The organism is Streptomyces pluripotens (assembly GCF_000802245.2).
Taxonomy (GTDB): Bacteria; Actinomycetota; Actinomycetes; order Streptomycetales; family Streptomycetaceae; genus Streptomyces; species Streptomyces pluripotens.
This window is the reverse complement of record NZ_CP021080.1, coordinates 5,969,668-6,085,010: the sequence shown is the minus strand read 5'-3', so window position 1 is coordinate 6,085,010 and position 115,343 is coordinate 5,969,668. Positions and strand designations below refer to the sequence as shown.

The following is a 115,343-nucleotide window of genomic DNA, read 5'->3' as shown; positions in this document are numbered from 1 at the left end:
CATCCGCACAAGGGTCGTGCCCTGGACCTCGCGACCATGCGCGAGGACGTGCTGCTGATGAAACGACACAACATCAACGCCGTCCGCACCTCGCACTACCCTCCGCATCCGGCCTTCCTCGACCTGTGCGACGAGCTGGGACTGTGGGTCGTCGACGAATGCGACCTGGAGACGCACGGCTTCACCGAGCAGGGCTGGCGGGACAACCCCGTCGACGACGACCACTGGACCCCGGCTCTACTCGACCGCGCGGCCCGTCTGGTCGAGCGGGACAAGAACCACCCCTCGGTCATCGTCTGGTCCCTCGGCAACGAGGCGGGCACCGGCCGGGGCCTCACCGCCATGGCCGAGTGGATCCACGAACGCGACTCCACACGCCTGATCCACTACGAGGGCGACCTCAACTGCCGTGACACGGACCTGTACGCGCGGATGTACGCCGACCACGCCGAGGTCGAGCGGATCGGGCGCGGTCTGGACGGCGGCCCCCGCAGGCGCCGCCGGCTTCCCTTCATCCTGTGCGAGTACGCGCACGCCATGGGCAACGGGCCCGGCGGACTCGCCGCCTACCAGCGACTGTTCGAACGGTACGAACGGCTTCAAGGCGGCTTCGTCTGGGAGTGGATCGACCACGGCATCGCACATCCTGACCTTGGCTATGCCTACGGCGGCGACTTCGGTGAGGAACTGCACGACGGCAACTTCGTCTGTGACGGCCTGCTCTTCCCGGACCGGCAGCCCTCGCCTGGCCTCGTCGAGTACAAGAAGGTGATCGAGCCGGTCTCCATCACGGGTGACGGCACCTCCGGGACGGTCCGCGTGAGCAACAAGTACGACTTCGTCGACCTGTCCGGACTGGCCTTCTCGTGGTCGTACCGAGTCGAAGGGGAGGCCGTGGGGTCAGGGACCCTGTCGGTGCCGCCACTGGCGCCCGGAGAGTCGGCCGACGTGCACTTGCCTGAACCGCCGCCCGGAGCGCCGGCCGGCGAAGCCCACTGGACTGTCTGCGCGGGGCTCGCGGATGACACCCGGTGGGCGCCCCAGGGTCACGTCGTCGCCTGGGGCCAGCTCACGGTGTCCGGCCGGCGGGCGCCGTACGTCGCCACGACAGCCCGGCCGGTGTCCGGCGACGCAGTGATCACTCTGGGACCCGGCACCTTCGATGCCGGCACGGGTTCCCTGAGGGCGGTCGGCGGCGTGGCCGTATCCGATCTGCGGCTGGACGTGTGGCGAGCCACCACCGACAACGACGACGGTGCAGCCTGGCAGACCGACCTGCGCTACGGCCCGCTGTGGCGCAGGCTCGGCCTGCACCGCGTGCAGCACCGCCTGGACGCGGTGGAGATCGGCGAGGACGCGTTGACGGTCCGTACCCGGGTTGCGCCGGCCGCTCGGGAGGTGGCCCTGTCGACGGTGTACCGCTGGACATCGGACGGCGATCGTCTGCGGTTGACCGTATCCGTGACCCCGAGGGGCGACTGGCGGGTGCCGCTGCCCCGCCTCGGGATCCGCCTCGGATTGACTGCAGCCGACCGTGTGCAGTGGTTCGGCGGAGGGCCCGGCGAGGCGTATCCGGACACCAGGATGGCGGCTGTGGTCGACCGTTGGCAGTCGACGGTAGATCGTATGCAAACGCCCTACGTCCGCCCCCAGGAGAACGGCGCCCGCATCGACGTCCGCTGGGCGGAACTGGGCGGCCTGCGCATCGAGGGTGACCCGGCGTTCTTCCTCACAGCCCGCCGCTGGACCACGGAGCAGTTGGACGCAGCGGCCCACCGTACCGACCTGGTACCCGGCAACTCGGTCTGGGTCAACCTCGACCACGCCCAGCACGGCATCGGCTCCCAGTCGTGCGGGCCCGGTCCACTGCCCCAGTACCACCTGCGCGCCGAACCGGCCGAGTTCGCACTCGTCTTCTCCTCGACTCCCGTGACCGGTTGACGGGCACGCCTCCCGTCCCCACCGCCGCCCGGCCCGTTCTCCAACCGGCCGGGCGGCCCCGCCTTGGAGATGCCACTCCGGCAGGTACCACTGCGACAGTGGCCGCACTGGCGGGGGCGATACAGCTGGGGTGCGGCCTGGAGGAGCAGCGCTCACAGGCCCTGAACGATCAGCCGTCTGCTGTCCGTGTTGCGGATGCGCAGCGGAGCGATCGCCTGATATTCCGCGGACTCGTTCCATGCCCGCGCGGCAGCCATGTCCGGAAACTCCACGAGCACGATCTGCCCGGGCGCCCAAGCGCCCTCGACGATGTCGACCTCACCGCCCCGGGCGAGGTACCTACCGCCGTACGGCCGCAGCGTCGCGACGACCTTGGAGCGGTACTCGGCCAATTCCGCGGCGTCACCGGTCAGCTGCACATCTGCGATCACGTAAGCGGTCATGAAGGCGACTCTATGCGAGTCTCCTGGAATCGTGTCCACGGGCCACCCAGCCGACACACCGGATCACCACACCGCGCTGGTCCGGATCACCACACCACACTAATAATGGCGCGTTCGACCGCGGGCATGGTGCCGGCTCCTCCTGCGTTCCCGGTCCCCGGCTTCTCGTGGTGGCGAGCAGTCGAAGCTCTCCTGGTATACCTAGGAAGTAACCTAGACCATCTAGGATTTGATGGGGTCCACTCTCGTCGGCCCCCGGGAAGTCCCTCTGCAAGGAAGGAAGTTCAGCATGGCCCGAGCGGGTCTCAGTGCCGAGCGTGTCATCGCAGCCGCCGCCGAACTCGCGGACGACGCGGGCTTCGACGGTGTCACCCTGTCCGCGCTGGCCCGCCACTTCGGCGTGAAGGACGCGAGCCTCTACTCACACGTTCGCGGCCTCGACGACCTGCGCGGACGGCTCGCGCTGCACGCGGGCGGCGAGCTGATCGACCGGATCGCGGTGGCCGTGGCCGGACGCGCGGGCAAGGAAGCACTGGCCGCCTTCGCCGGCGCCTACCGCAGCTACGCCTTGGAACACCCGGGCCGGTACGCGGCCACCCAGATCCGTATCGACCAGTCCCTGATCGTCGACTCCCCAACCCTGCGCCGCACCGCAGAGATCACCTACGGCATGCTGCGCGGCTACGGTCTCCGCGAACCCGACCTGACGGACGCCGTACGGCTGCTGCGCAGCACCTTCCACGGCTACTGCGCCCTGGAGTCCGCCGGCGGCTTCGGTGCGGACCGGGACGTACAGGCCTCCTGGGACAAGGCGATCGAAGCCCTGCACCTGACCCTCGCACACTGGCCGTGCGAGTCCGGAGCCGGGACGGAGACACGATGACCGACACGACCGCTCCTGTCGGCCCGACCCCTCCGACCGGCCCGCTCCCGTACGCCTACGACGTCACGGGCAGCGGCCCCGTGCTGCTGGTCATGCCGGGCGGGGCCGGGCATCCGATGGGTCTGGAGCCGCTGACCGAGTGGTTGGCGGCCGACTTCACCGTAGTCACGTACGACCCGCTCGGCCTCGCTCACGGCCGGCTCGGCCGGCCGGTTCCCGAGCAACTGGTGGCGCGCTGGAGCGACGGCGCGCACCGGGTACTGGAGACGGTGCTGCCCAAGGGTGAGTCGGCGTACGTCTTCGGAACCAGCTCCGGCGGTGTCGCGGCCCTGGACCTGCTCGCCCGGCACCCGGGGCGGCTGGCTCATGTGGTCGCACACGAGCCGCCCTGCGTGACGCTGCTGCCGGACGGACCGGAGCGTCGGGCGGAGCTGATCGGGCAGCTGGACGGTCCCAAACGTCCGCCCGCGCAGGGCGAGTCGGCGACTCCGATGGGTGTCTTCCTGGCCCACGTGCTGCGTCCGTTCACCGCGCACGTGCCCGCCTTCACCGCTCCCTCCGGTCGGCTCACGGTCGCCGTCGGTACCGACTCACGTGGCCAACTCTTGCACCGCACAGGCAGATTCCTCGCAGAGCGGCTCGGCGGCGCGTTGACGGAGTTTCCTGGCGGGCACCTCGGCGCCCTGGATCATCCGGCGGAGTTCGCCGACCTGCTCGCCACGACACTTGGCTCCAGCACCGGACTGTCCGTGTAGAGGTCCAGGGCACCAGTGAGATCACGGCCGCTGCAGCCTGTGGGCTGACCGGGGTGTCGGGGCCACCGTCGTCCACAGGCCCGACGGCGGCAGGCTGGTTCGGGCAGCACGGGCACAGCGGTGGCCGGGCTCGCACCACCGGGCCCACCGACCGCGCCGGCCTGCACAGCCCCGAACGTAGGGCACTAATGTCGTGACATGACCAGCGATTCTTCCCCCCGTTTTGCCGGAGTCCTGGCTCGCGGGAACCTCGTGCTGGACGGCGGCCTGTCCAACCAGCTGGAGTCTGCCGGGTACGACCTGAGCGACGAGCTGTGGTCGGCACGGTTGCTCGCAGAGCAGCCCGCAGCGGTGACCGGGGCGCACCTCGCCTACTTCCTCGCAGGCGCGGATGTGGCCATCACCGCCAGCTACCAGGCCACCTTCGAGGGCTTCGCGAAGCGCGGCATCGGCCGGGACGAGGGCGCGCGGCTGCTCGCGCTGAGCGTGGATCTGGCGCGTGAGGCTGCCCGACAGGCCCGGCATGCGGGGGTGGAGCGCCCGTTGTGGGTCGCGGCCTCGGTGGGGCCGTATGGGGCGATGCTCGCGGACGGCTCCGAGTACCGGGGCCGGTACGGGATGACTGTCGACGAGCTGGAGCGGTTCCACCGACCCCGCATCGAGGCGTTGGCCGCCGCCGCGCCGGACGTCCTGGCACTGGAGACGGTGCCGGACGCCGACGAGGCCGCGGCACTCATCAGGGCGGTGCACGGGTTGGAGGTACCGGCGTGGCTGTCGTACACCGTCGACGGTCGGCGCACCCGTGCCGGTCAGCCTCTGGAGCACGCGTTCGCTCTCGCCGCCGGCGTGGATGAGGTGGTCGCGGTGGGAGTGAATTGCTGCGCGCCAAGAGACGTGGAGCCGGCGGTGAGGATTGCCGCCCGGGTCACCGGGAAGCCAGTCGTGGTGTATCCCAACAGCGGTGAGGCCTGGGACGCGAAGGCGCGCACCTGGACGGGGGGTATGACCTTCGGCGCCGGACAGGTCGAGACGTGGCGCGAGGCGGGGGCGCGGTTGATCGGGGGGTGCTGCCGGGTGGGACCGGAGGCGATTGCCTTGATCGCCTCCGACGTGAGGTGAGTTTCGCCGGTTCACCGAAGGGTCGGTGGCGCGTCCGGTGCTGCCACACGGGAACATGGTGCCCACCCGCGGTGCCCACCAGCGGTGTCCGGCTGCCGGCCTGGCGTCGGCCGGAGCGGCAGGGGTAGCGGGACACCACCCTCCCACCCGGCAAACCGAGGGTTTCGGCGCCGCGTGCGCCGCGGCAGCCCGACTGGAGCCCGTCGGCAGGCGTTACGCGGCGCTTCACGGGGTTTGCCGTTTTGCCGCTCGTCTTCTACAGTCACGTAAAACTTCTACGGCAGTGTAAAAGATGTCGCGTTTCCAAGCGTGCCGTGCGCCGACGCCCCGAGGGCGGCGCGAGGCAGGAAAGGACCCCTGGGTGTCCCAGGCACCTCGCACTGCCGGGCACCGCGGTGCTCAGCGTGCGACCTCACCAGGCGCCCCCGCACGGCCGCACAGCGGGTCGGAGAGCCAGCCGCGCCGCCGGATTCCGTGGCTCGCTCTGGTCGCAGCCGCCTACGCGGCGGCCCAACTCGCCTTCGTCGTCCCTCACCTCGGCCTCGGCTGGGACGAGACGGTGTACGTCTCCCAGGTCGACCCGCGTCACCCCGCCGCCTACTTCAGTGCACCGCGCTCACGCGGCATCAGCTGGCTGACCGCCCCCGTCCTCGCCGTCACCGACTCCACCCTGGTGCTCCGGATCGTCCTCGCCCTGTTGTCCGCCGCCGCCCTGTATGCGGTGTACCGGCTCTGGTACCGGCTTCTCGGTCCCCGCCGGACCGCGCTCGCCGCGCTACTGTTCGCCGGTCTGTGGACCACCGTGCTCTACGGGCCGCAAGCCATGCCCAACCTGTGGGTCGCCCTGGCGGCGGTGGCCGCGGCGGGATGTTTCCTGTACTCCGTGCGGCCCAGCGCACCACGACGCGTGCTCCTGGGACTTTCCGCCACCGTCGCGGTCGCCACCCTCTTCCGCTTCTCCGACGGGGTCTGGCTCGCCCTGCCCCTGCTGGCGGCCTGCGTGGCCGTCCCGCGCTGGCGGCGTCCGGCACCGGCAATCGCCCTGCTCGCCGGACTCGCAGCGGGCGGTGCCGAATGGGTCGTGGAGGCGTACGTCCGCTGGGGCGGGGTAAGCAACCGGCTGCACACCGCCAGCGCCACCGAGGGCGGCATGGGCGCGCACTGGGCCGGCGCAATGGCCTGGCACAGCCTGAACGGCCCCCTGCTATGCCGCCCCTGCCGTGCCCCGCTCACCCACCCGGCCCTCACCCTGTGGTGGCTGGCTCTGCCTGTCCTCACCCTCGCCGCATGCGTACTCGCCCGGCGCACCGGCCGAGCCGCGGTCACCTGGCTGCCGTCCGCCCTGGCCGCTGCCCTGGCCGTGCCCTACCTCGTCCTCATCGACTACTCCGCGCCACGCTTCCTGCTGCCTGCCTACGCACTGCTCGCCCTGCCCCTGGCTGCCCTGGCGGCCCGCAGCGTGCGGGCCGCCCGCTCCGCCCCGGGCCGCGCTCTGGCCCTCGGCGCGGGGAGCGCGGTACTCGTCCTGCACCTGGGTTCGCAGTACACGGTCCTGCAGCACAATGCGGCAGCGGCCCGGGCCACCGCCGACCGCTACCGCACCCTCGCCGACGATCTGCACCACCTCGGTTTGCACTCGCCGTGCCTGGTCAGCGGCAAGCACGCCCCGCCCATCGGCTACTACGCCGGCTGCGCCTCCGCCAACATCGGCGGCAACAACCGCAACACCACCGTCCACGCCCTCACGCGACGCGCCGCCCGCGAGCCCACCGCCGTCCTGGCCAGGACGGCTTCCGGGCCCCCGCGCTACGCCCGCGCCTGGGGCGCGCACCCACTGCCGGGCACCGGCTTCACCGCCTATCTGCCCCTTCCGCAGGGATCCGGGACGACGGTCGGCCGCAAACCCACCGGCCACTCCGGTGCCCGAGGGAGCGTCCACGGCGCCCCGCGTCGGTGACCGGACCGGCCAGCGGCGGCGCCTGGTCGGGGCTGTCCAGTACCGGCCCGAGCGCCTCGTCGCAGACACACCGGACTGGGGGCAGGCTCGCGCGCGGGTTCACGGGTTCACGGGTTCACGGCCGTCGACTGGCGCCCGCCCTCTGACGGCGACGGTGCCGCCGTTGCCGCAGGTGCAGGTGCAGGTGAGGACCATGGCGGGCGCTTCGCCGGCGCGTGGGGCCCTGGGCGCGGGCCGGATCCGCGGACGGTCAGCGGCGCCGGGCTCCGGTGGACCGGCGCAGGCGCCTTACCGCTGCCGCCAGTTCGGCTCCGGGGGCCCTGAAGTCGGCGGCAGGTGCCGTTTCCGAAGCGGTGGGGCCGGTCGACCACAAGGCGAGCTCCGCATCCCGTCCACCGTATGCGGTATACGGTGGACCGTCGCCGAAGATCCGTATGGGATGCGCGGCGTCCCAGGCCTCCCAGCCTGGTTCCCCTGTCGTCACGAACCGCACCCAGGCCGTGTGCATGGCATCACGCAGTTCCTGCGGAGCACCCTCCCCGGCCAGCTTCTTCGATTCCGGTACGTCCCCGGTGCCGAAGACGAACCCCAGTTCCAGGGCGTGGCAGGCGGCTAGTTTGGGCAGGCCGGAGGGCCAGGCGAACTCATAGACGTAGGAGGTGCCGGGCCGGGTGTCGGCGAGCCGGTGCAGCGGGACGCGCAGCAGATGGTCGGTGACCATCTGGCCGACGATCTCGGCGGTACCGGCATCGGGATGCAGGGCGCGGTAGCCGCGCGGCACCTCGTACCCGGCGTGGCAGCGGGCCATGGCTCCGGCCAGGGCGACCGGGCCGAGCCGGTCGACGCGCTCCAGCAGCCCGCCGGGTACCAGCCATAACCGGTACTCGTCCCGGGTCCAGCCCATGAGCAGTTCCACACCCGGGGCGGCGTCACCATCGAGCAGTGCCGTGAACGGGTCACGGGGGACGACGTCGCCGTCCACGACGATGCCGAACGCGGGTCCGCCCAGTACCGGGCTGCTGAGCCGACCCACCTCGGCCTGGGTGGACAGCAGCAGGCGCCGGTCGACGGCGGCGAAGGCCTCGGCGGTGGCGGGAATCTTGAGCCGGGCGGCCATGCGGCGCACCATGCGTCGCACCTTGTCGCGGTCAGATGCCTCCGGTGGTCCGCTTTGCAGCACCGCGCGCCGGATCAGGCCCTGGGTCTGGGGGGCGGCGAGCAGGGCGCCGGCGCTGATCGCGCCGGCCGACTGACCGCACAGGGTGATCCGGTCCGGATCGCCTCCGAAGGCATCGATGGCCTGGTGCACCCACCGCAGCGCGGCGAGCTGGTCGCGCAGACCGGGATTGGGGGGTGCGTCCGGGAACAGTCCGTACCCTTCCACTCCCAGCCGGTAGTTGACCGAGACGCAGACGACGCCGTCCCGGGCGAAGGCACTGCCCTCGTACACGGGAACGGCGGAAGATCCTCTGGTCAGTGCGCCGCCGTGCAGCCACATGAGGACGGGGAGGCGGGCGACGGGAGTCGGCTCGGGGGTCCATACGTTCAGGTTGAGGCAGGCGTCGCCGGGGATCTCCGGATCGGACAGGTAGTGGGCGAAGGCCTCGGAATAGGGGGGTTTCGGCGCGGTCGGTCCGAAGGCGCCGGCGTCGCGCACACCGTCCCAGGGCGTGGGCGGCCGGGGCGGGCGGAACCTCAGAGGGCCGAAGGGTGGGGCGGCGTACGGGATGCCGCGGAACACCGCGATCCCCTGCTCGTAGCGGCCTCGTACGGACCCGTGAGGCGTTCGAACGACTGGGCCCGTCCGGTCTGCCGTCATCGTCCACCAGCCCTTCGCCGCTTTCGCGCACCGTTCACAGCCGCGCTGTTGCACTGTTCACATCAGAGCATCGCACCGCGCGGGTGTATTCCGGTGTGGGGTCGTGCGCTGGGCCGTTCGGCGTACCCCGGTCACTTCGGGCAGGGCCTGCCCGGGCGTCGCTGGCCTGCCGCCGGGTCATGGAGGTGCTGGAACGGTCCGGTCTCGGTGACGGCTGGAACGCGACGGCGGCCGGACACCGCCGTACGGTGTGCCCGGCCGCCGTGGTGGGTGGTCGCTTCTCAGTGCTCTCGTCCGCCGCCAGCGGCACCGCCGGAAGCTTCCCTCATGTCCATGGGGCGGTCGGCGGTGCCGCCGTCGGCCTGAGGACTGACCGCGCGATCGCCCTCCGGGACCGAGTCGGTGTGCGAGTTGTCGATCCCCGTGACGGACTGCCGGACGCCGCCGCGCGCGGTGCCCACGGCACGTAGCACGGCGGTGGCCACCCTCGTCAGCCCGAGCCGGGGTACGGCACCGGTCACACGCCCACGCCCACGCCCTCGGGGCTGAGCCGCTTGTGGCCGATGTTGCGCTCCAGCAGGCTGGTGGACGCCTGCACACCGACCCCGCTCGCCGGGTCCACCTCCGGCAGTCGGCCATCGGCGTCCTTCAGACCGGTGAGGGCCGCGTCCATGGCCTCGTGCGCGGCGAACAGGCAGGGGGTGCTGTAGATCGCGACGTCGATGCCGAGGCGGGAGAGTTCGCCCAGGGACAGACGGGGCGACTTGCCTCCGGCGATCTGGTTGAACAGCAGCGGCTTGTCCCCGACCACGTCGCGGATGCGTTCGATCCACTCGATGCTGCGCACGCCGTCGACGAGGACCACGTCGGCATCGGTCGCGGCCAGCCGCTCGGCGCGGTGCAGGATGTCGTGTTCGTCGGTGGCGTCCGTGCGGGCCACGACGACCAGGTCCCGGCGGGTCTTGAGGACCTTGTCCAGCTTCTCCAGGTATTCCTCCAGCGGCAGCACTTGCTTGCCGTCGGCGTGTCCGCAGCGGCGGGGGCGCTTCTGGTCCTCCAGGATCACGCCGGAGGCGCCGATGCGTTCCAGTCCTTCGACGACGTGGCACGCGACCTCCGGGTCGACGTAACCGTCGTCGATGTCAACCAGCAGGTGGTGGTGCGGGAACGCGCCCCGCAGTCGCTGGACGAAGGCCACCATGTCGGGCCAGGCGATGAAACCGATGTCGGGCAGCCCGTAGTACGAGGCTGCGAAGCCGAAGCCCGAGACGAACATTCCGTCGTAGTGCTTGGCCGCGATCGACGCCGAGTACATGTCGTACACGCCGATCAGCGGTGTGGTCCCGGGCCCGGCGATGCGCTCGCGCAGCTTCTTGCCGTAAGTCAAGGTCCGGCTCCTCCTGTGGGTAGGTGACGCGGGCGGGTGGGCCGTCGCGCCTCGACGCCCTTTACCAAATCAAGAGCATCTCTAGATACTCACATGACTCTTCATGTATGCGAGCTTTACTCACCCCATCGGGGGAACCGGTTCACCGCAGGAACGTCACTTCCCACCACCCTGAGCCTCCGCGAACACGAACCGCACGCACAGACGTGCACCGGAAACCGCACACCCACCGAACCCTCCTGCAGTGGGACCTGGCCAGCGAGGGAATTTGAACACGTTCAATTAAGCCCTCTAGGATCGGGCCCTCCCCGAGGCGCGAAGGAGGGGGTATGCGCCGCACGATGAAGGGGCTGGGCCACGCCACGCTGCAGTGGGTGCGGTTCGGGGTGGTTCAGGCCCGCTGCTGTGCCTTCGCCGTGGCGCTCCTCGCGGGCGTCGCGGTCTCCGGGCTGCTGCCACGCCTGCCGGTGGCACGCTACGACCTGGTGTTGGTCTACGGCGTACTGCTCACCCTCCTCGCCCGGAAGGTGGGCTGGGAGTCCCGGCACGACACCGTCGTGATCGCCGTGTGCCACGTGGTGGGGCTGCTGTTCGAGCTGGTCAAGGTACATCTCGGGTCGTGGAGTTACCCGGAGCACGCACTCACCAAGATCGCGGGGGTGCCGTTGTACGGGGGTTTCATGTACGCGGCGGTCGCCAGCTATGTGTGCCGGGCCAGACGGCTGCTGCGACTGCGCTACACCAGATACCGGGCCACCATCACGACCCTCGTGGCCACCGCTATCTACGTCAATTTCCTCACTCACCACTGGATTCCCGATATGCGCTGGCCGTTGGCGGTGGCGATGATCGCCGCGACCTTCGGGTCCCGGGTGGGTTTCACCGTCGGCGGCCACCGCTACGGCATGCCGCTGGCGGTCTCCTTCGCCTTGATCGGGTTCTTCCTCTGGGTCGCCGAGAACGCCGCCACCTATGCGGGCGCCTGGAGTTACCCGCAGCAGCTCGACGGCTGGCAGCCAGTGCCGCTGACCAAGTTCGGCGCCTGGTCCCTGCTGATCAGCGTGACGTTCGTGCTCGTCGAACACCTCACCCCCGTACGGCCGGGCACCTGCCCCGGACGCCCGGTGCCACCCCCGCGCCAGGAGGTGGTGTCCGATTCCTTCAAGACCGACTGACCAACCCCTGCCTACCGTGGCCGCATGACTGCTCCACGATTCGCCGTGATCGGCGTGGTGGCCTCGGACCTCGCCACCTCACTCGCCTTCTACCGTCGCCTCGGACTCGTCTTCCCGACGGGGGCCGAGGAACAGCCGCATGTCGAGGCCGAGTTGCCCGGCGGGCTGGTCCTCGCGCTGGACAGCGAGGAGACCGTCCGCTCCTTCCACTCCCGGTGGCGGCCGCCCGCCGGTACCGGCCGCGTCTCGCTCGCCTTCCGGTGCGGCTCGCCGACCGGGGTCGACGCGCTGTACGGGGAACTGGTGGGCGCGGGATACCGGGGGGAACTGGAGCCCTGGGACGCCTTCTGGGGGCAGCGGTACGCCACCGTGCACGACCCGGACGGCAACGCCGTCGACCTGTTCGCCCCGCTACCCGCCACCGGCGAGTAGCTCACCGAGCGGTTGGCCCGCCAACTGGAGCACCTCACGGGCCAGATGCGGCTGGTCGGCGTATCCGGCGCGGTTCGCCGTCTCGGCGTACGGTGTCCCGGAACGGGCCAAAGCCAGTGCCCGTTGCAGCCGCAGGATGCGTGCCAGCATCTTGGGGCCGTAGCCGAAGGCACTGCGGCAGCGCCGATGCAACTGGCGTACGCCGATTCCGAGTTCATCGGCCGTGGTAGCCACCGGGCGGCCCTCGTCCAGGCGCTGCACCAGCTGGTGCAGCATGGGGTCGGGGGTCGCGGACCGCGCGGCCCGGTCCAGGGCGAGGTCCTCCAGTGCCGTCGCCGCACAGGGAGCCGCCGCGATCGCGTCGCGCAGCCGTCGGACCCTGGCGGCGGGCCACAGGTCGGCCAGCTCGACGCGGCGGTCACGCAGTTCATCGGCGGGCACCCCCAACAGGGCGGGCGCGGTGCCGGGGAAGAAGCGGATGCCCTCCCAGGTACGGGCCGGGGCCCCGGGAACCCAAGGGCCGGTGTCGGGCCCTGCCACGAGCAGCCGGCCCTCGCTCCACAGCAGGTCCATGCAGCCGTCGGGCAACACGGGCCGGGCGCCGGCTCCAGTCGGGGTGTTGGTCCACACCACCGCGCCGGTCAACCGTGACGCCCGCTCCGTGTACACGGCAGCCAGCCTACGTCGCCGCCCGTGCTGGCGTGGGCGCCAGCCGGGCCGGTGGCCCGGCGAGCGCCCGTGCGGGACGCACGTGTGCCTTCGGGTCGAGTGGCCGCACTGCCGCTGCGCTCCCACCGGACGACGCCGAGGGTGCCGAGCGTGAGGCCGGTGCGCACAGGCGGCGGCGAAGACCGGCGCTGGCCGCGCCCCCCTCGCGCCTCCGGCCCGTTCGCAGGCCCCTCCCCCTGCGGGCCTGCAGGCACGCGCCCGACCACGGCTGCCGCATCACTTCTCCGGGCGTGCCGCGCCCCCGTTGCTGTTGGCCTTGTGGGGGTGGTGCGGGTTCCTCGCATGGGTACGCAGGCGGGCCGTCACGTCCTCCGGGGGCAGGAAGCGGGACCAGCGTTCGGGGAACTCCGAAGGCATGTCGGGATCGTCCGGGTCTGCCTCACGAGCGGCCGCAGCACGGGCGACGTACTCGACGACCTGTGCCTCGCGCATCCGCTCGTTGGCCTCACGGGCGGCGGCCGTGGAGGCGGCGGGCCAGACCCGGTCGATGGCCGCGTTCACCGCCGCGCCGACGAGCACGGCGAAGGCGGCCACCCCGATCCACAGCAGGACGGCGACGGCGGCGGCCAGTGAGCCGTAGATGGTGGCGCCCTCGATGGTGTGGGTGAGGTAGATGCGCAACAGGAAGCTGCCGAGGACCCACATGGCGAGGGCCACCAGGGCGCCCGGCACGTCCTCGATCCACGGGGAGCGGACCGGCACCGAGACGTGGTAGAGGGTCGTCAGGAAGACGATGGACAGGACGATCACGACCGGCCAGTACAGAACCTGGACGACCGTCTCCGACCAGGGCACGATCCGCACCACGGCGTCCGGCCCCGCCACCATCAGGGGGAGCGCGACCGAACCGATCAGCAGCGCCACGATGAACAGTAGGAACGCCATGATGCGGGTCTTGACGACACCCCGTACGCCGTCGAGGCCGTACATCACGGTGATCGTGTCGATGAAGACGTTCACCGCGCGCGAGCCCGACCACAGGGCGAACAGGAAGCCGATGGAGATGACGTCGGGTCTGCCGCCCTTCGTCACATCGTCCAGGATCGGCTGGGCGATCTCCGTCACCCCCTTGTCGGACAGCACCGTCCGCGAGGCCTCTAGGAGGTTGTTCTGCAGGCTGTGGATGGTATCGGCGCCCGTCCAAGCATCGACGTAGCCGAGCAGGCCGATCAGGCTCAACAGCAGCGGCGGCACGGACAGCAGCGTGAAGAACGCCGCCTCGGCCGCCAGCCCCAGGATGCGGTACTCCATGCAGGAGTTGATGGTGTCCTTGAGGAGCAGCCAGGCCGTCCTGCGCTTGGAGACGTTCCGGTAGAGGGCTCTGGCCCGGTGGAGCCGGCCGGCGGGCCGTTCGGGGGTATCGCTTGCTGCCTGCACGACTCCAAGGTATCCGCAGCACCGGGCCGCCCTCACCTTCCGGGGCCGCCGGCCGGGTCCCCCGGACCTGCCGGGCCTTCCGACGCGCCCGCGGCCGGACAGTGCCGCTCTGGAGGTCATCACCGCCACCGTCCGGGGTAGGTTCGCCATCATGGCAGGCACCTCCACCCACACCGTGACGAACCAACCGCCCCCGCTGGTCGGATACGACCTGTTCACGGCCGACCGGGCCCTCGTGGAGGCCGTCGAGCGGTACACCGCTCCCGACGTGCTGGACGAGGTGCGTACGGAGCTCTCCGGACTGGGCCGGACCTCGGGTTCGGCCCAGGTACAGGAGTGGGGGGTACAGGCGAACGAGCATCCCCCCCGACTACGCACGCACGACCGGTACGGCCACCGCATCGACGAGGTCGACTTCCACCCGGCCTGGCACCGGCTCCTCGGGAAGGGCGTCTCGGCGGGGCTGACCGGCGCCTGGATTCGGCCGGCCGGGCATGTGCGCCGGGCGGCCGGGTTCCTGCTCTGGACCCAGGTCGAGGCGGGCAACTGCTGTCCGCTGTCGATGACCCACGCGGCCGTACCCGCGCTGCGCGCCGAGCCCGAGCTCGCCGCCGTATGGGAACCGCGGCTGACCTCCACGGTCTACGACCGGGGGCTGCGGCCCGCCGGCCAGAAGCCCGGGGTGGTCTTCGGGATGGGCCTGACCGAGAAGCAGGGCGGCAGCGACGTGCGTGCCAACACCACTGAGGCGCGCCCCCTCGCCGAAGCCGGCACCTACCTGCTGACCGGGCACAAGTGGTTCTGCTCGGCACCCATGTCGGACGCCTTCCTGGTGCTCGCGCAGGCCCCTCAAGGGCTCACCTGCTTCCTGGTGCCGCGCGTGCTGGCGGACGGTACCCGCAACGTCTTCCGCATCCAGCGGCTGAAGGACAAGATGGGCAACCGGTCCAACGCCTCCGCCGAGGTCGAATTCGACGGCACCTGGGCGCGCCGGGTGGGCGAGGAGGGGCTCGGAGTCCGGACGATCATCGGGATGGTCGCCGCGACCCGGCTGGACTGTGCCCTCGGCTCGGCGGGCCTGATGCGGCAGGCGGTGGCACAGGCGATCCACCACTGCACCTACCGCGAGGCCTTCGGCGGGAAGCTGATCGACAAGCCGCTGATGCGCAATGTGCTCGCCGATCTCGCGCTGGAGTCGGAGGCGGCGACCGCGCTCTCGCTCCGGCTCGCCGCCGCGTACGACGACGGCAGTGAGTCGGAGCGCGCCTTCCTGCGGCTCGCGGTACCGGCTACGAAGTACTGGATCACCAAGCGCTGTGCGCCGGTGGCCGTCGAGGCCGCCGAGTGCCTGGGCGGCAACGGGTACGTCGAGGAGTCCGGGCTGCCCCGGCTGGTACGCGAGTCGCCGCTGAACTCGATCTGGGAGGGTGCCGGGAACGTGCAGGCGCTGGACGTGCTCCGGGCGCTGCAGCGCGAACCGGGCGCGCTGGACGCCTGCCTCACCGAGATCGGCCGGGCGCACGGCTGCGATCATCGCCTCGACCGGGCGGTCAAGGACCTGTTCACCGAACTGGCCGATCTGGACGGCATCGAGGGGCGGGCTCGGCGACTGGTGGAGCGGCTGGCGCTGGTGCTGCAGGGCTCCTTGCTGGTACGCCATGCGCCGCCGGAGGTCGCCGACGCGTTCTGTGCCTCACGGCTCGGCGGGGACCGGGGCGCGTCCTTCGGCACCCTGCCGGCTGGCCTGGATCTGGTGTCGGTGGTGGAGCGGGCACGACCGGTGTCCTGAGTAGGCCGGTCCGGTTCGGCCCGGGACACGGGGTTGCGGGGTTCGCGGATCCGCTGTGCGGGCACGGTCGGGTCGCAACGGAGCAGACGGGCGGGCGCCGGCGCACCGCGGCCCACTGCCGTTGAGGCGCCACGCCTGGCGGGGGTGGTACTGCGCCGACACGGCACCACCCCCGCCTCCTGGGCCCGTTGGAGGCCGCGGACGCCGCCTTGGGCGGCGTCGAGGTCAAGACTCGGCCACCTTGCGACGGCCCACCAGGGTTGCAGGGGGTTGCAACTTGTTGCTGTCCTTGCGCGGACCGTGTGCATCCGGCCTGCCCCGAGCGGCAGTATGAAAGGCGCAGCCGGAGCGGGATGAATCCGCCGCCCGGACGGCTTGACATGTGTTTGATGGCCTTCCCGGGAGGACGGCAGTGGTGAACTCGCCGATGAATGCCGAGCGTTGGGCCACCGTGGACGCCGCACAGGCAGCGCGGGTGTTGAGCCAGACACGCGAGGCCACGCTCGCCGGCCAACGGGCACGAGTCACTCCCCGGCCGGTGATCGAGCAGTCCTGGGAACGAATGCTGCGCAGCGGAGTCGATCCCGAACGCGGCTTCAGGTCGGATCTGCTGTCCCCCGGCGAGGTGTGGCGCCGGCGCGAGGAATCACCGCTCCGGCACGTGATGCCGGTGTTGCGCGAGGGTCTGCTGTCGGTCGCGGACGTCGCCCAGCACATCATGGTGGTTGCCGACGCCGAGGGGCGTGTGCTGTGGCGGGAGGGATCTGCGCGGGTACTGCGCCAGGCGGATGGTCTTGGTTTCGAGCTCGGCGCGGACTGGCGGGAAGACGTCGTCGGGACCAATGGGGTGGGCACGCCGGCCGTGGTGAGGCGGCCCGTGCAGGTCTTCGCCGGTGAGCATTTCGTCCGTTTGCACACGTCCTGGACCTGCTCGGGCGCTCCGATCACCGATCCGCGGGACGGCCGGCTGATCGGTGTGGTGGATGTCAGCGGCCCGCTGGAAACGATGCACCCGGCGACGCTCACCTGGGTGGATTCGGTGGCCAAGCTGGCCGAGGCTCGGCTGCGGGAGCTGCATCTGACCTCGCTGGAACGGCTCCGGGCGGTGGCGGCGCCAGTCCTGGCCCGACTAAGTGGGCGGGCGCTTGTGGTGGACCGGGACGGCTGGACGGCGGCCGTGACCGGCATGCCGTACGTGCGGCGGGTGAGGCTGCCCAAGTCCCTCTCGCCGGGGCTCCGGTGGCTGTTCACGCTCGGCTCGTGTGCGGTGGAGCCGCTGGCCGACGGCTGGCTGCTGCGGGCGGACGACGCCCGGGGAGCTGCGGCCGCGACCCGACTGGTGCTGGACCTCGCCCGGTCAGACCGCTGCGCGCTTGAGGTGGAGGCTCCGGCGGGCTGCTGGTCGCGTGAACTCAGCCCTCGGCACGCAGAGTTGCTCTTTCTGCTCGCGGAACACCGTTCCGGGCGCGGTGCGGCGGCCCTCGCCGAGGATCTGTTCGGCGATCCGTCGAGAACCGTGACCGTGCGGGCCGAGTTGTCCAGGATCAGGCGGTATCTCGGGGGACTCCTGCGACATCGCCCCTATCGCTTCTGCGAGGACGTGAAGGTCGAGGTACTGTTCCCCGACGATCCTCGTGACCTGCTACCCCACTCGACGGCGCCGACGGTGACACGGCGGCGGAACGGCTCCGCGGAACGGCCGCCGCCGCCATGAGGTCCGGCGTCGCGTATGTGTTCGTGCGCCTTCCGCGTATGTGCGGGTCTTCGCCCTGCGCGGCCCGTTACTGTCGTAGCATCCCCTACGGGCCTCCCCACCTGCTCCGGCGTCAACATAGGGACCACAAGGCGCAGTTGGCCCACCACGGGAGGAGACATGAAGCATCGTGGGAGACACCGCCGACGCAGACGGGGTGCGGCTCTACGCGCGGTTCTGACCGGGACCGCGCTGGCGCTCACTGCTGCCGCCACTCTGATCAGCGCATCCCAGGCCAAGGTCGCCGAGGATCCCGGCGCGCTCCAACCGTTGACCTCTCCGGCGGACACCGGCCGGCTCCGGCTTGAGGAACATCTGGTGCCCGCACGCGCGCTGAACCGGCTCTCCGCAGCGATGGGCCGCCCGGTCGGTGTGGACACCGTACTGGCGAGCGCCGACCACGCCATGCGCGAGGGTTCGGACTGCCCCTCGACCGACCGCGCGTCCCTGCCCGTCGCCCCGGCCGCCACCCGCGCCTACTGCTGGGATCCGGCGGACACCGCCTCGGCCTGGCGGCCGACCTCGGTCACCACTTCGGGTGATGCCGACGACGGTGGAGTCTGGGGCACCCACCGGGTCCTGCTCACCGGCTGGACCCACAGCACCAGCACCGGCCGCCCCGCCGAGCGGGGCCTGGCACGGATCGCCTTCACCAACGCCGACGACCCCGATCACCTCGTGTACCGCTGGGTACTGCTGGTGGTGCCGGTCCGGGATGGCAGGGACTACCGCGCTCTGGCCTCCGGCGTCTCCGGCATGGTGTGGTACCGGAACAAACTGCTGGTCACCACCACGACCGGTAGTTCCGACGCGCTCTATGTCTACAACCTCGACCGCATCCAGCGCACCACGGTCGACGGCGCGGCGATCGGCCGGGTGGTCGGCGGCTGGTCCGCCGACGGCTACCGGTACGTACTGCCCTCGATCGGCTCGTACCGCTTTCCCTCCGGCCGCTGCGGACCGGCAGGACCGCCCTGCCCCGGCGCCCTCTCCCTCGACCGCGGCACAACCCCCGACAGTCTGGTCGCCGCCGAGTGGACCGCCGCCGACAGCGACGGGCACGCGCGGCTGTGGCGGTACGCGTTCAGCACCGACCCCGCGCGCGGCGGGCTGCTCGCCACCGACTCCGCGGGGCAAGCGGACGCGGTGGAGGCGTACCGGACCCGCGTGGCCGGAATCCGGGGCGTACTGTCGTACCGGCGGCCGGGAGCACAGCATTCGTCTTGGTATGTGGGACGCCTGACCGACACACGGAACGGACACGGCAGCATGTGGCGGCAGGACGACGAGGGTGCGAAGGCCGCCCACTGCGACACGGGGGCCTGGCAGCGCTGCTGGGCGCGGGCAGCCGGCTCCCTCTCCTATTGGCAGGGGACGGGCGCGGTGTGGTCGCTGTCGGACCGGATGCTCTTCTCGGTGCCGCGGGCGGCGCTCGACCGGTCCCTGAGGTAACCCAACCGGGCCCAACAGAACCGGCCCCCGGGGGGCCGGTCGATCGACAGACTCGCCAGCGGAATGGTTCCCTGACCCCATGAGCAGCGTCCCTGTCACTACCTGGTCCCTAGAGCAGACGTCGCCGGCCGATCTCCTGCCCGCCGCCGCGCCCGACGACGACGTCCGGATCGTCCGGGCCGAGGTCCCCTCGCCCGAGTTCAGCCGTTTCCTGTACACCGCGGTCGGCGGTGACATCCACTGGACCGACCGGCTGGGCTGGACATACGCCCAGTGGCAGGAGCATCTGGACCGGCCCGGGGCGGAGACGTGGGTGGCCTACGACCGGGGCACCCCTGCGGGCTACGCCGAGTTGGAACCGCAGGACGAGGGTGTGGTCGAAATCGTCTACTTCGGACTGGCCGCCGCCTTCCGCGGCCGGCGCATCGGCGGTCACCTGCTGTCCCAGGCCACGGCCCGCGCCTGGGACCTGGCCGACCGGTGGCCCGGCCGGACCCCGACCAAGCGGGTGTGGCTGCACACGTGCAGCCTGGACGGCGAATTCGCGATGGCCAACTACCAGCGGCGCGGGTTCACACTCTTCGACACCGAGGTGACGCTGGAGCCGGATGTGGCGACGCCCGGACCGTGGCCCGGCGCGCACACGGCCTGACCCGCCGCGCCTACCCACGCCCTGCCTGCCCGGCAAGTCTTTCCGCAGCACATGTGAGCGACGACACCCTTGTCCCAGATTCCGGGACAAGGGTGTCCGCATGATGGACAAAGCTGGACTGTGTCCAGATCGCCATGACACGCTTCCGCCATGCCTGGAACTGGAATTGCCTTGGTGAGTCGGCGGCACGTCGACCTCGGCCGCATGTCCAGCGCCATCTGTCCGGCGAGCTGACCTCTCCAGCGCCGCCGAGACCCCTCGCACCCGTTTTCCTGCCGCGCAAGGACGCGCACGCCTGCGCGCATGCCTTCATGCGTCCGTATGTGCAGGTCAGAACCGCTTTCCTACAGTCCCGAAGGACGTACAGCCATGGCCGCCACCCCGCAGAACCCCGCTGCCTCCGCGCCCCGCCGCAAGGTGAGTCGTCACCGCGGTGAGGGCCAGTGGGCCATGGGCCACTTCACTCCGCTCAATGGCAACGAGCAACTGAAGAAGGACGACGACGGTCTCAATGTGCGGACACGTATTGAGACGGTCTACTCCAAGCGCGGCTTCGACTCGATCGACCCCAGCGACCTGCGCGGCCGGATGCGCTGGTGGGGGCTGTACACCCAGCGCCGTCCCGGTATCGACGGCGGCAAGACGGCAGTCCTGGAGCCGGAGGAGCTGGACGACAAGCACTTCATGCTCCGGGTCCGCATCGACGGTGGAGCGCTCACGACGCGGCAGCTGCGGGTGCTCGGCGAGGTGTCGCAGGAGTTCGCACGCGGCACGGCCGACATCACCGACCGACAGAACATCCAGTACCACTGGATCCGGATCGAGGACGTGCCCGAGATCTGGGAGCGGCTGGAGGGCGTAGGGCTGTCCACGATCACCGCCTGCGGTGACAGTCCCCGCGTGATGGTCGGCTCCCCCGTTGCGGGTATCGCCGAGGACGAGATCATCGACGCCACCCCCGCACTGGAGGAGATGAAGCGCCGCGTCCTGGACAACAAGGCGTATTCCAACCTTCCCCGGAAGTTCAAGACGGCCATCTCGGGCTCGCCGCTGCTGGACGTCGTGCACGAGATCAACGACGTGGCGTTCGTCGGCGTGCGGCACCCCGAACACGGCCCGGGCTTCGACGTGTGGGTCGGCGGCGGTCTGTCCACCAATCCCAAGCTCGGTGTGCGGCTCGGCGCCTGGGTGCCGATCGACGAGGTCCCGGATGTCTACGAGGGCGTCATCTCGATCTTCCGTGACTACGGCTACCGCCGGCTACGCACCCGGGCCCGTCTGAAGTTCCTGGTCGCCGACTGGGGTGCGGAGAAGTTCCGACAGGTGCTTCAGGACGAGTACCTCAAGCGTCAGCTGATCGACGGTCCCGCTCCCGAGCAGCCGGTGCAGCAGTGGCGCGACCACATCGGGGTGCACCGGCAGAAGGACGGCCGGTTCTACGTCGGGTTCGCGCCGCGCGTCGGCCGTGTGGACGGCGCCACGCTCACGAAGGTGGCCGACCTCGCCGATGCGCACGGCTCGGGCCGGGTCCGGACCACCGTCGAGCAAAAGATGATCATCCTCGATGTCGAAGAGGCCCAGGTCGAATCGCTGGTCGAGGGCTTGGAAGCGCTGGACCTCACCGCCCGGCCGTCGTCTTTCAGGCGCGGCACCATGGCCTGCACTGGCATCGAGTTCTGCAAGCTGGCCATCGTCGAGACCAAGCGGCGCGGCTCCGACCTGATCGACGAACTGGAACGGCGGCTACCCGACTTCGACGAGCCGATCACCATCAACCTCAACGGCTGCCCGAACGCCTGTGCCCGTATTCAGGTGGCGGACATCGGTCTCAAGGGCCAGCTGGTCCTGGACGAGGACGGCAACCAGGTCGAGGGCTTCCAGGTGCACTTGGGCGGTGCGCTCGGCTTGGAGCCGGGCTTCGGCCGCAAGGTGCGCGGTCTGAAGGTGACCGCGGAGGAACTACCCGACTACGTCGAGCGGGTGCTCAAGCGGTTCCAGGCGGAGCGCGCGGACGGCGAGCGGTTCGCCGCCTGGGCGGCGCGGGCCGGTGAGGAGGCGCTGTCGTGAGCGAGCGTGCCGCGCCCTTCTACTGCCCCTACTGCGGCGACGAGGACCTGCGACCGAGCGAAGACGGTCACGGCGCTTGGGAATGCGGGGCCTGCAACCGCGCATTCCGGCTGAAGTTCCTCGGACTGCTCGCCCGGGGACTGCAGCGGGCCGACGACGGAGGGGAAGAGTCAACATGACGGCAGTTCAGCAAGACGGCTCGGCTGAGGAGTTGAAAGAGCTCGCCGAACACGCGGGCCGCGACCTGGAGGATGCCACCGCACTGGACATCCTCCAGTGGGCGGTGGACACCTTCGGCCGCACGTTCTGCGTCACGTCCTCCATGGAGGACGCGGTGGTCGCCCACCTGGCCTCGCGCGTGCTCAAGGGCGTGGACGTCGTCTTCCTCGACACCGGCTACCACTTCCCGGAGACCCTCGGCACCCGGGACGCCGTCGAGACCGTGATGGACGTCAGCGTCATCACGCTCACCCCGAGGCAGACGGTCGCCGAGCAGGATACGGAATACGGCCCCCGCCTACACGACCGCGATCCCGACCTGTGCTGCCGGCTGCGCAAGGTGCAGCCCCTGGAAGAGGGACTGAAGGGCTACCGGGCGTGGGCGACGGGCCTACGGCGCGACGAGTCCCCGACCCGGGCGAACACCCCGGTGGTCGGTTGGGACGAGAAGCGGCAGAAGGTCAAGGTCTCCCCGATCGCCCGCTGGACACAGGACGACGTGGACGCGTACATCGCCGAACACGGCGTGCTCACCAATCCGTTGCTGATGGACGGCTATGCCTCCGTCGGCTGCGCCCCGTGCACCCGCAGGGTCCTGGAGGGCGAGGACGCGCGCGCCGGCCGCTGGGCGGGCCGCGCCAAGACCGAGTGCGGACTGCACGGATGACGAACGATCAGATTCAGGAGAACCACGTGACGACCGGAGCCACCGTCTGGCTCACGGGTCTGCCGAGCGCGGGCAAGACCACCATCGCCTACGAGCTGGCGGACCGGCTACGCGCAGGCGGCCAGCGTGTCGAGGTGCTCGACGGCGACGAGATCCGCGCATTCATCTCGGCGGGCCTCGGCTTCAGCCGTGCGGACCGGCACACCAACGTGCAGCGCATCGGTTTCGTCGCCGAGCTGCTCGCCCGCAACGGCGTCAAAGCCCTGGTGCCGGTGATCGCGCCCTACGCCGACAGCCGGGAGGCGGTGCGGGAACGACACGAGAAGAACCGGACCCCGTACCTGGAGATCCATGTGGCGACCCCGGTCGAGGTGTGCAGCGAACGCGATGTGAAGGGCCTGTACGCCAAGCAGGCCGCGGGTGAGCTGACCGGGCTGACCGGGGTCGACGACCCGTACCAGGAGCCGGAGGCACCCGATCTGCGGATCGAGTCGCAACACCAGACGGTTCAGGAGTCCGCCGCGTCCGTGTACGCACTGCTCAGCGAGAGGGGACTGGCATGACGACCGTCGCCAAGGCCGAGGAGGGTACGGGCAGCCCGTACGCCCTCTCGCACCTGGACGCCCTGGAGTCGGAGGCGGTGCACATCTTCCGCGAGGTGGCGGGCGAGTTCGAGAACCCGGTGATCTTGTTCTCCGGCGGCAAGGACTCCATCCTCATGCTGCACCTGGCACTGAAGGCCTTCGCCCCGGCCGCGGTGCCATTTTCCCTCCTCCATGTGGACACGGGACACAACTTCCCTGAGGTGCTCCAGTACCGTGATCGCGTGGTGGCCGCTCATGGGCTACGCCTCCATGTGGCCTCCGTCCAGGACTACATCGACCGTGGTGTACTCAAGGAACGCCCCGACGGCACACGCAACCCGCTGCAGACCCTCCCCTTGACCGAGAAGATCCAGAGCGAGAGGTTCGACGCCGTCTTCGGTGGTGGTCGCCGTGACGAGGAGAAGGCCCGCGCCAAAGAACGTGTCTTCTCCCTCCGTGACGAGTTCTCCCAGTGGGACCCGCGCCGCCAGCGCCCCGAGCTCTGGAACCTCTACAACGGCCGCCACGCCCCCGGCGAACACGTCCGTGTCTTCCCGCTGTCCAACTGGACCGAGCTGGACGTCTGGCAGTACATCGCCCGCGAGGGCATCGAGCTGCCGGAGATCTACTTCGCGCACGAGCGAGAGGTGTTCCGGCGGAGCGGCATGTGGCTGACCGCCGGCGAGTGGGGCGGTGCGAAGGACGGCGAGAGGGTCGAGAAGCGCCAGGTGCGCTACCGCACGGTCGGTGACATGTCCTGCACCGGCGCCGTCGACTCCGACGCGACCACGCTGGACGCGGTGATCGCCGAGATCGCCGCCTCCCGGCTCACCGAACGCGGTGCGACCCGGGCCGACGACAAGCTCTCCGAGGCCGCGATGGAAGACCGCAAGCGCGAAGGGTACTTCTAGCCATGAGCACGAACACGACCGAGGCGCTCCCGGCCACCACCCTGCTGCGGTTCGCCACCGCCGGCTCCGTCGACGACGGCAAGTCCACCCTCGTCGGGCGGTTGCTGCACGACTCCAAGTCGGTCCTCGCCGACCAGCTGGAGGCCGTGGAGCGGGCTTCGGCCAGCCGCGGGCAGGACGCCCCCGACCTCGCTCTCCTCACCGACGGCCTGCGCGCCGAACGGGAGCAGGGCATCACCATCGACGTCGCCTACCGCTACTTCGCCACCCCTCGCCGCCGGTTCATCCTCGCCGACACGCCCGGCCACGTGCAGTACACCCGGAACATGGTCACCGGCGCCTCGACCGCCGAGCTGACGGTGGTCCTGGTCGACGCCCGCAACGGCGTGGTCGAGCAGACCCGCCGGCACGCGGCCATCGCCGCCCTGCTGCGCGTCCCACACGTCGTCCTCGCCGTGAACAAGATGGACCTCGCCGGGTACGGGGAGAAGGTCTTCGCCGCGATCGCCGAGGAGTTCACGGCGTACGCCACCGAGCTGGGCGTCCCCGAGGTCACCGCCATCCCGATTTCGGCACTCGCCGGTGACAACGTCGTGGAGCCGTCGGCGAACATGGACTGGTACGGCGGCCCCACCGTCCTGGAACATCTGGAGACCGTACCGGTCAGCCACGACCTGGCGCACTGCCACGCGCGGCTGCCCGTGCAGTACGTGATCCGTCCGCAGACCGCCGAGCACCCGGACTACCGGGGCTACGCCGGCCAGATCGCGGCCGGTTCCTTCCGGGTCGGCGAGGAGGTCACCGTGCTGCCGTCCGGCCGGACCACGAGGATCTCCGGCATCGATGTGCTGGGCGACCCGGTCGACGTGGCCTGGACGACGCAGTCGGTGACGCTTCTGCTGCAGGACGACATCGACGTCTCGCGCGGCGATCTGATCGTGCCGACGAAGGACGCTCCGGCCACCACGCAGGATGTGGAGGCCACCGTCTGCCATGTCGCCGACGCGCCGCTGACCGTCGGTCACCGGGTGCTGCTCAAGCACGGCACCCGCACGGTCAAGGCGATCGTGAAGGACATCCCGTCCCGGCTCACGCTCAACGACCTGTCCCTGCACCCGCACCCGGGACAGCTGGCCGCCAATGACATCGGCCGGGTGAAGATCCGCACCGCCGAGCCGCTGCCGGTCGACTCCTACGCCGACTCACGCCGCACCGGCTCCTTCATCCTGATCGACCCGAGCGACGGCACCACGCTCACCGCGGGCATGGTCGGCGAGTCGTTCGCATCCCCCGATCCGGTCAAGGACCAGCCGGAAGAAGACGGTTGGGACTTCTGAGGATGGAATCGACCGTTTTCCGGACCGCCTTCGGAGACGGGGGTGGCCGGACCGTACGGGGATACCCCCGGGCGAGGTCCGGAGGAGGTGTTCTCGGCAGCGGCCAGGGCGGAGTGGCGCGATGTGCGCGGTGACTCGCCCGCGATGCCTGCGCACCAGGCATCGCCGCCTCCGCAGCCGAAGTCCTGCCGACCACCTCCCGGCCACGACCTGACAGTCCGTGAGAGCCGGGCCAACGAGAGGAAACCCTCCCGTGCCTGCCAACCGTCCCGCCCTGCTCCGCCGCGCCGTGGCCGTGGCCGCCGTTCTCCCCCTGCTCGCCCTGGCCGCCTGCGGCTACGGGTCCCAGGCAGGGGCGGACGACACCACGAAGATCGTCGCCGGGGCCCAGAAGGTCGACGGACTCGGCTCCGTGCGGATCGGGTACCTCGGGAACCTGACGCACGCGACCGCGCTGGTGGGCAGGCGGACAGGCTTCTTCCAGAAGGAACTCGGCGGGACCCGGGCCTCGTACGCGGTCTTCGGCGCCGGCCCGTCCGAGATCGAGGCCCTCAATTCAGGCTCCATCGACATCGGCTGGATCGGCCCGTCCCCAGCGATCAACGGCTACATCAGGTCCGGCGGAAGGAACCTGAAGATCATCGGCGGTTCGGCGTCCGGCGGTGTCAAGCTGGTCGTCGACCCGGAGAAGATCACCTCCCTGGAAGAGGTCAGGGGCAAGCGGATCGCCACACCCCAGCTGGGCAACACCCAGGACGTGGCGTTCCTCGACTGGGCCGCGGGGCAGGGCTGGAAGGTCGACGCGCTGAGCGGGCGGGGTGACGTCACGGTTGTCCGCAGCGACGACAAGGTGACCCCGGACGCGTTCCGGGCAGGGTCCGTCGACGGTGCCTGGGTCCCGGAACCGACGGCTTCCAGGCTGGTCGCCGAGGGCGGCAGAGTGCTGCTGGACGAGTCAGCGCTGTGGCCGGACAAGAGGTTCGTGACCACGAACATCGTCGTGTCGCAGCGGTTCCTCCGTGCCCACCCCAAGGCCGTCGAGGCGGTGTTGAAGGCCTCCGTCAAGACCAACGCGTGGATCAACGCCAACCCGGACGAGGCGAAGGCTGCGGCCAACCGGCAGCTCGGCATCGACACAGGCAAGGAGTTGCCCGCGAACGTCCTGGATCCGGCGTGGCAGTCCATCCGGATCACCGACGACCCGCTGGCCGCCACCCTCGCCACCGAGGCGGAGCACGCGGTCGAGGCCGGTCTGCTCCACCAACCGGACCTCAAGGGGATCTGCGACCTGACCATGCTCAACAAGGTCCTCAGGGCCGCCGGCTCGCGACCGGTCGACGCCGCCGGTCTCGACGCCGGCTGACACAAGTCCCCGATGAATGCACAGGAGGTGACGACCATGGCCACGACCCTTGCCAAGGCCGGCCAGGCGGTCGAGTACGCCGCACGGCTTGAGCACGTCTCGAAGTCCTTTCCGGGCCCGAACGGGCAGCAGCTCGTCCTGGACGACATCAACCTCGATGTCGCACCCGGCGAGTTCGTCACCCTTCTGGGGGCCTCGGGCTGCGGCAAGTCCACGCTGCTGAATCTGGTGGCCGGCCTCGACCGGCCGAGCTCCGGCTCCATCACGACGGACGGCCGTCCGGCCCTGATGTTCCAGGAACACGCCCTCTTCCCGTGGCTGACCGCGGGCAAGAACATCGAACTCGCCCTGAAGCTGCGAGGAGTTCCCAAACCCCTACGGCACGGCAGGGCCGAGGAGTTGCTCGCGCTCGTCCGGCTGAAGGGAGCCTACGGCAAGCGGGTGCACGAGCTGTCGGGCGGCATGCGGCAGCGTGTGGCCATGGCCCGCGCACTGGCGCAGGAGAGCAACCTGTTGCTGATGGACGAACCGTTCGCGGCGCTGGACGCCATCACCCGGGACGTGCTGCACGACGAACTGACCCGCATCTGGGCGGAGACCGGGCTGTCCGTGCTGTTCGTGACGCACAACGTGCGTGAGGCGGTGCGGCTCGCCCAGCGGGTCGTGCTGCTGTCCTCCCGTCCGGGCCGCCTGGCCCGCGAATGGGCCGTCGGCATTCCGCAGCCGCGCCGTATCGAGGATGCGCCGGTGGCGGAACTGTCGCTGGAGATCACCGAAGTCCTGCGTGGGGAGATCCGCCGCCATGGCCAGCACTGAGACGACGACCGCCCCGGACGCGGAGAGCATCGAGGCGGGCCTCGACGCACTGGAGACCACGCAGTCCGTCCGTACGCCGTTGCACCGGACGATCACCGGCAAGATCGTCCCGCCGGTCACCGCCATCGTGGTGGTGCTGGCGCTCTGGCAAGGACTGATCTCCTTCAGGATCGTCGAGGACCCCACCCGACTGCCCACGCCCGCCGCCGTCTGGCAAGCGTTCCGGCACGACTGGCTGCACGGCACGCTGCTCGGCTACATCTGGACCAGCGTCTCGCGTGGCCTCCTCGGCTTCGGCCTCGCGCTGCTCATCGGCACCCCACTGGGGCTGCTGGTGGCGCGGATGAAGTTCGTGCGCGCGGCCATCGGCCCGATCCTGTCCGGGCTGCAGTCCCTGCCGTCGGTGGCGTGGGTGCCGCCGGCCGTGATCTGGCTGGGCCTGAACAACACGATGATGTATGCGGTGATCCTGCTCGGCGCCGTGCCCTCCATCGCCAACGGCCTGGTGTCCGGCGTCGACCAGGTACCGCCGCTGTTCCTGCGCGCGGGCCGCACCATGGGCGCGACCGGACTGAAGGGCACCTGGCACGTGACCCTGCCGGCCGCGCTGCCCGGCTATGTGGCCGGGATGAAACAGGGCTGGGCATTTTCCTGGCGCTCGCTGATGGCCGCGGAGATCATCGCCAGCTTCCCCGACCTGGGCGTGGGCCTCGGCCAACTCCTGCAGAACGCCCGCACCGCCAGCGACATGGCCATGGTGTTCGAGGCCATCCTGTTGATCCTGTGCGTCGGCATCGCCATCGACCTACTGGTCTTCAGCCCGCTGGAGCGGTGGGTGCTGCGCAGCCGCGGCTTGCTGGTGAGGCGCTGACATGCGGTCCCCGGTGCTCTTCGTCATCGCCCACGGCAGCCGTGACCCGCGGCACGCCGCTACCGTGCACGCCCTCGTGCAGCAGGTCCGGTCGCTGCGGCCGGGACTGCGCGTGGCGACCGGCTTCCTGGACTTCAACCTCCCCTCGGTGCGGGGTGTGCTGGAGTCATTGGACGCCGAGGGTGTACGCGATGTGGTGGCGCTACCGCTGCTGCTCACCCGTGCCTTCCACGCCAAGACCGACGTCCCCGCCGTGCTGCGGGAGGCGCCCGCGCGGCTGCGGATCCGGCAGGCCGACGTCCTCGGCCCCTCCCCCCTGCTGCTGTCGGCGCTGGAACGACGCCTGTACGAGGCGGGGTTGTCGCCCGCCGACAAGTCCTCGACCGGGGTCGTGCTGGCCTCGGCGGGGTCCACCGACCCGGAGGCGAGCGCAGCGATCGCCGACATCGCGCGGGAGTGGTGGCACACCGGTTGGTGCGCCGTGCGGCCTGCGTTCGCCTCCGCTTCCCTTCCCCGCACGGAAGAAGCCGTGCGGGAACTGCGCGCCCTCGGCTGCAGCCGGGTCGCCGTGGCGCCGTACGTCCTGGCCCCGGGCTTCCTGCCGGACCGGATCGCACGGGGTGCGGCCGGGGCCGACGTGCTGGCGGACGTGCTGGGGCCTGCGCCGGAGGTGGCGCAGGTGCTCCTGGAACGCTACGACGCCGCACGCCGCCCGGCCCTCGCGGCGTTGGGGGCCTGACTCCGGCGGGCCGGGGCCCGTGCACCCGGGGACCGGTCGCTGGCGCCTGGGCCCGCCCCTGCCGGAACCGGGCCTGCCGCCGGACTGGCTGGTGTGCCGTTGCCGGGTGGCTCGGCCCGGGGCTGGAAGACGCTGCCGTGTTACGGGCGGTCGTGCGGACCGGATGGGCCAGAGCCCCGTGCCGGACGGGAACTGCTTCTCACAGCCCGAGCGCCTGCATCAGGTGCTGGGTGAAGGTGAGGCTGCCGGTGCCAGCCGCGGCGCCGATACTGATGGCCTCCAACGCGGAACGGATCCGGCCGCGGTTGGGCGGTAGTCCGTCCTCGGCGGACTGCGCCAACTCTGCCTCGATGACCTCGCCGTGGTGGACGAGCCCCGGATACTCGGTGTGCAGCGTCTCGGTGAGCCGGTCGGCGACGTTCATCAGGGTCGCCAGGTCCAGTGCGTAGTGATTGATCTCCGTGGGGCCGCCGAAACCGGTAGTGGCACCGGTGCTTCCGAAGTTGTACGTACTCATGTGTGTCCTCACTTCTGGTCCTGGAGACCGGCTCGGGTCCCCAGGAGCCGTCGGGGTCTGGGGACTGCGGGTCCGATGCCGGCGGACCGGTGCCCGTGGGCCCCGGTCCGCCCTGGTGTCCCGGTGCACCGTGGGATCCGGGCCCCGGCTGCCTGGCCACGGCGGCCGGGTCCCGCGTGCCGAGGATGCTGGGACGGCTGACGTTGGCGATGTCGCGGGTCCGCGTGTCGATGGCCGATAAGACCTTGCCGTACCTCCCGGCGGGGGAAGCCTCCGGCACCGCGTCACGGGTACGGCACGTGTCGCGGCAGGTACGGGAGCAGCTCGGCACGGGGGCGACGAGTGGGCTGAAAATCGCCACCCGTCCGAGTGACCGGTGTTCGTTGACCACCCCCCGGCTCCGGCGGCGTGAACAAGCGGAACGGCCGCCCGGAGGACGGCGATGCCACGGCCGGAGGATGTGCGGCACCGGACGACTGGGTGCGTGCGCGGGGCGATTGGGCGGGGGCGGCTGCCGGATGGCAGCGCGAGAGGGCCCGGACGGGGTGTCACGCCGCTCTTGAGGGCCTGCGGCAATGACGGTGATGACCTGCCCGTCATTTCCATCTGTCCCCTCTCCGGCCGTTCCGCGCACTTCACCCTAGGGACGACCGGCGGGTTTGTCGCGAGCTTCGGCGAGCGGGGCCATCGGGGCCCGGATACGTGGTAACGACCGGCGCCGCGGTCCGGCGCTCCCCTGTGACGTCGGACCGCGGCGGCTTTTCAGTTCTGCGCCGGTCACTGCTCTTGTGTCACACGCGAGGTGATGCCGACCTGCTGAAGGGGCGTTTATCGGCCAACTCCTCCGGTCAATCGAAACGGAGGGCACCGGTGCGCGTGCGCTTCAGTTCGAAGAGGTCGGGATGCCCGGCCAACACCCGGAAACTGTCGAAAAGTTCGGCCGCCCGGTCGCCGCGCGGTACGGCACGCAACACGGGCCCGAACCACACCGTGCCGTCGATGTGCAGGGTGGGAGTACCGACGTAGCCGTCCGACGCGGGCTCGGCGCCGGCCTCGTGGCTGCGGCGCACCGCGTCGTCGTAGGACGAGTCGTGGGCGGCGGCCGACAGGTCCGCCGAAAGCCCGAGTTCGACCAGTGACTCGGCGATCACCAGGTCGAAGTCCTTGATCCCCCGCTCGTGGATGCGGATGCCGAACGCGGTGTACAGCTCACGCAGCACCTGCTCGCCGTGTCGCTCGGCGGCGGCCACGGCGACCCGCACCGGCCCGATCGACCGGTCCACCAAGTCCCGGTACCACTCGGGTAGTTCGTTGCCGATGTTGTGCAAGTACAGGCTCATCGCGCGGAACCGGAGGTCGAGCGGCCGCAGTCGCTCGACCTCCAGGAGCCAGCGGGAAGTGATCCAGGCGAAGGGGCAGGCCGGGTCGAAGAAGAAGTCAATCCGGATCGGGGCGGGCGTGCGAGCAGGGGCGGCTTCGACGTCGAAGACCGGGGCGACATGGGTGTCGCTGGTGGTGGGAACGGTGTCGCTATGCGTCATGGCAGCAACGCTAGCCCGTGAATGGCACACTGTCCCGCCCCCATCGCTCCCCCTTCTCCTGATCCATTCAACAGAGGAACCACCGTCCCGCGGCACGCCGTGCAGTGGACCAGGGTGACCTTGTCGCCGCGGGCTTCCTGAGCTCCGCCGCCCTCGCCTACCCGATTCCCGCGGCGTCGAGCACGGCTTCACCGCCAGGACGAGGCCGTCGCCGGGGCGCAGTTCGCCAAGCGGACGGGCCCGTCCACGGCGGGCGCTGATGCGTCCGTCACTTTCCGGCACCCTCCGACTTCCGTTCGGTGAGCCCGGGGCGTCCGAACGACTGCGGCGCATCACCGACCTGCGGACCGTCATGCTCCCGGTGCCGTCAACTCGACCAGTTTGACTACGGTGTTCCAATTCCGGCTGGTGGCGATCACTCCCGTGGTGTTCGGGCGGCGGGACAGGGCTTGGGCCAGCTTGGAGCGGCCCAGGCCGTGTGGCGCGTACAGGTACAGACAGCGGTCGCCGAGCCGGAACTCCTCGGGGAGGTAGGCGGCGGAGTCGAACTCCGCGAAGCGGTCCGGGGCGACGGGTGCAGAGAAGTAGGTGACGTGCAGTTGCCTGGCCTGCAGGTCGGCGGCCGGAAAGGGGCAGGCCTCGGCAACCGCCTTCAGATAGGCGTGGTCGCGCACGATCACATCGACACCGAAGCCGAAGCGTCCTTCGATGGCCCGGGACAGCTCCGCCGCCAAGGACGGTGCGTCACCCCGCTCGGTGGTGAACACGGCCTGTCCGCTCTGCAGATGGGTGCGTACGCCCGTATGGCCGAGGCCGGTCATGAGCGTGCGCAGCTCGGCCATGGGCAGCTTCCTGGAGCCGCCCACGTTGATTCCGCGCAGCAGCGCCGCATAGGTCGTCATCCGGCCACGATAGAGCGGCCGTCGTGCCCCGTGGGGGTGGGCACGACGGCCACGGTTCCGGCGTGCGCCGGTTGCGCGAAACTCTGGCTGATCGACGGGGTGCGGATCAACTCCTCCACACAGCTGTGATTTGTTCAACAAAGTTTCGTAATCACAAAGTGGATCTCTGCCGGCGGATCGGACACAGACCGGACGGGAAACGGGGCATGGGGCACGGGGCACGGATCCCCGAGACCCACCCCCGAGAACAGTCGATAGGTGTAGGGGGCCACCCTCCTCCTCGGTGGGGAGAGGCCGCGTGCGCACTTCACCGGGCAGCACGACGAGACCTCCCCATCCGGCCCCTACCGTCGATGCGGAGCAAGCGCAAGCGTGGCGGTGGGAATCCGTCACCGCATACGAGGGGGAAAGCCCGTCATGGGGAACACAGAGGTGCGGGTGCGTGGGCTGGCCGCCCGCGCCGGCGGCTGGAGCGCCCAGCACCGTTGGGCGGCCGTCGGCATATGGGTGCTATTCGTCGTTCTGGCGACGGGACTCGGCTCGGCGGCGGGCCGGATCGATGTGGACCAGAGCAACCAGCTCAAGGGGGAGACGCACACCGCGGCACAGATCATCGACGACGCGGGGATCAAGCAACCGGCCGGCGAGACCGTCCTGGTCCAGTCTGAGGACAGCGACGTCAAGGCCACGAGCGGTGAGTTCCGCGCCGCCGTCGCCGATGTCGTCAAGGCCGTCGGCGGCACTGGGAAGGCCATGAACGTGGCCTCACCGTATGACACGCACACCATCTCCCGGGACGGTCGCAGCGCGCTGGTGCAGTTCGATCTGCGTGGCGACGCCAAGACGACCTCCGACCGGATCGAGCCGGTGCTCAACGCCGTCGCCGGGGTGCAGAAGGACCATCAGGGCTCGCTGCGGATCGAGGAGATCGGCGGGGCGAGCATGCAGAAGCAGTACCAGGACGCCTTCGGTGACGACTTCCAGAAGGCCGAGTACTCGGCGGTTCCGGTCGCCCTGGGCATCCTGCTCATCGCGTTCGGCGCGCTGGTGGCCGCACTACTGCCGGTGGCCCTCGCGGTCACCGCGATCATGGCGACGATGGGCCTGATGGGGCTGATCAGTCATCTGCAGCCGATGAGCGACACCGCCAACTCCGTCATGCTGCTGGTCGGCATGGCCGTCGGGGTCGACTACTGCCTGTTCTACCTGCGCCGGGAGCGGGAGGAACGGGACAAGGGGCAGGACGCGGGAACCGCCCTGCGGATCGCCGCGGCGACCAGCGGCCGGGCGGTCATCGTCTCCGGTGTCACGGTGTGTGTGGCCATGGCGGGCATGCTGTTCACCGGGCTCGCCGAGTTCGAGGCGATGGGCCTCGCCTCGCTGATCGTGGTGGCGGTCGCCATGATCGGGTCGGTGACGGTGCTGCCCGCGCTGCTGTCGCTGCTCGGTGAGCGGGTCGAGAAGGGGCGCATCCCGTTCCTGGGCCGCCGGCGTCAGCAGCACGGCGCGCGCGAGGGCAGCCGGTTCTGGACTGCGGTGCTGCGCGGTGTGCTGGCCCGTCCGCTGATCTCGGTCGTGGTTGCGGCCGGTGCACTACTGGCAGTCGCCGCGCCCGCGCTGGGCATGAAGACCCAGCAGCTCACCCTGGACCAGGAGTTCGGGAAGTCGCTGCCCCTGGTGCAGACCTACGACCGTATCAACGAGGCCTTCCCCGGCGGCAGTCAGCCGGCCCAGGTCGTCGTCAAGGCCAGTGACATCGGTGCACCCGGCGTACGGCAAGCGCTGGCCGACTTCAAGGAGCAGGCGATCGCCTCCGGCGCCTCACGCGGCCCGATCGAGATCAAGCTGCACGATGCACAGAACGTGGCCCTGATCTCGGTGCCGCTGGTCGGCGGTTCCGACCTGGACAAAGCGGTCAGAAGTCTGGACAAGCTGCGGAACGAGGTCCGGCCCGCCACGCTCGGCAAGGTCGACGGCCTCCAAGCGCCGATCACCGGACAGGTCGCGGGCAACCACGACTTCAACGACCAGTTGCTCGGCTCCGTGGTCCCGGTCTTCGCGTTCGTGGTCGTCTTCGCCTTCCTCCTGATGCTGCTGTCGTTCCGCTCGCTGACCGTGGCGCTCACTTCGATCATGCTCAATCTGCTGTCGGTGGCCGCTGCGTACGGCATCCTGGTCGCCGTCTTCCAGCACGGCTGGGGTGCCTCCCTGGTGGGCGCGGAGGGGGTCGGCGCGATCGTGACCTGGCTGCCGCTGTTCCTCTTCGTGATCCTGTTCGGACTGTCCATGGATTACCACGTGTTCGTGGTCTCCCGGATCCGCGAAGCCCGGATGCGCGGCCGCAACACGAAGGATGCGATCCGGCACGGTGTGGTCACCACGGCCGGGGTCGTCACCAGCGCCGCGGTCATCATGGTCGCTGTGTTCGCGATCTTCGGCACGCTGTCCATGCAGTCCATGAAGCAGATGGGCGTGGGCCTGGCCGCCGCGGTGCTCATCGACGCGACGGTGATCCGCGGGGTTCTGCTGCCGGCGGTGATGGCGCTGCTCGGTGAGCGCAACTGGTACCTGCCGAAGTGGTTGCGCTGGCTGCCGGACCTCACCCACGACGAGGGGCCCGAGGCGGTCGCGCAGTCCGTGCACGGGGAGGGTGAGCGGCTCACCGTCTGATCCCGTCCGGCCCCCAGGGCCCGTTGTCTCCCTGAGGGAACCAACGGGCCCTGTCCGGTGCGCGGGCCGTTCCGGCAGGCGGCTCGGGACCGCGCAGCCGGGTTCCGGCCGCCTGCCGAAGGCTCCGGGCGACTGCACGGCGCGTGGGCCTCGGGTCCGACGCCCTGGACGAACTCGCTCGACGGCCAGCCGCCCTGAGCCGGATGCTGCCCGGCGCACCCGTCGCGGGACCGGAAACGCCGGCTGGCCTGCGAAACTGGCTGGGGCGGTCCGCGCTGCACTCACGCCCCGGCTCCGCGGACGGCGCCGTGAGACAGCACAGGAAGCGGATACGGGAAGACGGCACGGAGGCACGGTGATGGACGAGACACGGGCACGTCACGTACTGGCAGCGGTGGAAGTGCTGCCGAGCCCGGCCCGGGACGCTCGGCTCCTCGCGCTCGGCGAGAACGCCGTGTTCGCCGCCGGTGACCTGGTGGTGAAGGTGGGCCGTGACGCCGGTCTGCTGGAGCGCGCCCGGCGGGAACTGGACATCGCCGGCTGGCTTGCCGAGGCGGGCGTGCCGGCGGTGCGGGCGGCCGAACCGGCGCCGAGGCTGGTGGAGGGGCATCCGGTGACCGTGTGGCACCGGATACCGGATCCCGTCCGGCCCGCCGAGTCGAGGGACCTGGCCGAACTCCTGCTTCTCGTGCACGCGCTTCCTCCTGCTCCCTTCGCGCTGCCGCCCCGTACACTGCTGGGCGACGTGGAGCGCTGGCTGCGGCTTGCGGGCGACGCGATCGCGCCGTCGGACGCGGCGTACCTCCGTGCACGCCGGGACGGTTTCGCGGCGGCCGTGGCCGAACTGACACCGCATCTGGCACCGGGTTCGATCCATGGCGACGCTCTGCCCCGCAATGTGCACGTCGGGCCGGACGGACCCGTCCTGGTCGACCTTGAGACCTTCTCTGTCGACCTGCGTGAGCACGACCTGGTGGTCATGACCCTGGCCCGCGACCGGTACGGGCTGCCGGCCGAGGCCTACGACTCGTTCACCAAGGCCTACGGATGGGACGTGCGGGAGTGGGAGGGCTGTTCGGTGCTGCGGGGCGCCCGGGAGACGGCCAGCTGCGCATGGGTGGCGCAACACGCGCCGTCCCGTCCGAAGGCGCTGGCCGAGTTCCGCCGACGGGTGGCGTCCTTGCGGGCCGGGGACAAGGCGGTGCGGTGGTGTCCGTTCTGAGCGCCGCCACCGACCGGGAGGCGTTCTGTCAGAGCAGCCTTGAGATGCATTCATCCCCGGCGTGAACGCCGGGGCCTTCTGCAAGGGTCCCGGTAACCACGCAGGGCCTCGGTGCCTCCTGCCCGGCCCGGTTGCCGAGCGACCGGTTCCGGCACGCGATGTCCGTACGGGCTGGCCCCTGCGGGCTACCGACTCCGCGGGATGACCGGCCAGGCTGCCTCGACGATCGCCGCCGGATTCGTGGTCCGCCGCAGGTACGCCTGCAAAGAGACCGACTGCACAGCTGCCGCGCGCACTTGGAGGTCATGTAGGCGTGCCAGGGACATCGCCCCGACGCACTGGTGCTGCTCGCCCATGCGTCGCACCACGCGGGCGGCGGCCACGGCGTCCGCTCTGGCGTCGTGCGCGTCTTCGAGTGACACACCGTAGTGTGCGCACAGCGCGTGCAGGGCGCGCTTGCCCTTCCGGTACGGGTCGACGTGCTTGTCGATCACCAGGGGATCGATGACGGGCGAAGGTTCGACGCCCAGTCGCTCACTGATCGACTTCAGTCGGTACCGTCGGCACTCGCGGTCCAGCAGTGAGAGGTCGTAGCGCGCGTTCATCACGACCAGAGGCGTGCCCGAGTGCAGGACCCCCACGACGGCCTGGGTGATCTCGTCGATCGCGGACGAGGCCGGGACGCCGTGCCGGCGGGCGTGGTCCGTGGAGATACCGTGTATCGCCGAGGCTTGCTCGGGTATCACCACCCCGGGATCGAGCAGCCAGGTCCGTTCCGCCGAAACGGCCCCGTCCGGCTCCAGTCGCACGACTGCGGCGGTGACGATGCGATCGGACTCCACGTCCGTGCCCGTGGTCTCCAGGTCGAAGGCCGCCAAGGGCCCGTTGATCCAGCTCATCAGGCGGCACCCGCCCCGGCGTGCGCTGGTATCCCACACGCTGTGGTCGGACGGGACGCAGCGGTCGAGGTGCACGGACGGCGTTCCGTTGTGGTGCGGGCGACGACCGCAGCCCCCGCCCGCCATCGGGACGCCGGGACGTCCGTGGTGGCATCAGCGGGCCGGTACCCGGCCACCGGGCGTGCGCTGCCGACGCCGTGCGCCGCGACCGCGTCAGCCGGGCTCATTCCCGGAGCGGCCGAGCTCGGTTGCGGACCGGACAGCGGTTCCCGGTGCCCCGCCGGTTCACCGGCTCCGGCCCTGGTCGCGTCGCCCGTGGCCTTGCGCGACTCGCGCGGATCTGTCCCGGTCCCCTCCAGGCCGAAGCCGTTCAGCCGTCGCTGGTGCCAGCCCATGGCGGTCCCCCTTCTCGGTGGTGCTTTCCCCCAGTTGCCACCACCATCGCACGCGACACTGACAATCCGAAGGTCGCGTTCCGCTTACGCTCAACCGCCGGTTCAGGACACGGGGCGTGAATCCGCCCAAGCCAGTTCGAATTCCTCTCGGTACGCAGGGAAGAGTCCCGCTTCGCCCACATCGTTCGAGGTGACCAGTCGACTGCCGTTGCGCAGCACCAGCACCGGTGACTCCATGCCCCGGGCCCCGCGCAGATACGACTGCACCACGGCGATGCCATCGGAACCGTCACCGTCCACCATGTAGGCGCTGCAGCGGGGCGTTTCGTCGTACACCTGGATCTCGAAGGCGCCCGGATCGTGCAGCTTGGACCGCACCCGACGCATATGCAGGATGTTCATCTCGACGGAGCGACTCAGTTCGCCCCGTTTCATCCCGAGTTCGCGCTCACGGCGCTTGACTGCGCTGGAGGCCGGGTTGAGGAAGAGCAGCCGCACCCGACACCCCGATTCGGCGAGCCGGACCAGGCGGCGTCCGGAAAAGTTCTGCACCAGCAGGTTGAGGCCGATGCCGATGGCGTCGAGGCGGCGGGCGCCGCCGAAGATATCCTCGGCCGGGAACCGGCGCAGCAGCCGCACCCGGTCGGGGTGGACGGCGACGACGTCGGCGTACCGGTCACCGACCAGGTCCTCGACCGCATCGACGGGCAGCCTGCGTGCGGAGGGCACGTCACCCCCGGCACCGAGCATCTCCAACAGGCGCGCCGAGGCACGCTCCGCCTGGCTCAGCACCGCCTCGGACAGGGCCCGGTTGCGGGAGACGACATTGCGGGCCACCTCCAACTCGTCCAGGGCGAGTTCGAGGTCCCGGCGCTCGTCGAAGTACGGCTCGAAGCAGGGCCAGTGCTGCACCACCAGCTCACGCAGCTGGGGCAGAGTGAGGAAGCTGAGCACATTGTCGTCGGCCGGATCGAGCAAGTAGCCCTTGCGGCGGCTCACTTCGCGGACGGCTACGGCGCGCTGCACCCACTCCTGTCCGGCCGGGCCTGCCGCGGCCACCACCCATTCGTCGCCGTGGACGGGTTCGTAGACGGGCCGCAGCACGGCGGCCACGACCGCACGGAACCGCTGTTCGACGAGGTTCAGCCAGATGTAGGCACGGCCGGCCCGCTGAGCGCGGGTGCGCACCTCGCGCCAGGCGTCGGCACCCCAGTCCAGCTCCGGCCCGATGGACCCCGCGTCCATCGGCCGGGCCAGGGACACCGCGCCGGGCGGGACGTCTGCGGAGTTCCCTTCGTTCCCCTCGTCACCAGGGGGCAGCTCCAGCCCTCCCGAGCCCACCCGTGCACCGCCTTCCGCCCCCTGGGCCTTCCCCGTCTCAACGATCAAGGAAGGGTACTCCGGGAGCGGTCGGCGGTGCAGCCGGATGGACAGGTCGGTTTTCCGGCTGCTTTTCTCAACTAGGCAATTTTCAAAGCCCGTTCCTTGCGGCGGTATCGAGCGGAGTGAGCGGATTCATAGCGGTGGGTGTGACTCGGGCCGACGGCGTGGCCGCTCCCGGGCCTCGGCACGGGCCGCCACAGCCACCAGTAGACCCCGCACCGCCCCGGACGGGTCCCGCGCTGCGAGCGATGCGGCCGGACGGTCCGCATCCGGACCCTGCCCCACCGCAGGCGTCGGCGCCCTCGGTCCCTCCCGGCTCTTCCGCTCCGGCCGGGCGCGGCCGGATGGTCGCGGGTGGTCGCGTCGATCCCCACCGCCGCGACCACCCGCTTCGGCCATCGCCTCTCCCCCGTCGGCGGTGCGCCGTCGCGCGCACTTCTTCCCCCTGCTCCCCGCCCGTGCCGGGAGTGAGTGTCCGCCCCACTGGTTCGGCAACCGGCGGTACGGAGGCCGCCGGCCGCACTGGTCGGTGGGTAAGAGGGACCTGGCCCAGGGGAGGTTCCACGAATTTCGGGGAGACTCGGAAGCCAACGCGACCCCAGGCGGGCAGTACACCTGGGAGAGTCGTATCCATGCAGGTCTGGCCTGGAGAGGCGTATCCGCTCGGCGCCACCTATGACGGCGCCGGAACCAACTTCGCGGTCTTCACGGAGGCCGCGGACCGAGTAGAGCTGTGTCTGCTGCACGACGACGGCTCGGAGACGGCGGTGGAACTTCGCGAGAGCGACGCGTTCGTGCGGCACGCGTACGTGCCCGGCGTGATGCCGGGGCAGCGGTACGGGTTCCGGGTGCACGGCCCGTACGACCCGGTGCGCGGGCAGCGCTGCAACTCGGCGAAGCTGTTGCTCGATCCGTACGCGAAGGCGATCAGTGGCACGATCCGGTGGGGCGAGGAGGTGTACGGCTACCACTTCGATGCACCCGACCGGCGCAACGACCTGGACTCGGCACCGCACGCCATGACCTCGGTGGTGATCAACCCGTACTTCGACTGGGGTGACGACCGTCCCCCGCGCACCGACTACCACCACACGGTGATCTACGAGGCCCATGTCAAGGGCCTCACCATGCTCCACCCCGGGCTCCCCGAGGAGTTGCGCGGCACCTACGCGGCGCTCGCCCACCCGGCAATCATCGAACACCTGACCAAGCTCGGGGTGACAGCCCTGGAATTGATGCCCGTACACCAGTTCGTGAACGACCATCGGCTGGTCGACATGGGACTGAGCAACTACTGGGGCTACAACACGATCGGCTTCTTCGCCCCCCACAACGCCTACACCTCCTGGGGCGACCGCGGCCAGCAGGTCCTGGAGTTCAAGTCGGCCGTCCGGGCACTGCACGAGGCCGGGATCGAGGTCATCCTGGACGTCGTCTACAACCACACCGCCGAGGGCAACCATCTGGGCCCGACGCTCTCCTTCAAGGGCATCGACAACGCGTCGTACTACCGGCTGACGGACGACCCCCGCTACTACATGGACACCACGGGCACGGGCAACTCCCTGCTCATGCGCTCCCCGCACGTACTCCAGCTGATCATGGATTCGCTGCGGTACTGGGTCACCGAGATGCACGTCGATGGTTTCCGTTTCGACCTCGCGGCGACGCTGGCCCGGCAGTTCCACGAGGTGGACCGGCTCTCGTCGTTCTTCGACCTGGTGCAGCAGGATCCGGTGGTCTCCCAGGTGAAGCTGATCGCCGAGCCCTGGGACGTGGGCGAGGGCGGCTACCAGGTGGGCAACTTCCCGCCGCTGTGGACCGAGTGGAACGGCAAGTACCGCGACACGGTTCGGGACCTGTGGCGGGGCGAGCCACGTGCCCTGGCCGAATTCGCCTCCCGGCTGACCGGCTCCTCGGACCTCTACCAGGACGACGGCCGCCGCCCGCTCGCCTCCATCAATTTCGTCACCTGCCACGACGGATTCACCCTGCACGACCTGGTGTCCTACGACCACAAGCACAACACGGCCAACGGCGAGGACGACCGGGACGGCGAGAATCACAACCGGTCCTGGAACTGCGGGGCGGAGGGTGAGACCGAAGACCCGGAGGTGCTGCGGTTGCGCGCCCGGCAGATGCGGAACTTCACCGCCACTTTGATGCTGTCCCAGGGCGTGCCGATGATCAGCCACGGCGATGAGTTCGCACGCACCCAGGGCGGCAACAACAACGCCTACTGCCAGGACAACGAGCTGGCGTGGCTGCACTGGTCCGAGGACGGCAGCGATCTGCTGGAGTTCACGCGCACGATGGTGTGGCTACGGCGCGATCACCCGGTCTTCCGCAGGCGCCGATTCCTCCACGGCCGCCCGGTGGAGGGCACCCACGACGAGCTGTCCGACATCGCCTGGTTCACCCCACAAGGCCGTGAGATGACCCAGCGGGACTGGGACTCGGCGCAGGCCTCCGCGCTGACGGTGTTCCTGAACGGCAACGCCATCTCCGAACCGGGCCCACGCGGGGAGCGGATCGCCGACGACTCGTTCCTGCTGCTGTTCAACGCATCCCCCGGCCCCCTGGACTTCCTGGTTCCGGCCGACCACGGCCGGCAGTGGCAGGTCGTGGTCGACACGGCCTGCCCGGAGGGCGTGCAGCCCGGAGCCGGTACGAAGGTCGCGGCGGGTGACCGGATCACCCTGCCGGACCGCAGCCTGACGGTGCTGCAGCGCCCTGCGTGACTCCGGCGTCCCGGCGACCCGGCGTGCTCCTCGCGCGGTGGGAACCCGTCCGCGACGAATTCGCCGCCGGGGAGCGCGGTGGGCACCGTCCGTACGCGGCTGTGGCGAACGCTGCCCGGGCGGTCCCGGTTGCACCACCAGGCGCGCCGGGCCGCCCAGGAGCACAGGGCCCCGGGGATGTACGGGCGTGCGGGCGGTGGCGGCACGCGCGGAGTCCGGACGGGCTCCACCCGGCGGACGGTGAATCACCCGTCCGGGTGACCGCACCACACTGCCAGACCGCGTGGTAGCCGTCGGCAGCCGTGCTGGGGACGGCAGGCGGCACAGCAGCCCCCAGCGGGCCGATCACCGCGCGTTGCGTGGTCCGGCCTGCCCCGGCTCTGCCTCCCGCTGCCCCGTCGAGCCCTCCCCAGCCATCCTCTCCTCCTTCGTACCTGCCCCCGGCGTGCGGGCTGCCGGTGTGCCGATCGCTCGACGCCGGGCGCGCGTACGTGGGTCCGTGCAGGGTCGGATGACACGAAAGCGGTCGGGGTGGGTACGTACGTTTCCATGACTTCTGCCCGTCCCGGACCGAGGGTGCCCACCGCCACCTACCGGCTGCAGCTCCAGCCCGCGTTCCCGTTCGCCGCCGCCGCGGCGGCCGTCCCCTACCTGGCGTCGCTCGGCATCTCGCATCTGCACCTGTCCCCCGTCCTGGAATCCGTCCCGGGCTCCACGCACGGCTACGACGTGGTGGACCACACGCGCGTGCGCGCGGAACTGGGCGGTGAGGAGGGTCTGCGCGCCCTGGCCCGGACCGCCCGGGAGCACGGATTGGGCCTGGTGGTGGACATCGTGCCCAACCACATGGCCATGGCTCCCCGGCACAACCGTGCGCTGCGTGAGGTGCTGCGTGAGGGACCCGGGTCGCCGTACGCCCGCTGGTTCGACATCGACTGGACGGCGCACGACGGACGGCTGCTGCTGCCGGTGCTCGGCGGCCCGCTGGGCTCTCAGCTGGAGCACCTCGTGGTCGACGGTGACGTGCTGCGCTACCACGACCAGGCCCTGCCGCTCCGCGCAGGCACCGAGGGCCTGCCGCTGCCGCGGCTGCTGGATGCGCAGTGGTACCGCTTGGGGTGGTGGCGGCTGGCCCGCACCGAGCTGAACTACCGGCGGTTCTTCAGCATCTCGGAGTTGATCGGGCTGCGCGTGGAGGAGCCGGAGGTGTTCGGCGCCACCCACACCAAGATCCTTCAGCTCCTGGACGAAGGCGTGGTCGACGGGCTACGGATCGACCACCCGGACGGGCTGACCGACCCCGACGGCTATCTCGCGCGCCTGCACGAGGCGACCGGTGGGTGCTGGACGGTCGTGGAGAAGATCCTCGCCGACGGTGAACATCTGCCGTCCTCCTGGCCAGTCGCCGGAACCACGGGCTACGACGCCCTGCGCCATGTCGACGGCCTGTTCACGGACCCGACGGGGGCGTACGAACTACTGGGCCGGTACCGGGCGTTCGCCGCTCCCCAGACGGACCGGGGCGGCAACTGGGAGGCCACGGTACGGCGGGCCGCCTACAAGGTGCTCACCCATGAACTGGCCGCCGAGACCGACCGGCTCACCCGGGTGGCCGTTCGGCTGTGCGCGGCCTCACCGGACCCCTCGCTGCGCGACCGGGCGCCCTGGGCACTGCGCACGGCGCTGGAGGAACTGCTGGTACGGCTCAGGGTCTACCGTCCGTACGCCTCGGGTGACGCCTCTGTCGTCGTCACCGAGGAAGCCGCCGAGGAAGCCCGGCTGGCCTTCGTGGTACCCGAGGAAGCCGATGCCGTCGGCATCGTGCGGCGGCTGCTCGTCGAACCGCTCGGCGACGAGTCGGCACCGGATAGCGCCGACCGGGCGGAGTTCCGCGCCCGATTCGCGCAGACCGCGTCGGCGCTGCGGGCCAAGTCGGTGGAGGACACGGCGTTCTACCGCTACGTGCCGCTGCTGTCGGCGACCGAGGTGGGCGGCGACCCGGGCAGTCCCGGCGTGCACCCGGAGGATTTCCACGCCTATTGCGCCCGAGTCCAGCGCGACTGGCCCAGCACCGGTACGGTCGTCTCCACGCACGACACCAAGCGCAGTGCGGACGTCCGCGCAGCGGTGGCTGTGCTGACCGAATGCCCCAAGCGGTGGGCTGAGTTGCTCTCCGACGTGTCCCTACCCGAGGAAGGGGCAGAGGCGCCGGCGCCGGACGGGCAGCTGGCCTGGGCGGCCTGGCAGACGGTGTTCGGCCTGGGGCCGGCGGAGCAGGAGCGGGTCCGGCAGGCACTGTTGAAACATGTCCGCGAAGCGGGCATGTACACCAGCTGGACGGAGCAGGAGCCACCGTATGAGGAGGCGGTGGCGGCGTTCGTCGCCGCCGGGCCGTGCGGGCCGCCCGGCGAGCGGGTGGCTGCGCTCCGCAAGGTTTTGGAACCGAACATCCGCGCCAACGTACTCGGCACGGCGCTGGTCCAGCTCACGATGCCGGGCGTGCCGGACGTGTACCAGGGCACGGAGGGTGAGTACCGGGCACTGGTGGACCCGGACAACCGTCGGCTGGTGTCGTTCCCGCCCGAGGTGCCCGGTGAGAAGGACGCGCTGACGACGGCGGCGCTGCGGTTGCGTGCCCGTCGGCCCGGCGTCTTCGGCGCCAGTGCCGCGTACGCACCGCTGTCCGCCATCGGGCCGGCGGCCGAGCACTGCGTGGCGTTCGCGCGCTCCGGTGAGGTGGTCACGGCGGTGACCCGGCTGTCGCTGCGGCTCGCGGAGGCGGGCGGTTGGCGGGAGACCCAGCTGCCACTGCCGCCCGGCCGGTGGGTGGACGTTCTTTCTGCGGGCGGCGAGTTCACCTCGCAGGCACCTGTGGCGGACCTCTTCGGCCGTCTGCCGGTGGCGCTGCTGGAGCGGGTCGCGGACTCCTGACGGGCCGCGGTCATCCGGGCGAACGGGCCCGAGCCACGAGCCGTGCACGGGCTGCGCAGGATCTGCGGAGCGTGGCGGGCGGCCCGGCAGGCGCGCCACGGCCCCGGCAGGCGGGTGGCAGCCCCTCGGTGCAGGAGGCAACACTGCGGTGCTCAGCGGCCGTGATACAGCTCCGACAGCGGTACTGGGGGCCTCAGGAAGGCGCTGCTGGCAGACCGCGGTTGTCGTGCCGTCGTACACGGGCCAGGTCGGGCCAGGTGGCGCGCAGGTGGTCCACGAAGGCCTCGGCGGCCCCGGTGGGCGGCACGCGTGCATGGACGGTCAGGGTTCGCCTCCAGACCGGGTCGGGGGTGAGGATCGCGCAGTCCTCGCCGACGGCGCCGCGCACGACGTGAGCCGACGCAGCGCACACACCGACGCCGGCAGCGGCCAAGCGCACGGCCGTCGAAGTGTGCTCGGTCCACACAGCGGTCCGCGGCCGGAAGCCGGCTTTCCCGCACACCCAGTCGCGGACGGCGAGCTCGGCGTGCGGCAGGTAGGCGCGCCCCATGGCGGTGGGGCGCACGCCGCGCGGCAGCCGCTCCAGCAGGGCGCCGTGGCGTACACCTGGTGGGGCCGAACGTGTCGGAGATGATCGCCGAGGGCCAGCTGATCGTCGGTTGGGACGCCGAGCCCTCCGACGTGGCCCGGCATGTGCACGCGCACCCGACGCTGTCGGAAGCGGTGGGCGAGGTGTTCCTGACCCTCGCGGGACGTGGTCTGCATCACCAGTGAGTCATCGGAGCGCTCGGGAGCCGGACGCCGCCGACGCACTGCCTCCGGGCGCCCCGCCCGATCGCCTGCCGCCTGCTTGACAGTTGACCCGTCCCATGGGGGACTGGGAATGCGAAGCCGGGCAGAACAAGTCGGGGGTGAGTCTCCTGCCGGAGCTGCGCTACCTCAGCGTGCCGGAACTGGTGGCCTGCGCTCGGTCGTTGGCCGCCCGGGAACCCGGGCTGTGTGCTGTGCGGCAGATCGGCCTCTCCCGCGCCGGACGGCCCCTGCACCTGCTGTCGGTGGGGCACGCCGAACGGGCGGTATTGGTGGTCGCGGGCGCCCACGCCAATGAGCCGACGGGCGGCTCCACCTTGCGAGTACTGGCCGAACGGGTGCTCATCGAAAAGGAGTTGCGGGCAGGGACGTCCTGGCATTTCTTGCTGTGCGCGGACCCGGACGGCGCGAGCCTGCATGTGACCCCGGCTCCGCACAGCCTGCTCGACTATCACCTGGGCTTCTACCGGCCGACGGGCGCGGAGCAGCCGGAGTGGTCACCGTCGGTGCTGCCACCAGACCGGCTGCCGCCCGAGACCAGGGCGCTGATCGGTGTGATCGACGAACTGCGCCCCTACCTCCAGGTGACACTGCACGGCACCGATCTCGGCGGCAGCTGGGTGCAGTTGACCAGGGACGTGCCGGGCCTCGCCGAGCCGTTCGCCAAGTCCGCGGCGCAACTGCACATCCCGGTGGAGGCGGGTGCCTCGGACGCCGCGGGCTGGCCGGCCACCGGTCCCGGGGTGCATGTCATGCCCGGTCCGGAGTCGGGCGTCGCCTACCCGAGTATGCCGGACGACGCACGGCACAGCACCTGGTACCGCACGCACCGGTACGGCGGCCTGACCGCCGTGGTGGAGGTGCCGATGTGGGCGAGCGATCTGGTGGATGATCCGGCGCCGCACCCCGCGCCGGCGGCGGCGATGCAACGCCTCGCCCGACGGTTGCTGCGGGACTCATTGGAGGTGGAACGGATTCTCGCCGAGGCACTGCCCCGGCTGGACGGCGTGGACGGGCCGCTACTGCGGGCCGCACGATGGGCACTGGACCTGATTCCGGGCCTGGCCGAGGACTGGAGCCGGACCCGCCCGGCCGGCACGACGATGGCGTACGTCGGCAGTGTGGACGCCTTCGGGCGGAGACTGCCGCTGCGGGCGGCGTCGATGCTGCTGCGAGTGCTGCGAGAGGCGGACGACCGGGCCGCGCCGCAACTGGAACAGCTCGTCGCCACCTGGTGCGATGCTTTCGTCGAACGGTTCCGGGCCCGCTGGGTGCCGCTGGAGCATCAGGTGGAACACCAGTCCCGGACGGTCCTCGTGGCAGCGCAGCAGGCCCGGGAGCAGGTGGCGTGAGCCGCGCCGATCCCTGCCGCTCGCCCCCCCCTTCGGCCCCCTCTCGACCGCCGGCTGCTCGGCCCTCCACGCCCCGGCGGCTCCTCGTCCCGGCCCCTCCACGGTCCCGCAGCGCCCGGCCCCTGCACAGCTCGGCCATTCTGCGGCCCCAGGACACCAGGGCGGGGCGACTCCCCGGCTCGGCCGCACGCCGCACAGGCACAGGCACAGGCACAGGCACAGGCACAGGCACAGGCGTACCGGCTAGGTCCTCGCACCGCCCCGATCCTCGGCGAGCCGGAAAGCCACGGTGCCGAACGTGACCTGATCGCCCTGGCACACCACGGCCGAGCCGGTCACCCGGCGACCGTTGACGGTGGTGCCGTTGGTGGAACCGAGGTCCGTGAGTACCCACAGGCTGCCCTGGCGGCTGAGCTCGGCGTGCGTCCGTGAAACGGTTTCGTGGTTCAGTCGCAGTCCATTGGCCGGATCGCGGCCGATGCGCAGCGGTCCGGCCTGCGCCGGATGCGGCAGCAGCAGTTTGGGCAGCCGCTCCGCTTGCCAAGCCCGGCGCAACCGCACGGTGAATCCAGAGATTGCCTCGACCGTGCTGAGAACGGCACGCGAGAAACGGTTCTCGCGGGGCAGGTCCGCCACGAGGACGGCGAGTTCGTCCGCGCGGCGCGCGGCGAGCGCCAGCTCCATGCGGCGCACGAACGTGTCGTGTGACAGTCGGCCCTTCGCGACACCGTCTTGCAGCACCCGCAGCACGTTGTCGCGCTCCGCGTCGGAGAGCCGCGCGGGGTACGTGGAGAACTCGAAGGACGACGTCACGCTGGTGATTCTCGGACAGCGCACTTCAGGTGTCCAGAAAACGCGGATTTGGTGCCGACACGCGCGTACGGCCACGACACCTGCCGGGAATGGGCGGATGCGAAAGCGGATCGGCCGTGTGGACGGCACGATGGGGAGGCGGGACAACACGTGAGCAGACGAAGGGGAACCGTCCGTGCAGTTCGAGGTGTGGGCACCGCAGGCAGACCGGGTGACGCTCCAGTGCGAGGGCGCCACGCACACGCTGGCGCGCGATCCGGAACGCGCGGGTTGGTGGACGGGCGAGGCGGAGGCCGGGGACGGTTCCCGGTACGGGTTCGCGTTGGACGACGGGCCGGTGCTGCCCGACCCGCGTTCACGCCGCCAGCCGGACGGCCCCGACGGACTCAGCGCCGTCGTTGACCACGGGCGGTACGCGTGGCGTGCACCGTGGGCGGGACGCGCGCTGCCGGGCGCAGTGTTCTACGAGCTGCACGTGGGCACGTACACGCGTGAGGGCACCCTGGACGCGGCCACCGCCCGACTGGACCATGTGGCCGAACTGGGTGTTACACACGTGGAATTGATGCCGGTGTGCCCGTTCCCCGGGCGTCACGGCTGGGGATACGAGGGGGTGTCATTGTGGGCGGTGCACGAGCCGTACGGCGGCCCCGAGGCGCTGAAACGCTTCGTCGACCGGGCTCACGGGCTCGGCCTGGGTGTGGTCCTGGACGTCGTGCACAACCACCTGGGCCCGTCGGGCAATTATCTCCCCGCGTTCGGGCCGTACTTCACGGACGCGCACCACACCCCGTGGGGGGCGGCGGTGAACCTGGACGCGCCGGGCTCGGACGAGGTGCGCGCGTTCCTCGTCGGCAGCGCACTGGCGTGGCTGCGGGACTACCACGTCGATGGGCTGCGGTTGGACGCCGTGCACGCCCTGCACGACACCCGCGCGTGCCACTTCCTGGAGGAGCTCTCGACCGCCGTGGACGCCCTTGCCGAGGAAGTGGGGCTCCCCCTGTTCCTGATCGCCGAGTCGGACCTGAACGACCCACGGCTCATCACCCCCGCGCGGAGAACGGGCTGGGACTGCACGCGCAGTGGAACGACGACTTCCACCACGCCCTGCACACCGCACTGACCGGCGAGTCCCAGGGTTACTACGCCGACTTCGCCCGCGCCCCCTTCGCCGCGCTCGCCAAGACGCTCACTGGCGGCTACTTCCACGACGGCACCTATTCCAGCTTCCGCGGCCGGCACCACGGCCGCCCCCTGGACCGCTCGCGGGTGGCCGGGCACCGGCTGCTCGGCTACAGCCAGACCCATGACCAGGTCGGCAACCGAGCCCAGGGCGACCGGCTCTCCGCCCACCTCTCCCCCGGTCTACTGGCCTGCGCCGCGACGCTCACTCTGACGGCGCCGTTCACGCCCATGGTGTTCATGGGCGAGGAGTGGGCGGCCGGCACACCCTGGCAGTTCTTCACCGACCACACCGACCCGGAACTGGCCGAAGCGGTACGGCAGGGCAGACGTCGGGAGTTCGCCGCGCACGGTTGGGCCGAGGAGGACGTACCGGACCCACAGGATCCGGCGACCCGGGAGCGATCCTGTCTGGACTGGTCGGAGCCGCAACGCCCACCCCACGCGCGGGTGCTGGCCTGGTACCGCCGGCTGGTCGCGCTGCGCCGCGAACAGCCCGACCTGACCAATCCGGACCTCGCCGACACGAAGGTGGTGTATGACGAGGAGGCCCGGTGGCTCGCCTTCAGACGGGGGGACGTGCGCGTGGCCGTGAACCTGGGCGTGAATCCGGCGGCCGTCCCGCTGGGCACCGGCCGGGTGGAGGTACTGGCCGCGTGGGAGCCGGTCGAGGCACCGGGCCCGACCGGGCTGCTGCAGGTGCCCGGGGAGTCGTGCGTGGTGCTGACACAGTCCTGAGGCAAGAGCCTTTGCGGAGCGCCGGAGCCGCCGGGACCGCACACTGCTCACGGTCTGCAGCCGAGCCTGCGGACCGCCCCGGAACCACGTCTGCAGGGCTCGCTCTCCTCGGTCGCCACCGCTCTCGTCAGCCCCCGTCCTCCCCGCCGTCCCCCATGTTCTCGCTGTCCCCACCGCTCCCCTCACTCTCACCGCTCTCACCGCTCTTGAACTCCGTCACCCGCTCCAGCAGGATCGGTTCCCAGGCCCGCCGCAGCTGGAGCCGCAGCAGTGCCAGGGAGCCACCCACACGGCCTGCGAGGTGGTCGGCGAGGCGGATGACGGTGTCGCAGCGGGCGAGCCACAGACCGCGCAGGCAGGGGCGCGCGCCATAGCCGGCGAGGGTGGCGGAGCGGACGGCCGCCGGGGAGCCGACAGCGACGGCGAGCCCGGCGATGTCCTCGGCGGGATCGCCGAGGACCGCCTCGGTCCAGTCCAGGATGCCGCGCACCCTCCCGTCTGCGCTGACGACCAGGTGCTCGCCGGTCAGTCCGTGGTGGGTGAGGACGGCCGTGCCGGGCTGCGCGGCAAGCTGAGCCGCGCCGGGCGCAGGGAGCTGACGGAGCCGGGCGGCGTCGAACTCATCGGCGGCCGTGAGCCGTTCGGCTGCCGGGACGGCCATCCGGCGCAGCGCCTGCAGTGACCGCGGCGCCCTACGCGGCACACCGATTGCCTCTGCCTGCCGAGCGGGCACCGCGCGCAACCCGGCGAGCAGCCCGGCGAGATCGGCCTCGCCGACGGCAGACACGTCTCGTTCGTCGGCCGTGCCACCGGGTACCGAGGTGTCGAGGGTGTAGGCGAGGCCGGGCACCCAGTCGCCGTGCGCCACGCTGGTGGGAAGGGCGACGGGCACGTGCGGACGCACCAGGTCACGTAGCCGCAGTGCCCGGCGGCGGCGGACGGAGGCCTCCCGGTCCGGTGCGAGGCGCAGCACATGGCGGGTGCCGACCCACCAGGTGTGCCCACCGCCCTCCCGGACGGGACGCACATCGGGTCCTGCGGTGCTGTCGGTGCCCTCGTCGAACAGCGAGCGGACCAATCTGCGGACGCTGTCCGGGGTGGGAGTCGGTGCCTGGGTCATGGGTCGCGCGTTCGCCGTTCCGGGTGTCGTCGGGTATCGGTCCCCTTCAAGCCGTCAGTCCACTATGACCATCTCACGCGTCGTGTTGTTGAGCCGTCGACCACCGTCCTCGGTGACCGTCACGATGTCCTCGATCCGCACCCCGAAACGTCCGGGCAGGTAGACGCCGGGTTCCACGGAGAAGCACATCCCCGGCACGAGAGGCTGTTCCTCGCCCTCGATCATGTACGGCGGCTCGTGCGTGGTGACGCCGATGCCGTGCCCGGTGCGGTGGATGAAGTACTCTCCGTAGCCGGCGTCACTGATCACCGCGCGAGCGGCGCGGTCGACCTCTTGGCAGGGCACGCCCGGCCGGACGGCCCGGCAGCCCGCCTCCTGGGCGGCGCGCACGATGTCGTGTACCCAGCGCTCCTCCTCGGTCGGCTCACCCACATGGACCGTACGGGTGGTGTCGGAGCCGTAACCGTCCTTCAGCCCACCGAAATCGAGGACGACCGTGTCCCCCCGCCGGATGACCCGGTCGCCGACCTCGTGGTGCGGGTTGGCGCCGTTGGGGCCGGAACCGACGATGGTGAAGTCGACCCGGGAGTGGCCGAAGCGACGCAGCAGGCCGGCGAGGTCGTGGCCGAGGTCGGACTCCCGACGGCCGGCGAAGGGAACCTTCCGGATCTCCTCGAATGTTGCGTCCGCTGCCGCTCCGGCTGCTGCCAGGAGCTCCACTTCCGCCGCGTCCTTGACGGCGCGCAGCATGGGCAGGGCGTCGGTGAGCGCGACGTAGGAGGTGCCGGGGAGGGCGCGCTGCAGGGCCAGAAGGTGCATCGCCCAGGTGGTGTCGCTGATGCCGAACCGGCCGCTGTGGTGAAGGAGGTCAGCGGTGACGGAGTAGGGGTCCTTGCCGTCGGTCCAGTCGCGCAGGGTCAGCGCCGCGGCGCCGGCCGCCTTCTCGGCGTCGGGGGCTTCCAGGGTGGGCACGACGAGCACGGGGTCGCGGCCAGGGACGAGGACCAGCGCGGTGAGCCGTTCGGTCACTGCGGTGGGTGTGTAGCCAGTCAGCCAGACCATGTCCGGCCCGGGTGCCACGAGCAGCCCGGCGAGGCCGGCACCGGCCGCCGAGCGCACGGCCCGCTCCATGCGCGCGCTGTAGTCGGCGGCCCCGAAGGGCGCGGGCGTACTACCGGTCATCCGGGCCTCCGGGCGCTGTTTACGGAACGCGTCGATGACGTCTTGGGCAGCATCCTGCCCGGCCGGGCAGGCCCGCGCGAGCCGATCGCGGAGCCCGGGCCCTCGGGCAAGGGGTGGGGACTCGACACCGGGCCATCATGTCGGGTGAGGGAGACGGTGACCAACGGGTTCCCGGAGTGGTGGGCAGATGGCGGGCCGTGCCGGGCGCGCCCGCGGCGGCCCGGGCACACCGCCCTCGCTCAGGTCATCACGCCCGGGACCACCGTCAACTGCTGGTAGCCCCCGCTGCGGTGACGCACGGTGAGCAGGATCCCTTTTCCGGGCGGGGCATGGGCGACCGCCCGGGCGAGGTCGGCGGCCGTATCGACCCGGGCGCCGCCGAACTGCAGCAGGATGTCGCCGCGGACCAGACCGGCCGTGTAGCCGGGTCCGGGTACGTGCACCCCTACCACCAGCGCCCCGGCCTTCTCCGCATCGACGGCCTCGATGCCCAGGGTCGCCGCGGACGGGGCCGGAGCGGGCCCTGGGGCGGCGGTACGGCCGTGCGGGCCCGCGGATACGGGCGGCAGGGCCTGGCGCTGCACCTGGGCCAGCTTGCTCATGACGGTCACTGAGCTGCCGACCGTACCGATGCCGACACCGGCCAGCACCAGCACGGAGCCCGCGACCAGGCCGAACAGCAGGGTCCGCAACCGCCGGCCGCGCCGGCGCGCGGCGTGCGGGCGGCGGGCCGGACCGTGGGTACCGTCGTCCCGCCGGTCCTGGCCAGGCATCGGCTTGGGCCGCAACGCAGTCTGTTCCATGGTTCGCTCTCCTCCGGCTGGTGCTCTACCCGGAGCGCCGGGCCACGACGAGTCACGAACGAGTGAGACTGATCGAACGGTGGCGGAGGGTAGTCGTGTCCGTAGAGGTGGCGCTGCGGTACACCGCGCTGCTTGAGCGGGCCCGGGACCGGGTGTCGGCGGGGCTGGACCAGGCTCGCTGGACCGCGGGGCGGGCCGGCTCGCCTCGGCCCCGCTCGTACGCTGTCCGGGGTCCCGGACACGCTCGTCCTCCCAGGCGACGGCTCCCTGTCCCACTGGCAGGAGGTGATCCTCGCCCGGTGCGTCGCCCGGGCACACCACGCACTGGCCGACGCCCTGGCCGGGCGGACCTCTGGGAGGAGGCCCGCCCGGTCCAGGACGGCGGGGACGCGATGCGCGGCGAGCCGCGCGGAGCGGCCCGCGACGGACTGGACGGGCTCGCTGCCGAGGCCGCGGAGCGGATCAGGAGTCAGCTGACCAAGTGGACCGGTGGCGCCGGTGCCCGGCCGGGCAGGAAGCCGTGGGTCCGGCTGCCCAGCCACTCGGCCTTGTACCGATCGACCTTGCGGTGCCAGTTCAGGATGCCCGCCAACCAGTTCTGTAGGTCGAGGACATAGGCGTCCATGGCTGCCCGCCCCTCCGGGGACAGCCCGAAGTCCTCGTACAGCAGTGGTAGTTCATGTGCGATCACATGCTCGAACTGCTGCATGCGCTGGGTCATCAGATCGTGCACGACTCCGAGGGCGGCCGGATAGTCCACGCCGAAGAAGTTCTGCACGACCAGGATCGCGTTGTGGATCTCGCCCTCATACTCGATCTCCTTCTGGTACGAGAAGACGTCATTGAGCAGGCAGGCGTAGTCGACGGCGGCGTTCTCCAGCGAGCGGACCGGGCCGCTGCGGTACACCTCCGGCGGAACCGCAGGGCCGTGGCCCATCCGGCACAGGCTCAGAGTGAGGTCGGAGCCGAACGTGGAGCGCCTCATCTCCAGGTAGTCGACCGGATCGGGGACGCGGTTCTGCACGTGGTTGGACAGTTCCCACACCCAGCTCTCGGTCATGGTCTCCACGGCCGCCTTGAAGGTGTGGCGCTGTTCCGTCGTCATTCCTGACGTGGTGCGCGCCCACAGGTCGGCCAGCGACCGTTCCATGGCGTTGGCGGGAACGACGGTGGGTGCGCCCTCGACCGGCATGCACGCCGCGAGCCGGGCCGTACTCACCCGGGCGGCGACCAGGTCCCGACGGTGGCCGTAGACGAGCGGGTAGTAGTCGTCGCCGTAGGTTCCGAAGGCGAGCCACTGGGCACTGAGGTCGAGGGCTTCGGGGGTGGCGTCCGGGTCGAGCCCGGCGGAGCACAGTGCGAGGTCGTACGCGGCGAGCTTGTCCTCGTCCCAGACGCCTTCCTGGAGGATGCCGACCTGGTGGCACCAGGTGAGGAGGTTTGCGCGGGCGGCGTCCAGGTGGGGGCTCAGCTCCAGCCCGAACGGCATGGAGAACTCGGGCAGCAGGGAGGGGCCGACCTTCTGGTAGGGCACATGCGAGTAGCCCCGCAGGCGTTCCCGGGCGGCCGACGCGAGCAGCGCGCCGACGCCCGCGGCCGAGGTGCCGGGGCCCTTGGGGATCTGCCACGGCGAGGTTGAGCGGGCCCCCGCGTTCATGTAGCGGCTAGACCGCATGTGCCACTCGTGTCCGCCGGACTGCCAGTCCTGGAGTCCCTTGGCGTAGGCGGCCACCGCGGCGACCTCGTCCGGGGCGAGGCCCCGTTCCAGGGCCACGGCCGGAACCTCGGTGAGTGCGGTGTGCTCGAACTGGTGCAGGCGTGAGGTGAGGATGTCGTTGACGGTGTCGGCGGCCTCCTGGGTGGTACCGCCGAAGAACTTCTCCAGGACGAGCACCCCGTTGCTGTTCTCGCCCTCCTCCTCGACCTCACGCTGATAGGAGAACAGGTCGTTGCGCAGGTGGACCGCGTCGGAGAACGTCTCCATCAGGACCCGCAGCGGCCGACTCCCGGCGACGGCGGCGGGCACCTCTGCGGTCGCGTACTCCACCAGCCCCGCCGACCAGGGGGCTCCGCCGACCTTGCGGCGCATCTCGATGTACTCGACGGGGTTGGCGATCCGCCCCTCGTTGATGTTGGACAGCTCCCACATGGACTCATTGAGCAGGTGTTCGGTGGCTACGGAGAAACGGCGGCGCCAGTCCACGGACATCGACGGCACAGTGCGTGCCCACAGGTCCTTCAGCCCCGCCTCGACGGGGTTCCGCGGCTCGGGGACGGGCGTCGCGAGGTCGAGCGGCATGAACAGCGGCAACCGGTCCAAGTGTGCCTTGCCGGCGGCACGGTCCTGGGTCCGTTTGTACATGTCGAGGAAGTGGTCGTCGAAGAAGAACACCCACACATACCAGTCGGTGATCAGCGAGAGAGCGGCTCCGTCGCAGTCGGGGTGGGTGTATGCGCACAGGAGCCCGTAGTCATGCGCGTCCAGGTCGGCCTGCTCCCAGACCCCGGAGCCTTCCAACATGCCCATCTCGCGGGCCCATTCGGTCGAGTGGGCGCGCGCCTCGTCCAGGTGCGGGTTGAGCCGTGCAGGATACGGCATGTAGAAGTGCGGGAGTTCGAACGGCTGCGTCATGGCCGGGCCCTACCCGCGGCCCCCCAGGCTCATCCTGCCTCCGGTACATGATCACACCATCGCGTGAACCGCCCCCGAAACCCTGAACTTCCGCCCCCTTGCGGATACCGCGGGGTCGCCCCTTCCGCGGGATCTCCGCGGTGGTTTGGCCCCGGGTCCGGCCGCGAGGCGCCGCTCGGTCGGCGCGCTGTGCGGGTACCAGCCGGGTTCGTCGCCAAGGATCACGGATGCGAAGGGTGTGTCCGTCCGGCGCCCTGGGCACCGTCAGGCGGTCCTGGACTCCCGCTCCAACTGCGTGGCGAGGGTGACGTAACGCGGACGGCGGTGCACCGGGACCAAGCCCCTGATCACGAGGTGCCACATCTCGGCCACTCTACGCGGAAGCCGTCCGACCGGTTCGAGCGAGCGGCCCGCGATCCGGGTACCGACGAAGAAACAGACGAGGGAGTGCGCGACTGCACCGACATCGAGATCGCTGTGCACATCGGCCTCGCGGACGGCCCCGGTGAATTTCCGGGTGGCGAAATCCAGCGACTCGTTGAACGGGTGTCGCAGCGGCGCCCGTACGACGACGTCCGCCGTGGCGAGGCGTAGTCCGGCGCGCGGCACCGGGTCGTCCACGGCGAGCCGGGCGATCCCGAACGTGGTGCGCATCAGGGACTCCAGCGACGAGCAGCCGCGGCTCTCGACGTCGGCCACGAGTTGCCGCGCGGCCCGGGCCTGCAGTTCCAGGATGGCGTGGGCGAGATCTTCCTTGGCGGCGAAGTGGAAATACAGCGCGCCCTTGGTGACCTTCGCGTGTGCGACGATATCGCTCAGACTGGTGGATTCGTAGCCGTGCCGGTCGAACAGGTCGGCGGCGGCTGTGATGATCGTTGCCCGGGTCTGTTCGGCGCGTAACTGCCTCGCCATGTTCTGGTCCCTCCTCGCAGCTCGAACGAACAGGACATGCGGTTTGTTTTGACCCCTTGCACACGATAACTCACCGTCTGCCAGCAGTGAGTCCAGCACAGAGCCCCACTCCTCGACACGTGTCACCCGCATGTCCGGTACCGAGCGGGCCCGGGCGTGGCGGGAAACTCGGTCTGTGCATCCAACCCGGGAACGGACCGGGCCAGAGCGCTCCCTCCCTCCGTCGCCCGACCGTCCGGCAGAGGCGGGACACCGCGCGGTGGCATCCGTGATCGCAACGATACGAGCCGGGCAGGCGGCTACTCAACGGGGCCTCGGAGGCAGCGGGAAACAGCCGACCCGGTCGGTGCTTCGCCAGCGCGGAACACCAGCGCCGCCCACGATCAGGGGGGCTGCCCGCCGGGGCCGGCCCGTGCTTCCGAGGGCGGCGGTGCCGTGGTGCGGCAGCCTGCCGGGCTGCTGTCACCGCGCGCATGCGCCGGTCGCCCCGGGGACGGCCGGCGTGCGGGGGCGGTGCCGACCGTGGACGGCAAGAGTGCCGCAGGCATGGTGGGGAAGGTCGCGGGACAGAGAGCCGATTGCGCACCAGGCACCGGGCACCGATCTGCTCCGCGGGACCAGTGGGCGAAGCAGACGCGCGGGAGTGCGGGAGTCGTTCGAACCGTGCCCGCCCGGCCGGTCACGACCTGCCGCACCGGTCGGACCGTTCGGCCCCGGGATGGCGGAACGACAGCACGCCGGACACGTATCACTCGTGTTCCGGCGTGATCTTCCTGGCGTGCGTCCCTCCGGCCCCGGAAACGACTTCGGCGGCGCCGGGTGCTGGTTCACACCGGGACGCCGCCGTCGCGTCGTGTCCGGGCTGATGCCGGACTCCTCTGACGCGTTGTTCAGTTGACGTAGACCGCGGCACCCGTGTCGGTGACGGGGGCGTACTTGGCAGTGAAATAGCCGTTGGCGAAACACAGCGACGAGCCGGAGCTCTTGGTGAAGTGCTGGTCAGTGAAACTGATGCTGTTGTCGGAGTTGTCGGCCTTGCCGGCCAGACCTGCCGCCTGGTAGACGCAGGTGATCGTGCCCAACAGGGTACGGAGCTTGACCGTGGTCTGGACGGTGGATCCGCTGGAAGGCGAGACGGTGAGCGTGCCGTCGGAGGCGACCGTGGCGGTGTAGGGAAGGTTGTCGACCCTGATGCCGGTGACCCCGAGAACGCCGAGGACGTTGCTGGTGCAGCTACTGCTGTCGAAGGTGTGCGCGACGACGGACTCGGTGGCCGTGCCGGGGGCGGCCGGATTGCTGGTGACCGTGGCGGTGAACTGCGAGGACGTGCAGGTGACTCCACTGGTACCGGCCGCACTGGAGTAGAAGGTGGCGGAGGTGCCGGTGGCCAGGGGCGCGGAGAGGGTGTCGCCGACCGCAACGGCCGTGCCACCGGGGCCGCCAGTGGTGAGGACTGCACCACCGGCCGCGGAGGCGGGGCCGGCTGCCGTGAGGGCGAGCGCCGTGGCGGTGCCGGCGAGGGCGAGGAGGGAGCGGATGCGCATGCGGGTGCCTCTTTCCTGAGTGGGGCCGGACGAGGTGACGTAGGGGGAATGGCGAACCGTGTGGGGGTGCCGCCGACGCAGGACCGTTACGCCTTCTCCGTACGCAACGGGCCCGCGCGGCGGCAGGGCGGACACCGGCCGAAGGACCCGGGGGAAGGCCTTCGACCGGGCCGGACAGTGGGACGGCCGGACACGAGCCGGGGTGGAAGGGACCGTGCCGGAGCCGCCGTGACGTGAGCTATTGCCGTGAGCCGACCGGAGGGTTGCTGCGAGCCGGCTGGACGTCCGGCGTGAGCCCACGTGAGCGGTGACCGCGAAGAGGGTCGGAAACGCGACCGGGAACACGGCCGTACCCTCGGCGGATCCGGCGCCACGGATCCGTGGAAACAGGGCAAGTTGTAGACCTGATTAACCGTCACCGTCAAGCAGAAGATGGGGAGTTGTGGAAATCGAATGCATGGCGCCCACACCCGGCGCGCATTTTTCACATCTCCCTTGACCCTTCAAAGTAACCGGCGGTAACTTCCTCTGAGGCTACTGCCGCGTAACGGTAAAGTCCTCGCTCCCGCCGGGAGTGCGGGGAGACGAACGCGCAGCTGCTGTCCGCGCCAGGACACCGAGCCACTGAAGCCCAGCCCGCATTGATCCGTGCACATGGGAGCAGACATGGCCTCGTCCCCAGACGTCCCCTCCGTCGGCAACACCCCTGACGATCCACGACATGACAACGATTCCCCCTCCGCGGCGTCGAGCACCGCCGGGACCGGTGCCGGCGGCGCGAGACGAGGGCGGGTCCGCGGACGCCGAGCCGCGGTGATGGCAGTTCCCGCCACCCTCGTCGCCGCCGGCCTCGCCGTTCTCACCGCCCAGGGGGCACTCGGAGTGCAGTTCGCGATCTCCGGCATGCCGTTCACGGTCACCGCGACAGAGCTTGACGGCACCGGGTTCGAACAGTTCGGCGCACTCGACAACATGGCGGAGGGCAGCCCCAACGCCGGTGACACCGGCGGCCAGGTGCTCGTCGTCACCTCCGCGATCAAGAACGCCACCCTCACGAAACTGTGCCAGAGCGTCGACCTCGGCGGCATCAACCTGAAGATCACCGCCGGGGACGGCGCCGAGAAGGTGACCGCGAGCGACCTGACCACCGACTCGACCACGCTGTCGGGAAACGCGGCGTTCGACAACATCGAGATCGGCAACGACGCGAGCACGCTGACCGAGGCGGGTGTGAAGGGACCGAGCGGTGTCTTCAGCCAGCAGGCCGATACCGTGCACATCGCCGCACTGCGGCAGACCAACTATGCAACTACCGCAGGCGTGTTCAAGCTGCCAGGACTCCATCTCAGCTTCAGCGGCGCGGGGTGCTGATCGCGGTGCCGGATCGCCCTCGTCAGGGGCCTCGGCCCGCCTTCCGCCGGTGGCGGGCCCACCGGCCGTTCTGGGGCGGGTTGCTGCTCGCCCTGGGCGGCAGCGAGATCCTGCTCACCGAGAAGGCCTCGTTGAAGGTCGTGATGCACATCGGCATGCAGGGTCTGGCCGGCTATCTGCTGCCGTCCCTGATGGTGTTGCTGGGCCTGCTGATCCTCTTCAACCCCTCCCAGCGGCTCTTCTACTCCGTCACCGGCGTGCTGCTCTCGCTGGGCACCTGGCTCACCTCCAACCTGGGCGGCTTCTTCCTGGGGCTCCTCCTCGGCGTCACCGGAAGCTGTCTCACCTTCGGCTGGCTCCCGGACCAGGAACCGCGCCGTGGTCGCCGTAGACGCGGGAAGCGGGCACGGACCGAGCTGACGGACGGCGCCGAGGAAGCAACAGGTGCCAAGGGCACGGCAGGAGCGGCACAGACGGCTTGAAGAAGACGGGGAGCACACAGCGGAGCGGAGCGCGGAACGCGGTCCGCAGGACGGCCCCGGAGTGGGGCTGCGACCGGAGCAGCTCCGCACCCTCTCGATGCTGCATGTCACCCGGAAGGGTGAGTTGGGAACTTCTTTACCCTTGCTGCTAGTTCATCGGGCAGCCGGACGGCGGTGTCTCGCCGTGCGGACGATGCGATGAACGAAGGAGCTGCGGCGTGGTGTTCAAAAGGCTGCTGGGTGCGATGGGCGTCGGCGGCCCCGGCGTGGACACGGTACTGGACGGCGGCCCAGTGCTGCCCGGTGGCGCGTTGACCGGACGGGTGCTGCTCAGGGGCGGCGAATCGGCCGTGGGGATCGAGCACATCGGCCTGGAACTGATCGCTCGCGTCGAGGCGGAGCACGAGGACGCGGAGAGCGAGGGCACGGTCGTCTTCGATCGGTTCACTATCTGCGGCTACTTCCGGCTCGGCGAGCACGAGGATCGAGAACTGCCGTTCAGCGTGCCGGTCCCGTGGGAAACCCCGATCACGGAGTTGCACGGCCAGCCGCTCGGCATCGTGCTGGGAGTCCGTACGGAGGTCAGGGTGGCCGGTGCCCGGGACAAGGGCGATCTGGATCCGCTCGCCGTCCGTCCACTACCCGTGCAGGAAGCGGTCCTGGAGGCACTCGGCCAGGTCGGTTTCGGCTTCCACTCGGCCGATCTGGAGTACGGCCGCATCGGCGGTACGGGCCAACAGTTGCCGTTCTACCAGGAGATCGAGTTATTCCCGGCCCCGCAGTACGCGCACGCGGTGCAGGAGGTCGAGCTAACCTTCCTCGCCTCCCCCACGGGCGTCGAGGTGGTGCTCGAGGCGGACAAGCGGGAGAGACCGCACTCGTCCGGGCACGACGCACTGGCCCGGTTCGAGCTGCGCCACGATGACGCGACGAGCCTGGACTGGAACAGAGAAGTCGAGAGCTGGATGGCCTGGTTGACCGAACACCACCATGCCCACAGCGGTCACCCGGAACACCACCACGGCGACGTGCCGCACCCCGACCACCACCCCGGCCACGACGATCACCGTTGCGGACCGGGCCTGGGTACGGCCCTGGCCGTGGGCGCTGCGGGCCTCGCCGTCGGTGTGGTGGGCGGTCTGGTGGCCGCGGAAGTCGTGGACGAGATCGGTGACTTCTTCGAGGACGACCAGGGCGACGAGGACGGAGACGACGGAGACGGAGACGACGGCTGAGTCCCCGCCCCGCCCGGCAGGGCGCCAGCCACGCGCCGCTGCGGGGTGCCCGACCCACCCGCCTCTTCGCCCTCCCGCACCGGGGCTGTCCGGGGTCGGTCGAGCGGCTGCAGTCAGGCGCCGCAGGTCTTGCGGAGGTACCGGGACGGGCTCAGCAACCCGGGAAGCGGGACGCCGGACGCAGGTCGGCAACCGTCCGCGCGGCGAGCCGCCCGACGAAGGCGTACGACGTCGATGACGACGGCCCGTGCCGCTCCGGCGACGAAGTGCACCTGGCGACGGCTCTCGCGGCGCGAGTGAACGAGTCCGGCGAGCCTGGGTTGGGTGAGGTGCTGGCTGACGGCGGGCAGCGCTCCCCCGACCTGCTCGGCGAGCCCGGTGACAACGCTCTCACCCTCGATCAGCACCCCCACGGCATGCAGTCGGACCGGCGAAGCGAACAGCCGGGGGAGGCGGCCGCCTCGGCGGGCATTTCGCCCGAGGGGTGCTGGCCATCGGTGCCGGGCTGTGTCGTCACTGCCGCCTCCTCCCGCGCCGCCACGTCGGTGTCGACGGTGCTGTGCTCGGTCCGCTTCCGGGAATTCAGTCCAGGTCTGCGGAACTTCCCCGCCGTCTCACGAGTTTCCACGGTGCCGCAGAAATGTCTGTCGGAGTGCTGTGGACGCACCCGACCGTGGATACAAGGAGTGCACATGGCCCTGTGGGACCGCATCAGGGAATCGGCGTCGCAGATGCAGACCCAGTTGGTTGCGAAGAAGAACGACCTGAAGAGCGGCGCCTTCCGCGACGCGAGCATGGCGATGTGCGCCCTCGTGGCTGCTGCCGATGGGACCGTTGACCCGTCGGAGCGGCAGCGGGTTGCCCAACTCATCGCCACGAACGAGGTTTTGCAGAACTTCTCGGCGGATGATCTCAGGCGCCGCTTCGAGGACAATCTGAACAAGCTGACGACCGACTTCGCCTTCGGCAAGGTGAGTGTGCTGCAGGAGATCGCCAAGGCGAAGAAGAAGCCGGCCGAGGCACGGGCCGTCATCCAGATCGGTATCGTCATCGGCGGGGCCGACGGCGACTTCGACAAGACCGAGCAGGCCATCGTGCGCGAGGCGTGCTACACGCTCGACCTGCCGCCGCACGAATTCGACCTCTGATTCCGCCTGCTGGGCGCGCTGAACCCCCGCGCTGGCCGTTTCGGCCCGTCGTCCCGTCCTACCGGTCCGTTGGCCGATCCGCCGGCTGGGGCGTTCGGCAATCGGTTCGGCGCACGCTCGGCCCGGAAGCCGGGCCCGCCGGCACCAGCGGTGCGGATCGGCGCAGTGGAACCCGCTGTGGGTGCCCCGGAGTCCGGGGCACCCACAGCGTCACATCGGTGGTCGTGCTACCCGGTGCGGTGTCAGGAGAGACCGGCGGACTTCAACCATGCCTTCGCCACGTCCAGCGGGTCCTTGTTCTGCGCCTGAACCTGGGTGTCCAGGTCGAGCAAGGTCGCGGTATCGAGCTTGGCCGAGACCGCGTTGAGCGCGTCCACGCCCTTCTGGGGCAGCGCGCCCTTGTGGACGAGCGGCTGGACGTTCTCGAAGCCGAAGAGGTTCTCCGGGTCCTGCAGGACGACGAACTTCTCCTTGGAGATGGTCGGATCCGTGGTGAAGACGTCAGCCGCCTGCACGGCGTCCTTCTTGAGCGCAGCCTGGGTGAGCGGGCCGCCCGCGTCCAACGCCTTGAAGGACTTGAAGTCCACTCCGTAGACGGACTTCAGGCCCACCAGCCCCTGGTGACGGGTCTGGAACTCGGGCGAGCCTCCGATGACCAGGCCCTTGGCTATGCCTTTGAGGTCTGCGATGGAGGACTTCCCGGTGAGGTTGTACTTCTGCGCGGTGGCCGCGTTGACCGTGACGGAATCCTTGTCCTGCGCCGACGAGGGTTGTAGCAACGTCAGCTTGGAACCCAGCTTGGCCTTGATGGCCGCCGTCGTGGCCTCGGTGGTCTTCGGCGTGGCCTTGGGGTCGAGATAGGCCAGCAGTGCCCCGTTGTACTCGGGCAGGACCGAGATCGAACCGTTCTTGATGAGCCCGTAGGTCGTCTCGCGACTGCCGATGTTCGGTTTGTAGGTGACCGTGATCCCCTTGGCCTTGAGTGCCTCGCCGTAGATGTCGGCGAGCAGGTTGCTCTCGGGGAAGTTGTTGGATCCGACGACAACTCCCTTGTCGTCGCTGGAGGAGCAGCCCGCCAGCAGAGCCGTCGCCGCCACGAGGGCGAACGTCGCTGCCGCGCCTCGGTTCCTCCGGATGAACCTGCTGATATGGGTCGTGGAAGTCACCCTCTGATCCAATCCAGCCGGTTCTCGGTCAGTCAAGTACCACAGTCCACCGATTGGCATCGATCTGTGCTCAGTTGTGCACGGAGCGCGGTCTCTTCGTAACAGATTCTTGATGAAAGCCGCGCGGATCGATCGTTTAAGGAGCCTGTAGGCTCGGGGCAGTTGCCACCGGCCACAGCGTGCACGGGGCCCGCTTCGGTGTCGTGACGCAGGCGTTTCGGGGGTGACGACGCCCCCCAGGCGCGGGGATGGCCGAACCCCCGAGGCAAGACACCCACGAAGGAGGCCCGGTGTCCACGAACCAGGTGGACGCGCCTGCCAGGCACGCCCCCACGCGGAGCGGAGCACGGGGTTTCGCCGACCGCTGGCCCTTCAGGCGCAAACTCAACCTACTCGTCGGTATCCCCCTCGCGGTCATCACCTGCCTGCTGTCCTACCTGTTCACCGATTTGGTGCAGCAATCCGGCAGCGCCGCGTCGGCCGCCCAGCTCGTACGTGACAGCGCCCAGGTAGCTCGACTGGTCGACCGGGTAGAGGCCGAACACCAGCAGGCGATCCTGCTCTCCGCGCGCTACGAGTCCGGGGACACCAAGCCGTCGAAGTCCGCCTACCGCGCGGCGCAGAAGGCGGTTGACTCACAGGTGGAGAAGGTGCGCGAAAGCTTCGGTGAGCAACTGCCGGAGCGCGAGGCGCAGGCCTTGCACGAAGTCGGCGGCCTCACCAGCCTGCGCACCTCGGTGGAGCGTTCGTACCTGCCGGCCGACAACATCGACCCGGCCTACACCAACGCCTCGCAGGGACTGATCGACGGGCTCAGCCTCGACCGCAACACCGACCTGGCCGCCACCTTCACCGGCAACCTGCTCGACTCCCTGCTGCGCGCGGATGCCGCCCACGGGGCCTTCGAGACCAACGTGTTCGCCGCCACCACCGGGGACACCAACGCGCAGATCGAGTTCACCAGCGCGGTCGGTGCCTACGACCTCTACATCCACCAGGCCGACCGGTTCGCCCGGTTCGCCACCGAGGAGCAAACGGACCGGCTCGGCGGCATCGAGCACACTCCGGCACAGCGTGAGATCGCTCAGGCCTTCGCCGAGCTGCAGGTCGATGCAGGTCAGTTGCAGGCGCAGGGGCAGAGGCAGATCCGGCTGGCGGTCCAGGGCTCACTGGCCGGCTACCCCGCCTATCCCCAGCAGGCCGCCGCCCGGTTGAAGATCACCACCTCGCTGATCGGGGAGATCGCCGACCGTGCCGACGGCGCCGCCACCTCCGCCCGTTGGCGGGCGGGTCTGCTGCTGAGCGGCGCGCTGATCGCCTTCGTCCTGTGGATCGCGTTCGCCGTACTGGTGCGCCGCTCGGTGATCCGGCCCGTGCAGGCGCTCACCGGCGCGGCGCAGGAGGTCGCCGAGGTCGCGGGGCGCGAGCTTGCCCGGGTGGCCGACGACGACGCCGAGGACGACGGACCGCCCCGGCTGCGGGACATGCCGGTCACCGCGCGTGACGAGATCGGCGACCTGGCCGAGGCGTTCAACCGGGTGCAGACCACCGCCGCCGCGCTGCTGGAGCGTCAGGTGCTCAGTCGACGCAACACCGCCGAGATGTTCGGCAACGTGGGCCGACGCGTGTCGAACCTGACGACACGCCAGCTCACGCTGATTGATGCGGTGGAACGTGGTGAGACCGACCCCGCTCTGCTGGAACGCCTGTACTCCATCGACCACATCGCCGTGCGGCTGCGCCGCAATGCCGACAGCCTGATGCTGCTGGCCGGCATCCGCGAGACCGTGCTGGAGGCGGGGCCGGCAGCGTTGTCCAACGTCGTGCGGGCAGCGCTGGGACAGATCGAGGGCTATCAGCGGGTGCGGCTGTACGCGGCGGCGGACGCCATGGTCGATCCGGACGTCGTCGGCGACCTGACGCTGATGACTGCCGAACTCTTGGAGAACGCCGTCGGGTTCTCACCCGAGAGCAGCCCGGTCGAAGTGACCGTCCGCTCCGGTACCGACGGCGCGCGCGTGGCGATCACGGATCACGGTCTCGGCATGAGCGCCGAGCGCCTCGCCGAGGAGAACGCCAGGCTGGTCCGGCGCGAACGCCTGGATCTGATGCCGACGAAGGTGCTGGGCCTGTTCGTGGTGGGCGCGCTGGCCCGCCGTTGGGAGATCGGGGTAGAGCTGACCCGGACGCCGGGCGGCGGTGTGACGGCGGAGGTGTCCCTGCCCACGTCTGTGCTGCTGATGCTCAACCCGCAGGCGGACACCCCGGTCACCGTGACGCCGGGACCCGCCGCCGTGGTGTCCGGGCCCGTGCCGGCCCGTGGCGTACCGCGGCAGGCGTCGGTGGACAGCGCGCCCGGGAAGGCCGTGATCGTCGGCCCCGCCCAGGCCGAAGCCGCTCGTACCGATGTCGCCGGGCCACTCCCCCGCCGGATTCCGCGCCGCGAGCAGCAGTCCGGGCCGGTCCCGGACGGGACGACCACGACGGCTCGGGGGACCGGCACGGCAGCGGCCCGCACCGGCACGGTGACAAGCGGGTCCGATTCACCGGCCGCCGACAGGCCGGCCGCGGCGGCCGGCGAGCAGACCGCCGCGGTCAGTGAACAGGCCGCGGCGAGGCCCTCGGGTACCGGCCGCCCGCTGCGTCGGCGGGTCCGCGGAGCCACGTTGCCGTCCACCGCCGGCGCCGCTCCTGCGGTACCGCAGTCCGCGCGCCCGCTGGACGCGGAGGCCGTGCGCAGCGCGCTGGAAGAGTTCGAAGAGGCGGTGGAACGCGCCCAGCGGGACAGCGACACGGAAGGTGGCACCCGTCCTGAGCACACCCCCGCCCCGCATCCCGACGCCGCCGCCCGGTCGGCGCGCGCCGACCGGGCGAGCCCCGAACACGGGCGTCCCGCCCCGACCATCCCGCCGCACGACCAGAACCACCTTCCGGAAGGAGCCGAGCAGTGAGCACGTCGACAGGTGACACCCCGACGGACGGCACCACGCCATCCGACCTGCAGGCAGCCGCAGCCGACTTCACCTGGCTGCTGAACCGTTTCGCGACCGAGACCGCAGGCGTCGTCGACGCGATCGCCGTCTCCTCCGACGGTCTGCTGATCGCGGTGTCCCAGCTGCGCGAGCACGCCGACTCCGAGCGGCTCGCGGCGATCGTCTCGGGCATCACCAGCCTGGCTGCGGGCGCCTCCGGCAATTACGGGCTGGGGGGCTTGAACAAGGTCATCATCGATCTGGAAGGCGGCCACGTGATCGTCTCCGCGATCGGCAGCGGCGCCGTGCTCGGCGTCGTCACCGGCAAGGAGGCAAAGCTCGGCAACATCGCCTACGAGATGACGCTGTTCGCCAACCGCGCCGGGGCCGCCCTCAGCCCGCAGCTCGTCCTCGAACTGAAGAACAGCGTCGGCGCCACGTCGGCACGCTGAGGAGGAGACGGTTCCCATGGCGGACGGCACCCCGGGCTCGGACCCGGTCGGCCCCGCCCCCGCCGTACGGCCGTTCCTGGTCACCGCCGGCCGGGTGGCGGATGCCGCCTCCGGCCGGGCGCTGCCCCTGGAGACGCAGGTGGTGGCCACGCTCGCCGGTCTCGACGCGCTCGGCCGGCTCTCCTTCGAGCAGCACGACATCGTCGCCGCGTGCCGGCTGCCGCAGTCCCTTGCGGAACTCGCGGCGCGGCTGCGGCTGCATCTGAACGTGGTCCGCGTACTGGCCGAGGACCTGCGCGAGGCGGGGCAGCTGACGGTGTACGTGCCGGACGCCGAGGCCACCCACGACGCGTCAGTGCTGCGCAGGCTCATCGATGGTCTCAGGGCCATCCCCGACTCCCGAGGGGTATCGAGTGACACCGACTGAACCACTCGTCCGGGGCGTCGCCGCACGGGATGCCGTACGGCCGCCGCTACCGGTGAAGATGGTGATCGCGGGCGGCTTCGGGGTGGGGAAGACCACCGCCGTCGGCGCGATCTCGGAGATCGAGCCGCTGACCACGGAGGCGTCGATCACCGAGGTGGCGGCCGGCGTGGACGACCTCACGCACACGCCGCACAAGACCACGACCACCGTGGCCATGGACTTCGGGTGCATCACCATCGACCCGATGCTGAAGCTGTACCTGTTCGGGACGCCCGGCCAGGAGCGGTTCGGGTTCATGTGGGACGACATCGTGGAGGGCGCGGTCGGCGGCCTCGTCATCGTCGACACCCGGCGGCTGGACGACTGCTACGCGGCCGTCGACTACTTCGAGCACAAGGACATCCCGTTCGCCGTCGCGGTCAATGCCTTCGACGGGAAGGTGGAGCACTCCCTGGACGAGATCCGCTGGGCGCTGGACGTCTCCGGCGGAGTGCCGATCGTGGTGTTCGACGCCCGGGAACGCGGCTCGGTGCGGGACGCCCTGCTCGTCGTCCTGGAACTGGCGCTGGCCCGCACCGAGCAGTAGCGGTGTCTGGTGCTGTGTGACGGTCATGCCGACGGCACTCGGCTCGGCCCGACCGTCAGCCGCTGCGTTGCACCCCCGGTGACACCGTGAGCCGCGACGCCGCCCAGAACACCGCGAGGGTGACGAGGGCGAGCACGGCGACCAGGGTGGCGCCACCGACGACCTTCTCGTAGTTGCGCTGGAAGAGGCCATCGATGATGTACCGGCCCAGTCCGCCGAAGCCGATGTAGGCGGCGATGGTGGCGGTGGAGACGATCTGGACGGCCGCCGTGCGCAGGCCGCTGAGGATCAGCGGCAGGGCGACCGGCACCTCCACCTGGAGGAGGACGCGGGCCTCGGGCATCCCCATTCCCCGTGCCGCGTCCACTGGGGAGGGGTCCACGGAACGAATCGCTTCGTAGGTGGTGACGAGGATCGGCGGTACGGCGAGTACGACCAGCGGGACCATCACCGGCATCAGGCCGAGGCCGATCCAGATGAACATCAGCACCAGCAGGCCGAAGCTGGGCAGGGCCCTGCCAGCGGTGGCGATCAGCGCGAGTGCGTTGCCGCCGCGCCCGTAGTGGCCGGTGACTAGGCCGATGGGCAGGGCGATCACGGCCGCGAGCAGCAGGGCTTCCAGCGAGTACTCGATGTGCTCGGCGAACCGGGCGGGGATGCCGTCGTAGCCGTGCCAGTGGGCGCCGTCGCTGAAGAAGGCGTGCACGAGATGCAGTACGTTCACCGGGCCGCCCCCTTCCTCGGCATCCAGGGCGTGAGAAGCAGACGGACGAGGACCAGCAGAGCGTCGGCGAGGATGCCCAGAACCGCGGTGGTCAGCACGGAGTTCACGGCCAGTGCGGGCCGGTGGTAGGTCTGGGCGTCGTAGAGCATGTTGCCCAGGGCCCCCTGGTTGCCGATGAGCATGCCGACGCTGACCAGGGAGAGGCTGGACACGGTCGCCACCCTGAGGCCGGCGAGGATCGCGGGGACGGCGATGGGCAACTGGACCTGGAGGTAACGGCGCACCGGCCCAAATCCCATAGCCTGTGCGGCGGCCAGGGTCTCCTGCGGGACCGATCGGACACCATCCACGATCGCCGGGACCAACACCACCAAGCTGTAGACCGCGAGCGGGATCATCACGGTGGTCTCGCTCTGACCGAAGTAGTCGATGAGGACGACGAAGAAGGCCAGTGACGGGATGGAGTAGAGCACGGTGGTGACGCCGAGGACGGGCGGGTAGACCCAGCGGAACCGTACGCAGAGCTGGGCGACGGGCAGGGCGATGAGCAGTCCGGCCAACACCGGCACCAAGCCTTCGCGCAGGTGCAGACCGATGAGTCCGAAGTAGCCGTGCTGCAAGTCGCTCGGGAGGTCGAAGAATCCGTTCATCGCGCGGCCTTCACACCGAGGTCCTGGGCCACCTGGCCGTGGGCGGCACGAATGGCCTCGCCGATGACCTGCTGGGAGACGACACCGACGGCGCGTCCCTGGCCGTCCACCGCGACGGCCCAGCCGGTCGGTGAGAGCACGGACCCGTCGAGCGCGGTGCGCAGCGAATCCGTGCCGGGCAGGAAGGGCCTTCCGTGGTCGATGAGCTGGTCGCGGTCGATGGCTCCGGCGGTGAGACGTTCGGGCTCGCTCCAACCGAGCGGCTTGCCGTCAAGGTCGGTGACGAGGAGGTAGGGGGCCTCGGCCCGGGAGGCGATCTTCGCGGCGTCCGCGTCGATCCCCACGATGGGGGCGGTCTGCAACTCCAGCCTCCCGGAAGGGAAGAAGGACAGCCGACGGATGCCCCGGTCGGCGCCGAGGAAGTCCTCCACGAAGGAGTCGGCGGGCGCGCTGAGGAGTTCCGCGGGCGGGGAGAACTGGGCGAGACGGCCGCCGGTGCGGAGCACGGCGACCATGGTACCCAGCTTGACCGCCTCATCGATGTCATGGGTGACAAAGACGATGGTCTTGCCCAACTCATCTTGGATGCGCAGGAGTTCGTCTTGCAGTCCCTTGCGCACGACGGGGTCGACGGCAGAGAACGGTTCGTCCATCAGCAGCACCGGCGGGTCGGCGGCGAGCGCCCGGGCCACGCCAACACGCTGCTGCTGCCCGCCGGAGAGCTGGTACGGGTACCGCTTGGCCAGGGTGGCATCCAGCCCGACCCGCTCCATCAGCTCCGCCGCCCGGGCGCGCGCCTCCTGCTTGCTCCAGCCGAGCAGGCGGGGCACGGTGGCTATGTTGTCGAGGATGGTGCGGTGTTGGAAGAGTCCGGCGTTCTGGATGACGTAACCCATGGAGCGCCGCAGGGTGTTGACCGGCTGTTGCCGGATGTCCATACCGTCGATCAGGATGCTGCCGTCGCTGGGCTCCACCATCCGGTTGATCATCCGCAGGGTCGTCGTCTTGCCACAGCCGGACGGCCCAACCAGGACGGTGATCGCGCGGTCAGGTATGTCCAGTGACAACTGGTCGACCGCGACCGTGCCGTCCGGGTACCGCTTCGTGACTGACTCAATCCGTATCAAAACGCCGAATACCCTTCGGGTTTGGCAGTTCTCCGCCCACTTCCGACCACGGTTGTCGATACGCGGGCCGTTGCGGGAAGAGTTTAGACCGCGCGGGTTCCGGCACTCCGGCGGGAGACCGCAGGCGGAAGGCTGCCGCAGCAGCGAGCGGCCGACGTGACGCGCAACCGGCATCGCGGTACGACCGGTTGCGGTTGCTCAGCCGGGCGAGCGGTCTGCCGGAGCGGAGTCCGCGTGGGTGCCCCGCCTCAGGTGCGAGCGGGCGGCGAGGACGGCCACGTCGTCTTCCGCGTGCCGGGCGTCCAGACGGGCGAGGATGGTGTCCAGGACCGCGTCGACCCCGTTGCAGTCGGTGAAGCTGAGGGCGGCCAGACGGGCGAGGGAGTGGTCGATGTCCTCACCGCGGTGCTCCACGAGCCCATCGGTGAACAGCACGAGCGTCTCCGCATCCGCGAATTCGTGGGTGGCGGTCTCGTAGCCGCCGAGTCCGGTGCCCAGGGGCGGTCCCACGGGGACGGGCAGCAGGGCCGCCTCGCCGCCCCTGGTGATGAGCACCGGCGGCAGGTGACCGGCGCTGGCCACGGTGACCTGCCCCCGGCCCGGATCGACACGGGCGAGCAGACAGGTAGCGGGCCTGCGGTCCGCCTCCCCGGAGGCAATGTCGTCCATCTGGCGCAGCACGCGGTGCGGGGGCAGGTCGGAGGAGGCGATGTAGCGCAGAGAGGAGCGGTAGGCGCTCATGTCGACGGCGGCTTCCAGGCCATGCCCCATCACGTCGCCGACCACCAGGAGGGTGCGGCCGAAGTGCAACCGGACGGTTTCGCACCAGTCGCCGCCGACCAGCGCACTCCCGCCGACCGGGAGGTAGCGGACGGCGACATCCAGGTTGGGGTGCGGGCGGCCGGGTTCGGCCAGCAGGGCGCGTTGCAGGTCGCTCGCGGTACGACTGACCTGCTCGTACGCGCGGGCGTGCCGGATGTGGGAGGCGGCACGCTCGGCGAGCAGGGCGGTCAGCTCGGCCTCCGCGCGGGCAAGCGGCCCCCCGGCCCGGGCCCACACCAGGACACCGTAGGTGTCCTCCCCGCTGGTCAGCGGCGCGCACAGTGCGGTCCGGGCACTGGTGCCGTCCGGGTGCTTCAACCACGGCTGCGCCACCGGACCGCCCTCGGATACGACCGCCTCCCGGGCCACGGCGGTGGCCCACCGGGCATCGGGCAGCAGGCCAGGGTCCCCCACGATCGCCTCGTAGCCCGATACGGCCTTCCCCGTCCGACGCACCACTGCGGCCGCCCCGCCTGCCAGCCGCAGAACAGCCCGGGTCAGCTCGGCGCAGGTCGTGGCCTCGTCGAGGGTCGTGCCCACACCGGCCAGCGCCTCGCGCAGCGTGCTCAGCCGCGCTGCGGCCCGCGCGTTCTCGCCGGAGGCGCCGATCTCACGGCGGTGACCGTCGCCGGGCGCGGGCCTGCGACGGGACTGTATCCAGCGCGCCACACCCAACACCCTCACAGGATCTCAAACCGGTGCGTGCAGGGCACCGGTCCCGGAGCCCCTCGGCCCCGCCGACCTCGGCACGGACGCTTCAGCACGGACCGCTCGGTTCGGGGCGCTCGCGGTCAGTCCTCGGCGGGGGCCAGCCGCAGGGAGACGGAGTTGATGCAGTACCGCTGGTTGGTCGGGGTCGGATACCCCTCACCCTCGAACACGTGCCCGAGGTGGGAACCGCAACGGGCACACCGCACCTCGGTCCGGACCATGCCGTGGGAACGGTCCTCAACCAGTTCCACCGCGTCGGTGCCCTTGGGATCGTAGAAGGACGGCCAGCCGCAGTGCGAGGCGAACTTGGTTTCGGAGGTGAACAGGTCGGCACCGCAGGCACGGCACGAGTACACCCCCTCGGTCTTGGTGTCCGTGTACTCGCCGGTGAAGGCCGGCTCGGTGGCGGCCTGACGCAGCACGGCGTACTCGGCCGGAGTCAGCTCCGCGCGCCACTGCTCGTCCGGCTTCTCGACCTCGTACGACATGAACCTCAGCCCCTTCGCTGCTGCCTGCTGCCTGCTGCTTGCTGCTGTCACGGCTGCTCACTGCTGCTGCGACAGGCGGTCCAGGATCCGCGGGCCCAGGTCGGTCACGTCGCCCGCGCCCATAGTGAGAACGAGGTCCCCGGGCTGCGCCATTCCCGCGATCACCACGGGGATCTGCGCCTTGTCGTGCACGGCGGTGACATCGGCGCCGGCCGCACGCGCGGCCTCGATGATCAGGTCGCTCGTCACGCCCGGGATCGGGTCCTCGCGGGCGGGGTAGACGTCGAGCACGGCAGAGGCGTCCGCCAGAGCCAGCGACCGGCCCATCTCCTTGCCCAACTGCTGGGTGCGGGAGAAGAGGTGCGGCTGGAAGACGACGAGGATGCGGGAGTCACCGGCGGCGGCGCGCATCGCCTCCAGGTCCGCGGTCATCTCAGTCGGGTGGTGGGCGTAGGAGTCGATCACCTGTACACCGGCTGCTTCGCCCTTGAGCTGCAGGCGCCGCTTGACGCCGGTGTAGGCGGCGAGCGCGGGCGCCAGCCCGTCGGCCGGAATCCCGAGGGCGGCACCAGCGGTGAGCGCGGCGACGGCGTTGAGGGCGTAGTGCCGCCCGGGCACGGACACCGTGAAGGTGAGTTCCCGCCCGTCGAGCAACACGGTGACCCGGCTCTTCAGCCCCTGCGGGACGATCTCCAGAACCCGCACGTCGGCATCGTCTGCCTCACCGTAGGTCACGGTCCGCACGGACCCGGCCAGCCGCCGGGTCAGCTCCCGCGCCCCCGCGTGGTCGGCGGAGATCACCAGCGTGCCGCCGGGGACGATCTTCCCTGCGAAGGTCTCGAAGGACTCGTAGATCTCGTCCATGGAGGCGTAGTTGGCGTGGTGGTCCAGCTCGACGTTGAGGACGATGGCGACCTCGGGAGCGTATGTGTGGAAGCTGCGGTCCGATTCGTCCGCCTCGGCGACGAAGACGTCCCCCGCGCCGTGCAGGGCGTTGGAGCCGGGCGCGTCCAGATCGCCGCCGATCGCGTACGACGGCTCCCGTCCGAGCTCGGTGAGGGAGACGGCGAGCATGGAGGTGGTGGTGGTCTTGCCGTGGGTGCCGGCCACGGCGATCGGCCGCAGCCCGTCCATGAGCGCCGCCAGCGCGTCCGACCGGTGCACCACCGGAATCCCCAGCTCGGCGGCACGCACCAGCTCCGGGTTGTCCTCACGGATCGCCGACGACACGACGACGCAGCTCGCGTCGTCCGCGAGGTGCCCGGCCGCGTGCCCGATGTGCACGGTCACGCCCAGCGCCCGTAGCGCCTCGGCGGTCGCAGAGTCCTTGGCATCGCTGCCGACCACCTTCGCCCCGCGCTGCGCGAGGATCTTGGCGATCCCCGACATCCCGGCGCCGCCGATGCCGATGAAGTGCGGTCGGTCCATGGCGGCAGGCAGGCCGGGCGTCATGCGTTTCTCCCAGGTACGGTGCGGGCTGAAGCACGCCTAGCCTATGCGCTCGAACGCCGGGTCCATCGCAAGGGGCGGGCGATGCCACGGCCGCCCGCCACGAGGCTGTCAGGAGTCCGGCCGGTGTCCGCGTACAGCGCGTCTGGGGCCGTCGGACCCGGGGCTGTTGAACGGGCTGGACGCCCGTCGGCAGTGCGGCGCGGGATGACGGAAGCAGCGCGGCGAAGGCTGCGGGCCAAGGAGCGGCGGGGCAGCACGACCAAGAGGCAGCAGTCGGGGCGCAGAGGCCGTGTCACCCAGGGGCGGTGGAACGGCGGCTCAGCCGTGCGGACGATGGACGCCGGTCCGGGAGTGGCCGTACCAGTCGTGCACCACGGCACTGCCCACCACGAGGTCCTGGACCGACGCCCGGCGGCGGCTGACGGGAATCCACAGCAGGCCCAAGGGGAAGACGAGGTAGAGGACGGCCCGCAGCACCGCGGCGGCCAAGGGCAGGCGGCCCCCCGACCGGTTCGTCACCCGCAGGCCCATCACGTGGTCGCCGACCGTGCGCCCGACCGTGCGCCAACTGCCCGCGAGATAGACGGCCGCGAGGGCCGAACCGTACCCCGCGGCGCCCCACGGACCCAGATCGGGCAGGGTGAACGGCGGCCCGAGCAGGAGATGCCGCAGTACCGCGTAGCCGAGGTCGATCACCGCGACCGTCCCGAGCACGACGAGAAGGTCGATCACTGCCGCCGCCACACGGGTGACGAGCCCGGCCGGCAGACCCTGGACGGCGACCGTGCCGCGCGGACGGGCCACCGAGGTCACGGCGGGTCCGCCCCCTCGCCCGGTTCCCCGGACCCACCCCCGCCGGTCGTCGGCTGCTCCGCGGCGGCCCCGGGTCCAGGGCGTTCGTCCGGCGCGGGCCGCCGCGGCGCGGCATCCCCGTTCGCCCCACCGCGACGCAACAGCCGGTCGGTGATCCGGTCCACGAACCGGTCGGCGCGGGCGTTCTGGTCACGGACGGCGTCCAGCGTCTCCGCCGTGATGCTGCCGCCGGTGTCTCTGACGATCCGCCCGACGTCCAACGCTTCCAGGACCTGTTCGACGTGGGTGACCAGGTCCACGCGGTCCAGTACCGCATCCAGGTCGACCCGGCCGACGACCCGGTCCATGTCCAGCCGGTCCGCCACCGCGTCCAGATCGACACGGCCGGCGACGGCATCCAGGTCAACGCGCCCCACGACGGCGTCCAGATCGATCCGGGCCAGGAGGGCATCGACGTCCACGCGGGCGAGGACGGCGTCCAGGTCGACGCGGGCGAGGACCGAGTCGAGGTCCACGCGGGTCAACAGGGCATCCAGATCGGCACGCTGGGCCACACGGTCGACGTCCAGGCGGTCGGCCACGGCATCCAGGTCGACCTCGTCCAGGACAGCCGCCGTCACGGCCCCGACCAGCGTCCGCGCGAGCAGTCCGGCCTCCTCCCGGGCCCGCGCACGTTCCATCGCTCCCCACGCACCCCAGTCACGGATCCTTCGGTCGACGGCGCCCAGCACGGCAGGTGGCACGAACAGCCGGGTTGCGGCCCGCGCCCACCGCCCGGCCCGGTCGGCCGTCCCCACGACCGCGGACAGCGACCGCCGCTGGGCCGCCAGCGCGAACCCGAGGGCAGCATCCTGCAGGGGCGTGAGCCGGCCCGGCGCACGCGGAGAGTGGGGGCGTGCCGCCGAGACGGTCTGCGCGACCAGGTCGACCAAGCCCACGACCAATCGCGTGACACCCGTGGAAACGGGCCGTTCCAGGACATCCGCACCGGTTCCAGCGGTCGGCGCCGAGGCGTGCGGTTGCTCCGCGGTTCCGCTCACGCAGCCATCACAGCACCCGGGCCCGCGGCACGCCCTCACCCGGGAAGGGTGAGCCAGCGACACCCGATGGGCTCCTACGGTGGCGGGGCAAACAGTCGGCACACGCCAGGAAGGCGACCGGACATGGCCACCACATCGGACGCTCCCGTCCTCGACACCCTCGCCGCCATGACGATCGACTCGATCGAACGCTGCGGCCTGGACGACCGCACGCTGCTACTGACCCGCATCGCCGCACTCGCCGCCATGGATGCCCCGGCGATCTCCTACCTCGCACACGTCGATCCCGCGATCAAGGCCGAGCTGACCGTGGAACAGCTCCAGGACGTCCTCGTCGCGATCGCCCCCGTCGTCGGCACGGCACGCGTCATGTCGGCCGCGAGCCACATCACCCAGGCATTCGGTGTGGCCATCGCGCTGGCCGAGACCGAGGCCGAAGGCATCGCCGAAGCCGAGGCCAAGAGCCGCGGCGGGTCCTGAACACGAGCGGATCCCGAGCCCGGGCGTCGACCTCGCGCCCGGGCGTCGGGTTCACCGCGAAGAAGCGCTGCCCGAGGGGGAGAGGACGGCACGACCTTCCCGGGAAGGGTCAGCCCGGAGGAGCGTCCTGTGCCCCGTGCCTCATGTCTTGCTGTGCGAGAACAGCTTGAGCACGGGCACGCCCACCTTGTGGCGGGCTCGCGAAGCCCAATCACGGTGGAAGAACTCCTCCACGTAGTGCGGATCGGTCAGCACGATCACCTCATCGGCGCCCACCTCTGCCACCAGCGCCTTCAACGCGTCCAGCGGATGTTCCTCGACCAACCGCCCCTCCGCCGGGCTCCCGGCAGACCGGAGGGCCTGCACGGAGACCTCCAGAGCCCGTTGTCCGACGCTCTTGGCCTCCTCACCCTCCGGGGTCTCGCCCTCACGGACGGCCTCGTCGAGCTCCCCGAGCGCGATGTCGTCGAGGGCCCGTAGCAGCCGGTCCGCCTGGTCGCCGCGCGGCTGCAGCAGCACGTGGAAGGACACCTGCTCGTCTCCGTGCAAGGTAGTGACGAACTCCACGTCGGCGGACGTCAGGGCCTTCTCGATCATCAGAACGCTTGTGAACACCAGGCGCCTCTTCTCCTGCGAGGGCCTGCTGGGCCCTCTGTCCTACGGGGCCCGGCGAGGCCCCTGCGGAAACCATCCTGCCCCGTGATCGCACGGGTTGTGCCGGACTAAGTCTGCCCACCGGAAGATAAACGGAACGGTAGATTCCGCTGTTTTCAGGAGCGACGGTAACGACCGAACAGAAATCCGTCCTCTTCGAGAAGGGATGCCAGCGCGAACCGGCGCGGCACGGCAACCGACGGCCCCCCGGCAATCCGCTGGGCATCGCCCGCGGTGAGCATCGGCGAGACCGTCAGGCACAGCTCGTCCAACACGTCCGCGGCGATCAGCTGACCGAGCAGTCGGGGGCCGCCCTCGGTGAGCAGCCGGGTGTGGCCGAGGTCGACGAGCGCCTGCACGGCTCGCGCAGGGTCGACCCCCGCGCCGGCTCCGGCGGTCACGACCTTGGCACCCGCCTGCTCGGCGGCGGCCACCCGGTCGGGGGCGACCGCAGCCCCCGTCAGGACGAGCGTGGGCACCAGGGGCGAGGTGAACAGCGGGAGCGAGAAATCCAGCTCCAGACTCGCGGAGACGACGGCGATCGCCGCGGCAGGACCCTGCCCTGCGGCCCTGCGTGCCCCCGCGAACTCCGCACGTGCGCGAGCCGGCCGGTAGCCCTCTTGGCGTACCGTTTCAGCACCGACCAGGACGACGTCCGCGAGCGCCCGCAGCGTGCCGAAGATCCGCATGTCGGCGGCGCTGGAGATGGGCTGCGAACGCCCCTCGTGCTGTGCGGCGCCGTCGAGCGTGGAGACCATGTTGGCCCGCAGCCACGAACGCGGGGCACCCGGTGCGGGCTCCGGATAGGCGTAGGCGGTGGCCAACTCGGTGAGGCTCCACTCACGGTCAACGAGCGCTGCGGCAGCACCAGCGGGCCCGGCAACCCCTTCCCCCCTCTCCGTGCCCCGGCCGGAGGTCTCCGCGCCCCCGTCGGGAGCCCGGGCTGCTGTTTCATCGGTCACAGGGAACAGGCGTCGCATGTCGTGCAGTGTGACACGGCGCTTAGCATGGGTAATCGTGTCGTCTTCCACCGCTGCCCCCGGATCCAGCCCTCTGACCGACGCGGGCCCTTCGTCCCTGTGCGCCCGTGAGCCGTACGTCCCCGCGGAACGACTGGTCGCCGAGATGGTGCCGCCGCCGCGCTTCGACGCGGTCCGCTTCTCCACCTACCTCCCCGACCCGAGGCAAGTCAGCCAGAGCGAGGCCGTAGAGACGCTGGAGGGCTTCTCGGCCGGGCTCGGCGGGGCGCACGCCTCCGGCTCCGGCAGGCGCGGTTTCTTCGGTTTCGGCAGGGCGAAGACGCCCAAGACCCCGGTCGGCCCGCGCGGGGTGTACCTGGACGGAGGCTACGGCGTCGGCAAGACCCATCTCCTCGCCTCGCTCTGGCACGCCACTCCCGCCGAGCCGTCACGCAAGGCGTTCGGCACCTTCGTCGAACTGACCAACCTGGTCGGCGCCCTCGGCTTCCAGCAGACGGTCCGGACCCTGTCCGCACACAGCCTGCTGTGCATCGACGAGTTCGAGCTGGACGACCCGGGCGACACGGTGCTCGTGTCGACGCTGCTCGGCAAGCTGGTCGAAGCGGGCGTGGCCCTCGCCGCCACCTCCAACACGCTGCCCGGCAAGCTGGGCGAGGGCCGGTTCGCCGCGGCCGACTTCCTGCGCGAGATTCAGGGCTTGTCCGCCCATTTCCGCGCCCTGCGCATCGACGGTGAGGACTACCGCCACCGCGGCCTTCCCGAAGCGCCGGCGCCGTTCACCGACGAGCAGGTGACCAAGGCGGCGTACGCCACCGAGGGCGCCTCGCTGGACGACTTCCCACACCTGCTGGAGCACTTGGCCAAGGTCCACCCCAGCCGGTACGGCGCACTGACCGACGGGGTAAGGGCGGTCTGCCTCACCGGTGTGCAGCCGGTGCCGGACCAGTCGACGGCGCTGCGACTGGTGGTCCTCGCCGACCGGCTCTACGACCGCGAGGTGCCGGTGCTGGCCGCAGGCCTGCCGTTCGACAAGCTGTTCAGTGAGGAGATGCTGAACGGCGGCTACCGCAAGAAGTACTTCCGCGCGATATCCCGCCTCACGGCCCTGGCCCGTGACGCGAAGGGACTGGTCAGCTCATAGACCGGCCTCACGGACCGGCCTCACGGCTGCATCTCTACGGCGGCCGGCCACTGGTGGTCGGCCGCTGACCGCCCACCGCTGACCACCAGCAGGCGGTCGACCGCGCGTCGGCAACTGCCAGAGCTGCTTCTAATACCCGATCACATATGGGCCAGTCAAGAGCTAGATCACGCCACGCCAACCGCACTTTTCACGCTCTCTTGCGCGCGTAACGCGCAGTTAACCCTGCAAAGACCTTTGCAGGGTTAACGTACTTCTTGACCATTCATTGACTAATGCTTGGCGTACGCAAGAGGCGTAAACTTCCGGAAGGGAGGCGCATGTTCCGAGGTATGACGGGGTGGGCCCTGCTCGGCCTCCTCGCCGTGGCATTGCTCGCGCTCCGCCCCTCCCCTACCGCGGGAGCCTTCGCATCCGCGCACACGCCCCGTCAGGCATTGGCCAACACCGAGCCCGAAATCATCCCCTGCACTACGCCGGTGCGTGATGAGAGGGATACGTTCCGCGGTTCCGGCGACCCGGGCAGCCCCGTCGGTATCCCGCAGGCACACGACCAGCAGCGCGGTCCGGCCTCCAGCCGGACACGAACGCACCCGTCCATAGCCGACCGGACGACCGAGACAGCCCCGTCGGTCGCGTCCGGCACCCCGCACCCCCTCGCCCCGGGAAAGCCCAGAGCCCATGCCCCGGCGGCACTCCAGGTCTTCCGCTGCTGAGGGCCGGGCCGAAACCCGGTCCCCCCACAACCGTCGTTCAAGCCCGACGCGCCAGTGCCGCGCGCCAGGAGGAACCCACAGACATGCAGCCCCTCATCGACAACGCCCGTACCTTCGGACAGCGCCCTGAGGAGTTCGCCAGACTCGCCGAAGGCCAGTCCCCACAGGTCCTGTTCATCACCTGCTCCGATTCCCGGGTCGTTCCGGCCCTGATCACCGGCGCGCGCCCCGGAGAACTTTTCGAGCTGCGCACCGCGGGCAACATCGTCCCGCCCTATGCCTCACAGCAGCCCACCGGCGAAGCGGCCACCATCGAATACGCCGTCGAGGTACTGGGCGTCCGCGACATCGTGGTCTGCGGTCACTCGCACTGCGGCGCGGTCGGAGCGCTCGTACGCGGTGACGACCTGACCGCCGTACCCGCCGTGCGGGACTGGCTGGCGCACGCCGCCCCGCGCCCGGCCGGCGCGGCCGAGGATCCAGAGGTCGCCGAGGGCGTCCAGAGCCACGTCCTGACCCAGTTGCTGCGACTGCGCTCGTACCCGTGCGTCGGACGCAAGCTGGCGCAGGGGCTGCTGGGCCTGCACGCCTGGTACTACGAGGTGCACACCGGCGCCGTACGGACGCACCGCCCGCAGACCGACACCTTCGAATCACTGTGAGCGCACCGATGACCGACAACCGCGCCCCTCGTGCTGCGCGAATATCCCGTTTCCCGTATCTCAGGCAGGACTTCACCGCTTCCCTCGTCGTCTTCCTGGTCGCGCTCCCGCTGTGCGTGGGTGTGGCCGTGGCCTCCGGAGTCCCGGCCGAACTCGGTCTGGTCACGGGGATCGTGGGCGGCCTCGTCACCGGTTTGATGCGCGGCAGCAGCCTGCAGGTGTCCGGGCCGGCGGCCGGTATGACCGTGCTCGTCTTCGAGGCGGTCAAGGAGTTAGGGCTGCCGGCGCTCGGCGCGGTCGTCCTCACCACCGGTGTGCTCCAGGTGGCCATGGGCCTGCTGAGGTGGGGCCGCTACTTCCGTGCCATCTCGGTCTCGGTGGTCGAGGGCATGCTGGCGGGAATCGGATTGGTCCTCATCGCCGGACAGCTCTACCCGGCGCTGGCGGCGAAGGCCCCCGACTCCGGCCTGGACAAAGTCGCCGGGCTGCCCGGTGCCTTCCTGCACGCCCTCAGTGCCGGACAGGCGCCGGCATCGCTCGCTGTCTGCACGGGCACGATCGCGGTGCTGCTCCTCTGGAAGCGCACCCCGGCGAGGCTGCGCGTGGTGCCCGCCCCGTTGGCCGCGGTCGGCCTCGCCACGCTTGCCGCGTTCATGCTGAGCCTGCCGGTGAGCACCGTCGAGGTGCATGGCCTACTGGACTCAATCCAGCCGCCGCCGCTGAGTTCTTTCGGCGTTCTGGCTGGTGTCGGTGCCCTCGGCACCGTCGTCGCCTTCACGCTCATCGCGTCCGCCGAATCCCTGTTCAGCGCGGCGGCGGTGGACCGGCTGCACTCCGGTCCCCGCACTGAGTACGACCGGGAACTCATCGCCCAGGGCACCGGCAACACGGTGTGCGGGCTGCTGGGCGCGCTCCCGATGACCGCGGTGATCGTGCGCAGTGCGGCGAACGTCCAGGCGGGCGCCCGGACGAAGGCCTCGCGCGTCCTGCACGGCGGGTGGCTGCTGCTCTTCGCCGCCCTGTTGCCCGGCGCCCTCGGGTACATTCCCGTCCCGGCCCTGGCCGGCATCCTGATCTACTCGGGCGCCAAGCTGGTGCCGCTCCGGGCGTGGGCCACGCTGTGGCGCGAGCATCGAGGTGAGGCGCTGGTCCTGTCCGTCACCGCCCTGTCCATCGTGACGGTCAGCATGTTCGAGGGCGTGCTGATCGGTCTGGCGCTGGCCGTCGTGAAGACCGCCTGGGAGGCCTCGCACATCAAGCTGGACGTGGTCGACAAGGGTGTCGGGCCCGTCGACGCGCATCTCTTCGGCAACGCGACCTTCCTGCGCCTGCCGAAGATCCTCGACAGCCTCGAGTCTCTCCCCCAGGACCGCCCGGTCCGGCTCGACCTCCGCGGCCTCCACCACCTCGACCACGCCTGCCGCACGGCCCTGGAGAACTGGGCCGAACGACACAGCACGACGGGAACGGAACCGGTGAGGATGATGACCGCCGGGTAGGTGACCCACCTCGGTCGGCCAGGTGGGCGAGCCACCGCCCGCCTCGGTCGACCGAGAAGTGTCATATCGTTGAATAAACGGGCATACCGGACCTCTGTACGAGGTGGTCATCATGGTCCAGGAGTTGCTGGGGGCGGTCGCGGCGGCGGCTTGCGTCGGCTTGTTGTACCTGGCGATGGCGGCCCGAGTGGTCAAGCAGTACGAACGCGGCGTGCTGTTCCGGCTCGGCCGTGTCGCGGGCGATGCACGGCTACCGGGGCTGACCTTGATCATCCCCTTCGTGGACCGGTTGCAGAAGGTCAACATGCAGATCGTGACGCTGCCGATCCCCGCCCAGGAGGGCATCACCCGCGACAACGTCACGGTGCGCGTGGACGCGGTCGTGTACTTCCGCGTGGTCGACGCGGAGAGCGCCCTGGTGAAGGTCGAGGACTACAAGTTCGCGGTCTCCCAGATGGCGCAGACGTCCCTGCGGTCGATCATCGGCAAGAGCGACCTGGACGACCTGCTCTCGAACCGAGAGAAGCTCAACCAGGGCTTGGAACTGATGATCGATAGCCCGGCCGTCGGCTGGGGCATCCAGGTCGACCGGGTCGAGATCAAGGACGTCTCCCTACCGGACACGATGAAGCGGTCCATGGCCCGCCAAGCGGAGGCGGACCGGGAGCGCCGGGCCCGGATCATCAACGCCGACGCCGAACTTCAGGCGTCCAAGAAACTCGCCGAGGCCGCCAAGCAGATCTCCGAAACCCCGGCCGCGCTCCAGCTGCGGCTGCTGCAGACCGTGATGGCGGTGGCGGCGGAGAAGAATTCCACGCTGGTCCTCCCCATCCCGGTGGAGCTGCTGCACTTCCTGGAAAGGGGCCCGAATCCGCACGCGGCGAACGCCGGCGAAGGGGCACGTGCGGGCTCGCGGTCCGCGCCCACGCAGGAGCTGGACGCGCAGCCACAGCCCTCAGTCGAACAGACCCTGACCAAACAGACCCCTGTCGAACCAGCGGAACCAGCCACACCGACGGAACCAACCACACCGGGGAAGAGGAGCGATCCGGTGCCTCTGGACGGCCGCTCGCCGCGCAGGTGACCGTATCGCCGCCGCGCGGGTGACCGTATCGCCGCGTCACCACCCATATCGCACCATTAGTACGCTTTTAGCCATACGTTCATACGGTGATCCCACCACTACGCCGTATCGTCGCCGTCTGCTCCCTGGGCGCGGCTCTCGCCGCCTGCGGTTCCGCGGGCCCTGCGGACACCGCCCGCCCGGCCCCAGCCAAGTCCTCCGCCTCCGCCTCCCCGTCCACCGCGCGCCCACCAGTACTCGCCCCCGGTCCGGGCGGCCTGACCCCGGTCTTCGAGCACGGCCCGCGCACCCTGGGCAAGAACATCGCGCTGACCTTCGACGCCGACATGACCGCGGACCAGGGACCGCGCGCGGCCTCCGGCGAGCACTTCGACAATCCGGAGCTCATTGGCACCCTGCGCACGCTGAAGGTGCCGGCGACCATCTTCATGACCGGCAGCTGGGCCGACCAGTACCCGGCCGAGGCCCGCAGCCTCGGCCACGACCCACAGTTCGAGATCGCCAACCACTCCTACAGCCACTATGCGTTCACCCAGGACTGCTACGGCCTGCCGACCGTCGACGCGGACCAGATGCGGGCGGACGTCGAGCGGGCGTATACCGCCTTCCGCACAGCGGGCGTACCGCACGCGCTGCCCTACTTCCGCTTCCCCGGTGGCTGTTACGACCAGCAGGCGCTGCGCGCGCTGAACGGGCTCGGGGTGACCGCGGTGCAGTGGGACGTGGTGAGCGGCGACGCCTTCGCCACGGACGCCGATGCGGTGGCCCGGCAGGTACTGGACGGGGTCAAGCCCGGCTCAGTGGTCGTCATGCACTGCACCCGCAGCGCCGCCCCGACGACCGAGCGGGTCGTACGCACAGTCGTACCGGAGTTGCGCAAGCGCGGCTACCGGTTCGTGAAGGTCTCCGAACTGATCGGCGAGACCACCGGGCAGCACTGAGCTGTTCCCTTTCCGCAGCAAGCGTGAGCGCCGTGGTCCACCGCACGGTCATCGGCGCTGCCGGGGCTGCGCAGGCGACGGCCCGCGGCGGCGCGCCCACCCCCAAGAGTCGGGATCTCATCGCGCGGCGGACACGTTGATCAGCGTGCTCGCGGCTTCATAGGGTGGGCTGTCGTGAACCACGTTCCAGCCCCCGGTGGCAGCCCCTTGCAGTCCGAGCGCACCCCACGCGACGAGGCCCCACAGTTCGTGCTGCCCCTGGTGGTGCGGGTCGAACGCAGTGCCCCGCCCGCCCGCACCGACGCGCTGGAGACGGCGGCCCGGGCCGTACTCCTGATGCTCAGCGACGAGCGTGCGCTCGGCGACGGCGAGTGGGCCGAGGCCGTACGGAACTGGGAGGACGCACGGATCCGGAAGGTCGTCCGGCGGGCCCGGGGCGCCGAGTGGAGGCGCGCCGTGGCGCTGCCCGGGATCACGACGACCGGGCGGTCCGCGGAGGTGCGGGTCTTCCCGCCCGTCCCGCTGCACGGCTGGCCCAAGGACCTGGCGAAGCTCCAGGTGTCGGGCACCGAACTGCACGACCCGGAGCCGCCGGCCGCGGCGGACCCGGCACAGCCGGTGCTGTGGCTGAGCCCGGAGCTGCAGATGTCGGCCGGCAAGGCGATGGCCCAGGCCGGGCACGGCGCCCAGCTGGCCTGGTGGGCCCTGCCCGACACCGCGCGCACCACCTGGCGTGACAGCGGGTTTCCGCTCTCCGTCCGCACAGCGGACCCCACTGACTGGAACCGGCTGACCGCCAGCGGACTACCGGTGGTGCGGGACGCCGGTTTCACGGAGATCGCCCCGGGCTCCGTGACGGTCGTCGCCGCTCATCCCGCGCTGCGCCAGGTGTAGTCCGGGACGGATCCACACGCGGGACGGTCACCGGCGCAGACGGGATGAGCGCACCCGTCGCGCGGGAAACGCGGCTCTGACTCCCCTCAGCCGCCGCAGGGGTCCCGTCAGTTCGATGTCCGCGTCGGCACCCGGACGAGGACTGAAGTTTCCCCGTGATCTTGGACACTCGTTCGTTATGCCGCGAGGGCGTGTTGATGCCGCTGCCTGGTCTCGGACGGTGTGAGGTAGCCGAAGATTTTGTGCTTGCGCAGGCGGCGGCGGTTGTAGAAGGTCTCGATGAAGGCGAAGACCTCGGCACGGGCGGTGACCCGGTCGGGCCAGGTCCGGGTTCCGATCTCTTCCTTGAGCAGGGCCCAGAAACTCTCCGCTGCTGCGTTGTCGAAACACGATCCGGTGCGTCCGCAGCTCTGCCGCAGCCCCAACTCCTGTATTCGATCCCTGAATTGCGCCGATGTGTACTCGCTGCCGCGATCGCTGTGGATCACGCATCCGGGCTCCAGACCGCCTCGGCCGTAGGCCATGTCGAGGGCGTCGACGACGAGCTCGGCGCGATGGTGATCGGCCATGGCATAGCCGACGACCTCGCGGGTGGCCAGGTCCAGCCAGCAGGCGAGGTAGAGCCAGCCCTCGGCCGTCGGGAGATAGGTGATGTCGCCGACCAGCTTGATCCCGGGACGCACGGCGTGGAAGTCGCGGCCGATCAGGTCCGGGGCCGGCTTCGCCTTCTTGTCCGGCCGGGTCAGCGAGCGGTGCTTGCGGCGGGTGACGCCGCGGATGTCGCGCTCGCGCATGACGCGGGCGACGCGCTTGCGGTTCACCCGGTGCCCCAGGCGCCGCAGCTCAGCGTGGATGCGCGGGACGCCGTAGGTGCGACGGGAGGCGATGTGGAGCACGGTGATCTCGTGGGCGAGCGCGTCGTCGGCCGCCCGGCGCTCTTGGCGGGCAGCCTCGCCCTCGCGCCAGGCGTAGGAGGAGGAGCGGGCCACATGCAGCACCCGGCACAACAACACGATCGGGTAGTTCGCCTTCTCCGCATGGATCAACCGGTACAACATGGTCACCGGTCGCTCTCCTTCACGAAGAAGGCCGTCGCCTTTTTCAGGATCTCGATCGTCTGCTGCTGTTCGCGGTTCTCTCTGCACAGCCGGCGCAGTTCCTCACGCTCCGCGCTGGTCAGCTCGCCCGGGGCGCCTTGGCCCTGGTCGGCCTTGGCCCGGCGGTACCAGCCGCGCAGGGACTCGGAGCTGATGCCGAGTTCCCGGGCGACGGCGGTGACCGTCTTCCCCGAGGAGTCGACAAGCGCGACCGCGTCCCGCTTGAACTCCTCGGTGTACCGCTTCGTGTACTTGCTTCCCACCTGGTGCTACTTCCTCTGGAACCTCAGGTCCCAGTCTCCAGGTGTCCACGATCAAAGGGAAGCTTCAAACTGCTGGTAATGCCCGGCTGACCGCCAGCCGGCCGGGACATGCGCGCAAGTCTTTGGCTAGCATGACGTGCGAGCATGAGGACATATCCTCCAGGTTGCCGGTCACGTGGTCGCTCATGTCCGGGGGATTGGTCGCCGATCAGTTGCCGGCATGGCAGCGCACCTCGGGCCGTGCTGCGCGGACAGCCTCCAGTGTTTCCCGCCCGGGCTGGCGAGGGCATCTGCCGACCGGAGACAGGCGGAGCGGGGGCTGCAAGTTCGAAGACGGCCAGCTCGGTCCGCAGCAGCCCGCGCCGAGTGCGACCACCGGGGCGAGGCCAAGGAGGAGCGCACCCCGCATCGACTGACCAGTTCCGCGGCGATGGCGAATTCCGCGGCCGCGCCGGAACCTCAAATGTTGCTCTGAACCGGGGCCGAGGGAGGTTGGGGCCCGCGCGCTCGGGGCCATATCCCTGTCACTCGACGCACCAGCACCAGGCCGAGGAGGGGGAAGCGCCATGCGGCGACTGGGCACGGGCATCGGCTGGCGGCCGGAGATCGCGGACGCCGTGGAGGGCATGCCGGGCATCGACTGGGTGGAGGTCGTGGCGGAGAACGTCTGCCCCGGCCATCTCCCCGAGTCGCTGCTGCGGCTGCGCGAGCGCGGCGTGACGGTGGTCCCGCACGGCGTCTCGCTCGGCCTCGGCGGCGCGGACCGCCCCGACGAGGGCCGACTGACCGCGCTCGCCGAACGCGCGGAGGTACTCGGCGCTCCCCTGGTCACCGAGCACATCGCGTTCGTCCGGGCGGGTGGCGCGCTCACCGCCTCCCCGCAGTTGGAGGCCGGGCACCTGCTGCCCGTACCGCGTACCTGGGACGCCCTGGGCGTGTTGTGTGAGAACGTCCGTCTCGCCCAGTCCGCGCTCCCGGTGCCGCTGGCCCTGGAGAACATCGCCGCCCTGTTCTCCTGGCCGGACGAGGAGCTGACCGAGGGGCAGTTCCTGTCCGAGCTGGTCGAGCGCACCGGCGTACGGCTACTCATCGATGTGGCCAACCTGCACACCAACCACGTCAACCGGGGCGAGGATCCGGTGGAGGCGCTGGCTGCGCTGCCGGTGGAGGCGATCGCCTACGTCCATGTGGCGGGCGGCTTTGAACGCGACGGCGTCTGGCACGACAGCCACGCACACCCCGTGCCGGCCCCGGTGCTCGGCATCCTCACCGACCTCGCCTCCCGGACCGCCCCGCCCGGCGTGCTGCTGGAACGGGACGACAACTTTCCCGAACCGGTCCAGTTGAAGGAGGAGTTGGAGGCCATCCGCGAGGCGGTCGGTGTCGGGCGTGCGCGGGCGGCAGGGCGGACGCGCACGGTGGCGCGGACGCGGACCGGGGCACAGAGGCAGACCGGGGCACGGACAAGGACGGTGGCACGGACGCAGAAGGCCAGGCGAACGCCGGGCGGGGTGGGCGCGGGAACCGCGGGCACGGCGCCCGTCACCGTGGTCGGCACGGGGACCGAGGAGACGGCGGCCGGCACCGTGGTCGCCGCGAGGACCGAACGGACCCCGGCCACCACCGTGACCGGCGCCAGGGCCCGTATCGTGCCGGCCACCGCGGCCGGCACGCGCGGTGCGGCCGGTGCGGGGCGGCCACTGGACGGTGTGCGGGAGCGGCTCGGGGTCGCCGAGGCGGCCGTACTGTCCTCGCTGGTGGCCGGGACCCCGGTGCCCGAGGGATTCGACCGGGTGCGGATGGGGGTGCAGGCTCGGGCACTCGCAGCGAAGCGAGCGGACGTGGTGGCGAAGGTCGCACCGGAGCTGCCGGACATTCTGGGCGCAGGGTACCGGCCCGCGTTCCTGGCGTACGCGAGGCGGCGGCCGATGAGCGGCGGGTACCGGCGGGACGCGCTCGACTTCGCCGGGCACCTGCTGGCCACGGGGCTGCCCCGGCGCGCAGTGGCGCGCCGGAGCCTGCAGGAGTGGTGGTTGGATCGTGCGGGCCCGGCGCCGAGGTCGCACGCACCGGTGGCGCGGGCCGCACGGGCCGCACGGAGGGTGCTGCTGCGCAGGGGGTGAGCGAACCCGACGGTGCCGTGCGGCGCACCCCGGTGCCCGAAGTAATATGCCAAGCCCGCACCCACCCCCTGGCAACCCTGGTGTGCGGTGCCGTACAGGAGGCGCCATGCGACCGCGACCCCCGCTCAAGGGCCGAGGCATCATCAGCGGCACCGGGCTGATCATCACCTGCCTGGCCGCGACGGCCGTCGCGCTGCTCTACCCGCTCTGGTCGTACGCCCACCGGCCGGACCCCGCCTCCGCGGACGTGCTGAGCGCACAGACCGTGATGACGCCGTACGGCCCGCTGTCCGCGCGGGACCGGGACTTCGTCGCCAAGGTGCGGCTGGCGGGGCTGTGGGAGCTGCCCGCCGGGGAGCAGGCGGAGCGGAAGGGGACCACGGCAGCCGTACGTGCCGCGGGGCAGCGCCTGGTCAACGGCCTCACCTCCCTTGACACGCATGTCCGGACCGTCGCCACCCAGCTCGGCGTGCCGCTGGCCAACCAGCCCGACCAGCAGCAGAAGCAGTGGCTCGACGCCCTGGACTCGGCGCAGGGCCAGGACTTCGACCGACAGTTCGCCGGCACCCTGCGGCTCGCGTACGGCCGTGTGTTCCCGCTGGCCGCCCAGATCCGGGCCGGCACCCAGAACTCCCTGGTCCGCGGCCTCGCCGACGACGCAGGCGCAACCCTCCTGGACCACATCAAAGCGCTGGAGGCGACGGGGTACATCGACTTCGCCACGCTGTCCCGGGAGCTGACCGCCTCGGCGTCGCCCGTACCGTCCCCGCCGGCCGTCGCCCCGAGCGCGGCAGTACCAGTGACACCCTCGGCGAACGAGCCGTCCTCCCTGCCGTCCGCAACCACCAGCCCGGCACCGCGACCGAGCAGCTCCTGACCGCACCGGGAACGGAACGTCGGATGCTTGCAACGCTCCGTCCGTCCAGCTGCCGAACAGGGCATGGTCCTTCCCGGTCCGGCCTTCACCCACCACGACGAGCCCCACCACGACGAGCCCCGCCCGGAGTGAGCCTCCGCCGGGCCGCCCGCGAGGCGCCCTCAGGGGGCGCACAGGGGGCATTGGCCCCGACACCGGCGGACGGTCCTTGCCTTCACCGGGAACCGACCGAAGCATCCCTTCTGTTGTCGCCGGGCCGTGGCAGCCGTGCCACCGCCAGCGCGCACCGAAGGGATACGCGATGAAAGCTGCCGCCCTGTACTCGGCCGCCGGGTCCTTGCTCCTGACCAGCCTGGCCGTGGCCCCGGCGGGCGGCACGCCCGCCACCCCCGGCGCGGCCGGAGCACCGGGCACGGCCGAATTGCGCGGCACCGTGGTGGCCGCGGCCCGCGCCCGGGCGGCGGGAATCGACTTCGGCCCCTGCTCCGCCGCCGACATGCCGGAGGCACCCAACAGCCTGCGGTGCGGCACGGTGACCGTCCCGCTGGACTACGCCCATCCCGACGGCAAGCAGATCGAGCTGACCGTCAGCCGGATCCGGGCCACGCGCAAGGACCCGGACGGCAGCGAACGGAAAGTCCCACGGCAGGGCGTTCTCGTCTACAACCCGGGCGGCCCCGGCGCCTCCGGCATGTACTTCCCGCTGATCGGTGTGATCCCGCAGTGGAAGCGGATCGCCGCCGCCTACGACCTGGTCGGCTACGCCCCTCGCGGCGTGGACCGTTCGGCGCCGCTCTCCTGTGAGGACCCGAAGCACTTCTTCAAGGCGCCCAGCGCCTCGCCGACACACCCGTCGCAGGCGTACAAGCAACAGCGGATCGCACGGGCGAGGGCCTACGCACGCGGCTGCGCCGAGCGGTCGGGCAGCGGCCTGCGCCACTACACCTCGCTCAACAACGCCCGTGACCTGGACGTGCTGCGGGCCGCGCTGGGACAGGACCGGCTGACGTTCATGGGCGCCTCGTACGGCACCTACTTCGGCGCGCTGTACGCGACGATGTTCCCCTCGCACGTGCGGCGCATGGTGCTGGACGCGCCGGTGAACCCGGACCCGGAGAAGATCTGGTACCGCGACAACCTCGACCAGTCAGCCGCGTTCGAAGACCGCTGGGCGGACTTCCGGGACTGGATCGCCCGCCACGACGACGTCTACCGGCTCGGCGACACCCCCGAGAAGGTGCAGCACAGCTACGACAGCGCGCAGAAGCGACTGGCCGCCGAGGCGGCGGGCGGAAAGGTCGGTCCGGGCCAGCTGCAGAACGCGTTCCTGACGGCCGCTTACTACGACGACTTCTGGCCGAGCCGGGCCGACGCCCTGTCCGCCTATCTGCACGGCGACCCCGAACCGCTGGTCCGGCTGGCGGCTCCCAGCCCCCGGACGGCAGCCGAGGCGGAGAACGGCAGCGCCGTCTACACGGCGGTCGAGTGCAACGACGCTCCTTGGCCGACGGACTTCAAGGTGTGGGACCGGGACAACACCCGGCTCGCCCGGGTGGCTCCCTTCGAGACCTGGGACAACGCCTGGATGAACCTGCCGTGCGCCTTCTGGCCGGCGCCCCGGCAGCAGCCGCTCGACGTACGGACCGGACCGGGCGAACTACCCCCGGTGCTGATCCTGGCAGCCGAACGGGACGCGGCGGCGCCGTACGCGGGCGCTCTGGAGATGAACCGGCGGCTGGCCGGCTCGGCGCTGGTGACGGAGCGGGACGCGGGCACGCACGGCATCGGCGGCGGCCCGAACGGCTGTGTCAACGCCTACTTGGACGCCTATCTGCTCCAGGGCCGCCTGCCGGCGCAGCACGCGTCCTGCGCACCGCACCGGGAGCCGGAGCCGGACGCCCCGGCCGGCCGCGCCGCGGTCCCGCCCTCGCGGGATTCCCTGGAGGACAGGACCGTCCGGCGCTGAGGGGTCAGGCCAGGCCCGCGACCAGCTCGGCCACCGACTTGCGGCGACCGGTGAAGAACGGCACCTCCTCGCGGACGTGCCTGCGGGCCTCGGAGCCGCGCAGGTGGCGCATGAGGTCGACGATGCGGTACAGCTCGTCGGCCTCGAAGGCCAGGATCCACTCGTAGTCGCCGAGGGAGAAGGAGGCGACCGTGTTGGCGCGCACGTCCGGGAACCCGCGGGCCATCTTGCCGTGGTCGGCGAGCATACGGCGGCGGTCCTCGTCCGGTAGCAGGTACCAGTCGTAGGAGCGCACGAACGGGTAGACGCTCACGTAGTCGCGGGGCGTCTCGTCGGCGAGGAACGCCGGGATGTGCGAGCGGTTGAACTCGGCGGGGCGGTGCAGCGCCATGTTCGACCAGACCGGTTCGAGGGTGCGGCCCAGCTTCGTGCGGCGGAAGAGGTTGTACGCCTCCTGGAGCTGGTCGCTGGTCTCAGCGTGCCACCAGATCATGAGGTCGGCGTCGGCACGCAGGCCGGAGACGTCGTAGGTGCCGCGGATCGTCACGTCCTTGGCGGCGAGCTGGTCGAACAGCTCCTGGACCTCGTCAGCGTATCCCGCGCGGTCCTCGGGCAGCACGTCCTTGAGCTTGAAGACCGACCAGAGGGTGTAGCGGATGACCTCGTTGAGGTCCTTGGCCAGCTTGCCCTTGTTCGGGACCCTGCCGGACTCGGTGATGGGGGCGTCGTCACTCATGGTCCCTATTCTCCCGCTCCGCCGTGCAGGCTCTGCACCGGGTTGGCCGTCAGCTCCGCCACGCCGCGCAGGTCGCCGGTCAGCTGGTCCACCGCCGCGTACGCGCTGGCGATGCACGCCGGGATGCCGACGCCGTCGTACTGCGCGCCGCACACCGCGAGTCCCGGCAGCTTGGCCACCCGGTCTCGGATGCGGGCCACGCGCGCGTGGTGACCCACCGGGTACTGGGGCAGGCCGTCCGTCCAACGGGTGACCCGGGTCTGGACGGGCACGGTGTCCAGTCCGATGGCCTCCCGCAGGTCGTGCCGGGAGGCGTCGACCAGGTCGGCGTCGTCTCGCTGGAGGATCTCCGTCTCACCGTGACGGCCCACGGACGTGCGCAGCACGATCACGTCCGGATCCTGCTCAGCGATCCAGCCCCACTTGTTGGAGGCGAAGGTGGACGCCTTGATGGTACGGCCGTCGACAGGCGGGACCAGGAAGCCGCTGCCCGCGGGGAGGTTCAGGCCTGCCCGCCGGTAGGCGAGGGTGACCAGGGCCATCGAGGCGTATTCGACGGCCCCCAGCTCGTCGGCCGCCTCCGGGGACTCGGCGCGCAGCAGCGCCGCGGCGACCGGGGCCGGTACGGCGACGATCACCGAGTCTGCGTGCAGCACCCGCTCCCCGGCCGCGACCCGCCAACCGCCGGCGGGCTCGCGACGCAGTTCGGTGACCGGTGTCCCGGTCAGGATCTCGCCGCCCCGCGCACGCACCGAGTCGGCGACCGCGAGGGGCAGCTGGCCGACCCCGCCTTCGATGCCCGTGAAGACCGGGCCCGTCTGCCGGCTGGCCGCGGCCTTGGCCTGGATGTCGCGGACGGCCTCGGTGAGGGAGGTGTGGGTGCGGATGGCCTGGAAGAGCTGCGGGACGGCCGAGCGCATCGAGATGCGGTACGCGTCGCCCGCGTACACCCCGCCGAGCAGCGGCTCGACCAGGCGGTCGACAACCTCACGGCCGAGCCGGGCCGCCACGTACTCCCCGACAGCCACGTCGTCGCCGACCTCGGTGCGGGGCAGTTCCGCATCCCGCTCGATGCGGGCCAGCCCCTCGTCGGACAGGACACCGGCCAGCGCACCGGATGTGCCGGGCACACCCATCACATGTCCCTTGGGCATGGGCCGCAGGGCGCCACGGGTCCAGATCGAGGCGGTCGCGGTGGCCGGCGGCTGGAGCCGTCCGGACAGACCCACCTCACCCGCGAGGGCCACCGCCTCGGGACGGCGGGCGAGCATCGACTCGGCACCCAGATCGACCCGGACTCCCGCGATCTCACCGGGCAGCAGTTTGCCGCCGACCCTGCCTCCGGCCTCCAGCACGGTCACGCGGGCGCCGTGCCCCAGTAGCCGGTGGGCTGCGGCCAGTCCGGCGATACCCGCTCCGATGACGACGGCGTGCCCCGCAGGTGTACCCGTTGCACTCGTACCCGTTGCGCTCATGCCCCCACTCTCTCAGACCCCGCCGGCACTCCCGCCAGGGCCGGAGGTCCCCTGCGTCAACGGCCCCGGTGTCCGCTCCGAGTTCGGACCGTAACAGCTTCGAGACCCCCCATCGCCAACGTCCCGGCGACGTCGGCCGTCATAGGAGCACTGTCAGTCTCAGACCTGGGGGGTACCACCCATGTGCGCACCGCGTTCTCTACATACCGTGCACTCCGTACGTACCGCGCACTCCGTCCGGGCCCTGGCCGGGCTCCTGCTCACTGCGGCCCTGGCACTCGCCGGGTGCAGCGCCGGCGTCTCGGGCGGCGACTCAGCGAAGCCCGCGGCAGGCGCCGCGAAGCCCGCCGCCGACGCCGCGGAGTCCGCCGCCGGAGCCGGACGGTCAGGCGCGCCCGGCGGTGCGGCGGGCAAGGCCGAGTCGACCGGGACACCCGTCCTCGCCCAGAACGCGATCATCCGCACCGCGTCCCTGACCCTCGTGGTCAAGAACGTGCCCGAGGCACTGGCGGCGGCCCGGACGACCGCCCGGGACGCCGGCGGCTACGTCGGCCAGGAACGCACGAGCCGGGACGGCGACGGCCACGAGCGCACCCGGATCGTGCTGCGTGTGCCCACCGCGAAGTACGACGAGGTCCTCACCGGGCTCCAGGGCACGGGCAAGCTGGTCCACCGCACGGCCAAGGCTGAGGACGTCACCGACCAGGTCGTGGACGTGGACAGTCGGATCACGTCGCAGCGGGCCAGTGTCGACCGGATCCGTGCGCTGATGGACCGGGCCACCAGGATGAGCGACATCGTCTCCCTGGAGGGCGAGTTGAGTAGGCGCCAGGCGGATCTGGAAGCGCTGCTGGCGCGGCAGGCGTCTCTGAAGGACCGCACGAGCCTGGCCACCATCACCCTGTCGCTGTCCGGTACCCCCGTGCGGAAGGCGTCCGGTGATGGTGAGCCCGGGTTCACGGACGCGCTGGCCGGCGGTTGGCAGGTATTCGTCACGGGGGTGCGCTGGATCACCCTCGCGCTCGGTGCTGTGCTGCCGTTCGCCGCCTTCACCGCCGTACTGGTGCTGCTGTGGCTGCGGGTGGTGCGTCCCCGGCTACCGCGCCGCACCCAGCCAGCGCCGGCGGCGACCGCGCTGGGCCCGCTGCCGTCGGCCCGGCCGGCACCGGAGTCCGCCGAGGAGGCGGACCGGGGCTGACGGGCCCCGCCCCCGTAGCGTGTTCCCATGGGCTTGAACGGTGACGCGCGGGGTGGCGACGGCAGAACGGAACGACTGGTCGTGATCGGCGGCGATGCCGCGGGCATGTCCGCAGCATCCCGGGCACGCCGGCTGAAGGGGCCCGGGGAGCTGGAGATCGTCGCCTTCGAACGCGGCCACTTCACGTCCTTCTCGGCGTGCGGCATCCCTTACTGGGTGGGCGGTGAGGTCGACGGACGCGACCGGCTGATCGCCCGTACGCCCGAAGAACACCGGCAACGCGGCATCGATCTTCGACTGCGCACCGAAGTGACGGAGATCGACCCGGCCGGGCGGCGGGTTCACGCGCGCGACGTCGACTCGGGCTCCGGGTCGTGGATGCCGTACGACAAACTTGTCCTCGCGACCGGCGCCCGCCCGGTCCGACCGGACCTGCCCGGAGCGGACGCTCCCGGAGTGCACGGCGTACAGACCCTGGACGACGGCCAGGCTCTGCTGGACACGCTCGCACGCACCCGTGGCCGTCGCGCGGTGGTCGTGGGGGCGGGCTACATCGGTGTGGAGATGGCCGAGGCGCTCATCCATCGCGGCTTCGGCGTGACGGTCGTCGACCGCGGCAGCGAGCCGATGCCGACGCTCGATCCGGACATGGGCCGCATGGTGCACCGGGCCATGGAGGGCCTCGGTATCACCATGGTGAACGACGCGGAGGTCACCGGGATCCTGACCGGTCCGCAGGGCCGAGTGCGGGCGGTGGCCACGACACACGCCGAGTACCCCGCTGACCTGGTGATCCTCGGTATCGGCGTGCGTCCGGAGACCTCCCTTGCCCGGGAGGCCGGCCTCCCCCTCGGCGCCCACGGCGGACTGCTCACCGACCTGGCGATGCGGGTGCGCGGCCACGAGAACATCTGGGCGGGCGGCGACTGCGTGGAGGTGCTGAACCTGGTCTCCGGCCAGGAGCAGTACGTCCCACTCGGCACGCACGCCAACAAGCACGGCCAGGTCATCGGCACCAACGCCGGTGGCGGGTACGCCACTTTCCCGGGCGTCGTCGGCACGGCGGTCAGCAAGGTCTGCGACCTGGAGATCGCCCGCACCGGACTGCGAGAGAAGGACGCCCGCCGGGTGGGCCTGCGGTACGAGACGGTCACCATCGAGTCGACCAGCCGGGCCGGCTACTACCCCGGCGCCTCCCCGATGACGGTCAAGATGCTCGCGGAACGCCGCACGGGCCGGCTGCTCGGTGTCCAGATCGTCGGCAGGGAAGGGGCGGCCAAGCGCGTGGACGTCGCCGCCGTGGCCCTCACGGCGGGCATGACGGTGGAACAGATGACGGCCCTGGACCTTGGCTACGCCCCGCCCTTCTCGCCGGTGTGGGATCCGGTCCTGGTGGCGGCGAGGAAGGCGGCGGCACGGGTCCGGGCTTCCTAGCGCCGCATCCCCGACCACACGGGCGGTACCCCCTAGGCCGTCCCGCTGGCCCGCGGCAGAGTGGAGACGGCCGCGGCGCCGGTGGTGTCCGCCGGCTTCGCGTGGGAAGCCGGCGGCCGGGCCGACCGCAGCCGGTGGCTCACCGCCTCGTCCAGCGTCACGGGCCGCCCCGTCTGTGCCGCAAGCCGCCCGGCGTCCTGACCGAGCCGCGCGACGTCCTCCCACGGGAGCCGTACGACCAGGGAGAGCTCCGCCTCCCCGTCGGGCAGAGCGTGCATCGCGGGGGTAACTCGTTCGCTCATCGCCTGTCCTCACATCGGTTGAAAGGACATACGAGCGCCCGCCCGGCACCGTTCACCGGTTCGTCCGCCTCGTCGTGGGCACTACTTGTGTGTGGTCATCCCCGTCCATGACGTGAACCCGGCGCGCCGCACCCCCTGGGTGACGTATGCCCTCATCGCGGCCAACGTCATCGTGTTCCTCTCCACGCCCGGCCTTACCGGTTCCGTGGCAGGCGGCGGTGACCTGGCGCAGTTGTGCCGTCTGCACGCCTTCCTGGACCACTACGCGCTGGTCCCGAGGGAGTTGATCCACCATCGGATGTCGCAGTCGGTCCCCACCGGCGATGTGGGGGTGGGCCCGGCCGGCCCGGGATGCATCGTCGGCCCGCCGCCCTACGGCAAGTCCCCCGTACTGTCCGTCTTCACGGCGATGTTCCTGCACGGCAGCTGGCTGCATCTGCTGGGCAACATGCTCTTCCTGCTGATCTTCGGCAACAACGTCGAGGACCGGATGGGCCACATCCGCTACGTCCTGTTCTACGTCGTCTGCGGCTACGCGGCCGGGTACGGCTTCGCGTTGCTCAACGACGCCTCCGGCGACCCGCTGATCGGTGCGTCCGGCGCGATCGCCGGGGTCCTGGGTGCCTATCTGGTGCTGTACCCGAAGGCCCGGGTCTGGGTCCTCGTCCCGTTCCTGGTCTTCCTCCCGCTGCGACTGCCCGCCTGGCTGGTGCTGGGCTTCTGGTTCGTGCTCCAGGCGGTGTACTCCTCCGGGGGCGTGGTCTTCGGCGCCGGAACCGTGGCGTACGCGGCTCATGTGGTCGGGTTCGTCACGGGCATGTTGCTCGCCCTACCGCTCAAGCCCGGCACCCCTCCCCCGCCGGAGCCGCCCGGCCTGCTGTTCGGCAGGCAGGCACGGCCCCGGTACACCGGGTGAGTCAGCGCGCGGTCCGGGTGTGGACGTACTCCACGAGCCGGGTCAATGCGTCCGGGTCGGTGGTCGGTAGGACACCGTGCCCGAGGTTGAAGACGTGGCCCTCCAGGCCCTCGGCCGCGTCCAGTACTTCGCGGGCCTTGGCCTCGACCGTGTCCTTGCCGGTGAACAGCACCGTCGGGTCGAGGTTGCCCTGGAGCGCCCGGCCGGGGCCGACACGCCGCTGTGCCTCATCCAGCGGGACGCGCCAGTCGACGCCGACGACATCCGCGCCGGCCTCGCCCATGAGCTTCAGCAGTTCACCGGTGCCGACGCCGAAGTGGATGCGCGGGACGCCGTAGCCGGCGACCGCCTCGAAGACCTTCGCGGAGGCGGGCATGACCGAGTGCCGGTAGTCGGCCGGGGCCAGTGCACCGGCCCAGGAGTCGAAGAGTTGGACCGCGCTGGCACCGGCCTCGATCTGGACCTTCAGGAAGACGGCCGTGATGTCGGCGAGTCGGTCGAGCAGGTCGGCCCACAGCCCGGGATCGCCGTACATCATCGCCTTGGCGTTCTCGTACGTGCGGGACGGGCCGCCCTCGACCAGGTAGCTCGCGAGGGTGAAGGGCGCTCCGGCGAAACCGATCAGGGGGGTGGCGCCCAGCTCACAGGTGAGCTGGCCGATCGCTTCGGTGACGTAGGGGACGTCCTCGGGTGTGAGGTCGCGCAGCCGGGCCAGGTCGGCGCGGGTACGGATCGGCTGCTCGACGACCGGGCCCACACCGGGCTTGATGTCGAGGTCGAGACCGATGGCCTTGAGCGGGACGACGATGTCACTGAAGTAGATGGCGGCGTCCACGTTGTGCCGGCGCACCGGCTGGAGCGTGATCTCGGTGACCAGCTCGGGCCGCATGCAGGACTCCAGCATGGGGACGCCCTCACGCACCTTGCGGTACTCGGGAAGGGAGCGGCCGGCCTGGCGCATGAACCACACCGGGGTGTGCGGTACGGCCTCGCGCCGGCACGCCTTGAGGAAGGCGCTGTCGTACGTCGCTGTCGGCTGCTGGCCCGAAGGGCTTGCGTTGGCACTCACAGCGGCAAGTCTCGCACGGCCGGCGGCGCAGAGTTGCGCCCGCCCTTTGGGGTGTCCCTGCCTGCGCACCGGCGCGGTTCCCCTTACTCTTCCCCGCATGGCTGGGGCTCAGGGACGACTGTCGGACGGCGCTGACGGAATGGACGACGCGAAGGACACCGCCGGGGGGCGGGCGGGCAGTGCACTGCCGCCCGCGTTCCGGGCTGCGGTCGACGCACTGCGGACCGCACGGGTACGGCCGCAGGTCGAGGTGGAGCCGACGCCCGCCCCACGGCGGCTCGCCCCGCACGCGTACGCGCTGGAGGCGGTGGTGGTCGACGGCGAGCAGGAGCTGGCCGACGGACGGCTGGTGCTGCTGCACGATCCGGCGGGGCACGACGCCTGGCGGGGCACCTTCCGGCTGGTGACGCTGGTGCGGGCGGAGCTGGAGCCGGAGATGGCGGCCGATCCGCTGCTGCCCGAGGTGTGCTGGTCGTGGCTGACCGGCGCGCTGCAGGTGCGTGGCCTCGGGTACGGCGAGCCGAGCGGTACGGTCACGCGCGCGAGTTCCCACTACTTCGGCGGTCTGGCCGAGCGCCCGCCGGCCTCGCAGATCGAGATCCGCGCCTCCTGGACGCCCCGCGAGGGCCTGGGAGGGGTTCCGGACACCGCCGCCCACCTGGCCTCCTGGTGCGATCTACTGGCCCAAGTGGCGGGGCTGCCGCCGGCTGGTCCCGGGGACGCCTCGGTGGTGACCCTGCCGCAGCGCAGGGACCCGAAGTCCCGGTGAGCTGAGCGCCGGAGTGCGGCTACGTCATCCACATGAGGGCCCTGTTGACCATCTCTTTGTCGATACGGCCACTTTCTGTACTCGAATCGCATCTGCTTGAACCGACTCGATCTTCGGGTGATCGATCGCGCGTCCGAATTGCGCAGATTGTTACTCACTAGATCGTGATCATTCTCTAAAGGCGGACCAGTCAGCTGCCGAAGACGACTGTGACCTTGAAAGCACGGTTCGTCCCGGCTTCATCCCCACAAGCCGGCCCCGTCCCCCCACCCAGGAGGCCTGGTGTCCGTTCTCCTTGAGCAACCCGCAAGCCTGGTCGCCTACCGCCCGAACAAGCCGACCGCCATGGTGGTCGTGGCCGACCCGCGCGTCCGCTCCACCGTCACCCGCCACCTGTGGGCGCTCGGCGTGCGCGATGTCATCGAGGCCTCGTCCATCGCGGAGGCTCGTCCCCGCATCGGCAACCCGCGCGACATCTGTGTCGCCGACGTCCACCTGCCCGACGGCTCCGGCCTGACCCTACTGTCCGAGACCCGCGCCGCGGGCTGGCCCAACGGACTGGCCCTGTCCGCCGCCGACGACATCGGAGCGGTCCGCAACGCCCTGGCCGGCGGCGTCAAGGGCTATGTCGTCACCGGCACCCGCACCAACATCGGCCTGCCCACCCGGCCCGGCGCCGCCCCCCTCGGTGCCGCCGCCCGGATGCACCGCCGCCCCCCGGGTGCCCCGAGCCACCCGGGCGGCTACCGAGAGCTGTCCGGGCGCGAAGTGGAGGTGCTGCGACTGGTCGCGGAGGGCCAGTCGAACAAGGCGATCGGCGTCTCCATGGGCCTGTCCGCCCTCACCGTGAAGAGCCACCTCGCCCGGATCGCCCGCAAGCTCGGCACGGGCGACCGGGCCGGCATGGTGGCCGTGGCCCTGCGTACCGGGATCATCCACTGACGCCCCCGCGACACGGCCGCCACGCCCGCCCGCGTGAACCGGGGGTGTCACCGTGCTGACCGTTCGCTGACTGGTTTACGCCCCTCCGGCGCTCGCCGACGGAACGTTCCGTCGGCGAGCGCCTTCCCCACACGGATACCCTTGACAGGTGACCGACGCCCAAGACACCGCAGCAGACAGTTCCCTGCGCCCCAGGGGAGGCACTCCTCCTGATGACGCCGGATCTTCTGTGCCGGGGGCACCGGTTCCCTTGCTCGAACCCCGCGAGGGCATTCCACCCGTGATCGCCGACGGACCGGCCCTCACTGAGGTGATCACCGCCTTCGCCGCCGGCACCGGCCCCGTGGCCGTGGACGCCGAGCGCGCCTCCGGCTACCGCTACGGCCAGCGCGCCTACCTGGTTCAGCTGCGCCGCGCGGGTGCCGGTACCGCGTTGATCGACCCCGTCGCCTGCCCCGACCTCTCGGGACTCGGCGAGGCCCTGTCCGGCGTCGAGTGGGTGCTGCACGCGGCCACCCAGGACCTCCCCTGCCTGCGCGAGATAGGCATGGTCCCGACCGGGCTCTTCGACACCGAGCTGGCCGGCCGACTCGCCGGGTTCCCCCGTGTGGGCCTGGGCGCGATGGTCGAGGGTGTCCTCGGCTACGTCCTGGAGAAGGGCCACTCCGCCGTCGACTGGTCCACCCGACCGCTGCCCGAGCCGTGGCTGCGCTACGCGGCCCTGGACGTCGAACTCCTCGTCGACCTGCGCGACGCCCTGGAGAAGGAGCTGGACCGGCAGGGCAAGCTGGAGTGGGCCCTGGAGGAGTTCAGCGCCATCGCGGCCGCGCCGCCGACCGAACCGAGGAAGGATCCCTGGCGCCGGACGTCCGGGATGCACAAGGTACGACGGCGCCGGCAACTCGCCGTCGTGAGGGAGCTGTGGCAGACACGGGACCGGATCGCGCAGCGGCGGGACGTGTCACCGGGCAAGGTGCTGAGCGACGCGGCCATCGTGGAGGCCGCGCTCTCCCTGCCCGGAAACGTGCATGCGCTCGCCGCGCTGAACGGGTTCAGCAACCGAACGGGACGACGGCAACTGGAGCAGTGGCAGGCGGCCGTGGACCGGGCCAAGGCCCTTCCCGACAGTGCGCTGCCACAGCCGGGACAGCCCGTGACCGGGCCGCCGCCTCCTCGGGCCTGGGCAGACAAGGACCCCGCAGCCGCGGCCCGGCTGTCCGCTGCCCGGGCCGGGGTCTCGGCCCTCGCTGAGCAGCTCCATATGCCTCAGGAGAACCTGGCCTCGCCGGACACCGTGCGGCGGGTCTGCTGGGAGCCGCCCGCCGTGGTGGACGCCGGGTCGGTGGGGGCCGCACTGGCGGGCTACGGGGCTCGGCCGTGGCAGGTCGAACTGGTCACCCCCGTGCTGGTGACCGCGCTCGCCACGACCGGGGCCTGAGCCATCTCGAGCGATGAGCCGGGACCGCGGAAGCGGGTACGGGGCGTCGAAATCACGCCAAGATCCCGGGACGGCATAGGACGCACGGCGGACACACGGAGCCCTACCGGCAGCGACCGGCACGCCCTCGGGGCCCCCGGAACGACGTTCAGGGGGCACGGGCGAGGAGGACCGGCCGGCTCGTAGGGCCACGCAGGGTGGCGGGCGGGTGGCGCGCGGGGACCCGCGCTCCTCCACGCCCCGGAGCGCCTTCTGCACGGGGAGCGGGCCGGGTGCCGGAGCCTTGCGCATCGCCTCCGGCACCGCCGGACAGGTGGTTCGCGGCGCCACAGCAGGTGTGACGTTCACCGCTCCCCCCGGCAGGACTGGGCAGCTACGTTACTCATAAGTAGCATGGGTTCTGAGCGCGCGCTCAGCGCATCGCAGCCGTGCCATCCCGCACCCTGGAGGAGAGCCATCGTGCCTCGTACCGTCAGGGACGTCGTCTTCGTTGACGGCGTCCGCACCCCGTTCGGCAAGGCGGGCCCGAAGGGCATCTACCACGAGACCCGCGCCGACGACCTCGTCGTGAAGGCGATCCGGGAGCTGCTGCGCCGCAATCCCGGCCTGGACCCCAAGAAGATCGACGAGGTCGCCGTCGCCGCGACCACGCAGATCGGCGACCAGGGCCTGACCCTCGGCCGCACGGCCGGCATCCTCGCGGGTCTGCCCCAGTCCGTCCCGGGCTACTCGATCGACCGCATGTGCGCCGGCGCCCTGACCGCCGTGACCACCACCGCCGGGTCGATCGCCTTCGGTGCCTACGACGCCGTCATCGCCGGCGGCGTCGAGCACATGGGCCGTCACCCCATGGGTGAGGGCGTGGACCCGAACCCGCGCTTCGTCAGTGAGAAGCTGGTGGACGAGTCCGCCCTGTTCATGGGCATGACCGCGGAGAACCTGCACGACCGCTACCCGCAGATCACCAAGCTGCGCGCCGACGAGTACGCGGTGCGGTCGCAGGAGAGGGCCGCCAAGGCGTACGCCAACGGCAAGATCCAGCAGGACCTGGTGCCGATCTCGGTGCGCCGCACCAACCCCGAGGGCGGCGAGACCGGCTGGGGTCTGGTCACCGCCGACGAGCCGATGCGTCCCGGCACGACCCTGGAGAACCTGGCGGGCCTGAAGACGCCGTTCCGCGTCCACGGTCGGGTCACTGCGGGCAACGCGGCCGGTCTCAACGACGGTGCCACCGCGTCCATCATCGCGAGCGAGGACTTCGCCCGTGAGCATGGCCTGCCCGTCAAGATGCGCCTCGTCTCGTACGCCTTCGCGGGCGTCGAGCCGGAGGTCATGGGCTACGGCCCGATCCCGGCCACGGAGAAGGCCCTCGCCAAGGCGGGCCTGTCCATCTCCGACATCGGCCTGTTCGAGATCAACGAAGCTTTCGCCGTCCAGGTGCTGGCCTTCCTCGACCACTACGGCATCACCGACGACGAGCGCGTCAACCAGTACGGTGGCGCCATCGCCTTCGGCCACCCGCTGGCCTCCTCCGGCGTCCGCCTGATGACGCAGCTGGCCCGCCAGTTCGAGGAGCAGCCGAACGTCCGCTACGGCCTGACCACCATGTGCGTCGGCTTCGGCATGGGCGCGACGGTCATCTGGGAGAACCCGCACTTCGAGGGGGACAAGTGAGCACCACCGCCGAGCTTCTGCAGCAGGCCTCGGGCCTGTTCCCCGACGAGGTCGTCACCAGCGCACACGTGCGCCACTTCGACCTGCCGTCCGGCGCCGGGCGTTTCGCACTAATCACGCTGGACAACGGTCTGGACCACACCAAGCCGACCACCTTCGGCCCCGCCTCGCTCGCGAACCTCAATACCGCGATCGACCAGGTGGAGAAGGAGGCGGCCGAAGGTGAGATCGTCGGCGCCGGCATCACCGGCAAACCGTTCATCTTCGCAGTCGGCGCCGACCTCAAGGGCGTGGAACTGCTGAAGGAACACGAGCACGCGCTCGCCATCGGCAAGGGCGGCCACGAGGTGTTCAAGCGCCTCGCGGGTCTCGCGGTCCCGACCTTCGCGTACTACAACGGCGCGGCGATGGGCGGCGGTGTCGAGGTCGGCCTGCACTGCACATACCGGACCGTCTCCAAGGCGATCCCGGCGTTCTCGCTGCCTGAGGTCTTCCTCGGCCTGGTACCCGGCTGGGGCGGCTGCACGCTGCTGCCGAACCTGATCGGCGCCGACAAGGCCGTCTCGGTGATCATCGAGAACAGCCTCAACCAGAACAAGCAACTCAAGGGGCAGCAGGTCTTCGACCTCGGCATCGCCGACGCGATCTTCGAGGGCGCCGACTTCCTGGAGCAGTCGCTGCTGTGGACCGCCCGGGTGCTCACGGGCGACGTCGAGGTCGAGCGCCCGGTGATCGACCGCGGCGAGGGCTGGGACCAGGCCGTCGCCAAGGGTCGTTTCATCGCGGACTCCAAGGTGCACGGCGCGGCCCCGGCCGCCTACCGCGCCCTGGACATCATTGCCGCCGCCAAGGACGGCGACCTGCAGCAGGGTTACGACGCCGAGGACCAGGCGCTCGCCGACCTGATCATGGGTGGCGAACTGCGCGCCGGCATCTACGCGTTCAACCTCGTCCAGAAGCGCGGCAAGCGTCCCGCCGGCGCCCCGGACAAGAACCTGGCCCGGCCGGTCACCAAGGTCGGTGTCGTCGGCGCGGGTCTGATGGCCTCGCAGCTCGCCCTGCTGTTCCTGCGCCGCCTGGAGGTGCCGGTCGTACTGACCGACATCGACCAGGAGCGCATCGACAAGGGTGTGGGCTACGTCCACGCCGAGATCGACAAGCTGCTCGGCAAGGGCCGGATCAACCAGGACAAGGCCAACCGCCTCAAGGCGCTGGTCACCGGTGTCCTGGACAAGGCTGAGGGCTTCTCGGACGCCGACTTCGTCATCGAGGCGGTCTTCGAGGAGATGGGCGTCAAGCAGCAGGTGTTCGCGGAGGTCGAGGCGGTCGCCCCGGCACACGCCATCCTCGCGACCAACACCTCGTCCCTGTCGGTGACGGAGATGGCGTCGAAGTTGAGGCACCCCGAGCGGGTCGTCGGCTTCCACTTCTTCAACCCGGTCGCCGTCCTCCCGCTGCTGGAGATCGTCCGCGGTGAGAAGACCGACGACGCCTCGCTGGCGACCGCCTTCGCGGTGGCCAAGAAGCTGAAGAAGACCGCGGTCCTGGTCAAGGACGCCCCGGCTTTCGTGGTGAACCGCATCCTGACCCGGTTCATGGGCGAGATCCAGAACGTCATCGACGAGGGCACCCCGGTCGAGGTCGCCGAGAAGGCGGTCGAGCCGCTCGGTCTGCCGATGTCCCCGCTGGTCCTGCTGGAGCTGGTCGGCCCGGCAATCGGCCTGCACGTGTCGGAGACCCTCAACCGGGCCTTCCCAGACCGTTTCAAGGTCTCCGCGAACCTCAAGGCGGTCGTGGAGGCGGGCAAGCGGGGCTTCTACGTCTACGACAGCGGCAAGCCCGAACTGGACCCGGAGGTCGCCGCGCTGCTCAAGCAGGGCGACGTCGTACTGACCGAGGACCAGGTCCGGGCTCGGGTCCTCGACGCCGTGGCGCGCGAGATCGGGCTCATGCTCGACGAGGGCGTCGTCGCCGAGGCACAGGACATCGACCTGTGCCTGATCACGGGTGCCGGCTGGCCCTTCCACCTGGGCGGCATCACCCCGTACCTGGACCGTGAAGGTGTCTCCGAACGCGTGAACGGCAAGAAGTTCCTGGCTCCGGGCGTGGCGAGCATTCCCGCCTGATACCCGGTGACGGAAGGGGCCCCGCCGCGGGGTCCCTTCCGTTCGAGTTCTCACGGTCATTGCAGCACCCGGCCTGCGGGGATGCGATGGTCTTCAAAACCCGCGAGATCCGGACACCACCGGGACGCAAGAAGTCGGCCCGTGAGCGGGAGGCACAGCCCCGTCCCGCGCAGAAGACCAACGACCTGCGGCGACAGTACGTCCCCGAGGGCGCCGACCCGCCGGTCCACAGCCGCGAGCGTCTCGGCGCTACCGCGGCCGAGCTCAACAGCCGCCCCGCAGGCCCCCGGCCGGGACGCCCCGGCCCAGCACCTGTACCAACTCTGTTCCACCCTGCTGTCTGACGCCCCGAGGGACCATGGAGCGGTGGACATCGAACTGCTCTACTTCGTGGGCTGCCCGAACTGGCACCTGGCACGGGAACGGCTCAGGCAGGCCCTCAAGGCCGCAGGCCACGCCGACCTGGAGATCCACCTGCGCGCTGTCCGGACCGACCGGGAAGCCCAGGCCCTGCGCTTCCCCGGATCACCCACGATCCGCATCGGTGGACACGACCCGTTCCCTTCCCCAGCCCAGGCCTACGGCCTGACCTGCCGGGTCTACGCGACACCGGACGGCCTCGCCGGCGCACCCACCGTCGAGCAGCTCGTCCAGGTACTCACCAGCTCAGCCTAGGAGCGCCGTCGCACCCTCCGTGTCGCAGCGCTCCCAGGAATCCGCCCGGATGACCAGCGAGCCGTTTGCCGGACGGCCAGCGGAGACCCTTCCGCATCGCCGGGCACGGTCCGGTCGGGCACGGTCAGACCTGCCGCCACGCCTCCAGTGCCAGCCCCGGCTCGTCCTTCCGTGCGGTCAGCAGGAGCTGGCCGGTTGACGGGGACGACGTCGCCGCCACCACCCGGCCGTTGTCGTCGGTCGTGAGGGACACCGTCGCGTCCAGAGACAGTTGCGGACCGGACTCCGTCCACCACGCGCCCGCCGACTCCAGCTCGGTCGGATACGCGGCGAACGCGACCCGGCCGCTCGCCGAGCGCTGGGCGAGCAACGTGCAGTCGTGGCCGTCGATGTCGCAGCGCACCGCCGAGACCGGGCCGGGCCCCGCCGAAGCGACGACAACGGCCGGTTCGTCTCCGGGACGCCAGGCGCACAGGTCGCCGGAGACGTCGGTGTAGAAGACGGTCGTGCTGTCGGCTGACGTGGCGAGGGCGTACAGGGTTCCCGGGCGGACCTGAGTCTGCAGGGCCTCCTGCAGGACCGGCTGGGCGCCCGGCTCCTGCTGGCGCCAGTGGAGGATTCCGTCGGGCACGGTGGCGTACAGCTCGACCCGGCCGGACTCTCCCGTCGCCGCTGCCAGGCAGTCCTGTACGGAGCTTCCCTTGAGCTCCCGCCAGGGCTCCCAGCCGCCCTTCTCCTTCTGGGCGAGCAGACTCACCGTGCCGTCCTCGCCGGGGACGAAGACGTGGGCGCGGCCCTGGGCGTCGACGGCGACCGCGGGTGCGCCGGTCCGCCTGCCCTGCCCGCGCGGGTGGCCGACCGGGTTCCAGTCCAGGGCCCCCAGATGTGGGCGGAAGTGGGCGGAGTGCACCAGTCCCGACTCACCGTTGGTCATGGGCCGCCAGGAGACCAGGTGGGCATAGCCGTCGATGCCCTGGCCGATCCCCAGGACCGGGTGCAACTTCTGTTCGCCGCCCACTGTGCGCGGGGCGGTCCAGGCGCCGCCGCGACCACGCTCCGAGCGGCACAGGACCGCGTCGCCCGATAGCTGGTAGACACTGAGCCGGCCGTCTCGGCCGCGGATGAGCCAGTCGCCGTTCACCGGTTCACTTTAAGCCGGTTCGCTCTGGACCCCGATTCCGGCCCCGGCCGCGGCTCCGGGCAGGGTGGGGCGAGCTGGGTCGGACCGCGTCGGAAGGGCGCAGAGCCACAAGCTCGGAACCGCGGGCGCGGAAACCCAGGCGCGCAACCACGCTCGCCACCACGGGCTCGCAAGAGTCGGGGCTCTCTCAGAACGCTCCGCACCGTCGGCACCGGTGCCGGAGCGGGGGATACCGTCGCACACGCCGATCACGTACCGTTTGCGCACGCCGAGCCTTCGCCTCCGGCCGGGCGAAGGCTCCCGCAGCACCGTCAACGACAGCGAGCGCAAACGACATGTCAGAAACACCCGGGTCGTCGAAGGCGCCGGACACACCGGACCCGAACCTGTTCCTGGTCCTCGTGGACGGTGCGAACGTCGTCGGGTCGCGGCCCGACGGCTGGTGGCGGGACCGCAGGGGGGCCGCCGAGCGGCTCCGGGACCGGTTGGCGCGTGAGGGGCTGCCGGGGAGTGCGGGACCGGTGGAAATCGTGCTCGTGGTCGAGGGCGCGGCCAGGGGAGTGACGTCCGTGCCGGGGGTACGGGTCGAGTCGGCGCCGGGCAGCGGCGACGACCGGATCGTGGAACTGACCGCCGACCAGCCCGGTCGACCCCGCCTCGTGGTCACCGCTGACCGTGGGCTGCGGCGCCGGGTGACCGAACTGGGGGCAGAGGTAGTGGGGCCTCGCGCCGTTCTGGGCTGAGCGGCTCCCGTGGCTCCGCGGGTCCCCCCGTGTCTGCCCCCGGTCCCACTGAGCCCCGCGCCCGGCCGGTGTGACCAGCCCCCTCACAACCGGCTGCCTCACCGGTGCGAGGAAACGACTCGCAAGACTCCAGGTGGGTGACCGCCGACTGCCGCGCGACCGGGCCGCACCGGGCCGATTGCCGTCGGGCCTCGATGAGCTGGTCCCCGCCAACACGTTCGCGACGGCCCCGGTCTGGTGCGCCTGGGCTGCGGCGATGACGGGGCTGTGGTCCACCAAGCTCCCCTGATGGCAGCCACCACCGACAGCCTCCGCATGGGGTACGAGGGCAGCCGGAGTACGGCGGAGGCGTGCCGTACGGCGCCCGTCCTGCACAACAGGAGCGGGCCGCCACCGGATTCACCGGTGGCGGCCCGCACGGAGGGGGGGTGTCGACGTCATACGACGACGGCGTTCAGGGCGCGGCGGGCGCGCTGGGTGACGCGTTCGGCGCGGTGCTGGAGGCGGACCGCGCGCGCGAGGCGTTCTCGCTCCGCTTCTCGCATGCGCTCGCTCATGAGCTCGCGTGTCTGGGCTTCGTACAGCATGGGTGCCCCCTTGGGTGGCGGGCCTTCCGGCACCTGGTGGTACCCGACCTCTCCCGGCCCCGCCTTCTTCTTAGAATTATACAGTCTTCTGACCGATCCACCTTCATTTTCGACACCATCGAAGCCTGATCACCTGCCAATGTCAGGATCACTGGCAACGAGGATGCGGCATACGCGACGTCACGGCCCGCTGACCTGCGGTCCCTCGCTCCCTGGTGGTCCGCTGGCCTAGGGCTGGGGCGCGTTGCCCGCGGGCGGCTGCGGAGCCTGCCCGGCCGGGGTCTGCCCGCGCACAGCCAGCTGGCTGTGCGTACGGCCGTACAGGAAGTAGACGAAGAGCCCGATCACCATCCAGATCGCGAAGCGCAGCCAGGTCTCAGCGGGCAGGTTGAGCATCAGCCACAGCGAGGCGCACACCGACAGGATCGGGATGACCGGCACCCACGGCGTGCGGAAGGCTCGGGGCAGGTCGGGGCGGGTCCGACGGAGGATGACCACGCTGATCGCGACCACCACGAATGCGAACAGCGTGCCGATGTTCACGAGTTCGGCAAGCTGGCTCAGACTGGTGAACCCGGCGATGGCCGCGATGATGACACCGAGCAGGATGGTCGGCCGGTGGGGGGTCTTGAAGCGCGGGTGCACCCGGGAGAAGAAGCGCGGCAGCAGTCCGTCCCGGCTCATCGCGAAGAACACCCGGGTCTGGCCGAGCAGCAGGATCATGCACACGGTGGTCAGGCCGATGACCGCACCGAAGCTGATCACACCCGCGAACCAGGGGTGCCCGACCGCTTTGAACGCGTCGGCGAGCGGAGCCTCGACCGAGAGCCTGGTGTACTTCTCCATGCCGGTGACGACGATGGCCACGGCGACGTAGAGCACCGTACAGATGAAGAGTGAGCCGAGGATTCCGCGTGGCATGTCCCGCTGCGGGTTACGGGTCTCCTCGGCGGCCGTGGCCACGATGTCGAAGCCGATGAACGCGAAGAACACCACGGAGGCGGCGGTGAAGATGCCCATCACGCCGAAGTTGGACGGTGCCCAACCGAACATCAGCTGGATGAGCGGCGCTTTGAGGCTGCCGCCCGCCGGCACCGGTTCGGCCTTCGGGATGAACGGCGAGTAGTTGGTGCCCGTGATGAAGAACGCACCGGCGATGATCACGATCAGAACGACGACCACCTTGATGGCAACGACCAGCGAGGTGATCCGGGCCGACAACTTCATGCCGAGCACGAGGATGGCGGTGAGCAGCAGCACCAGGGCGGCGGCGAGGATGTCGAAGCCGAAACCGGAGGCGTTGTCCCGGCCCGCCAGGTAGTCCGGCAGGTGCCAGCCCGCGTTGTCCAGCAGGGAGCGGATGTAGCCGGACCAGCCGACCGCAACCACCGCCGTGCCGAGCGCGAACTCCAGGACCAGGTCCCAGCCGATGATCCAGGCGGGCAGCTCGCCCAGGGAGGCGTAGCTGAAGGTGTACGCCGATCCGGCCACCGGAACCGTGGAGGCGAACTCGGCGTAGCACAGGGCGGCGAGGGCGCAGACCACACCGGCCGCCACGAAGGCCAGGGACACCGCTGGACCGGCGCTGTTCTTGGCGACCTGTCCGGTGAGGACGAAGATACCGGTGCCGATGATCACGCCGACACCGAAGACGGTCAGGTCGAGCGCGGAGAGGGACTTCCTGAGCGCGTGCTCCGGTTCCTCGGTGTCCTGGATGGACTGCTCGACGTTCTTCGTCCTGAAGAGCGTGCTGCTCACGTTCCTGCCTCCCACGCTTGTCGCCCTCGACACGGCCCGACGTGATCGCGAGGTCGGGATGCGCATGCCCCGGCACAGGCAGGTTCACGCAAACAGGCCGGTCCCGCCACCTGGAGGAGTGGCGGGACCGGCCCGGACGGGCGCCTGCCCTAGTCGCGCGCGGGCTGCACGGAGTCGACCGCTTCGGCCGTACGGTCGAAGCGGCCGTCGAGCTTGGAGACCAGTCCGGTGACCTGGCGGGCGATGTCGGGCGCGGTGAGCCCGATCTCGGCCAGCACCTCGGCGCGGGAGGCGTGGTCCAGGAAGCGCGGCGGGATACCGAAGTCACGCAGCGGCACGTCCACACCCGCGTCGCGCAGGGCCTGGGCGATGGCGGAGCCGACACCGCCGGCGCGGCTGTTGTCCTCGACGGTGACGACGACCCGGTGGCGTTCCGCCAACGGGGCCATGGCCTCATCGACGGGCTTGACCCAGCGCGGGTCGACCACCGTGGCGGAAATGCCCTGTTTGTCGAGCAGGTCGGCGACCTCCAGACACATCGGGGCGAGGGCACCCACGGAGACCAGGAGCACGTCCGGTTTGTCGGTGCCCGACTCGCGCAACACGTCCATGCCGCCGATCCGCGCCACGGCCGGCACTGCGGGCCCGACGGCGCCCTTGGAGAAGCGCACCACGGTCGGTGCGTCCTCGACGGCGACGGCCTCACGCAACTGGGCGCGGACCTGGTCGGCGTCGCGCGGTGCAGCGAGTCGCAGCCCGGGCACCACCTGGAGGATGGACATGTCCCACATGCCGTTGTGGGAGGCGCCGTCGGTGCCGGTGACGCCGGCTCGGTCCAGTACGAAGGTCACCCCGCACCGGTGCAGGGCCACGTCCATCAGGACCTGGTCGAAGGCGCGGTTGAGGAAGGTGGCGTACACGGCGAAGACCGGGTGCAGCCCGCCGTACGCGAGCCCCGCCGCCGAGACGGCGCCGTGCTGCTCGGCGATCCCGACGTCGTACACGCGTTCGGGGAACCGCTTGGCGAACCTGTCCAGGCCGACCGGCTGGAGCATGGCGGCGGTGATGGCCACGATGTCCTGGCGTTCCTCGCCGAGCCTGACCATCTCCTCGCCGAACACCGAGGTCCAGTCGGCGCCGGAGGAGGCGACCGGCAGACCCGTGTCCGGGTGGATCTTGCCGACGGCGTGGAAGCGGTCCGCCTCGTCCTGCAGGGCGGGCTGGTACCCGCGGCCCTTCTCGGTGAGGCAGTGCACGATGACCGGCCCGCCGAACCGTTTGGCCCGGGCCAGCGCCGACTCCAGCGCCTCGATGTCGTGGCCGTCGATCGGACCGACGTACTTCAGCCCCAGGTCCTCGAACATGCCCTGCGGTGCAATGAAGTCCTTCAGGCCCTTCTTGGCCCCGTGCAGGGTCTCGTACAGCGGCTTGCCCACCACCGGGGTCCGTTCCAGGACCTCCTTGGTCCGGGCGAGGAACCGCTCGTACCCCTCGGTCGTCCGCAGGGTCGCCAGGTGGTTGGCGAGGCCGCCGATGGTGGGGGCGTACGACCGCTCGTTGTCGTTGACGACGATGACCAGCGGGCGGTCCTTGGCATCGGCGATGTTGTTCAGCGCCTCCCAGGCCATGCCGCCGGTGAGCGCACCGTCACCGATGACGGCGACCACATGGCTGTCGCGCTTGTTGAGCTGGTTGGCCTTGGCGATGCCGTCCGCCCAGCCGAGGACCGTGGAGGCGTGGCTGTTCTCGATGACATCGTGCTCGGACTCGGCCTGCGAGGGGTAGCCGGACAGGCCGCCCTTCATCTTCAGCCGGGAGAAGTCCCGCCGGCCGGTGAGCAGCTTGTGCACGTAGGACTGGTGGCCGGTGTCCCACAGCACCTTGTCCTTGGGTGAGTCGAAGACCCGGTGCAGCGCGATGGTCAGCTCCACGACACCGAGATTGGGTCCGAGGTGGCCGCCGGTCTTGGAGACGGCGTCCACCAGGAAGGTCCGGATCTCCTCTGCCAGCTGGTCCAGCTCCTCAAGACTGAGCCGGTCCAGATCGCGCGGTCCCCTGATGCGGGTCAGCAGCGGCACCCGTGCCTCCTTGCAGTAAGAGCTGATCGAGCTGTTGCCGGGCCCGTTGAGTCTAATGTTCCGACTTTGCGGGACACGACAGCGCCCGGCACGTTTCACAGTGCCGGGCGCTGGTGGGTGCCCGCGGCCCGTGGGGCACCCTTGCGACGACCGGGCGTTACGCCCGGCCGGCCGTCTTCTGCGTCTTACGCGTGACGGAGTCGATGACGACCGTGGTCAGCAACACGGCAGCCGTGATCATGTACTTCACCGGTTCCGCGATGGACTCCAACTGCAGGCCGTACTGGATCGACACGATCACCAGTACACCGAGCAGTGCGTTCCACGTGCGCCCACGGCCACCGAACAGCGAGGTACCACCGATCACCGCAGCGGCGATCGCGTTCATCAGCAGGTCATTGGTGCCGGCGCTCTGGTTGGCCGAGGCGATCTTCGACGCCAGGAACAGACCGCCGATGGCGGCGAAACCGCCGGAGATCCCGAAGACGGAGATCCGCATCGCCGTGACGTTGATACCCGCACGCCGGGACGCCTCCACGCTACCGCCGAGGGCGAAGACCTTCCTACCGTAGGGGGTGCGCCGCAGCACGAAGTCCGTGGCGATCAGGAAGGCCAGGAAGACGACCGTGGCCAGCGGCAGGCCCTTGTACTGGTTGTACATGTAGGCGGCGGCGAAGGAGACGATGGCCAGCAGGGCCGTGCGCAGGACCGTGTCGCTGAGCGGCCGGGACGGGACGCCCGCGGCCTCGCGACGCCGGTTGCCCAGGAAGGAGGAGAGGAAGAACACGACGACCACGACGGCGGCGAGACCGTAGGCGGCGGCCACGTCGGAGAAGAAGTACGTGGTCAGCTTGCCGATCAGACCGTCCGGGTCGAGGTTGATCGTGCCGTTCTGACCCAGCACCTTCAGCATGAAGCCGAGCCAGAACAGCAGACCGGCCAGTGTCACGGCGAAGGCGGGGGCGCCGAGCACGGCGAAGAAGAAGCCGTGCACAGCACCGATGGCGCATCCCGCGGCGATGGCGACGAGCACCGCAGCCCACTCGGGCAGGCCCTGGTTGACGGCGAGGACAGCCGCGATGGCACTGGCCGCACCGCTGACCGAGCCGACCGACAGGTCGATCTCGCCGAGCAACAGCACGAAGACGATGCCGACCGAGATCATGCCCGTACCGACCATCGTGACGGTGATGTCGCTGATGTTCTGCGCGGACAGGAAGTTGGAGTTCAGCAGCTGGAAGATGATGCAAATGACCGCGAGGCCCACGACGACCGGGACGGAGCCCAGTTCACCGGCTTTCATCTTGCGCTTGAACTCGTCCCAGTAGCCGAGGACGCCCTCCTGGCGGACGAGCAGCCGGGGGTCGACCGCTGCGGCCGAGGGGACGGCCGCCTCGGGGTTCTCGGCGGCCTTGCCGTCCGTGTGGAGCTTCTTGCCGGGGTTCTCAGAGGTCTTGTCGATGCTCACTGGGAAGCCTCCCCGTTCGTGCGCGCCGCACGGCGGGTCACGGCGTTGTCGGTGGCGCCGGTGATGGCGGAGATGATCTCCTCCTGCGAGGTCGTCTTGACCTCGAAGACGCCGTTGTTGCGGCCGAGGCGGAGGACCGCGACCTTGTCGGCCACGGCCTTCACGTCCGCCATGTTGTGGCTAATGAGGATGACGGCGTGACCGCGCTCGCGCAGGCGCTCCACGAGGTCGAGGACCTGGGCGGTCTGCTCGACGCCGAGGGCCGCGGTGGGCTCGTCGAGGATGACCAGCTTGGGGTCGCCCAGCATCGAGCGGGCGATGGCCACGGTCTGGCGCTGGCCGCCGGAGAGCGAAGCGATCGGGATGCGGACGCTGGGGATGCGGATCGACAGCGTGGTGAGCAGCTCGCGGGCGCGGCGCTCCATCTCGACCTCGTCCAGGACGCCCCACTTCTTCAGCTCACGGCCGAGGAAGAGGTTGCCGACGACGTCGATGTTGTCGCACAGCGCGAGATCCTGGTACACCGTCGCGATGCCCAGGGCCTGGGCATCGTGCGGCCTGCTGATCGACACGGGCTTGCCGTCCCACTCGATGGCGCCCTCGTCGATGGGGTGCACGCCGGCGATCGTCTTGACCAGCGTGGACTTTCCGGCGCCGTTGTCGCCCACCAGGGCGACCACTTCACCGGCGTGGACCTCAAGCTCTACGTCGGTGAGCGCCTGAACGGCACCGAACCGCTTGGAGACCCCGCGCAACGCCAGCACGGGCGTAGCGGACACGTGAACCATCTCCTTCGCCGCCTGACCCGGCGGGAGGTTGTGCAGAAGTTGGGGGGAAGTTCCGTCCGGCACCCCGCGCCTAGCTTGCGGGGCTGTCTGGTTGCGCGGGGCGCCGGAGGAGCCGTGGGCAGTCAGCCGGCTTCCCTGCGGACGAGTTCAGGGGTGAACGTCCGCAGGGAAGGGACTCGTGACTGCTTACTTGATGCCGAGCTTGTCGCAGGCCGACTTGTACTTGCCGGTGCAGATGTCGGCGACGGTGTAGACGCCGTCCTTGATGACGGTGTCCTTGATGTTGTCCTTGGTCAGCGAGGTGACCGGGACGAGGACCGAGGGGACGTCCTTCTGGGAGTTGCTGGAGACCGTGTCCTTGGCGACGGAGTCCAGCGACTTGCCCTGGGCGAGCGCGACGGCCATCTCGGCGGCGGCGTCGGCCTCCGGAGCGTACGGCTTGTAGACGCTCATGTACTGCTCACCGGCGACGATGCGCTGCACGCCGGCCAGCTCGGCGTCCTGGCCGGTGACCGGAACCTTCAGGCCCGCGGCGTTCAGGGCGGTGATGATGCCGCCGGCCATGCCGTCGTTGGCGGAGTAGACTCCCGCGATCTTGTCCTTGCCGACCGCGGAGATCGCCGCCTCCATCTCGGAGTTGGCGTTGTCCGGCGACCACTCCTTGGTGTCGTACTCCTTGGCGATGGTGACCTTGCCGTCGAGGACGGAGTGCGCGCCCTTCTTGAACTGGGCGGCGTTCGGGTCGGTCACCGAGCCGTTGACCATGACGATCTTGGTGGACTTGGTGGCCTTGCTGCCCAGCGCCTTCAGCAGGGCCTCACCCTGGGTCTTGCCGACCTGCTCGTTGTCGAACGAGGTGTAGGCGCTGATCGGGCCCTCGGCGAGGCGGTCGTAGGCGACGACCTTGATTCCGGCGTCCTTGGCCTTCTGCACGGAGTTCTGGATGGCCTTGGCGTCCACCGCGTCCAGGATCAGGACGTCCACCTTGTTGGTGATCATGGTGTCGACCTGCTGGGCCTGCAGGTTGGCGTCCTGGCGGGCGTTGTTGTACTGGACGGTCGCCTTGCCGTTCGTCAGCTCCTTGATCTTCTTCTCGATCAGCGGCCTGTCGAACTTCTCGTACCGGGCGGTCTTGTTCTCCGGCAGGAGCAGACCGACCTTGATGTTGTCGCCCTTGCTGGCCGACGAGGAGGAAGAGTTGTCGCTGCTGCTCTTCGACTCCTTGGCGCTCCCACAGGCGGCCAGCGAGACGGCCATCGCTCCGGCGGCAACGGCAACGGCGGCACGACGCATACGTGCGTTCACTTCAGAAACCTCCCTGACGAGGCCGCGTCGCTGCGGCCGAGGTGGCTGGAAGTCAACTCGGCCACACGTGCGACGTCAAGAAGTAAATCCTTAACGAGATGGCAACGGTGCCATCCGTTCTCTAAGTGAAGGCAGGGGTCGGCGCGGAGGGC

General features: G+C 70.5%; 100 protein-coding genes and 4 pseudogenes (2 of these 104 only partly in view). 60 read left to right on the top strand and 44 right to left on the bottom strand.

What is annotated here, in order from left to right:
* On the top strand, positions 1–1,941 hold the 3' portion of the coding sequence (locus tag LK06_RS27055) for a glycoside hydrolase family 2 TIM barrel-domain containing protein (protein WP_043434774.1). It extends 936 nt beyond the left edge of the window; the window shows 1,941 of its 2,877 coding nt (coding positions 937–2,877); its start codon lies off the left edge, out of view; it ends in the stop codon at positions 1,939–1,941.
* A 152-nt stretch (positions 1,942–2,093) separates the two neighbouring features.
* Here the strand turns inward: LK06_RS27055 and LK06_RS27050 are convergent, their stop codons facing one another.
* A complete protein-coding gene (locus LK06_RS27050) occupies positions 2,094–2,384 on the bottom strand; it encodes a DUF1330 domain-containing protein (protein WP_039648442.1) in 291 nt (96 codons plus the stop codon).
* 289 nt (positions 2,385–2,673) lie between these two features.
* Between LK06_RS27050 and LK06_RS27045 the strand changes: the two genes are divergently transcribed.
* The 4 genes from LK06_RS27045 to LK06_RS27030 all read left to right on the top strand — a co-directional run bounded on the left by LK06_RS27045 (position 2,674) and on the right by LK06_RS27030 (position 7,098).
* The gene (locus tag LK06_RS27045; protein ID WP_039648444.1) at positions 2,674–3,267 is read left to right on the top strand and encodes a TetR/AcrR family transcriptional regulator; all 594 of its coding nucleotides are present in this window, start codon (positions 2,674–2,676) and stop codon (positions 3,265–3,267) included.
* Entirely contained in the window at positions 3,264–4,022 is a 759-nt protein-coding gene (locus LK06_RS27040) for an alpha/beta fold hydrolase (RefSeq protein WP_052319008.1), read from the top strand. Before LK06_RS27045 ends, LK06_RS27040 begins: the two co-directional genes overlap by 4 nt.
* A 198-nt stretch (positions 4,023–4,220) precedes the next feature.
* Positions 4,221–5,141 carry a homocysteine S-methyltransferase gene (gene mmuM, locus LK06_RS27035; protein WP_043434772.1) on the top strand — a complete coding sequence of 307 codons (921 nt, stop codon included), beginning with the start codon at positions 4,221–4,223 and terminating at the stop codon, positions 5,139–5,141.
* Between the two features lie 361 nt (positions 5,142–5,502).
* Positions 5,503–7,098: a glycosyltransferase family 39 protein gene (locus tag LK06_RS27030; RefSeq protein ID WP_234367518.1), complete on the top strand. Its 1,596-nt coding sequence runs from the start codon at positions 5,503–5,505 to the stop codon at positions 7,096–7,098.
* Positions 7,099–7,348: 250 nt separating this feature from the next.
* On the opposite strand, the gene LK06_RS27025 is transcribed toward LK06_RS27030, so the two are convergent.
* Positions 7,349–8,917 (bottom strand): carboxylesterase/lipase family protein, encoded by a 1,569-nt coding sequence (locus LK06_RS27025; RefSeq protein ID WP_039648448.1) that lies wholly within the window; start codon positions 8,915–8,917, stop codon positions 7,349–7,351.
* 179 nt (positions 8,918–9,096) lie between these two features.
* On the opposite strand from LK06_RS27025, the gene LK06_RS33465 reads away from it, so the two are divergent.
* Positions 9,097–9,387 carry a hypothetical protein gene (locus LK06_RS33465; RefSeq protein WP_159025062.1) on the top strand — a complete coding sequence of 97 codons (291 nt, stop codon included), beginning with the start codon at positions 9,097–9,099 and terminating at the stop codon, positions 9,385–9,387.
* Between the two features lie 47 nt (positions 9,388–9,434).
* Here LK06_RS33465 and LK06_RS27015 read toward each other — a convergent pair whose 3' ends face one another.
* On the bottom strand, positions 9,435–10,304 hold the full coding sequence (locus tag LK06_RS27015) for an isocitrate lyase/PEP mutase family protein (RefSeq protein ID WP_039648452.1): 870 nt from the start codon (positions 10,302–10,304) through the stop codon (positions 9,435–9,437).
* A 329-nt stretch (positions 10,305–10,633) separates the two neighbouring features.
* Between LK06_RS27015 and LK06_RS27010 the strand changes: the two genes are divergently transcribed.
* Both LK06_RS27010 and LK06_RS27005 read left to right on the top strand, forming a co-directional pair.
* Positions 10,634–11,479 carry a DUF817 domain-containing protein gene (locus tag LK06_RS27010; protein ID WP_043434770.1) on the top strand — a complete coding sequence of 282 codons (846 nt, stop codon included), beginning with the start codon at positions 10,634–10,636 and terminating at the stop codon, positions 11,477–11,479.
* 24 nt (positions 11,480–11,503) lie between these two features.
* Entirely contained in the window at positions 11,504–11,911 is a 408-nt protein-coding gene (locus LK06_RS27005; RefSeq protein WP_039648457.1) for a VOC family protein, read from the top strand.
* Here LK06_RS27005 and LK06_RS27000 read toward each other — a convergent pair.
* Positions 11,891–12,580, bottom strand: a complete 690-nt coding sequence (locus LK06_RS27000; RefSeq protein WP_071659223.1) for a helix-turn-helix domain-containing protein — start codon at positions 12,578–12,580, stop codon at positions 11,891–11,893. The genes LK06_RS27005 and LK06_RS27000 overlap by 21 nt on opposite strands.
* A gap of 276 nt (positions 12,581–12,856) precedes the next feature.
* The gene (locus LK06_RS26995) at positions 12,857–14,017 is read right to left on the bottom strand and encodes a YihY/virulence factor BrkB family protein (protein WP_039648459.1); all 1,161 of its coding nucleotides are present in this window, start codon (positions 14,015–14,017) and stop codon (positions 12,857–12,859) included.
* Between the two features lie 151 nt (positions 14,018–14,168).
* Here LK06_RS26995 and LK06_RS26990 point away from each other — a divergent pair, with 151 nt between their 5' ends.
* From LK06_RS26990 to LK06_RS26925, 15 genes are all read left to right on the top strand, one after another.
* Positions 14,169–15,806 carry an acyl-CoA dehydrogenase family protein gene (locus tag LK06_RS26990; protein ID WP_039648460.1) on the top strand — a complete coding sequence of 546 codons (1,638 nt, stop codon included), beginning with the start codon at positions 14,169–14,171 and terminating at the stop codon, positions 15,804–15,806.
* Between the two features lie 412 nt (positions 15,807–16,218).
* Positions 16,219–17,520 (top strand): GAF domain-containing protein, encoded by a 1,302-nt coding sequence (locus tag LK06_RS26985; RefSeq protein ID WP_039648462.1) that lies wholly within the window; start codon positions 16,219–16,221, stop codon positions 17,518–17,520.
* A gap of 159 nt (positions 17,521–17,679) precedes the next feature.
* Positions 17,680–19,011, top strand: a complete 1,332-nt coding sequence (locus LK06_RS26980; RefSeq protein ID WP_039648464.1) for a hypothetical protein — start codon at positions 17,680–17,682, stop codon at positions 19,009–19,011.
* Positions 19,012–19,090: 79 nt separating this feature from the next.
* On the top strand, positions 19,091–19,663 hold the full coding sequence (locus tag LK06_RS26975) for a GNAT family N-acetyltransferase (protein ID WP_039648466.1): 573 nt from the start codon (positions 19,091–19,093) through the stop codon (positions 19,661–19,663).
* Between the two features lie 150 nt (positions 19,664–19,813).
* Positions 19,814–19,897 (top strand): putative leader peptide, encoded by an 84-nt coding sequence (locus LK06_RS35120; RefSeq protein WP_310739661.1) that lies wholly within the window; start codon positions 19,814–19,816, stop codon positions 19,895–19,897.
* Positions 19,898–20,032: 135 nt separating this feature from the next.
* Positions 20,033–21,730, top strand: coding sequence for a nitrite/sulfite reductase (locus LK06_RS26970; protein ID WP_039648468.1), 1,698 nt, complete (start codon positions 20,033–20,035; stop codon positions 21,728–21,730).
* Positions 21,727–21,909, top strand: coding sequence for a hypothetical protein (locus LK06_RS26965; protein ID WP_039648470.1), 183 nt, complete (start codon positions 21,727–21,729; stop codon positions 21,907–21,909). Before LK06_RS26970 ends, LK06_RS26965 begins: the two co-directional genes overlap by 4 nt.
* Entirely contained in the window at positions 21,906–22,616 is a 711-nt protein-coding gene (locus LK06_RS26960; RefSeq protein WP_039648471.1) for a phosphoadenylyl-sulfate reductase, read from the top strand. Before LK06_RS26965 ends, LK06_RS26960 begins: the two co-directional genes overlap by 4 nt.
* 26 nt (positions 22,617–22,642) lie before the next feature.
* Complete coding sequence (cysC, locus tag LK06_RS26955; RefSeq protein WP_039648604.1) at positions 22,643–23,179, top strand: adenylyl-sulfate kinase; 537 nt, start codon at positions 22,643–22,645, stop codon at positions 23,177–23,179.
* On the top strand, positions 23,176–24,111 hold the full coding sequence (gene cysD, locus LK06_RS26950) for a sulfate adenylyltransferase subunit CysD (RefSeq protein WP_039648473.1): 936 nt from the start codon (positions 23,176–23,178) through the stop codon (positions 24,109–24,111). Before cysC ends, cysD begins: the two co-directional genes overlap by 4 nt.
* A 2-nt stretch (positions 24,112–24,113) precedes the next feature.
* The gene (locus LK06_RS26945; protein ID WP_039648475.1) at positions 24,114–25,448 is read left to right on the top strand and encodes a sulfate adenylyltransferase subunit 1; all 1,335 of its coding nucleotides are present in this window, start codon (positions 24,114–24,116) and stop codon (positions 25,446–25,448) included.
* 253 nt (positions 25,449–25,701) lie between these two features.
* Positions 25,702–26,811, top strand: coding sequence for an aliphatic sulfonate ABC transporter substrate-binding protein (locus LK06_RS26940; RefSeq protein WP_039648476.1), 1,110 nt, complete (start codon positions 25,702–25,704; stop codon positions 26,809–26,811).
* A 12-nt stretch (positions 26,812–26,823) separates the two neighbouring features.
* Positions 26,824–27,627, top strand: a complete 804-nt coding sequence (locus LK06_RS26935) for an ABC transporter ATP-binding protein (protein WP_071659225.1) — start codon at positions 26,824–26,826, stop codon at positions 27,625–27,627.
* Positions 27,614–28,498, top strand: coding sequence for an ABC transporter permease (locus LK06_RS26930; protein ID WP_039648480.1), 885 nt, complete (start codon positions 27,614–27,616; stop codon positions 28,496–28,498). Before LK06_RS26935 ends, LK06_RS26930 begins: the two co-directional genes overlap by 14 nt.
* A gap of 1 nt (position 28,499) precedes the next feature.
* Positions 28,500–29,237 carry a sirohydrochlorin chelatase gene (locus LK06_RS26925; protein ID WP_039648482.1) on the top strand — a complete coding sequence of 246 codons (738 nt, stop codon included), beginning with the start codon at positions 28,500–28,502 and terminating at the stop codon, positions 29,235–29,237.
* A gap of 199 nt (positions 29,238–29,436) precedes the next feature.
* On the opposite strand, the gene LK06_RS26920 is transcribed toward LK06_RS26925, so the two are convergent.
* From LK06_RS26920 to LK06_RS26910, 3 genes are all read right to left on the bottom strand, one after another.
* Complete coding sequence (locus tag LK06_RS26920; protein WP_039648484.1) at positions 29,437–29,754, bottom strand: hypothetical protein; 318 nt, start codon at positions 29,752–29,754, stop codon at positions 29,437–29,439.
* 848 nt (positions 29,755–30,602) lie between these two features.
* Positions 30,603–31,295: a mycothiol-dependent nitroreductase Rv2466c family protein gene (locus LK06_RS26915; protein ID WP_071659226.1), complete on the bottom strand. Its 693-nt coding sequence runs from the start codon at positions 31,293–31,295 to the stop codon at positions 30,603–30,605.
* A 350-nt stretch (positions 31,296–31,645) separates the two neighbouring features.
* Entirely contained in the window at positions 31,646–32,197 is a 552-nt protein-coding gene (locus tag LK06_RS26910) for a DUF1697 domain-containing protein (RefSeq protein WP_039648485.1), read from the bottom strand.
* A gap of 417 nt (positions 32,198–32,614) precedes the next feature.
* On the opposite strand from LK06_RS26910, the gene LK06_RS26905 reads away from it, so the two are divergent.
* Complete coding sequence (locus tag LK06_RS26905) at positions 32,615–34,867, top strand: MMPL family transporter (protein WP_086083519.1); 2,253 nt, start codon at positions 32,615–32,617, stop codon at positions 34,865–34,867.
* Positions 34,868–35,225: 358 nt separating this feature from the next.
* On the top strand, positions 35,226–36,089 hold the full coding sequence (locus LK06_RS26900; RefSeq protein WP_043434769.1) for a phosphotransferase enzyme family protein: 864 nt from the start codon (positions 35,226–35,228) through the stop codon (positions 36,087–36,089).
* Positions 36,090–36,274: 185 nt separating this feature from the next.
* Here the strand turns inward: LK06_RS26900 and LK06_RS26895 are convergent, their stop codons facing one another.
* Together LK06_RS26895 and LK06_RS26885 are read right to left on the bottom strand one after the other, a co-directional pair.
* The gene (locus LK06_RS26895) at positions 36,275–36,988 is read right to left on the bottom strand and encodes an exonuclease domain-containing protein (RefSeq protein WP_039648607.1); all 714 of its coding nucleotides are present in this window, start codon (positions 36,986–36,988) and stop codon (positions 36,275–36,277) included.
* A gap of 497 nt (positions 36,989–37,485) precedes the next feature.
* Entirely contained in the window at positions 37,486–38,724 is a 1,239-nt protein-coding gene (locus LK06_RS26885) for an SAV2148 family HEPN domain-containing protein (RefSeq protein ID WP_043434767.1), read from the bottom strand.
* Between the two features lie 674 nt (positions 38,725–39,398).
* Here LK06_RS26885 and glgX point away from each other — a divergent pair.
* Together glgX and treY are read left to right on the top strand one after the other, a co-directional pair.
* On the top strand, positions 39,399–41,507 hold the full coding sequence (gene glgX, locus LK06_RS26875; RefSeq protein ID WP_039648490.1) for a glycogen debranching protein GlgX: 2,109 nt from the start codon (positions 39,399–39,401) through the stop codon (positions 41,505–41,507).
* A gap of 549 nt (positions 41,508–42,056) precedes the next feature.
* Entirely contained in the window at positions 42,057–44,438 is a 2,382-nt protein-coding gene (gene treY / locus LK06_RS26870) for a malto-oligosyltrehalose synthase (protein ID WP_174673942.1), read from the top strand.
* A 193-nt stretch (positions 44,439–44,631) separates the two neighbouring features.
* Here treY and LK06_RS26865 read toward each other — a convergent pair.
* Positions 44,632–44,946, bottom strand: a pseudogene (locus tag LK06_RS26865) (LysR substrate-binding domain-containing protein); the annotation flags it as partial.
* Positions 44,947–45,026: 80 nt separating this feature from the next.
* Between LK06_RS26865 and LK06_RS26860 the strand changes: the two are divergent.
* Together LK06_RS26860 and LK06_RS26855 are read left to right on the top strand one after the other, a co-directional pair.
* Positions 45,027–45,212 (top strand): annotated as a pseudogene (locus tag LK06_RS26860) (dihydrolipoyl dehydrogenase); the annotation flags it as partial.
* Between the two features lie 137 nt (positions 45,213–45,349).
* Positions 45,350–46,600 carry a M14 family zinc carboxypeptidase gene (locus tag LK06_RS26855; RefSeq protein ID WP_039648609.1) on the top strand — a complete coding sequence of 417 codons (1,251 nt, stop codon included), beginning with the start codon at positions 45,350–45,352 and terminating at the stop codon, positions 46,598–46,600.
* A gap of 243 nt (positions 46,601–46,843) precedes the next feature.
* Here the strand turns inward: LK06_RS26855 and LK06_RS26850 are convergent, their stop codons facing one another.
* Positions 46,844–47,413, bottom strand: coding sequence for an FHA domain-containing protein (locus LK06_RS26850; protein ID WP_039648496.1), 570 nt, complete (start codon positions 47,411–47,413; stop codon positions 46,844–46,846).
* A 175-nt stretch (positions 47,414–47,588) separates the two neighbouring features.
* Between LK06_RS26850 and treZ the strand changes: the two are divergent.
* Positions 47,589–49,333: pseudogene (gene treZ / locus LK06_RS26845) on the top strand (malto-oligosyltrehalose trehalohydrolase).
* Positions 49,334–49,460: 127 nt separating this feature from the next.
* Here the strand turns inward: treZ and LK06_RS26840 are convergent.
* The 6 genes from LK06_RS26840 to LK06_RS26815 all read right to left on the bottom strand — a co-directional run bounded on the left by LK06_RS26840 (position 49,461) and on the right by LK06_RS26815 (position 57,526).
* On the bottom strand, positions 49,461–50,453 hold the full coding sequence (locus tag LK06_RS26840) for a phosphotransferase (RefSeq protein ID WP_039648501.1): 993 nt from the start codon (positions 50,451–50,453) through the stop codon (positions 49,461–49,463).
* Positions 50,454–50,507: 54 nt separating this feature from the next.
* Positions 50,508–51,635: an aminopeptidase P family protein gene (locus tag LK06_RS26835; protein WP_043434763.1), complete on the bottom strand. Its 1,128-nt coding sequence runs from the start codon at positions 51,633–51,635 to the stop codon at positions 50,508–50,510.
* 239 nt (positions 51,636–51,874) lie between these two features.
* On the bottom strand, positions 51,875–52,438 hold the full coding sequence (locus LK06_RS26830) for a PDZ domain-containing protein (RefSeq protein ID WP_039648504.1): 564 nt from the start codon (positions 52,436–52,438) through the stop codon (positions 51,875–51,877).
* A gap of 469 nt (positions 52,439–52,907) precedes the next feature.
* On the bottom strand, positions 52,908–55,070 hold the full coding sequence (gene cyc2, locus LK06_RS26825) for a germacradienol/geosmin synthase Cyc2 (RefSeq protein ID WP_039648506.1): 2,163 nt from the start codon (positions 55,068–55,070) through the stop codon (positions 52,908–52,910).
* A 264-nt stretch (positions 55,071–55,334) separates the two neighbouring features.
* Positions 55,335–55,982 (bottom strand): ScbR family autoregulator-binding transcription factor, encoded by a 648-nt coding sequence (locus tag LK06_RS26820; RefSeq protein WP_039648508.1) that lies wholly within the window; start codon positions 55,980–55,982, stop codon positions 55,335–55,337.
* 890 nt (positions 55,983–56,872) lie between these two features.
* Positions 56,873–57,526 (bottom strand): hypothetical protein, encoded by a 654-nt coding sequence (locus LK06_RS26815; protein WP_039648510.1) that lies wholly within the window; start codon positions 57,524–57,526, stop codon positions 56,873–56,875.
* Between the two features lie 666 nt (positions 57,527–58,192).
* Between LK06_RS26815 and LK06_RS26810 the strand changes: the two genes are divergently transcribed.
* The 3 genes from LK06_RS26810 to LK06_RS26800 all read left to right on the top strand — a co-directional run bounded on the left by LK06_RS26810 (position 58,193) and on the right by LK06_RS26800 (position 60,614).
* Complete coding sequence (locus LK06_RS26810; protein ID WP_039648511.1) at positions 58,193–58,897, top strand: DUF6230 family protein; 705 nt, start codon at positions 58,193–58,195, stop codon at positions 58,895–58,897.
* A gap of 5 nt (positions 58,898–58,902) precedes the next feature.
* The gene (locus LK06_RS26805; RefSeq protein ID WP_234367516.1) at positions 58,903–59,379 is read left to right on the top strand and encodes a DUF6114 domain-containing protein; all 477 of its coding nucleotides are present in this window, start codon (positions 58,903–58,905) and stop codon (positions 59,377–59,379) included.
* Positions 59,380–59,597: 218 nt separating this feature from the next.
* Positions 59,598–60,614 carry a sporulation protein gene (locus LK06_RS26800; protein ID WP_043407821.1) on the top strand — a complete coding sequence of 339 codons (1,017 nt, stop codon included), beginning with the start codon at positions 59,598–59,600 and terminating at the stop codon, positions 60,612–60,614.
* 151 nt (positions 60,615–60,765) lie between these two features.
* Here the strand turns inward: LK06_RS26800 and LK06_RS26795 are convergent.
* A pseudogene (locus LK06_RS26795) lies at positions 60,766–61,131 on the bottom strand (ArsR/SmtB family transcription factor).
* Positions 61,132–61,306: 175 nt separating this feature from the next.
* Here LK06_RS26795 and LK06_RS26790 point away from each other — a divergent pair.
* Positions 61,307–61,762 carry a tellurite resistance TerB family protein gene (locus LK06_RS26790; protein WP_039648514.1) on the top strand — a complete coding sequence of 152 codons (456 nt, stop codon included), beginning with the start codon at positions 61,307–61,309 and terminating at the stop codon, positions 61,760–61,762.
* Between the two features lie 242 nt (positions 61,763–62,004).
* Here the strand turns inward: LK06_RS26790 and LK06_RS26785 are convergent, their stop codons facing one another.
* Complete coding sequence (locus LK06_RS26785; RefSeq protein ID WP_039648515.1) at positions 62,005–62,928, bottom strand: ABC transporter substrate-binding protein; 924 nt, start codon at positions 62,926–62,928, stop codon at positions 62,005–62,007.
* 290 nt (positions 62,929–63,218) lie between these two features.
* Here LK06_RS26785 and LK06_RS26780 point away from each other — a divergent pair, with 290 nt between their 5' ends.
* From LK06_RS26780 to LK06_RS26765, 4 genes are read left to right on the top strand one after another with little or no spacing between them, the layout of a single operon-like run.
* A complete protein-coding gene (locus LK06_RS26780) occupies positions 63,219–65,879 on the top strand; it encodes a sensor histidine kinase (RefSeq protein ID WP_043407816.1) in 2,661 nt (886 codons plus the stop codon).
* Positions 65,876–66,352, top strand: a complete 477-nt coding sequence (locus tag LK06_RS26775) for a roadblock/LC7 domain-containing protein (protein ID WP_039648517.1) — start codon at positions 65,876–65,878, stop codon at positions 66,350–66,352. Before LK06_RS26780 ends, LK06_RS26775 begins: the two co-directional genes overlap by 4 nt.
* A 16-nt stretch (positions 66,353–66,368) precedes the next feature.
* A complete protein-coding gene (locus tag LK06_RS26770) occupies positions 66,369–66,779 on the top strand; it encodes a DUF742 domain-containing protein (protein ID WP_039648518.1) in 411 nt (136 codons plus the stop codon).
* Positions 66,766–67,365 carry a GTP-binding protein gene (locus LK06_RS26765; protein WP_039648519.1) on the top strand — a complete coding sequence of 200 codons (600 nt, stop codon included), beginning with the start codon at positions 66,766–66,768 and terminating at the stop codon, positions 67,363–67,365. Before LK06_RS26770 ends, LK06_RS26765 begins: the two co-directional genes overlap by 14 nt.
* 55 nt (positions 67,366–67,420) lie before the next feature.
* Here the strand turns inward: LK06_RS26765 and LK06_RS26760 are convergent, their stop codons facing one another.
* From LK06_RS26760 to LK06_RS26725, 8 genes are all read right to left on the bottom strand, one after another.
* Entirely contained in the window at positions 67,421–68,089 is a 669-nt protein-coding gene (locus LK06_RS26760) for an ABC transporter permease (protein WP_043407813.1), read from the bottom strand.
* A complete protein-coding gene (locus LK06_RS26755; RefSeq protein ID WP_039648521.1) occupies positions 68,086–68,739 on the bottom strand; it encodes an ABC transporter permease in 654 nt (217 codons plus the stop codon). Before LK06_RS26755 ends, LK06_RS26760 begins: the two co-directional genes overlap by 4 nt.
* Positions 68,736–69,866 carry an ABC transporter ATP-binding protein gene (locus tag LK06_RS26750; protein WP_039648522.1) on the bottom strand — a complete coding sequence of 377 codons (1,131 nt, stop codon included), beginning with the start codon at positions 69,864–69,866 and terminating at the stop codon, positions 68,736–68,738. Before LK06_RS26750 ends, LK06_RS26755 begins: the two co-directional genes overlap by 4 nt.
* Positions 69,867–70,064: 198 nt before the next feature.
* Entirely contained in the window at positions 70,065–71,366 is a 1,302-nt protein-coding gene (locus LK06_RS26745) for a PP2C family protein-serine/threonine phosphatase (protein WP_052269694.1), read from the bottom strand.
* A 113-nt stretch (positions 71,367–71,479) separates the two neighbouring features.
* Positions 71,480–71,887 (bottom strand): peptide-methionine (R)-S-oxide reductase MsrB, encoded by a 408-nt coding sequence (msrB, locus tag LK06_RS26740; RefSeq protein WP_039648611.1) that lies wholly within the window; start codon positions 71,885–71,887, stop codon positions 71,480–71,482.
* A gap of 57 nt (positions 71,888–71,944) precedes the next feature.
* The gene (gene murC, locus LK06_RS26735) at positions 71,945–73,339 is read right to left on the bottom strand and encodes a UDP-N-acetylmuramate--L-alanine ligase (protein WP_039648523.1); all 1,395 of its coding nucleotides are present in this window, start codon (positions 73,337–73,339) and stop codon (positions 71,945–71,947) included.
* 318 nt (positions 73,340–73,657) lie between these two features.
* A complete protein-coding gene (locus tag LK06_RS26730; protein WP_086083515.1) occupies positions 73,658–74,152 on the bottom strand; it encodes an RDD family protein in 495 nt (164 codons plus the stop codon).
* Positions 74,149–75,192 (bottom strand): hypothetical protein, encoded by a 1,044-nt coding sequence (locus LK06_RS26725; RefSeq protein ID WP_159025063.1) that lies wholly within the window; start codon positions 75,190–75,192, stop codon positions 74,149–74,151. The genes LK06_RS26730 and LK06_RS26725 overlap by 4 nt, the downstream gene beginning before the upstream one ends.
* A gap of 123 nt (positions 75,193–75,315) precedes the next feature.
* On the opposite strand from LK06_RS26725, the gene LK06_RS26720 reads away from it, so the two are divergent.
* On the top strand, positions 75,316–75,672 hold the full coding sequence (locus LK06_RS26720; RefSeq protein ID WP_039648524.1) for a carboxymuconolactone decarboxylase family protein: 357 nt from the start codon (positions 75,316–75,318) through the stop codon (positions 75,670–75,672).
* A 141-nt stretch (positions 75,673–75,813) separates the two neighbouring features.
* Here LK06_RS26720 and LK06_RS26715 read toward each other — a convergent pair whose 3' ends face one another.
* Entirely contained in the window at positions 75,814–76,287 is a 474-nt protein-coding gene (locus LK06_RS26715; RefSeq protein WP_174673940.1) for an indole-3-glycerol phosphate synthase, read from the bottom strand.
* A gap of 155 nt (positions 76,288–76,442) precedes the next feature.
* Positions 76,443–77,306, bottom strand: coding sequence for a pyrimidine reductase family protein (locus tag LK06_RS26710; protein WP_039648526.1), 864 nt, complete (start codon positions 77,304–77,306; stop codon positions 76,443–76,445).
* 37 nt (positions 77,307–77,343) lie between these two features.
* Between LK06_RS26710 and zapE the strand changes: the two genes are divergently transcribed.
* The 7 genes from zapE (at position 77,344) to LK06_RS26680 (ending at position 84,243) form a co-directional block, all read left to right on the top strand.
* Complete coding sequence (gene zapE / locus LK06_RS26705; protein ID WP_039648527.1) at positions 77,344–78,447, top strand: cell division protein ZapE; 1,104 nt, start codon at positions 77,344–77,346, stop codon at positions 78,445–78,447.
* A 320-nt stretch (positions 78,448–78,767) separates the two neighbouring features.
* Positions 78,768–79,163 carry a hypothetical protein gene (locus LK06_RS33460; protein WP_043407810.1) on the top strand — a complete coding sequence of 132 codons (396 nt, stop codon included), beginning with the start codon at positions 78,768–78,770 and terminating at the stop codon, positions 79,161–79,163.
* An 83-nt stretch (positions 79,164–79,246) separates the two neighbouring features.
* Positions 79,247–79,825 (top strand): carbonic anhydrase, encoded by a 579-nt coding sequence (locus tag LK06_RS26700; protein WP_039648528.1) that lies wholly within the window; start codon positions 79,247–79,249, stop codon positions 79,823–79,825.
* An 8-nt stretch (positions 79,826–79,833) separates the two neighbouring features.
* Positions 79,834–81,324 (top strand): SulP family inorganic anion transporter, encoded by a 1,491-nt coding sequence (locus LK06_RS26695; RefSeq protein WP_039648614.1) that lies wholly within the window; start codon positions 79,834–79,836, stop codon positions 81,322–81,324.
* Positions 81,325–81,436: 112 nt separating this feature from the next.
* A complete protein-coding gene (locus LK06_RS26690; RefSeq protein WP_234367514.1) occupies positions 81,437–82,408 on the top strand; it encodes a slipin family protein in 972 nt (323 codons plus the stop codon).
* 86 nt (positions 82,409–82,494) lie between these two features.
* Positions 82,495–83,349, top strand: a complete 855-nt coding sequence (locus LK06_RS26685; protein ID WP_039648529.1) for a polysaccharide deacetylase family protein — start codon at positions 82,495–82,497, stop codon at positions 83,347–83,349.
* Positions 83,350–83,523: 174 nt separating this feature from the next.
* Positions 83,524–84,243 (top strand): aminoacyl-tRNA hydrolase, encoded by a 720-nt coding sequence (locus LK06_RS26680; RefSeq protein WP_039648530.1) that lies wholly within the window; start codon positions 83,524–83,526, stop codon positions 84,241–84,243.
* A gap of 176 nt (positions 84,244–84,419) precedes the next feature.
* Here the strand turns inward: LK06_RS26680 and LK06_RS26675 are convergent, their stop codons facing one another.
* Both LK06_RS26675 and LK06_RS26670 read right to left on the bottom strand, forming a co-directional pair.
* Positions 84,420–85,301 (bottom strand): IS3 family transposase, encoded by an 882-nt coding sequence (locus LK06_RS26675; RefSeq protein ID WP_052319015.1) that lies wholly within the window; start codon positions 85,299–85,301, stop codon positions 84,420–84,422.
* Positions 85,302–85,303: 2 nt separating this feature from the next.
* Positions 85,304–85,603: a transposase gene (locus LK06_RS26670; RefSeq protein ID WP_043434762.1), complete on the bottom strand. Its 300-nt coding sequence runs from the start codon at positions 85,601–85,603 to the stop codon at positions 85,304–85,306.
* Positions 85,604–86,169: 566 nt separating this feature from the next.
* Between LK06_RS26670 and LK06_RS26665 the strand changes: the two genes are divergently transcribed.
* The 3 genes from LK06_RS26665 to LK06_RS26655 all read left to right on the top strand — a co-directional run bounded on the left by LK06_RS26665 (position 86,170) and on the right by LK06_RS26655 (position 90,569).
* Complete coding sequence (locus LK06_RS26665; protein ID WP_043405195.1) at positions 86,170–87,726, top strand: MbnB/TglH/ChrH family RiPP precursor modification enzyme; 1,557 nt, start codon at positions 86,170–86,172, stop codon at positions 87,724–87,726.
* A gap of 106 nt (positions 87,727–87,832) precedes the next feature.
* Complete coding sequence (locus tag LK06_RS26660) at positions 87,833–88,603, top strand: DUF4142 domain-containing protein (RefSeq protein WP_043434761.1); 771 nt, start codon at positions 87,833–87,835, stop codon at positions 88,601–88,603.
* Positions 88,604–88,904: 301 nt separating this feature from the next.
* Positions 88,905–90,569, top strand: a complete 1,665-nt coding sequence (locus LK06_RS26655; protein WP_039647977.1) for an alpha/beta hydrolase — start codon at positions 88,905–88,907, stop codon at positions 90,567–90,569.
* Between the two features lie 4 nt (positions 90,570–90,573).
* On the opposite strand, the gene hemQ is transcribed toward LK06_RS26655, so the two are convergent.
* Complete coding sequence (gene hemQ / locus LK06_RS26650) at positions 90,574–91,305, bottom strand: hydrogen peroxide-dependent heme synthase (protein ID WP_039647979.1); 732 nt, start codon at positions 91,303–91,305, stop codon at positions 90,574–90,576.
* A gap of 5 nt (positions 91,306–91,310) precedes the next feature.
* The gene (gene hemG, locus LK06_RS26645) at positions 91,311–92,780 is read right to left on the bottom strand and encodes a protoporphyrinogen oxidase (protein ID WP_071659124.1); all 1,470 of its coding nucleotides are present in this window, start codon (positions 92,778–92,780) and stop codon (positions 91,311–91,313) included.
* A 181-nt stretch (positions 92,781–92,961) separates the two neighbouring features.
* On the opposite strand from hemG, the gene LK06_RS26640 reads away from it, so the two are divergent.
* Positions 92,962–93,978: a DUF4349 domain-containing protein gene (locus tag LK06_RS26640; protein ID WP_052269656.1), complete on the top strand. Its 1,017-nt coding sequence runs from the start codon at positions 92,962–92,964 to the stop codon at positions 93,976–93,978.
* A gap of 27 nt (positions 93,979–94,005) precedes the next feature.
* Entirely contained in the window at positions 94,006–95,412 is a 1,407-nt protein-coding gene (locus tag LK06_RS26635) for an FAD-dependent oxidoreductase (RefSeq protein WP_043433359.1), read from the top strand.
* Between the two features lie 32 nt (positions 95,413–95,444).
* Here LK06_RS26635 and LK06_RS26630 read toward each other — a convergent pair whose 3' ends face one another.
* A complete protein-coding gene (locus LK06_RS26630) occupies positions 95,445–95,714 on the bottom strand; it encodes a hypothetical protein (RefSeq protein ID WP_071659123.1) in 270 nt (89 codons plus the stop codon).
* Between the two features lie 91 nt (positions 95,715–95,805).
* Here LK06_RS26630 and LK06_RS26625 point away from each other — a divergent pair, with 91 nt between their 5' ends.
* The gene (locus LK06_RS26625) at positions 95,806–96,630 is read left to right on the top strand and encodes a rhomboid family intramembrane serine protease (RefSeq protein ID WP_043405185.1); all 825 of its coding nucleotides are present in this window, start codon (positions 95,806–95,808) and stop codon (positions 96,628–96,630) included.
* 1 nt (position 96,631) lies between these two features.
* Here the strand turns inward: LK06_RS26625 and hemE are convergent, their stop codons facing one another.
* A complete protein-coding gene (gene hemE / locus LK06_RS26620) occupies positions 96,632–97,699 on the bottom strand; it encodes a uroporphyrinogen decarboxylase (protein ID WP_039647991.1) in 1,068 nt (355 codons plus the stop codon).
* A gap of 97 nt (positions 97,700–97,796) precedes the next feature.
* On the opposite strand from hemE, the gene LK06_RS26615 reads away from it, so the two are divergent.
* The 6 genes from LK06_RS26615 (at position 97,797) to LK06_RS26590 (ending at position 105,323) form a co-directional block, all read left to right on the top strand.
* On the top strand, positions 97,797–98,468 hold the full coding sequence (locus LK06_RS26615; protein ID WP_071659122.1) for a DUF3000 domain-containing protein: 672 nt from the start codon (positions 97,797–97,799) through the stop codon (positions 98,466–98,468).
* 282 nt (positions 98,469–98,750) lie between these two features.
* Entirely contained in the window at positions 98,751–99,410 is a 660-nt protein-coding gene (locus LK06_RS26610) for a response regulator transcription factor (protein ID WP_030777669.1), read from the top strand.
* Between the two features lie 148 nt (positions 99,411–99,558).
* Positions 99,559–100,848 (top strand): ribonuclease D, encoded by a 1,290-nt coding sequence (locus LK06_RS26605; protein WP_071659121.1) that lies wholly within the window; start codon positions 99,559–99,561, stop codon positions 100,846–100,848.
* A gap of 459 nt (positions 100,849–101,307) precedes the next feature.
* Positions 101,308–102,522, top strand: coding sequence for a thiolase family protein (locus LK06_RS26600; protein ID WP_043433361.1), 1,215 nt, complete (start codon positions 101,308–101,310; stop codon positions 102,520–102,522).
* The gene (locus tag LK06_RS26595; RefSeq protein WP_039647997.1) at positions 102,519–104,648 is read left to right on the top strand and encodes a 3-hydroxyacyl-CoA dehydrogenase NAD-binding domain-containing protein; all 2,130 of its coding nucleotides are present in this window, start codon (positions 102,519–102,521) and stop codon (positions 104,646–104,648) included. Before LK06_RS26600 ends, LK06_RS26595 begins: the two co-directional genes overlap by 4 nt.
* Positions 104,649–105,014: 366 nt before the next feature.
* The gene (locus LK06_RS26590; protein WP_039647998.1) at positions 105,015–105,323 is read left to right on the top strand and encodes a DF family (seleno)protein; all 309 of its coding nucleotides are present in this window, start codon (positions 105,015–105,017) and stop codon (positions 105,321–105,323) included.
* 124 nt (positions 105,324–105,447) lie between these two features.
* On the opposite strand, the gene LK06_RS26585 is transcribed toward LK06_RS26590, so the two are convergent.
* Entirely contained in the window at positions 105,448–106,464 is a 1,017-nt protein-coding gene (locus tag LK06_RS26585; RefSeq protein WP_039647999.1) for a DUF8189 domain-containing protein, read from the bottom strand.
* 335 nt (positions 106,465–106,799) lie between these two features.
* On the opposite strand from LK06_RS26585, the gene LK06_RS26580 reads away from it, so the two are divergent.
* Entirely contained in the window at positions 106,800–107,207 is a 408-nt protein-coding gene (locus LK06_RS26580; protein ID WP_043405177.1) for a PIN domain-containing protein, read from the top strand.
* 133 nt (positions 107,208–107,340) lie between these two features.
* Positions 107,341–107,496: a hypothetical protein gene (locus tag LK06_RS33455; RefSeq protein WP_159025342.1), complete on the top strand. Its 156-nt coding sequence runs from the start codon at positions 107,341–107,343 to the stop codon at positions 107,494–107,496.
* Between the two features lie 148 nt (positions 107,497–107,644).
* Here the strand turns inward: LK06_RS33455 and LK06_RS33450 are convergent, their stop codons facing one another.
* The 7 genes from LK06_RS33450 to LK06_RS26545 all read right to left on the bottom strand — a co-directional run.
* Positions 107,645–107,794: a hypothetical protein gene (locus LK06_RS33450; RefSeq protein WP_159025042.1), complete on the bottom strand. Its 150-nt coding sequence runs from the start codon at positions 107,792–107,794 to the stop codon at positions 107,645–107,647.
* Between the two features lie 228 nt (positions 107,795–108,022).
* Positions 108,023–109,552, bottom strand: a complete 1,530-nt coding sequence (locus LK06_RS26570; RefSeq protein WP_039648006.1) for an amino acid permease — start codon at positions 109,550–109,552, stop codon at positions 108,023–108,025.
* A 149-nt stretch (positions 109,553–109,701) separates the two neighbouring features.
* Complete coding sequence (gene dxs, locus LK06_RS26565) at positions 109,702–111,630, bottom strand: 1-deoxy-D-xylulose-5-phosphate synthase (RefSeq protein ID WP_039648008.1); 1,929 nt, start codon at positions 111,628–111,630, stop codon at positions 109,702–109,704.
* 157 nt (positions 111,631–111,787) lie between these two features.
* Positions 111,788–113,098, bottom strand: coding sequence for a sugar ABC transporter permease (locus tag LK06_RS26560; protein ID WP_039648009.1), 1,311 nt, complete (start codon positions 113,096–113,098; stop codon positions 111,788–111,790).
* Positions 113,095–113,886, bottom strand: coding sequence for an ATP-binding cassette domain-containing protein (locus tag LK06_RS26555; protein WP_039648011.1), 792 nt, complete (start codon positions 113,884–113,886; stop codon positions 113,095–113,097). Before LK06_RS26555 ends, LK06_RS26560 begins: the two co-directional genes overlap by 4 nt.
* 186 nt (positions 113,887–114,072) lie before the next feature.
* Entirely contained in the window at positions 114,073–115,179 is a 1,107-nt protein-coding gene (locus LK06_RS26550) for a sugar ABC transporter substrate-binding protein (RefSeq protein ID WP_039648013.1), read from the bottom strand.
* 133 nt (positions 115,180–115,312) lie between these two features.
* Positions 115,313–115,343, bottom strand: partial view of an ROK family transcriptional regulator gene (locus tag LK06_RS26545; RefSeq protein ID WP_039648015.1) — the 3' portion only. The gene runs 1,169 nt beyond the window's last position; the window shows 31 of its 1,200 coding nt (coding positions 1,170–1,200); the start codon falls outside the window, past its right edge; the stop codon is at positions 115,313–115,315.

Excerpts from the sequence above, each read along its gene's own strand:
- LK06_RS26660 (WP_043434761.1), top strand. The coding sequence starts at position 87,833 with ATGCGACCGCGACCCCCGCTCAAGGGCCGAGGCATCATCAGCGGCACC.
- LK06_RS26695 (WP_039648614.1), top strand. The coding sequence starts at position 79,834 with ATGACCGACAACCGCGCCCCTCGTGCTGCGCGAATATCCCGTTTCCCG.
- LK06_RS26655 (WP_039647977.1), top strand. The coding sequence starts at position 88,905 with ATGAAAGCTGCCGCCCTGTACTCGGCCGCCGGGTCCTTGCTCCTGACC.
- LK06_RS26635 (WP_043433359.1), top strand. The coding sequence starts at position 94,006 with ATGGGCTTGAACGGTGACGCGCGGGGTGGCGACGGCAGAACGGAACGA.
- LK06_RS26910 (WP_039648485.1), bottom strand. The coding sequence starts at position 32,197 with ATGACGACCTATGCGGCGCTGCTGCGCGGAATCAACGTGGGCGGCTCC.
- LK06_RS26905 (WP_086083519.1), top strand. The coding sequence starts at position 32,615 with ATGGGGAACACAGAGGTGCGGGTGCGTGGGCTGGCCGCCCGCGCCGGC.
- LK06_RS26990 (WP_039648460.1), top strand. The coding sequence starts at position 14,169 with ATGGCAGGCACCTCCACCCACACCGTGACGAACCAACCGCCCCCGCTG.
- LK06_RS26755 (WP_039648521.1), bottom strand. The coding sequence starts at position 68,739 with ATGAACGGATTCTTCGACCTCCCGAGCGACTTGCAGCACGGCTACTTC.
- LK06_RS27005 (WP_039648457.1), top strand. The coding sequence starts at position 11,504 with ATGACTGCTCCACGATTCGCCGTGATCGGCGTGGTGGCCTCGGACCTC.
- murC (WP_039648523.1), bottom strand. The coding sequence starts at position 73,339 with ATGACGCCCGGCCTGCCTGCCGCCATGGACCGACCGCACTTCATCGGC.
- LK06_RS26790 (WP_039648514.1), top strand. The coding sequence starts at position 61,307 with ATGGCCCTGTGGGACCGCATCAGGGAATCGGCGTCGCAGATGCAGACC.
- LK06_RS26555 (WP_039648011.1), bottom strand. The coding sequence starts at position 113,886 with ATGGTTCACGTGTCCGCTACGCCCGTGCTGGCGTTGCGCGGGGTCTCC.
- LK06_RS26820 (WP_039648508.1), bottom strand. The coding sequence starts at position 55,982 with ATGGCGAGGCAGTTACGCGCCGAACAGACCCGGGCAACGATCATCACA.
- LK06_RS26935 (WP_071659225.1), top strand. The coding sequence starts at position 26,824 with ATGAATGCACAGGAGGTGACGACCATGGCCACGACCCTTGCCAAGGCC.
- glgX (WP_039648490.1), top strand. The coding sequence starts at position 39,399 with ATGCAGGTCTGGCCTGGAGAGGCGTATCCGCTCGGCGCCACCTATGAC.
- LK06_RS26630 (WP_071659123.1), bottom strand. The coding sequence starts at position 95,714 with ATGAGCGAACGAGTTACCCCCGCGATGCACGCTCTGCCCGACGGGGAG.
- LK06_RS26830 (WP_039648504.1), bottom strand. The coding sequence starts at position 52,438 with ATGGAACAGACTGCGTTGCGGCCCAAGCCGATGCCTGGCCAGGACCGG.
- LK06_RS26915 (WP_071659226.1), bottom strand. The coding sequence starts at position 31,295 with ATGACGCATAGCGACACCGTTCCCACCACCAGCGACACCCATGTCGCC.
- LK06_RS26840 (WP_039648501.1), bottom strand. The coding sequence starts at position 50,453 with ATGACCCAGGCACCGACTCCCACCCCGGACAGCGTCCGCAGATTGGTC.
- LK06_RS33460 (WP_043407810.1), top strand. The coding sequence starts at position 78,768 with ATGTTCCGAGGTATGACGGGGTGGGCCCTGCTCGGCCTCCTCGCCGTG.
- LK06_RS26945 (WP_039648475.1), top strand. The coding sequence starts at position 24,114 with ATGAGCACGAACACGACCGAGGCGCTCCCGGCCACCACCCTGCTGCGG.
- LK06_RS26550 (WP_039648013.1), bottom strand. The coding sequence starts at position 115,179 with ATGCGTCGTGCCGCCGTTGCCGTTGCCGCCGGAGCGATGGCCGTCTCG.
- LK06_RS26815 (WP_039648510.1), bottom strand. The coding sequence starts at position 57,526 with ATGCGCATCCGCTCCCTCCTCGCCCTCGCCGGCACCGCCACGGCGCTC.
- LK06_RS26930 (WP_039648480.1), top strand. The coding sequence starts at position 27,614 with ATGGCCAGCACTGAGACGACGACCGCCCCGGACGCGGAGAGCATCGAG.
- LK06_RS35120 (WP_310739661.1), top strand. The coding sequence starts at position 19,814 with ATGCCTGGAACTGGAATTGCCTTGGTGAGTCGGCGGCACGTCGACCTC.
- msrB (WP_039648611.1), bottom strand. The coding sequence starts at position 71,887 with ATGTCGTACGAGGTCGAGAAGCCGGACGAGCAGTGGCGCGCGGAGCTG.
- cyc2 (WP_039648506.1), bottom strand. The coding sequence starts at position 55,070 with ATGACGCAGCCGTTCGAACTCCCGCACTTCTACATGCCGTATCCTGCA.
- LK06_RS26690 (WP_234367514.1), top strand. The coding sequence starts at position 81,437 with ATGGTCCAGGAGTTGCTGGGGGCGGTCGCGGCGGCGGCTTGCGTCGGC.
- LK06_RS26920 (WP_039648484.1), bottom strand. The coding sequence starts at position 29,754 with ATGAGTACGTACAACTTCGGAAGCACCGGTGCCACTACCGGTTTCGGC.
- LK06_RS26665 (WP_043405195.1), top strand. The coding sequence starts at position 86,170 with ATGCGGCGACTGGGCACGGGCATCGGCTGGCGGCCGGAGATCGCGGAC.
- LK06_RS26960 (WP_039648471.1), top strand. The coding sequence starts at position 21,906 with ATGACGGCAGTTCAGCAAGACGGCTCGGCTGAGGAGTTGAAAGAGCTC.
- LK06_RS33465 (WP_159025062.1), top strand. The coding sequence starts at position 9,097 with ATGGAGGTGCTGGAACGGTCCGGTCTCGGTGACGGCTGGAACGCGACG.
- hemG (WP_071659124.1), bottom strand. The coding sequence starts at position 92,780 with ATGAGCGCAACGGGTACGAGTGCAACGGGTACACCTGCGGGGCACGCC.
- LK06_RS27010 (WP_043434770.1), top strand. The coding sequence starts at position 10,634 with ATGCGCCGCACGATGAAGGGGCTGGGCCACGCCACGCTGCAGTGGGTG.
- LK06_RS26980 (WP_039648464.1), top strand. The coding sequence starts at position 17,680 with ATGAAGCATCGTGGGAGACACCGCCGACGCAGACGGGGTGCGGCTCTA.
- mmuM (WP_043434772.1), top strand. The coding sequence starts at position 4,221 with ATGACCAGCGATTCTTCCCCCCGTTTTGCCGGAGTCCTGGCTCGCGGG.
- LK06_RS27050 (WP_039648442.1), bottom strand. The coding sequence starts at position 2,384 with ATGACCGCTTACGTGATCGCAGATGTGCAGCTGACCGGTGACGCCGCG.
- LK06_RS26835 (WP_043434763.1), bottom strand. The coding sequence starts at position 51,635 with ATGACCGGTAGTACGCCCGCGCCCTTCGGGGCCGCCGACTACAGCGCG.
- LK06_RS26710 (WP_039648526.1), bottom strand. The coding sequence starts at position 77,306 with ATGCGACGCCTGTTCCCTGTGACCGATGAAACAGCAGCCCGGGCTCCC.
- cysD (WP_039648473.1), top strand. The coding sequence starts at position 23,176 with ATGACGACCGTCGCCAAGGCCGAGGAGGGTACGGGCAGCCCGTACGCC.
- LK06_RS27040 (WP_052319008.1), top strand. The coding sequence starts at position 3,264 with ATGACCGACACGACCGCTCCTGTCGGCCCGACCCCTCCGACCGGCCCG.
- LK06_RS33450 (WP_159025042.1), bottom strand. The coding sequence starts at position 107,794 with ATGCTGTACGAAGCCCAGACACGCGAGCTCATGAGCGAGCGCATGCGA.
- LK06_RS27045 (WP_039648444.1), top strand. The coding sequence starts at position 2,674 with ATGGCCCGAGCGGGTCTCAGTGCCGAGCGTGTCATCGCAGCCGCCGCC.
- LK06_RS26925 (WP_039648482.1), top strand. The coding sequence starts at position 28,500 with ATGCGGTCCCCGGTGCTCTTCGTCATCGCCCACGGCAGCCGTGACCCG.
- LK06_RS26770 (WP_039648518.1), top strand. The coding sequence starts at position 66,369 with ATGGCGGACGGCACCCCGGGCTCGGACCCGGTCGGCCCCGCCCCCGCC.
- LK06_RS27025 (WP_039648448.1), bottom strand. The coding sequence starts at position 8,917 with ATGACGGCAGACCGGACGGGCCCAGTCGTTCGAACGCCTCACGGGTCC.
- treY (WP_174673942.1), top strand. The coding sequence starts at position 42,057 with ATGACTTCTGCCCGTCCCGGACCGAGGGTGCCCACCGCCACCTACCGG.
- LK06_RS26700 (WP_039648528.1), top strand. The coding sequence starts at position 79,247 with ATGCAGCCCCTCATCGACAACGCCCGTACCTTCGGACAGCGCCCTGAG.
- LK06_RS26810 (WP_039648511.1), top strand. The coding sequence starts at position 58,193 with ATGGCCTCGTCCCCAGACGTCCCCTCCGTCGGCAACACCCCTGACGAT.
- LK06_RS26675 (WP_052319015.1), bottom strand. The coding sequence starts at position 85,301 with ATGTTGTACCGGTTGATCCATGCGGAGAAGGCGAACTACCCGATCGTG.
- LK06_RS26900 (WP_043434769.1), top strand. The coding sequence starts at position 35,226 with ATGGACGAGACACGGGCACGTCACGTACTGGCAGCGGTGGAAGTGCTG.
- LK06_RS26615 (WP_071659122.1), top strand. The coding sequence starts at position 97,797 with ATGGCTGGGGCTCAGGGACGACTGTCGGACGGCGCTGACGGAATGGAC.
- LK06_RS26580 (WP_043405177.1), top strand. The coding sequence starts at position 106,800 with ATGTCAGAAACACCCGGGTCGTCGAAGGCGCCGGACACACCGGACCCG.
- LK06_RS26720 (WP_039648524.1), top strand. The coding sequence starts at position 75,316 with ATGGCCACCACATCGGACGCTCCCGTCCTCGACACCCTCGCCGCCATG.
- hemQ (WP_039647979.1), bottom strand. The coding sequence starts at position 91,305 with ATGAGTGACGACGCCCCCATCACCGAGTCCGGCAGGGTCCCGAACAAG.
- LK06_RS26640 (WP_052269656.1), top strand. The coding sequence starts at position 92,962 with ATGTGCGCACCGCGTTCTCTACATACCGTGCACTCCGTACGTACCGCG.
- LK06_RS26970 (WP_039648468.1), top strand. The coding sequence starts at position 20,033 with ATGGCCGCCACCCCGCAGAACCCCGCTGCCTCCGCGCCCCGCCGCAAG.
- LK06_RS26975 (WP_039648466.1), top strand. The coding sequence starts at position 19,091 with ATGAGCAGCGTCCCTGTCACTACCTGGTCCCTAGAGCAGACGTCGCCG.
- LK06_RS26895 (WP_039648607.1), bottom strand. The coding sequence starts at position 36,988 with ATGAGCTGGATCAACGGGCCCTTGGCGGCCTTCGACCTGGAGACCACG.